This is a genomic window from Enterovibrio qingdaonensis, from assembly GCF_028683135.1.
Classification (GTDB): Bacteria; Pseudomonadota; Gammaproteobacteria; order Enterobacterales; family Vibrionaceae; genus Enterovibrio; species Enterovibrio qingdaonensis.
This window is the reverse complement of sequence record NZ_JAJUBB010000009.1, coordinates 115,343-203,252: the sequence shown is the minus strand read 5'-3', so window position 1 is coordinate 203,252 and position 87,910 is coordinate 115,343. Positions and strand designations below refer to the sequence as shown.

Here is an 87,910-nt window from a genome sequence, read left to right as displayed (position 1 = left end):
GAGGGCACGGATCGCATTAGCTAGAACCTTGCGAGAAGACATGTCTGCTCCTGACTTCTTTAGACGTTTTGTGTAATACGCAATCCGGCACAATACTTAAATTGAATGACCGAATCGCAAAACTTGGCGGGCGAGTATTGTCGCAAGTCTCTCACAGCTCTGCAAACGATTTACTTGCCTGATTTCAGAGCTTTTACGGTGTTTCTCGACCAATTTTTATTCATCTAGTTGTAATCATTGACCTAGGCACGCAAACGATTACTTAGAGAAACCGCGATCTATGTCGGGTTGCTTTTAAAAAATAGCAGCGTAGAATAGACGTCCAGATGGAAAAGCATCTATCCATTTAAACATATAAACGTACATACGATATCAACCTTAAGGGAAACGTTATGGCTAAGCACCTGTTTACTTCTGAGTCCGTGTCAGAAGGTCATCCAGACAAAATTGCAGACCAGATTTCTGATGCGGTTCTTGACGCGATTCTGGAGCAGGATCCAAAAGCACGCGTTGCTTGTGAAACTTACGTAAAAACCGGCATGGTGATGGTAGGTGGTGAAATCACTACGTCAGCATGGGTTGATATCGAAGAACTGACGCGTCAAACCGTGCGTGAAATCGGCTACGTTCACTCAGATATGGGTTTTGACGCAGACTCTTGTGCGGTTCTGAACACCATCGGTAAGCAATCTCCAGACATCAACCAAGGTGTTGACCGTGCTGACCCGAAAGAGCAAGGCGCAGGTGACCAAGGCATCATGTTCGGTTACGCATGTAACGAAACCGACGTACTAATGCCTGCACCAATCACTTACTCACACCGTCTGGTTCAGCGTCAGGCTGAAGTGCGTAAGAACGGTACCCTGCCTTGGTTGCGTCCTGATGCAAAATCTCAGGTAACCTTCCAGTACAACGATGGCAAGATTGTCGGTATCGATGCAGTGGTTCTGTCAACGCAACACTGTGACACCATCTCTACCCCAGACCTGCGTGAAGCAGTAATGGAAGAGATCATCAAGCCTGTACTGCCTTCAGAGTGGCTGAACAAAGAAACCAAATTCTTCATCAACCCAACGGGTCGCTTCGTTATCGGTGGCCCAATGGGTGACTGTGGTCTGACTGGCCGTAAAATCATCGTAGATACCTACGGCGGTGCAGCACGTCACGGTGGCGGTGCATTCTCTGGTAAAGATCCATCAAAAGTTGACCGCTCTGCAGCTTACGCGGCGCGCTACGTAGCGAAAAACATTGTTGCTGCGGGCCTAGCAGATCGCTGTGAGATCCAATTGTCTTACGCAATCGGTGTGGCAGACCCAACGTCTATCATGATCGAAACCTTCGGTACTGAGAAAGTGTCTCACGAGATCATTATCGAAGCGGTTCGTCAGCACTTTGACCTGCGTCCATACGGCCTGCAAGAAATGCTGAACCTGCTGCAACCTATCTACAAGAAGACGGCAGCATACGGTCACTTCGGTCGCGAAGAGTTCCCATGGGAAAAAACCGACAAAGTGGCGGCACTGCGCGATTTCGCTCAAATCAAATAAGCGAAGATCCGATCGAAAAGGGAAGCATAGGCTTCCCTTTTTTGTTTCTGTTCCCTACCCTATCGGCTCGAAAACTCAGCCAATCACCCATGAACGAACTTCACTATCGAATCACGCAACGCGTCAGCGAATGTATTGCGATTGCCAATCAGCAATTAGGTTGCCAGTTTCCCGTGCCTGCGATTCGGTTCGATATTCGCGGTAAAACAGCGGGTATGGCACTGCTTCAACGTTGGGCATTGCGTTTCAATCCCATTCTGCTTGAGGAAAACAGCGATGCTTTTTTCCAAGAAGTGGTGCCACATGAAGTCGCGCATCTCATCGTTTTTGCCCGATTCGGCAAAGTGAAGCCTCACGGCAAAGAATGGCAAGCCGTCATGCTTCGTGTGTTTGGCATCTCGCCTCAAACTACCCACAGCTTTGATGTGTCTTCTGTTCAAGGGAAAACCTTTTTATATCAATGCAGTTGCGATCAAATGCAACTCACCGTGCGCCGCCACAACAAAGTACAACGCCAACAAGCTCAGTACATTTGCCGTCGCTGTAAGCAACCACTCACTTACATTCAATCGTCCTGAACACAACCGCACTCTCTGCATTGCACTTCATGCCCTTTCGGCACAATACACATCACGCTTTTTATCGATAACATCTTCAATTAGCACTATTTTGGTGAGATTTCACTCGCAATAGTCTGTAATAATCAGGTCAATCAATTTCTTAACACAACAAAGACGACCTGATAATGAAAAGACTATTGATGCTGATGTCAGCATTGTTTTTCACCTTTCCCGCGCTCGCCGAACACCCTCAATCTTTTTCAAAAGCGAAGCGCATCGCACAAAATATTTACGATGACTACCCCGTCTCTTTTTACTGTGGTTGTGACATCGAATGGAAAGGTAAGAAAGGCATTCCTGACTTAGATGCTTGCGGCTACACCGTGCGCAAGCAAGAGAAGCGCGCCAGTCGCATTGAATGGGAGCACGTTGTGCCAGCTTGGCAATTCGGCCACCAGCGTCAATGCTGGCAAGATGGCGGTCGCAAAAACTGCACCCGCAATGATGTCGCATTCAAACTGATGGAAGCAGACCTCCATAACCTTGTCCCAGCGATTGGTGAAGTCAATGGTGATCGTTCAAATTTCCGTTTCTCACAATGGAACGGTGATAAAGGTGCATTTTATGGCCGTTGTGAAATGAAGGTGGATTTCAAACAACGCGCTGTAGAACCGCCTGCGCAAAGTCGTGGTGCCATCGCACGTACGTATAAATACATGAACAAACAGTATGATTTCAAACTCGCGTCCGCGCAGAAAAAGCTCATGGACGCATGGGACAAAACCTACCCTGTGACAGAGTGGGAATGTGAACGAGACCGTCGCATCGCCCGTGAGCAGGGCAATCACAATCCATTTGTTCTCGCTGCCTGCCAGAAAGCCAACCTCTAAAACTACAGTCTTTGAGCAGCAGCGTGATACACTGCTGCTCATTGTCACCCAGTCATTGAAATACCATGCGTATCCCAAGAATTTACCATCCAGAATGTTTGCCAAACACTGGCCGCGTTTCGCTTAGCGACGAGGCAGCCAATCACGTAGGCCGCGTATTGCGAATGCAAGTTGGTCAGGAAGTATTGCTGTTCGATGGCAGCGATGCAGAGTTCCCGGCCATCATTGCGGAAGCGGGTAAAAAATCAGTCAGCGTTGATATTGTTGAACGCGTGGAGAACAGTATTGAATCACCGCTAGACCTGCATTTAGGTCAGGTCATCAGCCGCGGCGATAAAATGGAATTCACCATTCAGAAATCCGTAGAGCTTGGCGTCAACACCATTACACCTCTCATTTCTGAACGCTGTGGTGTGAAGCTAAATGCCGAACGTTTTGACAAAAAGCTTCAACAATGGCAAAAAATTGCAATTGCTGCGTGTGAGCAAAGCGGCCGAAACCGAGTGCCAGAGATTCGTCCTGTCATGTCTTTAGATGACTGGGCGCAAGAAGCATTCGACGGTTTAAAACTCAACCTTCACCCTCGCGCTAAATACTCCATCAACACCTTGCCTCAACCGGTAAACCGAGTGCGCTTGTTGATTGGTCCTGAAGGCGGTCTTTCGGCAGAAGAAATTGAAAGAACCCGAGAGCTTGGATTCGAAGAAACACTGCTTGGCCCTCGCGTACTGCGTACTGAAACCGCAGCATTAACCGCTATTACGGCACTGCAAGTTCGCTTTGGTGATCTTGGTTAAAAAGGATAGATACATGATCAAACTGGGCGTTGTGATGGATCCGATTGAATCCATCAACATTAAAAAAGATTCCTCCTTTGCCATGATGCTAGAAGCACAGCGTCGTGGCTGGGAAATTCACTACATGCAAATGAACGACTTGTCGCTTGAGCAAGGTAAAGCCTTAGCTCGCACCAAGATCGTGACGCTAGAAGAAAACCCAGAGAAATGGTTTGAGGTGCAAAGCGAACAAGACATCGCTCTGGCCGATCTCGATGCCGTTTTGATGCGAAAAGATCCACCGTTTGACACCGAATACATCTACGCCACATATATTCTAGAGCGTGCAGAAGTTGAAGGGTGTTTGATCGTCAATAAACCGCAAAGCTTACGTGATTGTAACGAAAAGCTATTTACCGCGTGGTTCCCAGAGCACACACCTATTACGCTGGTAACGCGACGTGACGACCAAATCAAAGCATTTCATGAAAAGCACGGTGACGTCATCCTTAAGCCACTTGACGGCATGGGCGGTTCATCCATTTTCCGCGTGAAAAAAGGCGACCCGAACCTCTCAGTGATCATCGAAACGCTGACGGGCCTTGGCAATAACTACTGCATGGCGCAGACGTTTGTGCCAGACATCAGCAACGGCGACAAGCGCATTTTGGTCGTTGATGGTGAGCCAATGCCATACTGTTTGGCGCGCATTCCAGCCAAAGGAGAAACGCGCGGCAATCTGGCTGCGGGTGGCCGTGGTGAAGCGCGTCCTCTGAGTGAAACGGATTGGGCAATTGCTCGCGCTGTTGCACCCACGCTAAAAGAGAAAGGCCTGATTTTTGTCGGTCTGGATATTATCGGTGACAAACTCACCGAGATTAACGTGACGAGCCCGACCTGCATTCGAGAAATTGAAGCCGCGTTTGATATCAACATCAGCGGCAAGTTGATGGATGCGATTGCAGCACGTATTGAAAAGTAACAGAATGACAACTGGACGGAACTGCCCGTCCAGACCTGACATTCACCCGCTTACCGCTCATACTTAAAGTAAGCACACAAGCAACAAAGGACGCTATGAATCTTAAAAACCACTTCCTTGTCGCTATGCCGGGCATGGCCGATGAGCGTTTTAAGCATAGCGTCGTCTATATGTGTGAACACAATGACGACGGCGCGATGGGGTTGATGATCAACCAACCCATCAACATATCTGTTGCCAATATGCTGGAGCAGATCGAGCTCGATCGCGAGCAAGATGTCACGCACCCGATCAGTCTGGATCAACCCGTATTATTTGGTGGTCCTGTTTCTGAAGATCGTGGTTTTGTCCTACACAAAAATAACCAGCAATTTGGCTCCAGCATTCGTCTTGCTGAAGGCCTGACCGTCACCACCTCCAAAGATATTCTCAGCATTCTCGGTACCAATGAAGAGCCTGAACAGTTCATCGTTGCGCTGGGTTATGCCGGTTGGGAAGCGGGACAACTTGAGCAAGAACTGGCTGAGAACAGCTGGCTGACCATTGAAGCCGACCCTGCAGTTATCTTCGACACGCCCATCAATGAGCGTTGGGAGAAAGCGTTGAAGCAAATGGGGATCAGCGCACTAAATCTATCGTCCGATGTCGGACACGCTTGAGATACACACCATGAGTAACATTCAAAGTGTGCTGGGTTTTGACTACGGCACCAAAAGCATTGGCGTTGCCATCGGCCAAGCCATCACGGGTACCGCACGCCCACTAAAAGCACTGAAAGCCAAAGATGGTATTCCTAGCTGGGATGCGATTGAAGCCATATTGAAAGAATGGACACCTGATTTGGTTGTTGTCGGTTTACCGTTAGACTTACGTGGTGGAGAACTTGAAGCCATTACACCTCGGGCACGTAAATTTGCTAACCGCCTCAAAGGACGCTTTGGTGTCGACGTGGAACTGCACGACGAACGATTAACGACAACAGAAGCGCGTTCATCCCTTTTCGAGTACGGTGGCTATAAAGCACTAGGCAAAGGGGAAATCGACAGCCAATCCGCAGTGATCATTGTGGAGAGCTGGTTCGAAAACCAATACAGCTAAACGAAAAAGGCACCTAATGTGCCTTTTGTTTTATCTGCCTTCGATACTGATTTCAGGCATCGACGATGACGTTGTCGGCACCTGCTCATTCATCTTCATCATCAGTTTCAATTCGTTGCGTGAATCGGCATGGTGAAGCGCTTCATCTTTCGATATGTGACCATTTTTAAATAACTCAAAGAGCGACTGGTCAAAGGTACACATTCCCGCGTTAGTACCTTTTTGAATGCACTCTTTGAGCTCATGCAGCTCACCACGACGGATAAGATCTGATACGTTTGACGTGTTTAACAAGAGCTCATAGGCACCATGGCGACCGATGCCGCTGATGTCTGGGATCAGTTGTTGCGCCAATACCGCTTTGAGGTTCAATGACAAATCAAATAAGAACTGCTCACGACGCTCTTTCGGCACCAAATGCAACACTCGCTCAAGAGCTTGGTTTGCGTTGTTAGCATGCAATGTCGCAATACAAAGGTGCCCTGTTTCGGCGAACTGCATGGCATATTCCATGGTCTCTCGGCTTCGAATCTCACCAATCATGATCATATCCGGTGCTTGGCGAAGTGAGTTCTTAAGGGCCACTTCATAGCTTTCCGTGTCGATACCGATCTCACGTTGAGTCACGATGCACTTATTGTGAGGGTGGATAAACTCAATGGGATCTTCCACCGTCAGAATATGTCCACTGCGAGAGTTATTTCGAAACCCGACCATGGCTGCCATCGAGGTTGACTTACCTGACCCTGTTGCCCCCACAATCAAAATCAGGCCGCGTTTAGCGATGGCCAAATCCTGCATGACACCCGGTAAACCCAATGTATGTATTGCCGGAATTTGTGTTTCAATGCGACGAACCACCATGCCGGGAAGGTCCCGCTGCCAAAAGGCACTGACTCGGAAACGGCCTGCATCTGTCATCAACGCGAAATTTGCTTCTCTATCACGCAGATAGTTTTGATAACGTTCATCACCCATCGCTTGCTGAACCAAAGACTCTACATCACCTTTATTCAGTGCATCTCCAATGGGCTTTAAACTGCCATCAACCCTAAGCATGCTTGGCGCACCAACAGTGATATATCCGTCTGATGCACGCATCGTCATCATGTCGCGCAATAACTCTGTCAGTTCGATTCCCTTCGTCATGTTTTACATTCCTGTGCCAGCGTTATCCATCGCTTTCGTTGCTTCAGAGGCATCAATCATGCCCTGTGCGACTAAGTTTCTTAGAGATTGATCCATGGTCTGCATGCCTAGTCCTGCGCCGGTTTGGATCATTGAGAACATCTGCGCCACCTTGTCTTCACGGATCAGGTTTCGAATAGCAGGCGTCGCAATCATAATTTCATGTGCGGCCACACGACCGCCCGTTACCTGCTTCACCAATTTTTGTGAAACAACCGCCCTTAGCGACTCAGACAGCATAGAACGCACCATCGGCTTATCCGCGCCTGGAAACACATCAATGATACGGTCGATGGTTTTTGCGGCACTTGAGGTATGCAAGGTACCAAACACCAAGTGTCCGGTTTCTGCCGCCGTCAGAGCTAAACTGATGGTTTCTTTATCACGAAGCTCACCCACCAGAATCACATCGGGATCTTCACGCAATGCAGAACGAAGCGCATTGTTAAACGAGTGCGTATCACGGTGTACTTCCCGTTGGTTGATCAAACAGTTCTTTTGCTCGTGAATAAACTCGATCGGATCTTCAATCGTTAAAATATGACGATGCTGCTCATTATTAATTTTGTTGATCATCGCAGCCAAGGTGGTGGACTTACCGGAACCTGTTGGACCGGTCACTAACACCAAGCCTTTTTGATATTGCGTAAATTGATCGAAAATGGACGGTGCATTGATCGCTTCTAATGAAGGGATCTTCGAAGGAATCGTACGGAATACTGCTGCACAACCGCGTGATTGTTGGAATGCATTTACACGAAACCGACCTACTGAGGCCAGCTCAAAAGAAAAATCCACTTCAAGATTTTGTTCAAACTCACGTTGCTGCGCATCGTTCATGACATCAAATATAAGACGATTCACTTCATCGTTGCTAAGCGGTGGCAAGCTCAGCTTGCGCACATCACCATCAACGCGGACCATTGGAGATACTCCAGCAGAAAGATGTAGATCTGACGCGTTATGCTTTACACTAAAGTCCAATAATTCCGTAATATCCATTAATACGTTTCCTCGCAGAATCAACCATGTGTAGTATCAAACAAAACCTAGAACAGGTCACCAGCCAAATAGACAGTGCCGCACAAAAATGCGGGAGAGACGCCTCTGGCGTGCAATTGTTGGCGGTAAGTAAAACCAAGCCTATCGAAGCGATCGCTGAAGCCATAGAGGCTGGCCATCGCCAATTTGGTGAAAACTATGTACAGGAAGGTGTGGAAAAGATTGCACATTTCTGTGAAACACACCCTGATTTGGAATGGCACTTTATAGGACCGATCCAATCTAACAAGACCAAGCCCATTGCCGAGAGCTTTGATTGGGTGCACTCAGTAGACCGCGTAAAAATCGCGCGTAGATTGAGTGAGCAACGCCCAAATAACATGCCACCTTTGCAGGTACTCATTCAAATCAATACCAGTGGTGAAGACTCCAAGTCTGGCACCGGATTTGACGACGTGCGTGAACTGGCGGCGGAGATAGATGCACTACCAGGCATCACGTTGCGTGGTTTAATGTGTATTCCGCAACCAGAGTCTGATGATGCTAAACAACGCGAAGCGTTTGCGCCAATTTCCGCATTGTTTGAAGAAATGAAAGCATCACGTCCCGCATTCGACACACTGTCGATGGGCATGAGTGGTGATATGGATGCCGCGATCGCATCCGGCAGTACAATGGTCCGTATTGGCACAGCCATTTTTGGCGCGCGTGATTATTCAAACCGCCCGTAACATGATAATTACGGCGATAACATCGCCGCATTTAAGGAGTTTAAATAAATGGAACACCGCACGATCGCCTTTCTAGGGGCAGGGAACATGGCACGCTCGATCATTACGGGGTTGCTTCAGTCAGGCTACCCTGCCGACCAGATCACGGCTGTTGACCGCACACCAGAGACGAGCGCAGCATTTCGCGAAACCTATGGCGTCAATGCAAATGAAGATGCAGTAGAAAGTGCTAAGCACGCGGACGTGGTCGTTCTGGCTGTTAAACCTCAGGACATGGCTACACTGCTGGCTTCTATGCAAGATGTTGATTGGTCAACGAAACTGGTTGTATCCATTGCAGCTGGCATCTCAGTCGCTCGTCTCTCTGAAATGGCAGGCGCGCCACTTAAGCTGGTTCGTGTGATGCCAAACACACCTTCACTGGTTGGAGAAGGTATGAGCGGCCTTTATGCACCAGACTCTGTCACAGAGAGTGATCGCCGCTTTGCCGGCGATTTGCTGCAAGCTGTCGGTAAAGTATGCTGGGTATCCGAAGAAGCGGGCATCAATGCAGTGATCGCTGCTGCTGGTAGCGCGCCGGCCTACTTTTTCCGATTTATGGAAGCCATGCAAGCAGAAGCAGAACGCCAAGGTTTTGATAAAGAAACCGCACGACTTCTGGTGCAGCAATCCGCCCTCGGCGCAGCTAAAATGGTAGTAGCCAATCCGGACATTGAACTGGCAACCTTAAGAGAACAAGTTACGTCCAAAGGCGGTACTACCGCTGAGGCATTGAACGTATTTAATAACAACCAACTGTCAGAGACGGTAGCAGAAGCCATGCAGGCTGCTGTGCGCCGCGCTGAAAAAATGGAAACGCTATTTTAGGGCTAATCTATGAACGCAATGAATTTCCTCGTTTCAACACTGTTCGATCTTTACATCATGGTGGTGTTACTGCGAGTTTGGCTGCAACTGGCACGTGCTGACTTCTACAATCCATTCAGTCAGTTTGTCGTGAAAGCGACGCAACCTGTCGTCGCTCCGCTTCGCCGCATCATTCCATCTATTGGCAACTTTGACCTTGCTACTGTTTTGTTTGCGTTTGTTCTTTGTGTCGTGAAGTTCTTTGTACTTCAAATGATCATGATGGGCGGATTCCCTCCGTTTGACGCAAGCTACATCCTAGTGGGTTTTATTGCTTTGGTTAAAGCCGCGGGTGGCCTGCTGTTTTGGGTTCTTATCCTTCGTGCAATCCTGAGTTGGGTTAGCCAAGGCCGCAACCCAATTGAATTTGTGATGATTCAACTAACCGAACCGTTGGTGGCTCCAATTCGCAAAGTGCTACCATCACTGGGTGGCTTGGATCTGAGTATTTTGGTTCTGTTTATCGGCCTTCAGTTTCTGAACTACGTGATTGGCGATCTGCTGAGTCCTTACTTCGGTAACTTGTGGTTCGTGCTGTAAGTTATGTCACGCACTGCCCGCACGGCTTGGCTGGAAAATGACGATCTGATCCTTCGATTGTACATCCAGCCAAAAGCCAGTCGCGATCAGTGGATGGGACAACATGGCGAGGAAATCAAACTCGCCATCACCGCACCGCCAGTGGATGGCAAAGCAAACGCCCACCTTACCAAGTTTCTTTCCAAGCAATTCAAAGTTGCCAAAGGACAGATAGACATTGAAAAAGGGGAATTAGGGCGTCACAAGCAAGTCCGAATCCACGCGCCGACCATCTATCCTGAGGCCATCAGTGATCTGATATCTGCCTCAAAGCAGTAAATAATAAGCGTACCTTCAGGGTGCGCTTTGTTTCATCAGACAAGGACTATTCGTCATGAAACGTTACCTACTCCCCTTTCTTAGCCTGCTTTTTATGGCGTTTTCACCGGCTTCTCATGCCGAGCAGAAAAAAGACATCGGCTCGCTGGAAGTGCACTATTCTGCCCTTAACACCACCTTTGTCCCACCAGCTGTTGCTAAAGCCTATGGCATCAAACGCAGCAATGTGAATGCCCTGTTGAATATCGCCATCCTAGACAAGAGCCGTGCAGGAAAGCCTGCAGTCACTGCGGTGATCACGGGGGAAGCTCGTAATCTTCTGGGTACCAAAAAGCCGCTTACCTTTCGTGAGGTACGAGAAGGTGACGCTATCTACTATCTGGCTGAAATTCGATTTGCCAATGAAGAAAACTACATCTTTGATATAGATATCAACGCCGCAGGCAATCGCGCAGGCAAGCTGACATTCCAGCAAACTTTCTACGCGAACTGATGACATGATTTCATCGTTTCGATGATAGATGACACGCAGTGACTTTCCGGTATCATGGCGCCCATTGAGGTGCCATTTTTGTATTCACGCGGCACGAAGAAGGAGTTCAACATGACGAAAGTGGTTCTTGCGACAGGCAACGTCGGCAAAGTAAAAGAAATGGCAGATTTGCTTCAAGAGTTCGGTCTGGACGTAATGGCGCAAAGTGAGTTTGCAGTTGCTGACGCCGATGAAACCGGCACAACCTTTATCGAAAATGCCATCATCAAAGCGCGTCATGCAGCCAAAGAAACGGGCCTGCCAGCGATTGCAGATGACTCTGGTCTGGAAGTGGATTACCTAAATGGTGCACCGGGTGTTTACAGCGCGCGCTATGCGGGAGAAGGTAAAGGCGACCAAGCAAACCTTGAAAAACTACTGGAATGCATGGCTGACGCGCCAGACGATAAACGTACTGCCCGCTTCCATTGCGTACTGGTTTACATGCGCCATGCGAACGACCCGACACCTGTGGTTTGCCACGGCGTATTTGAAGGCAAAATCGCACGTGAAGCATCAGGTTCTCACGGCTTTGGTTACGACCCAGTGTTCTACGTTGAAGAGCAAGGCTGCACACTGGCAAACATTGAACCAGCAGTGAAAAAACAAATTTCTCACCGTGGTCAGGCACTGAAGAAGCTGTTTGCCGCAATGAGTGCAGAGAAGAAATAATTTAAGATGTCTGTTCAGATCCCCCTAAGTCTTTACGTACACATTCCTTGGTGTGTGCAAAAGTGTCCGTACTGTGACTTCAACTCGCATACCCTCAAAGGTGAGGTACCCGAGCAGGATTACATTTCGGCACTGCTGGATGATTTGCGTAAGGATTTAGCGCGCTTTAACGGTGTCAGTGGCCGTCGCCTGCACTCCATTTTTATTGGTGGTGGCACGCCTAGCCTGATGTCACCCGAGGAGATCTCGCGTCTTCTGCAAGGTATTGATGCCGAAGTGCCGTTTGCCGACAACATCGAAATCACGATGGAAGCGAACCCAGGCACAGTGGAAGCGGACAAGTTTATTGCGTACCGAAAAGTCGGCGTAAACCGCATCTCTATCGGTGTTCAGAGCTTTGACGATGAAAAACTCAAGCGATTGGGACGCATCCATGGCAGTGACGAAGCCAGACGCGCTGCCAAGCTTGCCCACGAAGCGGGACTGAACAGCTTCAATCTCGATTTAATGCACGGCTTGCCGGATCAAACCCTTGAAGGTGCGCTGGACGACCTGAAGCAAGCCATCGCACTCAATCCGCCACATCTTTCATGGTATCAGCTCACTATCGAGCCGAATACGCAGTATTACTCTAAGCCGCCAACGCTTCCTGACGACGATGATCTTTGGGACATCTTCGAGCAAGGACACGCGCTTTTGGCGGAAGCTGGCTACGTCCAATATGAGACATCGGGATATAGCAAGCCGGGTTATCAATGTCAGCACAACCTGAATTACTGGCGTTTTGGCGATTACTTGGGGATCGGTTGTGGCGCACACGGCAAAATTACCATTGAAGACGGTACCGTACAGCGCACAGTAAAAGTGAAACACCCGCGCGGATATCTCGATCCTGAGAAAGAATACCTCAGCGAATTGCATATAGTGGAAGCAGATGAACTGCCATTCGAATTCTTCATGAACAGATTCAGATTGGTGGAAGCTTGCCCTAAAGAGGACTTTCCCGCGCGTACAGGATTGTCTTTTGATGTCATTCAAGATGCTCTCGCCAAGGCCATAGAACAAGGATTCCTGACTGACAGCGAGACCCATTGGCAAGTCACCCACAAAGGCCGTCTGTTCTTGAACGATCTACTCGCTGGCTTCATCGAGGAATAAGACAGCACACGCTGTCTTCGGCAAGGGAGGCTTTCCCTTGCCTATGTTCTCTGTAGCAAAGGACAGCGTTGTAGATGAAGAATTATCTGTTTGCCCTGAGTGTTCCCATACTCTCTATTGCCTCGGCGTATGCCGACGACAACCTCTATTCCCCGCGCCCCGAGTGGGTTATTCCCATTGCTGATCTCCCGACATTTACTCAGCAAGGCCACCATTATGATCAACAATACTTATTGGTCGATCGCCAACTTGATTTGACCCAACCAACACCTGTTGAGTACAAGCGTTACACCAGTAAGATCGTCTCTATTGAAGGCGTCGAGTCCGCTTCTCAATTGTCGATCGATTTTGATCCCAGCTATCAGACAGTCAACATTCATCGGCTAGAAATCATCCGTAATGGCAAGGTTATCGATCGCAAAGCCACAGCAAAAACCTCGCAGTTTAAACGCGAAGTCGACCTCGATTCACTGCTGTACAACGGAGAGGAAACCCTTCATCTCGTGCTAGATGACGTCAGAGTGGGTGACACCATCGATTTCAGTTACAGCATTGCTGGCTTCAATCCCGTATTTGGTGAGCATCGTGAGTGGTATATCAAAACAGGCTGGGCGACCAGCGTTGCTTTGGTCAATACCCGAATCCGCGTACCTAAAGACAGCCCCATTCACGTGACAAACCTTGAAAACAAAGGGAAAGGGACGGTGGAGGAACGGCTAAGCGACAACGTCCGAGTGTTCAGCTACCAAGAGAAAAACGGTCTCTACGATTACGACGAATCAGAGCAGCCTCGCTGGTTTAATCCCTACCCCTATCTGCATATTTCCAGCTATCAGGGATGGCAAGATGTGGTGAATTGGGCCTTGCCACTTTACCCTTCCCAAGCGGATGACGACGAGGTTCTCGCACTTGTCGAAGACATCAAAGATACCTATCCAGACGATCTGGAACGACAAGTGGTCGCTGCCATCCACTTTGTTCAAAATAATATTCGTTATCTCGGTATTGAGAATGGTATTGGCTCACACAAACCTCGCCCGCCTGCTCAAATCGTTTCCCAAGGGTATGGCGATTGCAAAGACAAGTCCCTGCTTCTGGTTTCTATGCTCAATGCTCTGGGAGTCAATGCTTACCCCGCTCTGGTCGACACATTTTGGAGAGACCAATTAAGCGAACAGCCAGCGGCTCCATTTAGTTTCAACCACGTTATCGTGCAGATGATCATCGATGGTACACCTTGGTGGATAGATGCTACGCGTACGCACCAAGGGAGCCGGCTTGCATCCATGGCGCAATCTCGATTGGGATACGCCCTTGTCATCAAGCCCAACAATGACGCGCTAACCGAAATGGCACCACCCACTATTCCTGTCACTCAAGATGTGGAACAAAAATATGTCGTTAACCATGCAAATACACAAAGCTACCTGACCGTAAAAACCACCTACCGCGGCATTGAAGCAGAACGTTGGCGTCGCTATCTCGAGTCCAAACCTCTGATTGAACTTGGTGAGGAATATGCCAATTATTATGCGGCGTTCTTCAATGCGCTCGATTTGATGCGCCCATTGAGCGTATCCGATGATAGGGAAAGTAATGAAGTCACGGTCAATGAAGCCTATATTATTGACGGGTTATGGTCGAAGACGGAGGATGCTTACACCTTTGTTATCTCAGGAGATATCGTCGATGACTACCTGACAAAACCGGATTTGATTCGGCGAAAAACGCCGTTCAGGTTTGGCACGGAAGGCGCAGTAAGGCAAAAAATAAAGCTTAGCCTGCCCGAGTCTTGGGATGTTGAACCGACCAATCACACCATCAACGGCCCCTACTTTGAGTTTAAAAGCTCGTTAAGCAAAGTGTCTGCTCCCGGCGAAACCCTGTTCGACAAAACATACGTCGAAGCCAATTATTTCTATCGCGCTAAAAAGCGACACGTTGAAGCCAAAGAACTTCGACAGTATCTCGGTGATATAGATAACGCATGGAACGGCGTAGATTATGAGTTCACGTATCGGCCGTGATCTCTCACTGGGGAATAAAAAAACGCAGATTTTTCTGCGTTTTTTTTATTTGATGGAATGGCTGAGTAGACTCTATCTCACTGTTACCGTTTTCAGACCTGATAAAGCAGGGATCAGATGCGAAATAGCTTCCTCATGTTTCTGCCAAGTGTTGAGACGCTGACAAAGATCTTTTTGCAACGTCTTGGTTCTGTCGCGTTGTAATTTCGCCTCACCCGCCAAACGATCTTGCAAAACAGCCATCTTCTCTGACATAAACTGCATTTTGTTGGTTTGGCCTTCACTCAATACGGCAATATCCATTAAGCCTCGGCTACTCACCGTCGCAACGATTTGTGGCACACTGGCCTCAACTTCACGCACAGTCTGTTTCAGCAATGTATGGTTAAGCTGTGGGGCTTTTCGCTCAGCATTGTAAAGAGACGCATTGACGCGGGTTTGCAGGTATTGATGGTATTGCCCTAACTCATTACGCAAACTGCTTTTGTCACCGAGTTCTTCTGCAATGACCCCATCCAATGCCAGCCATGATGTCTGGAGCTCTTGTGACAGAGTCTGCCCAATGTAGGGCAAATCGTTTCTTACCGCTTTGCTATAGGCTGACAGCGAGGCTTTTTGCTCATCATTCAGTTTCACGCGATGCACATTCACAAACAGTGTTCCAGCAGGGTCAATACGAAAGCGATTATCGTTGCTTTCAATGATCACATTGTCTGCTTCAATGGCAATGTCACTGTGCAAGTCCGGACTGCAAATCGCCGCGTCGGCAATAAACGGCAGTGCTAGCAACACGAGACCAAAAGCGCTCCAAGCGCGTGTACCACTCAATCTACCCATACTCATCTCTCCTTCACGTATTTGAGGAGACCACACTCAGTGTGTCAACGTCACAGCAACCACAGTGAAAAAGCGATGGCTGTGAAAAATTAAAAGATGGAACGACCAATGCGTTCAGCAAGCAATTCGAGAGCCGCTGTACCGGCCAAGGAGTTCCCTGAAGCATCAAGCTCTGGCGACCAAACCGTAATCGACATTTCGCCTGGCACAATAGCAACAATGCCACCACCAACACCTGACTTGCCTGGCATACCCACGCGGTAGGCAAACTCCCCCGCACCGTCATACAATCCGCACGTCGCAAGCAATGCATTCAACTGCTTACATTGAGTCTGGTTGATAATTGTTTTTTCTGCGCCTAAAGGAAGTCCTTTGTTCGCCAGATAGTTAAATGTCTTCGCCAGATCGACACAGCTCATGCGCAGAGCGCAGTAGTGAAAATAGTTAGCAAGAACGGGCATAACATCGTTTTCGAAATTGCCGAAAGCCCGCATCAAATAGGCGATCGACGCATTACGATCGGCATGATCCATTTCAGATGATGCAACCACCTTGTCATAGCAAATATGATCATTACCCGAGAGGTGACGAACAAATTCAAGCATGCGCTGCCGAGGAGCTGACAGACGGCTATGTAGCATGTCACACACGACTAACGCCCCTGCATTGATAAATGGATTTCGTGGAATCCCGTGCTCCATTTCCAACTGAATCATGGAGTTAAATGCCTGGCCTGATGGCTCTTTACCGACACGTTGCCAAAGCTCCTCTGGGCTATAGTTTTGCAGGGCTAGCGTCAAGCTGAGTACCTTAGAGATCGACTGGATCGAGAAGGGTTCATGGGCATCGCCTGCCGCAATAATCTCGCCATCGTTATAACAAACAGCCACACCTAATCTATTCGCCGGCACTTCTTTTAGGGCGGGAATATAGTCAGCAACTTTTCCTTGTCCAATCAATGGACGTACTTCTTCAAGAATGCCGTTTAACAACTCAGGGGTGGGTTTCATTACGATCTCCAATGGTCAAAAAAGCCAACACGAGGTTGGCTTTTACGATTTTTCGTCGCCATCACTTTAGACGAGTGAGGCAATGATAATGTACGAGTTTTGTATTATTCGACGCGTGCGTATTTCATGTCCCACACGCCATGGCCAAGACGGTGGCCACGTGCTTCGAATTTGGTCAGTGGGCGCTCTTCAGGGCGATCAATATAAGAACCGTTAGTCGCCGTGTTTTTATAACCCGGTGCAACGTCCATCACTTCCACCATGTGTTCTGCGTAGTTTTCCCAGTCAGTCGCCATATGGAAAATGCCACCGATTTTCAGTTTGTCACGCAGCATTTGCACAAATTCAGGCTGAACGATACGGCGCTTGTGGTGACGTGCTTTGTGCCATGGGTCTGGGAAAAACAGTTGAACCGTTTCCAAACTTGCTACAGGCAGCATATGTTCAAATACTTCAACAGCGTCATGACACATAACACGAAGATTGGTAATGCCAGCGTCACGAGCAGCCATCAAACATGCGCCAACACCTGGGCTATGTACTTCAATACCAACGAAGTTTTTCTCTGGCGCGTTCTTCGCCATTTCAACTAAAGACGCACCCATGCCGAAGCCAATTTCCAGCACAACAGGGTTGTCGTTACCGAACACTTCAGTCCAATTGAGTTGCTTCTCTTCGAAGTCGATACCCATTGTTGGCCAGCAGTCATTCATTGCCTGCTCCTGACCTTTAGTGAGTCGTCCTTCACGACGAACAAAGCTTCTGATTTTACGAAGAACTTTACCGTCTTCGGTCATTTCGGGTTTGATGACTTCTGCCATGGTTTTATGCCTGCAACTCAATAATGAAGAAAAGTTAAGCGGATCGCGCATTATCCAAAGATTACGGCTTGGTGCAAGCCTTGCGCGATCGTGTTACGAATGTTTCCTGCCATTGCTGCCTTTTTCAGCAACCAAAGCATTGATAGAATGCCCGCTAATAAAGATAACAAGAGCAAGCAAAGTGAGTCAGTCTTTTTCCGATGCCATTCTCAACTGGTATGACAAATACGGCCGAAAAACCCTGCCATGGCAGCAGGAGAAAACACCTTATAAAGTGTGGCTGTCCGAAATCATGCTGCAGCAAACTCAAGTCGCCACAGTGATCCCTTACTTCGAACGATTCATGGAACGCTTCCCGACGGTCGTCGATTTAGCGAATGCTGAACTCGATGAAGTCCTCCACCTATGGACAGGGCTTGGCTATTACGCTCGCGCCAGAAATCTTCATAAAGCCGCTATCAAAATTACCACTGACTACAACGGCGAATTTCCTACAAACATCGACGATGTATTGGATTTGCCGGGGATTGGCCGCTCAACCGCTGGGGCGGTTCTATCGCTATCTTTAGGGCAACACCACCCGATCCTTGATGGTAACGTGAAACGTACCTTGTCACGCCACTTTGCCGTGGAAGGCTGGCCGGGCAAAAAGCCCGTAGAAAACCGACTTTGGGAATTGGCGGAAAGCAATACACCGGCAGATGGCGTTAAGCGATACAACCAAGCCATGATGGACATGGGTGCCATGGTTTGTACTCGCAGCAAGCCCAAATGTACGCTTTGTCCTGTCAACCATAGCTGTGAAGCTAATGCATTGGGGCGTCAGGGAGATTTCCCCGGTAAAAAGCCCAAGAAGACCCTACCAGAAAAAGAAACCTGCTTTGTGCTCTTTCAATATGAAGATAAAATTTGGCTGGAGCAACGACCACCAGCAGGTCTGTGGGGTGGTTTATGGTGCCTGCCTGAAACAAGTGAAGACACTGCTGACGAGTTTATTCATGGTAAGTTACTTCAATCTGGCCACGAACAACCTGAACACCTAACGGCGTTTCGTCACACGTTTAGCCACTTTCACCTAGATATCGTTCCTGTTCGCGTCAAGTTACACAATAAACCTGCGATGAGTGATGGTAATGGGATTATGGAAGGCAATGGCGGCCTCTGGTATAACTTAAACCAACCAGCAAAAGTTGGGCTCGCCGCTCCGGTACAAAAGCTACTGGAAAGCCTGACCAAAGAATTACAAGCATCGGTATAAACCGCATTTTTAATTGGGAGCTTAATGATGAGCCGTACTGTTTTTTGCCAACGTCTTCAGAAAGATGCTGATGGCTTGGATTTCCAACTTTACCCAGGTGATCTAGGTAAGCGCATTTTCGACAACATTTCCAAAGAAGCTTGGGCACAATGGCAAAGCAAACAGACCATGTTGATCAATGAAAAGAAACTCAACATGATGGAGCCAGAGCACCGCAAGCTGCTTGAAGAAGAAATGGTGAAGTTTCTTTTTGAAGGTCACGATACTGTGATCGAAGGCTACACGCCGCCGTCGGAGTAAGGCTTAACGCCGCCGAGGTCGCACTTAGTGTGGGCATAAGCTCACAAATTGGCGATAGCATTTTGTAAATTAAGGCATCCTGATTACCCTAATCAGGATGCCTTTTTTATTTTTGTGCGAACCGAATGAAACTCTACCGATACCTTGCGTTTTTATTGATCCCACTTTTGACCTCAGGTTGCAGTCGAGAGATGGTCGAGTCGATCTATCAAATCGACTATGACACTACCAATCGTTTCGCCAAAAACCTCGCGCCGCTGCCTGGACAATTTGAGAAAGACTTTGCGGCACTAGACAAGCTCATTAACAGCTTTAACGGCAACATCGAAGTTCGATGGGGTAAAGATGAAGTTTTCGTATCCGGTAAGCGCGACTATGTAAAATATACAGACAACTACATGAGCCGAGCACGGGTCGACTTCGCCAATGGCTTGGTCACCATTGAAACTGTTGCTACCACAGAGCCGAAGCAGCACCTCAGACAAGCCATCGTCACGACACTTCTGACTCCGAATGATCCCGCGTCAGTGGATCTCTACTCCGCGGCGGATGTCCCCATCAGTGGCTCACCCTTCTTGCAAGGTCAAATCTTAGATCAAGATGGAAAAGAGGTAGCATGGGAGTGGCGAGCGAATCGCTATGCTGACTATCTAGTGGCCAACAAACTCAAGACAAAGTCATTGCGCTTCCAGAAGGTTTTCTATGTTGAAATCCCCATGGTCAAAGACCACTCCAGTAAACGACGTTATCAATACGCTGACATCATCCGCGATGCATCTCGTCGTTATGGCATTTCCGAAGAACTGATTTACGCTATTATCAAGACCGAAAGTAGCTTCAACCCTTATGCCGTGAGCTGGGCAAATGCGTATGGATTGATGCAAGTGGTGCCAAAAACCGCAGGTCGCGATGTCTTTAAGCTCGTTAAAAAACGTCCTGGCGAACCTTCGCCGGAATATTTATTCGATCCTGCAAAGAACATTGATGCTGGTACGGCGTATTTCTATATTTTAAAAACCCGATACCTCAAAGATGTTCGCGATCCGCTTTCAAAACATTACAGCATGATCTCTGCCTATAACGGCGGAACGGGAAATGTTCTGAAAACCTTCCACCGTTCCGATCGAAAACGCGCGATGAACGATTTAAACCGGTTAAATCCCAACCAAGTTTATTGGGCATTGACCAATAAACACCCCTCTTCGGAGTCTCGACGATATCTTCAGAAGGTCACTAACTTCCAAAAAGAATTTAGTCGCATGCAATAAAAATGCGGAAAAGACCATAAAAGCCGTGTGTTTTTAAATCAAAACGATGAAAAAGGCAGCAAACGGTCTTATTTGACGTTTTTTTTAAAAAAAGATGTTGACGGTAAGGCTCAAAATCCGTTTAATGCACCTCGTTGCCTCGATAGCTCAGTCGGTAGAGCAGGGGATTGAAAATCCCCGTGTCGGTGGTTCGATTCCGCCTCGAGGCACCATATTTAGTGAGATGGTGTTAAGTACGCAACGTTTCCAAGGTTTGTGTGCCGGCTTAGCTCAGTTGGTAGAGCAACTGACTTGTAATCAGTAGGTCACCAGTTCGACTCCGGTAGCCGGCACCATTATTTTGATATTGAGTTAATGACTCTCTAATCAAAGCCTCGATAGCTCAGTCGGTAGAGCAGGGGATTGAAAATCCCCGTGTCGGTGGTTCGATTCCGCCTCGAGGCACCATATTGCAAAATGGTGATTCATTTAACTTCGGTTAAATAAGTTTCCAGCAATTCCCCCTTAGTTCAGTCGGTAGAACGGCGGACTGTTAATCCGTATGTCGCAAGTTCAAGTCTTGCAGGGGGAGCCACTTAAGAAAACCTAGTCTTCGGACTGGGTTTTTTTTCGTCTGTCATTCAGTGCGCGGCACTGACACAAAAAAGCCCAACCTATTGATTGAGCTTTAAACGGGTATGAATCAACGCAAAGATTTAAGAAGGTAAGGCATCGTCCGACAAGCCCGCACTTAGCTTGTACGTCCCTCTTGCTGTGCAACCAGAGTCTTCATAATAGAACACATCGCAAAGCTCACTCACCAATGCAATCCCTCGCCCACACACTGCGGCCGAATCATCTAAACGGCTATTGGTAACAGCACTAGCAAAACCTTCTCCGTTGTGAGTGATATAGAAGTGCAAAAGCCTTTCTTTCGGTTTAAACGACACCCCTAGCTCCATGTACGCGTGCTCACCAAGATTTTCGAGTCGCGATTGACGCTCTAGGTAGTAATCCAAAAAACCTTCGTCATCATTTTTCAGATCCGATTCTAATTTAAGCAGCCCGTGCTCTAGCGCGTTATTTGATAGCTCAGACAAAATCGTACACATCAAGTCCAAGTCAATGTTACTGCCCAAAGGACCTTTCAAAACCCGGCGTAATTCTCCAACGATATTTACCTTACGCAACTCTCGGGCACCAAAATAAACGGTGAGTTGCGAAGGGGAACGTTGATCGTAATAATCTGGCTCTCCGGGGATTGATTCAATGCAGCTTTTTATTGGGGCGGTCATCTCCAGCATCGACATGTCGTCTCCTACCCCACCGCCACTGGTAAAGCTTGTTACTCGATCACGCACAACATCAATTAAACTGGTATAGGATTCAGAAAACAGTGCCTCCACCCCCTCCTCACCGAGTTCCGCACCATTAGCGTTTCTCGCTTCTGTCACGCCATCTGTGAAGAAAAAGAGCTTGTCTCCCTCATCAAGTTTTAGCGCAGTCAAGTTCGCTTCAAACTCATCAGCATCCATTGCACCTAATGCCATATGCGCGGAGGGTAAACGTTGCTTCAATTCGCCATTTTTATCGATAACATAGCCATCAGGCATACCACCGCCCCACCAGTTTATGTCCTTACCATTGGCTGAAACCTCTAGTAAGTTCGCCGCAACTAACATACCTGGCGGGAGAAATCGTTTTAGCGTGGCATTCATTTCTGACGCGATATCGCCTAGCGAAAGTCCATTCTTGGCCATCGCAAAAAATGCCTTTGTCGCAGGAATCGAAGAAATTGCTGCTGGCAATCCATGGCCTGTCGCATCAGCAAGCATTGCGTATATTCCCCCTTGGGGGCGCGGCGTAACGAGGACTACATCACCATTAAAGTTGGTGTAGGAACTGGTGTAGAAGTTAACCCCTTCAGCGTCTTGATAGCATCCTTGCATCAAATTGCTGAAGATCGTTTCTGCCATGGTATGTTCATAGAGAGTATGAGCTTGAAAGTGTTCTAGCTTATCGCGTTGTACTGCGACTTCGTTATAGAGCCGTATATTGCGGCAGTGAGCACGAACCTTGGCCACGATTGTTGTGCGACTGATGGGCTTGGTGAGGAAATCATCCCCAAGTGTCATACAACGATTAAACGCATCGTTATCTGTAATACCGGTTAAGAAGATAATGGGTAGATAATGCGTCCGGTAAATAGTTCGGATCTGCTTTGCAGACTCAAAACCATCCATGACGGGCATTAATACGTCCATGACAATAAGACTCGGCAGTTCGTCTAATGCGTCCAGCATATCCAGTGCCATTTGCCCGTTGTCAGCAATCAACAACTCGTCGAACTCGTCCTTTAATACGTGTTCGAGAAAGCACTGAAGCGAGATGTCATCTTCTACAATGAGAGCCTTCACTCGCTATCCCCCTTATTTAGCCATTATTCAATAAGGAACTTTTTCTCAAAGCGAGCAATAACTAGCACACGCTTAATCTGAGGCATTGTATTGATTAGCCTGATATCCCCTTCATTTTTTTTCAGGAAGGTTTGCATATTAAGCAGCATCCCTAACCCTGCACTGTCGATGTACTCTGTTCCTCGGAAATCAATAATGACGTCTTTTCCCTTGCAGTCTTGATAAGCATCTCTGAACTCTTGAACTACGCTGAAATCAAACTGCCCGTTCACATGAATTACAATCGACTTGCCGTCATTTCTCATTTCTCGACTAATGGCCATACCGCCTCCTAAAACAGTTCGATGTCGCCTTCTTCGGCAGACATTTGTTTAGCCGGGGCACGCTCAGCAGAGCCTGCCATCTCTTCAATTTCATCTACTGCTTTATGTAACGCCACCCAATCAACGTGCTCTTCTTGCAACTTACCCATAATGAGTTCATTGAGGTCTTCTAAAATATGAAGGTTAGCTAGCACATGTTGTCCTTGTTGAGCCACGATATCGGCAAACTGAAGACCTTGAATACTTTTACCAACTTCACCTCGAACGACGTCACCTTGTTCGGTGACATGCGCAATTTCTTCGGTCACTTCCATATTCACCGACTGCACACCTTTCAAAAGCTCTTCAATCCGCGTTTTCGACTCTATCGCTGCCGTCATATCCAATGTCGCTATTTCCCCAACAATTGCGTTAGTTTGCTTCATTGCATCCTGAGCTAGATTGATGTCTCTGTGTATTTGGCTGTTAAGATCTGTTGCTCGATTTGCCAGATCCCTCACTTCTGCCGCTACAACACCAAATCCGCGACCATATTCCCCTGCCCGCGCAGCCTCTATCGCGGCATTTAACGCAAGTAAGTTCGTTTGATCAGACATCGCCTGAACCTGGTCAAGCAGCTTAAATACCGCGTTGAGTTTGGAGGACATGTCGTGAATGATGTGAATAGCACTGATACTCTTTTCAGACACCTGCACCAAAATATCGATGTAGGTATCAATAGCCTGCTCAGTTTCAGGCAGAACTTTCGTCAGGCTGTATTCGCTTTCATCATTGTTAAGTAGGTCCTGTATCATGTGACGAGAAAGCTCGGCTTGCTTGCTTACCGCTTTTTCCATACCAAAAAAGCTGGAGTTGAGGTTATTAACCGAGTTTTCAATAACCTCTTGCTGCCTATCTAACTGCTCTCGAATAGGAATTAGCTCTAAATTTAAGATGCTATGAATTTTCCGCAAAATGGCCGTGGATTCATAATTCACATCCGCATCTTCTTGAGTGCTTGCCTCAGAAGAGGCTGCAACCGCCCTACTAAGCCCTTGTGGTTGGCGCCAAAGAAAAAATATAAGAAGGGTTACCGACAAGGATGAAGACAAGGTAACTGCTGATAGCTCAACCCAAAGTGGCCCACAAGCTGCAGCAACAGCAAGCAGCGCAACAAACGATCTAAATTTAGAATTACCCATAGACTTTACCTACTAGGTAAGTAGCGACTTTATCCAATGGCATAACATGTTGCGCAGCTTCTAATTCCACTGCCGCACGAGGCATTCCCCAAACCACTGAACTTTTCTCGTCCTGAGCGACAGTCAAACCACCAGCGTCGCGCATTTCTAACATGCCCTGAGCCCCATCTTTTCCCATGCCGGTTAACAGAATACTAAAACAACGGCTACCCGCGGCGATGGCAACGGATGAGAACATCACATCGACAGAGGGTTTATGACGATGAACAGGCTCGCCATCATCACGTTCGCAGTAATATTGTCCGCCTCGCTTAACCACTCGAATATGAAAATCACCCGGTGCCACGTAAACGCGTCCGCTAACGAGTGGTGCTCTATCAGTAGACAGTTCCTCGACATGTAGTTTTGAAATGCGGTTAAGACGCTCAGCAAAGGATTTACTGAATACCGCCTTGATATGTTGAGTAATGACAATTGGCGGCATCATCTCTGGAAGGGCTTCGAGCACATTTCGAATGGCTTCCGTACCACCTGTGGATGCACCAATTGCAATCACGTCATAGTCAGATTTGAATTGGCGCCCAGACACACTAATTTCTTTCGGTGAATGGTGAGTTGCACCTGCAATGTTCGCCGTCGCAGCCATTTTGACCTTTTCAATGACGAGTTGACGATAAGCCCCCATTTCTGAGGCCACATTCTCTGTTGGTTTTGGAAAGTAATCGACAGCCCCAATATCGAGTGCAGCAAGCGTTGCTTCTGCTCCGTGCTGCGTAAGCGTTGATATCATGACTACTGGCATAGGATGTAAACGCATAAGGTTTCGAAGAAACTGGACGCCATCCATCTTTGGCATTTCAATGTCCAGCGTTATCACATCCGGTTTTAGCTTCTTTATTTTGTCTCTGGCCTCGTAGGGATCGACGGCAACACCGACAACCTCTAAATTAGGATCAGAATCAACGATTTCACTGAGCAATGCTCTAAAAACTGCAGAGTCATCAACAATCAGTACTTTATGTACCTTTTTGGCCATTAAAATAGCTCCGCGTTATCATCGTCATCACGTTTCGCTTCACGGACAAGACGACGTTTGTAGTTGCTTTCTTCGGCTTCTACTTCTCCACGATAGCCTCTCAATTTCTTCACCCAGGCCTTACCAGTTATCGGATCAAAAACAACCTTCCTCGGAAATTCCGTACCCAAATCTTCACCAACAAGTGTGAGCCCTTCACTTTCTACATAGTTTCTAATGAACTGAATGTTCTTTTCACCAATAGCTGCTTGTTTTCCCATAACCATGCCGCCACCAAACAATTTCACCCTCAAGCGGCTTTTGACGGCACCTTGCTGGATCATGGTATTAATGAGCAGCTCCATCGCATAATTGCCATATCTCGCGGCGTTGGAACGCCACTGAGTCGGGTTCCAGCCTTCAATGTCGTCTGCATCACCGAACGGCAACATAAAGTGATTCATGCCACCCAGTTCAATAAATGGATCCCACACACAGGCTGATATACAAGACCCCAGTCCCGTGGAAATCAATTCGCGTTCTGATGTCACATAGACTTCACCAGGCTGGATTTTCACCATCATCATTTGCTTACCGGGGTGAAAGAAACGTCTCGCGCCAGCACCTATCGGACACCCGGTAAGCTCCAGGATTTTGTGCATATTAAGCTCGTTACCAGTTCTAAATGCCAACTAGGGTTTGCGAAACATTGTCTGCCCTAGATTCTCAAATCGGTTGCCCATTTCACCGATGCTTTCCGAGTGCCCAATAAAGAGAACGCCACCACTTCGTAGCATTTCCCAGAACCTGTAGATAAGCTGCTGTTGCATATCTTTTTCAAAATAAATCATGACATTTCGGCAAAAAATCACGTCTAACGGCCCTTTATGAGGCCAAGGCATTGTGAGATTTAGTTGCTTAAATGAGATAGCCTTCTGCAGCAAAGGCTTGGCTTTTAATAGTTCTTGTTTTGTTCCTCTTCCTCGAATAAAACCATGCCTCAGCATTTGTTCAGGGATCACTTTTGTCACGTCAATGCCATATGTGCCATTTTTCGCGACGTCGAGAACTTGTGTATCTAAATCCGTTGCGAGTATTTTGCAGTCATAGCTGGGGCTCAGTAGACCGCTAACAGCGAGCGTAGAGGCAATGGTATAGGGTTCTTCCCCTGTCGAGCAGCCAGCTGACCAAAGGCGAATTCGCTTCCTTTTTTCTTGCTGCCACTCTGGTACCAATACGTTGGACAAAAAGTCAAAATGGTGCTTTTCGCGGAAAAACTGAGTTTTATTTGTGGTAAGCGCGTTAATAAATGCAACGCGCTCATCCAAATCAGAGCTAACTCGATCAAAGTAAGCTTTGAAGTTATCTAACCCAGTTCGTCGAAGACGTCTTGCCAAGCGACCATACACCATTGACGTTTTACGCTCAGACAAGGAAATTCCTGTCTCCTTGAGCATAAACTCCTGTATGTGCTTGAAATCTTCTAGCGTAAATTCAAATTCACGCTGCTCCTCGATTTGACTCAAAGCCTCTATCGCACTCACTCTTAGAACTCCTCCCAGTCATCATCAGACATGGACATAGAGTTACCGTTTGCTACGTTCTTAGTGGCTGCTGGAGGTGGAGCAGGTGATCTAGATGGCGCTTTAGACGGTGCTTTATAGCTCTTGAGCTCAGTATTTCTCATCGGCACAGAGCCCGCACTAACACCGTCTACTTGGAAGAAGCTAATCAAATTAATGAGTTCACTACCTTCATCTCGCAACGATTGACTCGCCGCTGATGCCTCTTCAACCAAGGCGGCATTTTGTTGCGTCATTTCATCCATCTTCACCACAGCTTTAGATATTTCATCTATACCTGCGGCTTGCTCTTGGCTGGCAGAGTTAATCTTTCCAATCAGGTTAGTCACTTCACCCACAGCGGTGACAATTTCATTGAGCATCTCACCTGATTCATCAACCAAACGAGACCCTTCTGACACCTTATCTACGCTGTCTTTAATCAGGTCTTTGATTTCTTTTGCTGCACCCGCACTGCGCTGAGCGAGGTTACGAACCTCACCAGCAACAACGGCAAAGCCACGGCCCTGCTCACCCGCTCGCGCTGCTTCAACGGCCGCATTAAGCGCAAGAAGGTTGGTTTGGAATGCAATCTCATCAATAACACTGATGATGTCAGCGATACGTTTACTGGCTTTGTTGATTTCACCCATGGCAGAGACAGTTTGCTTAACAACTTCCCCGCCTTTTTCTGCTTTACCACTGGCATTCTGTGATAAGCGATTAGCCGCTTCAGCACTGTCCGCATTTTGTTTAACCGTGGAGGTCATCTCCTCCATACTTGCTGCGGTTTCTTCCAAACTTGCAGCCTGTTCCTCAGTACGTTCACTGAGATCGGTATTCCCTTCTGCAATCTCTCCGGAGGCTGACGCCACACGCGTTGATGACGCAGTGATCTTCTCGACCATATCTCGTAAATTGATGATCGATGTATTTACAGCACTACTTAGATCGGCGAAGTCGCCTTGGTAATGGTCCGGCATACTCACTCTCAAGTCGCCGGTAGATACACTGGACATCACTTCTTTGCAGTTATTTAACGGCCCGACAATGCTGTCTAGTAAGCCATTAACGCCCTCACTCAGATTGGACATAAAACCTGAGTATTTTGTAGCATCCATTCGGCTACCCAAACGACCTTGAGATGCATCTGCAATCAAACCTTCCACATCACGTTGGCCTTGCATTTGCTCGGTAATATCTTCCCATTGCAATGCTGGTCCAACGTAACCGCCGACTGCGTCGTACATGGCTATACACGTCAGTTCAAACTCCAGTTCACCAACTTTTATCTGTGCTGTGTAAGGCAGGCGATCAGGGTTTGCGATGATTGAGCGTTGATGCGACGGATTTTTGTGGAAAATATCGAAGTTTTTCCCTACGAGATCATCCGCTTTAAACCCTGGGAAGAACTTTCTAAGCTCATCTTCACGGCTGGATAGGAGTTTCTTCAACGCCGGATTGTAGTAGGTAATATTGCCTTCTTTATCCGCCATCATGATATTGGTCGTCATACCTTCAACGGCCGAAACAAGACGTCCCACTTGGATATCTCGAGCTCGCTCTTCTGTTACATCACGCCATTCGAGGCTGTTTCCGATGTAGTTACCTTTTGCATCCGTGATAGCCGCCACATTCAGCTCAATAATGAGGTCTGCAACTGTTATGTCTGTTTTGTATGGCAGATTCGCAGGGTTCGACAGAAGTTGGCGCTGATGCGCTGGGTTCTTATGGAACTCATCGATACAGCGTCCCATCAACCATTCTTCGGTCGCATTAAATCCGGGCCAGATTTGACGGAAGGAGCCCTGATGTTTGTCAAACAGCTTAATGGTCTCTTCATTCACGTACGTGATATGAAAATCCCTATCGATCAATACCATTGCGGTTAACGATTGATCGACTGCCGCCTGCAGGCGCGCCCGCTCATTATCCGCCTTGAGTTGGGCGGTCACATCATCCCACTCTAAGGTGTTGCCAACGTAGTCTCCGTTATCATCGACGACGGCACCCACAACGAGGCGCAATGATACGTCGTCGACTTGTATGATGGTTTCATGCGGTAAATTGGCGGGATTAGACAACATCTGCCTTTGATGACTTGGGTTGGCATGGAACATGTCGATACAGTTACCAACAATCCAATCTTTCTCCGCGCGAAAGCTCGGCCACTTAGTCCGGAACAACTGCTCGTGTACTTTCAGCAGCTCCATTGATTTTTTGTTAACGTAGAACACTTTAAAATCACGATCCACCATCATCAGCGCGGTCTGAGCCGTATCCAGAGCAGATACAATATGCGCCTTTAAACCCTGATCTTCTTGTGTGTTTTCAGATATAGCTACCTTACTTTTATTCCACCAGGACATAATCCTCAACCCTCGCTAACCAAGTCTGGCTGCGCTACTTCATGCAACTCGTCAAAATCAAAAAGTCTTTCTAGTTTAATCAGCACAACATGTTTACTGTCTACTGACGCGATACCTTCAATAAACCGCTCATCAATTTTCACATAACCAGGTGCTGATTTAATTTGTGTTGTCGAAAGCTGATATACCTCTGCTACTGCATCGACAATAATGCCAAGGGATTGCCCACTGACATTTCTCACAATCACAACCACCGTTGTTTTGCTCAACGTGGCGGCATCCATACTAAAGCGCTGCCTGAGGTCAACGATCGGGATGTACTCCCCCCTCAGTTCCAGTACACCTAACAGGTAACTCTCACTGTTCGGTAACTTTCTTACGTCAGACCAACCTCTCACTTCTTTGACGTCCAAAATGTTGACGCCATACTCCTCACCATCAATAAGAAAACTGAGGAACTCTTTAATTTCATCTGCCATCGTTGCCCCCTAGTGCACCAAGCCTTCGATATTGAGTAATGAATCAACATCTAATAGGCTCATCACCTGTGCATCAACATTGAGCAAGCCACTCACGAAAGGCATCACGTCTGAATCTCCTATCGGTGGCATTAAATTGTTGTTTCCCATGTCAATGACATCTGACACAGCATCCACAACAACCCCCATCATTCTTCCACCTACGTTTTCACTCGACTTCAGAATGAGCACTACAGTGGTCGGAAGGTATTCAATCGTTCCTATGTTGAAACGTAAGCGAAGGTCCATAATGGGAACGATCATTCCTCGCAAATTGATAACCCCTAAAATGAACTCTGGGGCACGCGGTATAATGGTGGGGGTCTCCCACACGCGTATTTCCTCAACCGCTTTAATATCAACACCGTATAATTCATGCGCCAAATCAAAACTGAGGAAGTCGGACCCTTTTAGGCGCTCATCTCCCGCATCAACACTGCCTGTTGACTCGGTTGCCACAATGACTTGATCCGTCATGGTTTCTCCCCTTACGCTGCTATGTGACTATTGGTTTCGCCAACTCGGCTTAAGAAACCCGTCATCAGACCTTGCACGTCGAGGATCAGAGAAACTGAACCATCACCAAGGATTGTTGCGCCTGAAATGCCATTTACACGTGTGTAATTTGATTCAAGGCTTTTAATCACAACTTGTTGCTGCCCTAGCATTTCATCTAGAAGCAAACCAATACGGTTGCCGCCCGCTTCCACTAAACACAGAAGCTGCTTATCGAGTGCGCCGGTTTCACCTAAGCTAAATTCTTCTTTTAAGCGAAGGATAGGGATATTTTCGTCACGCAACCTATAGAGTTCTACGCCTCCAGTCGCCACGATCACGCGCTCAGATTCGATTTGAATGGACTCAATGATGGAAATAAGAGGAACCACGAACACTTGATCAGCGAGTTTCACCAACTGCCCATCCAAAATGGCTAACGTGAGCGGCAAACTAATACGGAACACACTGCCCACATTAGGCTCAGAATCCACTTCAATATGGCCGCCGAGATCTTCAATATTTCGCTTAACCACGTCCATGCCAACACCACGGCCAGACACATCTGACACTTGCTCGGCCGTAGAGAAGCCAGGCGCAAATATCAGGTTATAGACTTGATGGTCAGAGAGGTCATCGAGGGCAGTTTCATGATGCAGCAAACCTTTCTCGATTGCTTTTTTCCAGACTTTTTCTTTGTTTAGGCCCGCGCCATCATCGCGTACTTCAATGACAATTGAGCCCCCTTGATGAAACGCAGTGAGAGATACCCGCCCTGTTTCACACTTCCCTTTTTCGATGCGCGTATCTGGCGACTCTAAACCATGATCGACAGCGTTTCGGACCAGATGAACAAGCGGATCTGTAATTCGTTCAAGAACCGTTTTATCAAGCTCCGTATGCTCACCCTCAATAACTAACTCGACGGTTTTACCCAGTTGGGATGACAAGTCACGAATAAGACGAGGGAATCGATTAAATGCGAAGCTGATGGGCAGCATGCGGATATTTAACACGCTCTCCTGAAGTTCCTTGGTATTTTGGAGGAGTTGATCCAACCCAGCTTGCAATCGCTCTAACTTGCTCTCAGAAAAGTTTTGGCTCAACTCTGTCAGCATCGACTGGGTTATCACTAACTCGCCGACAAGGTTAATAAGATTGTCGACTTTATCGATCTCAACACGAATAGAAGACACTGCATCGGCTTTTGACGGTGTCTGTTTTGATGGTACTTTTGGCGTTGCGGGTACCGGTTTATCTTGACTCGTGGGCGCACTGGCTTTGGACGCGTCTTCAGTTGGTGCTGCAGCCTCCGGCTCCGTTTTCGAGGTTGTCTTTTCATTCTCGACTTTTGAAATGTGCAGATCACACTCATCTTCAACCCATTCAAAAATCTCTTCGATCAATGCACGATCAGCATGGCCATCAATCGTAATTCGCCAACTGAGGTAACACATCTCAGGTTCGAGTTCGCTTAACGTAGGCAAAGCGTCTGTGATGCACTCGATATCGCAATGAACACCAAGACCAAAGACTTCTCGCAAAATACGGACTGGATCGTTACCCGAGAAGAACATATCTCGATGAGGGATAAAGTGGACGAGCCAATCGCCTTCACTGTCAGATCCGGAGTCTTCCGGTTCTTCGGTGTTCGCAGATGACGCAGGTTCACTCTCTCCGGCGTTACCCTCTAGCAACTGATTGAGTTTCTCTGTTAGCGCATCTCGGAGACCGTGGTCAAAATCGCTGTCGGTCTCATAAGCAACCAGCATACTGTTAATGCAGTCTCCGCCCTTCAGCAGAAGATCAATAGTATCAGCATCTAAACGTCTCTTACCTTCCCTCGCTTCATCCAGCAATGTCTCCATGACATGTGTAAACTGACTGATTTCATTGAGGTTGAAAGTCGCACCACCCCCTTTGATTGAGTGAGCGGCTCGGAAGATTGTGTTGATAATTTCGAGGTCAACTTCACCGTCAGGGTCAAGGGCAAGCAGTTCGCGTTCAAGGATCTCTAAATTCTCACGACACTCCTCATAGAAAATCCTGCGCAGTTGGTCCATGTCCAAAGCCATAATGATCTCCTTGCTCGAACGTTAAATAACACGTTGTAGCGTTTTGAGAAGGGTATCTGGATTAAACGGCTTTACTATCCAACCTGTTGCGCCTGCTGACTTACCCAAACTCTTTTTCTCTGCGGAAGTTTCCGTGGTAAGCATCAGTATTGGCGTGAACTTGTACTGAGGAACTGCACGTACCTGACGCACAAATTCCAATCCATCCATATTCGGCATGTTCACATCTGAGATGATAACGTCGTACTGCCCTGTTTTGGCTTTTGACAATGCTTCGGCACCGTCATTGGCCGTTTCAACTTGATATCCAGCTTCTTTCAGCGTGTGGCTGACCATCTGACGGATAGAAACGGAATCATCTGCAGCTAGTATTTTTCGCATACTGTCACCTTGATTGAACTACGTGAAAAACTAATCAGCAAAATCGTTCAAGCCCAAAGGCCCAACCAACCCTAGCGTTTTTGCTGCTGTTACTAACTCATTCGAAGCCCCTTGCCACTTCCAGTTAATTGACTGGTTCTGACAAACGGTTTTCGCCGTGAGCAATAACTGCAATCCTGGCGCATCTACTCGCGAAACTTCACTACCATCGATTAGCAAGCTGTCGGATTGCTCCAATTCGACCTGCAGGCGGTCTTTAATGTCCATTACCTGCGTAATATCCAACTGTTCTCCCAATGAGAATCCCATCGCAGAATTCACTCCAAAATCTATTGACTTGTGCCAAAGGAATATATGTACCTGTAAGTGTAGCAATAATGAGAGAAATGGCAGTTTTTTAGTCAAATGGTTTTAAATAGGAGAAATACGCCCAGGTTCGAGGCAATAAAAAAGCACAGGTCACTACAGTCCACGCATTCGTTCAGACATTTATGTTGTAACCATCCAAAAATGGTGGATATTCCCAACCTGCATTTGATCACACTAATTTGAAAGTGATTAATAGAACGCCACACCGAACGCATTACCACCAAAAGAGACAAAAAAGCAGCAAACGAACCAAATGGGTGCGAATTTATTTTGACAGAAACACGGCTCTGCTATTTAATAGCCCTCGTTGCCTCGATAGCTCAGTCGGTAGAGCAGGGGATTGAAAATCCCCGTGTCGGTGGTTCGATTCCGCCTCGAGGCACCATATTCGTGAAATGGTGTTTTAAGACAAGCAACGTTTCCAAGGTTTGTGTGCCGGCTTAGCTCAGTTGGTAGAGCAACTGACTTGTAATCAGTAGGTCACCAGTTCGACTCCGGTAGCCGGCACCATCTTTACGAAGGCCTCGTCATTGACGAGGCTTTTTCGTATCTAGCGTTTATAAACACGCATACAAAAAGGGCCCGATTGCATTCACAATCAAGCCCTCAATTTTCTTAATCAAAATTTGATTAGTTGAACAAGCCGCTAAACCAACCTATTGGGTCAGATTTCTCGCACCGTTTACGCCAACTCCCCTTTGGATCCCACATCGGAATTTTCGTTTCACTAATACAATCTGTGACAAACTGTCCGTCATGAACGCGGTAAGGCACGCTGGTAAGCTGTGAAGGCCAACTGAGCGTTAGTCGCTCGGGCTGTCTCGCTTTGATGTAATCAGCATACACACGCAATGCCCCAGAGGACCCTGTTAACTTCATCGGTTTGTTGTCATCACGACCCAACCAAATCGTTACCACTTCTCTGCCATCGATACCTACATACCAACTGTCACGGTTGTTATCTGTGGTACCCGTTTTGCCGGCGAGAGACGCCCAAGAAAATGACGGGTTGAGGTATCTCGCTGTGCCGTCTTTTACTGCTTGTTTCATCGCATATAAGGTCAACCAGCTCGCTTGCTCTGACGCACTTTGACTCGACTTAGGCCAATTGCGGTATAGCACTTGCCCATCTCGTGTCACAACAGCTCTAAGCGCCGTTAGTTCTGCCTGTCTGCCACCACTCCCAAGGGTTTGGTACATTTGGGTAACTTCCATTGGTGTTAGCGTAAAAGCACCAAGCAACAGAGAGGGCACGCGTGTGATTTGATTAGGATCGACACCTAACTCTTCAAATGTATCAATCACCTTGTCCAGCCCAAGTGCTAGACCCAGATTGACCGTGGGAATGTTATAAGAATTGGCAAGCGCCCGTATAAGTGGCACCTCCCCTCGGAATTTCCTGTCGTAGTTACGTGGACGCCATTCACTGCCTTTGTCCCCTTTTAACACGACTGGCTTGTCATCCAAGGGCGACCCAAGGTTGTATTTATTTGGCTCACTCAATGCTGCGAGATACACAGCTGGCTTAGCCAAAGAGCCTATTTGGCGTCTACCGTTGAGGGCACGGTTAAATCCTGCATACCCCGGACGACTTCCTCCGACCATGGCTCGAATTTCTCCGCTTTGCCTGTCGGCAATAACCACAGCAGCCTCTAACTGTTTACCTGCGACTTTTTTCAGTTCGCCGACTTTTTTAACCACACTCTTTTCAATCAACGACTGCGAAAGTGGATCCAACGTCGTGAACACACGTAAACCACTCTCTGGGTCAAACTGATTGCCGACTCGCTCTCTAATTTCCAGAGTAAGCTGTTCGAAATAGGCAGGCTGCCGGCTATTCAGACTCGGAGACTTTTGCACATCCAAGTCACGGGCAGCGGCTTGCGCATACTGGCCTGACGTAATGATGCCATTTTCCATCATCATTCTCAGAACCAGATCCCGCCTGACGCGTGCGCGTTCTGGGTAACGCCAAGGGTTATAATAGGAAGGTCCTTTAACCATACCCACCAGCATGGCCAATTGATCGATACGTAATTCTTCAATTGGTCTGCCGAAGTATAGACGCGCCCCAAGCGGGAAACCGTGTACCGCCTCCCCTTTGGCCTGCCCTAAATACACTTCGTTAAGATAGGCTTCGAGAATACGGTCTTTGCTGTAGCGATAATCCAGAATAATGGCGATGTACGCTTCCTGCACTTTTCGCCAGAGGGTGCGGTCACGCGTTAAGAACAGGTTCTTTGCAAGTTGCTGTGTCAGCGTAGATCCGCCCTGTACCGTTCTACCCGCCTTAATATTCACGACCAATGCACGCGCAATCGCGAAGGGGTTAACGCCGTCGTGATGATAAAAATCTCGGTCTTCAGTCGTAAGCAGTGCGTCGATAAGAAATTCAGGAAAACGCTCACGAGGCAGGAACAAGCGTTGCTCATCCGTGTTGGACTCCATCATCCCTAACAGTTTTGGTTCGATACGGAGGTAGCCTCGTTGCTTGCCATCATCGAGTTGCTTTATTGTCTCTACACCCTCGCTGCCGAATGTAACCATCACGTGTTTGGCAGGTTGTGGGCCATCTTCAAATTCAAACGGGCGTCGAATTAGCTCCACACGCGTTGACGATGCCGAATATTCACCGGGGCGATTGGGCGTTCTCACTTTGTTGTAGTTGAGTAAGTCCAGTTCGCGCTTGAGTTCATTAATGGTGACTTCATTGCCGGGCGCAAGGTGAAGTATGCGACCGTACACCACTGCCGGAAGTTGCCATATCTGCCCCTCAAAGCGATCACGGATTTTTCCATCAAGATAGATACCTAAAATGACAAGTGCCGCAAGTCCAACCAGCGTCAACTTAACGCCAAGAGAGATGAGCTTTTTCCCCCACCCTCGTGACGCTGTTTTTTTCGCGACTGTTTTCTTTTTACTTGCTGGGCGTTTTTTCGGTGTTTGTTTTGTCATGAAGCTCTTGCTTATCAAACGTCAGGTTTGAAATGACGTTTCGTTAACGTTGTTGGCTGATGATTAGCCGGATCATCTGGCCAAACATGTTTTGGGTATCGGCCTTTCATTTCTTTTTGCACATCTTTGTATGCACCTTGCCAGAAACCCGCCAAGTCTTGTGTAATTTGGAGCGGCCTTTGTGCTGGGCTCAATAACTCAACCACCAAGGTGACCTTACCGTCTGCAATAGAGGGTGACTGCGCCTGCCCATACATCTCTTGCATTTTTACCGCGAGTGCAGGCTTTAGTTCAGGCTGGTAGCGAATTTTGTAGTTCGAGCCTGTTGGCACTTGGTATGTTTCTGGTAACAAGCGGTTAAGTTCTTTCGTTGTATCCCAACCAAACCAGGCTTCCAACGCGCCGTAGAAATCTACTGACTTTAAGCCATTTAGCATGCTAACACCGTTAAGGAAGGGCAATAGCCACTCATCTGTTGCTGCAACTACCGCCTCTTCATCAAGTACTGGCAACGCCAGACCCAAACCCCATACACTGGCACAACGGGCACGATTTAGCAGACTTTCTGCCTTTGCATTAAGTGGAAGGATGGCCATACCCTTGCGTTTGATCTGTTGCAAGACTGCCTGTGTGCGCATCTGGTCACTGATCTGCATAATAGGCTTTCTCGATACAACAATATCGCCGCAACGAATTTGGGTTTCTGCAACTAAGCGCCCTTTTTGGTCATCCCAGTCTACCCATTCCTGCTCAGAAAACAGTGAGGGTAATTGGGTTTGCAAGATGGTGAAGTCTGCACGGCATGCAGTAAATATCCTACTGTCACCTTGCGCAACACTCATCAAGTCGATAGCAATCACTGCCTCTTCAGTCGAAAGCGGGTGGTCTGTATCAATCTGAGCACCGTGGCCATTACTTAATAGAAAGCGACCATTGTTACCACGACATTTAGCTATGCGATCCGGCCAAGCTGATGCCGCAAGCAGCGGCAGCTCATCACTTTCAAGATCATTCGAAAGTCTAACCCCTAGCCTATCTGCAAGTTGCTGTGCGCGCTGACGATGGCTACCTTTGCGCGCCGTGAGTTGCATCAGTTGCAACCTCAGATCGCAATCCAACTTTCCACGCGGGGGCTCTTCCGCCCATGCCGCTAGCCAGCATGCCGTAGACATACTCGCGGCACCACGATGCTTTGCCATTAGCAGCATTGCCCCTAAACGCGCTTCAACACCCAACTCGAGCAATTGTTTCCCCTGCGCGGTAAGGCTGCCTTGGTTATCTACCAAGCCTAATTGTCTCAACAGTTCAAGAGCCTGCTGCCAGTGCTTGGTCGGCGGTAGGTCAAGCCACTGTAAATCTTCGGGGGCACAGCCCCATTGAGTCACTTCTAGCACTAATTGTATTAAATCACTGGAGACAATTTCTGGCTCTGGTACGGTTTGCATGCGTTGGAAAATATCTTCCCCATACAAACGCAAGCAGACACCTTCAGATAGTCGCCCTGCACGCCCCATACGCTGGATCGCTGAGGACTTAGCAATTTGCAGGGTTTCCAGTTTGGTAATGCCCGTTTTTCGATTAAACCGCGCGACACGCTCCAAACCAGAATCAACCACTAAGCGAATCCCTTCAATCGTCAAACTCGTCTCAGCAATGTTGGTTGCTAGCACGATTTTTCGTTGTCCTTGGGGGGCAGGAGAAATCGCCTCTTGTTGCTCTTTAGCAGAGAGTTGGCCGTATAACGGGCAAATCAACACATTTGCAGGGACCTTCCCCTGTAATGCCTCCGCCGTCCGTTGAATTTCCCGCACGCCCGGTAAAAACACCAGCGCAGAGCCTTCTTCCTTATCAAGAAGCGCGGCTACAGCAGACGCAATTGCCGCCTCATAGCCATATTGACGGGAAATGGATTGATAGCGCACATCCACCGGGAAGCTTCGACCTTCTGAGCAGATAATTTCGGCATCAGGTAATAATGTGGCGAGAGCATCCTCATCGATCGTTGCTGACATCACCAATAAGGTCAGATCATCTCTTAATGCAGCTTGCACATCTAACGACAGAGCCAATGCAAGATCAGCATGTAAGCTGCGCTCGTGGTACTCATCAAAGATCACCAAATCCACGCCAGCCAATTCAGGATCGGTTTGGATCATTCGCGTCAATACGCCTTCCGTGACGATCTCTATGCGGGTTTTATCACTCACACGGGTTTCACCACGCACACGGAGTCCTACCGTTTGTCCAACGGCCTCTCCCAATTGTTTTGCCAGAAACTGCGCAATGTTTCTCGCGGCCAACCGACGCGGTTCTAGCAGCACAATTCGACCTTCAACAACGCGCTTTTCTAACAAGGCAAGAGGCAGTCGCGTTGACTTACCCGCACCAGGCGGTGCTTTTAAAATAACGTGAGCATTGTGACGAATTGCAGAGATGACGCTGTCTAAGACGCTGTCGATGGGAAGCTGTGACAAATCAAAAACCTTTGTGTCAGAATTAACCGCCAAGTATATACCCAAGCGACCTTAAGATGTTCAACTTCGGTGTCCATCACCGTTGCTTGACGAGGAGAAGAGTGTGAATCGGCGTTTGTTTTTTGCTATCGATTTAAAAGATGCTGCGAATGCAGCTAGTCGTGAAGAAATCATCGCGCTCAAGCATGTCATGGGAAAACATGGCTGTACCATTCCTGATGACAACTTGCACATCACACTCGCGTTTTTAGGGAATGTCGATGCAACACAATACGACGCGTGTTGCCAAGCCGCCGATGCGATTCAACTTCCCTCATTTACCATCCATACAACGAAAACAGGCTTTTTCACTAAGCCACAGATCCTCTGGCTGGGCATCGCGCAATCACCATCACTCGCACGATTAGTCACACCGATACAAGCCATCCGTCGTACCGTGCTGGGGCAATCTGACACGCATTCGTATTTACCGCACATCTCTTTATTAAGGAAAGCCCAGCCACTTAAAGATGACGTAGACTTGCGCACATCCTTACAGGTTAAATACTTTGGACTTTATGCTTCAGAGCCAAGTCCTACGGGTCGAGGCGTTCAGTATATTTGCCTGAATCGTTGGGCGCTGACAGGGGCCTCCCCGCTTGAGAGATGAACAAGGAGCAACATGGATTTTTCACCACCGCTACAATCAGCCCGTCTGATTAAGCGTTATAAACGATTTCTCGCCGATATCGAGTGTGACGATGGGACAGTGCGTACTATTCACTGCGCCAATACCGGGGCGATGACAGGCTGCGCCAATACGGGGGATACCGTATGGTATTCCACGTCGGATAACCTTAAACGTAAATACCCGAACAGTTGGGAATTGACGGAGTCCCACGCCGGTCATTTTATCTGTGTAAATACGGCTCAGGCTAACCGATTAGTGATCGAGGCGATCAATGAGGGACGAATAGCAGAATTGGAAGGCTATGCTTCACTTCGCGCTGAGGTGCCTTATGGTGAAGAGAAAAGCCGCATCGATATCTTGCTCCAGTCCCCCGACAAAACCGACTGCTATATCGAGATAAAAAGTGTCACTTTGTTGGAAGATAATGGGCAAGGCTTCTTCCCGGATGCGGTGACAACGCGAGGACAAAAGCATCTTCGCGAATTAGCGACATTAAGCCAACAAGGCAAACGCGCCGTATTGTTTTTTGCCGTGCTTCACTCAGGTATTGAAAGAGTTTCCGCGGCAAAACATATAGATGCAGTCTATAATCAATTACTTATTGAAGCTGAATCACTTGGTGTGGAAATACTGTGCTATAAAGCCGACCTTTCATCACGTCAGGTGAGCATAAAAACTAGGGTCCCGTTTTCCCACCTGTGAGAAAAAATGTAGACACCTTCACACTGGGATGACGTTAGGCAGAAACAATCGTTGCCTCACTTTAGGGTTTCTGTTATATGTACCGCCCTATTTTGACCAAGCGGGTCAGGGTGTATTTAGGAGAACGCTTAATGCCAGAAAGCAAAGTAAAAAAATCGCTGGGCATCCTGGCTATGGCCGGGTTAGAACCTTATCAGGAAAAAGCTGGCGAGGAATACATGAATGATCAGCAAATTGATCATTTCCGTAAAATCCTTCAAGCGTGGCGTGATCAGCTTAGAGAAGAAGTTGATCGTACGGTTCACCACATGCAAGACGAAGCAGCAAACTTCCCAGATCCAGTTGACCGTGCTGCGCAAGAAGAAGAGTTTAGCCTCGAACTTCGCAACCGCGATCGCGAACGTAAGCTGATCAAAAAGATTGCAAAAACCCTCCAACGTTTGGAAGACGACGATTTTGGTTTTTGTGACTCTTGTGGTGTGGAAATCGGCGTTCGCCGCCTGGAAGCTCGTCCAACAGCCGATCTATGTATCGACTGTAAAACGCTTGCAGAGATCAAAGAAAAGCAAATGGCTGGCTAAGCCTTCCGCTTTATCGAGATTCATGGCAAAAAGGGAGCTTATGCTCCCTTTTTCCTTTTTAAACAGGCAATAAAGATATGCATTACGTAGGACGTTTTGCCCCATCCCCTTCCGGACCGCTACATTTTGGTTCCTTAGTTGCGGCTGTCGGCAGCTATTTACAAGCTCAGGCAAATCATGGGTCATGGTTAGTACGTATAGAAGATATCGATCCTCCCCGAGAAGTTGCAGGATCGGCCGATGCGATCCTCAGAACCTTGGACGCGTATAGCTTGCACTGGGACGGTGGCATTCTTTACCAACACACGCGGCACGACGCATATCAAGCTCAAATAGAAGATTGGCTAAAATCAGGGGAAGCGTACTATTGCCAATGCACACGACGTCAGATTAAAGATGCGGGCGGGCTTTATGCTGGCACCTGTCGCGAGCGTCAATTGAGCAGTAATGGAGCATCAGTACGTGTCAAAATTGACAATCCGGTCGTAGAATTTACCGATATTAAGCATGGCCTGATAAAATTAGACCTATCCATGGCCAGTGAAGATTTCATTATTAAGCGCAGAGATGGATTGTTTGCTTACAACTTGGCGGTAGTATTAGACGATATTTATCAAAACGTTACCCAGGTCGTACGCGGTGCAGACTTAATCGAACCCACAGGAAGGCAGGTTTCCCTCTATCAGAAGTTGGGGAAAACACCGGTGAGTTATTTACATCTGCCACTTGCACTCAACGCTGACGGTAATAAGCTATCTAAGCAAAACCATGCGCCAGCTATAGACAATAATAATCCTGGCCCGGCAATGGAAGCGGCAATGGCATTTTTAGGGCATGCCATTCCACAAGAATTACACGGCGCCCCTGTCGAAACTTTACTCGCTTGGGGTGTTGAAAATTGGCAAAGCAGCAAGCTGCCTTCTGAGACGGAAGTCATTACAGCTTTCTAAAACGCTGCTGCGTGATATATCATATGCCGTCTTTTTTTATGGCCCGACCTGTCAGATACGAGGTGAGTTATCTTTAATCGAGTTACCAGCTTTTGCCGTAAGGTATTGAATCGTGATAATAAAACGCGCGATATCGATGACCTTAAGCTAGAAGTTATCCCTCGCCAAGAGCACGGTATATCAAGAAAAGATATCAGCGAAAATGCGCTGAAAGTGCTCTATCGCCTGAATAAGGCTGGCTACGAAGCATACCTCGTTGGTGGTGGTGTGCGTGATTTGCTGCTTAATAAACAGCCAAAAGATTTCGATATTGCAACGAATGCAACGCCAGAAGATGTGCGCAAACTGTTTAGAAACTGCCGCCTAGTAGGCCGCCGTTTCCGCCTTGCACATATCCTATTCGGCCGCGACGTTATTGAAGTTGCAACCTTCCGTGGTCACCACGGTGGGGATAAAGGAGCAAAGTTTGCCAGTCAGTCTAACGACGGCATGCTCCTGCGCGATAACGTTTATGGCACGATTGATGAAGATGCAGAACGCCGCGATTTCACGGTTAACGCGCTTTATTACAATATCGACGATTTTTCGGTGCGCGATTATGCCGGTGGCATGGATGACCTTGAAAGCGGAGTAATCCGTTTGATTGGTGACCCTGAAACTCGCTACCGTGAAGATCCCGTTCGCATGCTTCGCGCTGTTCGCTTTGCCGCTAAGCTCGACATGAAAATCAATGAAGCAACTGCCGCACCGATGCCGGCACTCGCACATCTGCTTCGTGATATTCCTGCTGCACGTCTGTTCGAAGAAAGCTTGAAGTTGCTGCAAGCTGGTCATGGTCTAGCTACCTACCAGATGCTCAGAGACTATAACCTGTTTGCGCCACTGTTCCCGATCCTCGAAGAGCACTTCACCGAAGATCGCAACAGTAAATGTGAACAGATGCTAGAGCTAGTGCTTCGCTCTACAGATGCACGCGTGGAGAAAGAACAACGCATCAATCCTGCGTTTATGTATGCCGCGATGTTGTGGTATCCATTAGAGACGCGAGCAGAAGAGATCGCGTTTGAAAGCGGTTTGAGCTACTACGATGCCTTTATGGTTGCAGCAAATGACATCTTGGATGAGCAAGTGAAATCAATCGCGATTCCGCGTCGTTTCACTGCGATGATCCGCGACATTTGGCAACTTCAGCTTCGTCTGAGCCGTCGCTCAGGTAACCGAGCATACAAGCTGCTCGAGCAACCTAAGTTCCGTGCTGCATTTGATTTTCTTGAAATGCGTGGCCAGATTGAAGGCGGTCAACTCAAAGAGCTGGCTAATTGGTGGGATACCTTCCAAAAGTCAGAGCGCGATGCGCGACACAACATGGTGCAGGTTCTGAACAAGGCCAGCAACAATAAAAAAGTGCGCCGCCGTAAGAGCAAGCCTCGCCGCAAGAAGCCGCAATCGAAACAAGAATCATGATCCGTGCTTACATAGCCATTGGCAGTAATCTGGGTAACCCGGTAGAAAAAGCAACCCATGCAATTGATGCATTGAAGCGTCTACCGGCATCCACGTTTGTCAGTTGCTCTTCGCTGTATAGCAGTAAGCCAATGGGCCCCTCGGACCAGCCAGACTATGTGAATGCGGTTGCCGCCATTGACACTGAGCTAGATCCGTTAGATCTTCTAGACCAAACCCAGCGTATTGAACTTGAGTTTGGACGAGAGCGCAAAGATGAGCGCTGGGGCCCAAGAACGCTAGATTTGGACATTCTCCTTTATGGAGACCTCCAACTGGAAAGTGAACGGTTAACCGTTCCACACTACGGGATGAAAGTGCGTGAGTTCGTGCTTTACCCTCTCGCCGAAATTGCCCCTGACTTGCACCTGCCTGATGGCAGCACTGTTGCAGAGCTCGTTACCGTAACGGATAAAAACGGTTTAACGGCTCTGGCTTAGTGCACTCGCCAAGGTTAGAACTACGAAGCAAGCAGGGTTTGGGAGACAAGATGAAAAAAATTACGATAAACACCTTAATGGCATGGAAGCAAGAAGGACGTAAATTTGCCTCGGCAACAGCCTACGATGCCAGTTTTGCCCAACTCTTCGAACAACAGGAAATGCCGGTTCTCCTTGTCGGTGATTCCCTAGGAATGGTACTTCAAGGTAAAAGCGATACGCTTTCTGTTTCTCTTGAAGACATTGCTTACCACACGCGTAGCGTACGCGCAGGCAGCCCAAACTGTCTGTTAATGGCTGATATGCCATTTATGTCGTTCGCCACACCTGAGCAAGCCTGTGAAAACGCAGCTGTTTTAATTAAAGCTGGCGCAAACATGGTCAAATTAGAAGGTGGTGCGTGGTTGGCAGAAACCGTCACCAAGCTAACGCAACGCGCAGTCCCAGTCTGTGCCCATCTTGGCCTGACACCACAATCAATAAATATTTTTGGTGGTTTCAAAATTCAAGGTCGTGATGAAGAAAAAGCCGAGCAGATGGTGGAAGATGCGCTTGCACTCGAAAAAGCTGGCGCACAAATCATCTTGTTAGAGTGTGTACCAAAAGCTCTGGCAGCCAGAATTACAGATTCAGTGCGCGTGCCTGTCATTGGTATTGGCGCGGGGAATGCGACTGACGGTCAAATTCTCGTCATGCACGACATGTTTGGAATTTCCGCCAACTATATCCCTCGTTTTTCTAAAAACTATCTGGCAGAAACTGGCGACATGCGTTTGGCTGTTTCTCGCTATATCGACGAAGTTGCAAGTGGCGAGTTCCCTGGCCCTGAGCAGACGTTTAATTAAGGAATGCTGAAGTTATGCAAGTGATCGCTGATATTGCCCCACTCCGTGAACAGATCCTTCAATGGCGTCGTGAAGGGCAGCGTATTGCTTTTGTTCCTACTATGGGACACCTACACGATGGTCATATGACCCTCGTTCGCAAAGCACGAGAAGCCGCAGACGTAGTGGTTGTGAGCATTTTCGTTAACCCGATGCAGTTTGAGAAAGCGGATGATCTCGCCTCTTACCCTCGAACGATGGACGATGACTTAGCGAAATTAAACGCTGAGGGCGTGGAGATTGTCTTTACTCCCACTGTGGAAGTGATGTATCCAAACGGTATGGAACAGCACAGCTGTGTCGACGTTCCTGGTCTGTCATCCATCCTAGAGGGCAGCTCTCGTCCAGGCCATTTCAAAGGCGTTGCCACCGTTGTCAGCAAGCTGTTCAACATGGTCCAGCCAGACGTTGCTTGTTTTGGCGAGAAAGACTTCCAGCAGTTAGCAGTGATCAACAAGTTGGTCGCTGATCTTTGCCTGCCGATTGAAATACTGCCTGTTGCAACCGTGCGTGAAATGGACGGATTGGCGATGAGCAGCCGTAACACGCGTTTGACCGTAGATGAACGCCAACGCGCACCTGTGCTATCAAAAACTCTGCGTTGGATCAGCAGCCAAATGCGCGGCGGTCGTACTGACTACAGCGAATTGGTGCTGGACGGCAACGATCAGTTGCGTGCTGCCGGTCTAGAACCTGACGACATTTTTATTCGTGATGCCTACACACTGCAGCCAATCACAGAGCAAACGACAAAAGCCGTTGTGCTCGCTGCAGCCTTCTTGGGTCAGGTACGTTTGATTGACAACCTGACGGTGGATATCACACCACCTGCCGCTGCTAGCAGCGAAGAAGAAGAATAAAAAAAACCGCCGAAAGGCGGTTTTTTTTATTCTTCTGTCACCGTTAGGTGCGAAGCCCTATCCCTCTAGAAATAAGGTACCAAGCGATAGAGTAGAGCACAGCGATAAACGCCAATAAAACGGTAAACGAGGTGACGATACTGACATCCGATACGCCGAGAAAGCCATAACGGAAAGCATTGACCATATAGACAATCGGATTCAGCTTCGACACGCCTTGCCAAAACTCTGGCAACAAAGACAGTGAGTAGAACACGCCGCCAAGGTACGTCAATGGCGTCAGCACGAAGGTCGGGATAATACTGATATCGTCAAAAGTGCGCGCGTAGACTGCGTTAATTAAGCCGCCGAGCGAGAACAGAATCGAGGTTAGAAATACCGTTGCGACAATTACGCCCAAATGCGCAATATGTAAGTCAACGAAGAACAAAGATACGCCTGTCACCAATGTACCAACGGCCAACCCTCTGCTGACACCTCCACCAATATAACCAGCGATGATGATGTAGTTCGGTACAGGAGCAACCATCAACTCTTCAATGTTGCGCTGCATCTTGGCACTGAAAAAGGACGATGCCACATTGGAATACGAATTGGTAATCACCGACATCATGATAAGGCCAGGCACAATATAGGCCATGTAGCTAAAACCGCCCATCTCACCAATTCGACTGCCAATCAGATTGCCAAAAATGACGAAATACAACGTCATCGTAATGGCAGGAGGTACCAATGTTTGTACCCAGATACGCGCAAAGCGAGATATCTCTTTTATTATTAGACTCTTAAAAGCTACCCAATAAAGCTTACTCATAGTGCCACCTCTGCATTCTCACGCACCAAAGTGACAAACAACTCTTCCAAGCGGTTCGCCTTATTGCGCATCGAAAGTACCTGAATGCCTTGTTCAGATAGCTGGCTAAATACGGTATTCAAACCAACTGACTTATGCACTTCCACTTCCAATGTATGGTCATCTACCTGTTGCCACGCAACGCCGTCTATGGCCGTCACTTTGCTGTTTGGAGCAAGGTCGAGAATAAAGGTCTCTACATCGAGCTTTTGCAGCAGTGCTTTCATCGAGGTGTTTTCAATCAACTCGCCTCGGTTAATGATGCCAATGTTTCGGCATAGCATTTCGGCTTCTTCTAGGTAGTGGGTCGTCAGAATGATGGTAATCCCCTGCTGGTTTATTTCACGCAGGAATGACCACATAGAACGGCGTAGTTCAATATCGACACCCGCCGTCGGCTCATCGAGGATCAGTAATTTAGGTTCATGCATCAATGCGCGAGCAATCATCAATCGTCGTTTCATACCGCCAGACAGAGCGCGTGCTGGTTGGTCTCGCTTCTCCCAAAGGTCGAGCATGGTCAGATACTTCTTCGCACGCACTTTGGCTTCCGCACGTTCAACGCCGTAATAGCCCGCTTGATTAACCACGATCTGCTCAACTTTCTCGTACTGATTGAAGTTGAACTCTTGTGGTACCAAGCCGAGTTGACGCTTGGCTTCGACGAGATGCGTGTCTATGTCATAGCCAAAGATCTTTACCGACCCAGAGGTTTTATTAACCAGCGAACTGATAATGCCAATGGTGGTGGATTTGCCCGCACCATTCGGTCCGAGCAGAGCGTAGAAATCGCCCTGCTGAACGGATAAAGACACACCCTTTAGTGCGTTGACATCTTTGCCGTAGACCTTGACTAGGCTGTCTATTTCGATTGCTTTCATAAGTCTCGCTGTTGTTTTAGGGCATCACTTCCGTCAACCGCTTCGCGGCATACAGTGCATCATGACGGGAATCAAACATATGCGCCTCACTGATCCAGTCTCCCACATGGAGTCGGTCCAACTGATCTTGTGTCTGTTGATGAGGATTTAACAGGAACACCGTACAGTTTGAATCTCTGGCATCGGCAATCGCATTCTCTAACGCTAAGCCCACCGTCATATCTATCAGTGGTACGTCACTTAGGTCGAGAATCATAACGCGATAATCACCGATACGTGTGTGTTGACGAGCGATAGCTTTAGATACGCTGAAGATCATCGGGCCAGAGAGATAGAAAAACAACACTTTCCCCTCTGAACTGTCCAATAACTCGCGCTCTTCTTCAGTGAGCGGAACGTCATCATCATACGCATCACTGATGGCTTTTACCTGCTTAGCTTGCTCTCGACTAAGACGCTCAATGATCACGATGTTAGAAATAAACACGCCAAGACCGACTGCCACAATCAAGTCCACAAACACAGTCAGTGCCATGACGCCATACATAATCGCCGTTTGGTGAAGGCTCACCTTGTGCGCACGCTGCAAGAAGCTCCAATCGAGAATATTAATCCCCACATACAGGGCGATGCCTGCCAGTACCGCCATTGGAATCGGCTCAGTCAAAAATCCCGCTACCAGCACGACTGCGGCAAGGATCAGTGCGCGAACAATGCCTGCTACCGGTGAGCGCGCGCCAACTTGAATGTTAACCACGGTTCCCATGGTCGCCCCCGCACCCGGCAATGCGCCAAAAAGACCAGAGATCATATTCGCAATACCTTGACCTCGCAGCTCTTTATCAGAATTGTGCTCTTCACGTCTTAGCGAGTCTGCAATAACAGCGGTCAACAAGGTATCAATACAGCCCAAGGTGCCAAGAACCAAAGCGTCAACAAGCATGGTCGAGAAAAGCTCAGGCGTAAACGTTGGGAATATGATGGAAGGCAGCCCTGTGGGGATTTCACCAATACGGCGAATACTGTCGGTATCAAATAAGATCACTGAAAGCAAAGTAACCAGCACCAACGCCACCAGCTGCGCCGGAACATATTTGCGATACTTTTTAGGGAAATAAAACAAAATACCCAGCGTCAGAGCACCGAGCAGTAACTCTTTAAAACTGATATTAGCCAATGTCTCTGGCAGTGCTTGTAACGTACCAAGGACGCCACCTGACGGTGCAGGCTGTCCCAAAAGAGGACTCAACTGAAGCAAGATGAGAATGACACCGATACCCGACATAAACCCAGATATCACGCTGTAGGGCATCAAGGTGACATATTTACCGAGTTTTAGCGTACCGAGAAGGACTTGGAATGCACCTGCCATCATCACAACGGTGAAGCCCATGGCCATGCCCGTTTCAGGATAGCGTGCCATCATGGATGTCAGGACCGCCGTCATGATAACGGTCATCGGGCCCGTCGGCTCCGAAATTAACGTAGAGGATCCACCAAACAGTGCGGCAAATAAGCCAACCAATATGGCTCCCCATAAACCCGCTTCAGCTCCCGCACCAGATGCCACACCAAAGGCAAGAGCAAGCGGTAATGAAATTATCGCAGTCGTTACACCGCCAAATAAGTCCCCTTTAAGGCTCCAATGTTTGAATCGTTCAAACTGCACAAACTACTCCCTATAACTACTTCCTTGTTCGGACATACCTAAACAATCTGAAGATCTCAGTCTCAAGTATCTTAGGTATAAAACCGATATACGCTGCCATTATACCGACAATAAAAGGCACTAAGGGTCAGTTATACCAATCTTATTGCTGGTAGGATGAGCTAATATATTGAGAAGAAAGTGTTAAATTGTATCTAAATATGATTTCTGTTGGTGTATATTGTCCCGCGGCTAGATTTTGGGAGGTGCCATGGCACAAATTAAGCAGCTACTCGCGAACAATCAAAAGTGGTCTAAATCCATTAAGGAAGACAATCCTGCTTACTTTGCGGAGCTGGCAAAATCTCAGCACCCTGAGTATCTATGGATTGGTTGTGCAGACAGCCGGGTACCCGCCGAAAGATTGACGGGTTTAGTTTCCGGTGAGTTATTTGTTCACCGAAACGTAGCAAACCAAGTCATTCACACCGATCTCAATTGCCTGTCCGTGGTGCAATATGCAGTCGATGTTCTTCAGGTTAAACACATTATCATTTGCGGCCACTATAGCTGCGGTGGTGTCCACGCTGCCATTGAAAACCCTGAATTGGGTCTTATCAATAACTGGCTTCTCCACATTCGCGATCTCTATCGTAAACACAAACGCTACCTAAGCTCTCTCAGTATTGAAGAACAAGGCAACCGACTGTGTGAGATAAATGTCGCCGAGCAAGTGTACAACCTAGGAAGTTCAACCATACTGCGTTCAGCATGGGAACGAGGCCAAGATATTAAAATCCACGGCTGGTTCTATGACATCAGCGATGGCGTACTCAAAGATCTCGGTATGACAGCAAACAACACGCAAACGTTGGAAGCTGGCTATGATGCAGCAATGGCAGAGTTAGTTCCAGACAGCTAAACCAACGATGCAGACACAAAAAAAGCGACCACTGAGGTCGCTTTTTTTTCACGCAGAAGATCAATCTTCCAGTGGTACCACTTTGCCAATAAATGGCAGGTGACGATATTTTTGTGCGTAGTCGATACCCACGCCTACCACGAACTCATCCGGGATCTTAAAGCCATACCAGTCCACAGGTACTTCGACCTCACGACGCTCTGGTTTATCCAGCAACGTACAAATACGGATAGAGTTAGGCTCACGCAGAGACAGGATCTCACGCACTTTCGCCAAGGTATTGCCTGTATCAATGATGTCTTCAACCAGCAATACGTCTTTACCTTTGATGTCATCATCCAAATCTTTCAGGATGCGAACATCACGGCTACTTTCCATGGCGTTGCCATAGCTAGACGCTGTCATGAAGTCCACAGAGTGTGGCAATTCAATCGCACGTGCTAGGTCAGCCATAAATACAAAAGAGCCACGTAGCAAGCCAACCATGACCAAGTCATTGGAACCTTTATAGTGCTCAGTGATTTCAGCACCCAACACTTTGATGCGCTGCTGGACTTCCTGCTCTGAAATCATCACTTCGACAGTATGTTTCATTCTAAACCTCGACGGATATCCCGTCTGACTACCTGTGTAAATGAGGTCGCACATTCTATCATCGCACTGTGTCCAATCCTACTCTCGATAGATGTCAAAATTTCGACACTTAATCACTGGTTAAACATTGAACTGCAACTTGTTGCTGTTGTACGCTTTCTGCACAGTTATATATCAAACAGTTACATCAAATAAAAACAGTGAAATGCACCAATAGGTATTTCTAAATAAAGTTGGCAGGGAATAATATGGCTACTTCAAGTGGACGCACTCGTACAAGGTTGTCACCACAACAGCGCAAAGAACAACTGCTCAAATTCGCCATGGAAGTATTTTCAAAGCGCGGAATAGGACGAGCAGGTCATGCTGACATCGCCGATATGGCGAATGTATCAGTGGCAACTGTCTTCAACTATTTTCCAACCAGAGAAGAACTGGTAGATGTCGTGCTCAGTGAAGCTGAAGCAGCGTTCAAGGCTCTCATTCTCAGCAATATCAGTGATGACAAGGACGCACGCGCCTCTCTTTTACGTATCTCTAATGCACTCATCGACGCGGCGTTAGATGACAAAGAGTGGCTCAAAGTTTGGTTTGAATGGAGTACCTCTATCCGTGAGGACATCTGGCCGAACTATGTAAATGGTCGCAATGAACTTCTCAATCGTATTTCCGGCCTTTTTGCAGATCAGGGTGCGGAAAAGCCAATGGAATTGGCGCGAATGTTTGATGGCATTTGTTACATCCTCTACCTCCAAGCTCACCAACAGCCCGACAAGGATGCCTTGTCTCTACAGGCTGATGGCTATATCGAGATGCTTTGTGGGAAGTAAGTCAGCACAAAAAAACCGGCGTTCTCGCCGGTTTTTTTCTTTTACTAAACGCCGTGAAGTCGCGTCACTGCGGCTTGAACAAGATCGGCTCATGAGGGCGAATATCAAGCGTTACCTTGTCCCCCATCCCAAGGAGTTGGTTTGAGTAAACCATCAGGTTTTGATCATTCACTGTCACCAAATAGCGGCAACTGTCACCCATAAACTGTACGTCAGTCACGGTACCATTACCCATCTCATCCGGCAAAATTGTCAGGTTTTGCGGACGGATCAGCCATTCTAGTTCACTGCCATCAGAGGCTTTATCCACCGCCCAATCCCCCAGCGGCGTATGCATTTTCTTATCACCGTTGAGCCTAACTGGCACGTAGGAACCATGCCCCAGAAAATCCGCAACGAAGCGGCTACTAGGTGTGTAGTAAAGCTCGGTTGGCCCACCATATTGCTCAATCACACCTTGGTTCATGACTGCCAATTTATCTGCAAAAGCGAACGCTTCCTCACGACTATGCGTCACAAAAATGGCGGTCACCCCCTGCTCTTTAAAAATTCGACGAATTTCTTTGATGAGACTGTGGCGAACCTGCGTATCAATATTCGAAAATGGCTCATCCAGAAGCAAGAGATCGGGTTTGCTCGCTAACGCTCTAGCAATGGCAACACGCTGTTGCTGACCTCCGGAGAGTTGGTGCGGATAACGTTTTTCTAGACCATCCAATTTCACCAAGGCCAACATTTCGCTGACACGCTGACCAATGGTCGCTTTGTCCCAACCTTTTAAACCGAATGACACATTTTCAGCCACCGTCAGATGCGGGAACAACGCGTAATCTTGGAAAATCATCCCTATCTTGCGCTGCTCTGGTGGCACGTTCATATTGCTGTCGACTATCGTGCGTCCATTGATGCTCATCTTCCCAGCATCAAGCGGCAACAATCCTGCGATGGCTTTAAGCAATGTCGTCTTGCCACAGCCACTCGCCCCTAGCAGACAGACGATTTCGCCTTTCTTAACATTGAACGTCAAATCATTGAGCACGGCCTGGCCGTTATAGCGACAAATCAGATTACTAACGGTTAACGCATCACTCATGAGTGGCTTTGCTCCAAAGAACGGTTAATCATGATTAAGGGGACGAGTCCGACTAACACCAACAATACTGCAGGCATTGCTGCATACTCCAAGTGCTCATCAGAGGCATAGTTGAACACATAAGTCGCCAATGTTTCGAAGTTAAACGGACGCAGCAGCAATGCGGCATTCAACTCCTTCATTGATTCGATGAACACTAACAACATGGCAATCAAACAGCCTCGGCGGATTAGCGGTAACTGAACACGCTTAATCATCTCTTTGACATTACAGCCCATGGTACGTGCCGCCATATCAAGCGAAGGAGACACTTTTGCGAGGCTCGATTCAATACTGCCTATTGCAACCGCGCTAAATCGAACAACAAACGCCGTTAACAGCGCAAACATAGTACCGGAAAGGAGCAGGCCAGGACGTCCCCACCCCATCTCTTTGGCAATGTCATTGATCATGTGGTCTGCACTGGTGAGGAAAATTAATACACCGATCGCCAAAACTGTTCCGGGTACAGCATACCCTAATGAGGCCATTCGAAGCGGTACGTTACTCGCCGCCGAACCGATATTGCGTCGATAGAAATTCACTAGCATCGCAATAAACACGGCAATCACAGCAGCAATGCCTGAAACATACAGGCTGTTAAAGCTGTATTGCGCAAAATCGCCGGCCGAGCTGTCAGAGTGATATCCCCATGCGTAAATCAATAATTGGCCTAGGGGTGCCGCGAAAGCGATAGTAAAAAGCCCCCAACACCAAATAGCCGCTAACCACTTAGATTTGCCATGTAATTCCAATTTGGCAATTTTATCCGCAGCGGCGTTTTGGCTGAAAAGCTTTTGTTTACGTCTGCTATACCGCTCGCTGCTGATCAAAAGGAAAATCACAACAAGCATAATGGCGGAGATTTTTGCAGCGGCGTTCAAATTGGAATAACCAAGCCAAGTGTCATATACCGCCGTGGTCAAGGTGCTGACCGCAAAGTAACTCACGGTCCCAAAGTCGCCAAGTGCTTCCATGGCAACAAGGGAAGCCCCTACGGCAATAGCTGGGCGCGCGAGAGGAAGAGAAACCCGCCAGAATGCCTGCATAGGTGAACAACCCAGCAAGCGTGCAGATTGCGTCAACGTTGTGCTTTGCTCCATAAACGACGCACGAGCAAGCAGGTAGATATAAGGGTAAAGCACCAGTGCCAGTACAAAACACGCACCCGGCAAGGTTCTAAGATCTGGGAACCAGTATTGTGCCGCCGACGTCCAGCCAGTCAGTTCTCTGAGCAGAATTTGGATGGGGCCTGCATAATCAAACCAATCGGTATAGATATAACCGACGATGTAACCCGGCATCGCTAACGGTAACACCAGAGCCCATTGTAACCAACGTTCACCGGGCAAGGTGTATCGCGCCATTAGCCAGGCGGAAGGTATGCCCATCAGCATAGAGAGTAATACTGTTCCTACGACGAGCAGTGCAGTATTGAGGGTATACGTTCCCATCACGGTCGACATCAAATGTCCAAAGACATCATCCGAATCACCGAGTGCGGTATAGAAGATCGCCAAAATCGGCAAAACCAGCAGCAAGGAAAACACCCAGCTACTGGTTTTTAAAAAGCGGTTTTGTTCTAACATTGCCTACTACATCATGGCGTCAGAATCACAAAAAAGGAGGATATCAATCCCCCTTTTTTCTTTTTGCCATTACAGGTCGAATTTCACTTCATCAAGAAGTTTCACTGCTTTCGCATGGTTCTCTGCAATGGTTTCTAGAGGCAAGTTGTCTGCTGTGTATTCACCCCAAGATGCCACCAGCTCAGAGCTATTTGCTCCCGGCTTCACTGGCTCTTCAAAGTTCACTTCCGCATACATCTGCTGTGCTTTATCTGACGTCAAAAACTCCATCAGTTTTTGTGCATTTTCTTTGTTTGGCGCGTACTTCGCCATCGCCATACCACTGATGTTTACGTGAGTACCATCAGCGTTTTGGCCTGGATAGTTCAGGTAAACGCTATCAGCCCAAGCTTGCTGCTCTTTGTCTGCCAGCATTTTACCTAAGTAGTAGCTGTTACCCAAAGACACGTCACACAGGCCTTCAGAGATAGCCTTCACTTGGCCACGGTCGTTACCTTGTGGTTTGCGCGCTAGGTTAGCTTTTACGCCCTCTAGCCACGCTTTAGCTTCTGCTTCACCGTGATTTGCGATGATTGCTGAAACCAGTGACACATTGTATGGGTGTTTGCCAGAGCGAGTACAGATTTTTCCTTTGAATTCAGGTTTTGCCAAATCCATATAGTCAAAATCGTCGCCCAGTTTGCCTACACGGTCACGAGACGAATAAACAGCACGAGAGCGCGTAGTGAGTGCAAACCAGCGATCATCGCTGTCGCGGTATTGTGAAGGAACGTTCTCTTCGATGGTTTCGCTGTCAACAGATTGAACCAAATCTTTGTTAACCAGTTCCATTAGACGGGAAATATCAACGGTCAGCAGAACATCAGCAGGGCTGTACTCGCCTTCTTGCTCAACTTTTTCAGCCATACCTTTCTTAGCAAACTTCACGTTTACTTTGATACCAGTTTCCTTGGTGAACTCGTTTAGCATTGGCTCAATTAAAAATGGCTGACGGTAAGAGTAAACATTCACTTCTTCAGCAGCATTTGCTACACCCGTACCCATAACTCCTAGCACCAAAGCTGATGCTGACAGCATTTTTTTCATATTCCCTGCCTTCCAAACAACAATAATAATGAGAACGTTTATCAATACGATTAGTATACACATCATCATTGCCCGCGCAACGTCAATTCATTAAAAATGAACAAAAAAGGCCCGCATCCTTAGATGCGGGCCTTCTCTAATGCGTATTTTGTTTCGAGTTATTTCACGCTAACAAACTCAGGGTAAGCATCTACACCACAATCGTGGAAGTCCATACCTTCAAGCTCTTCTTCCTCGCCAACACGGATACCCATTGTTGCTTTCAGCACGCCCCATACAAGCAGGCTTGCACCGAATACCCAAGCGAAGATGACCGCCGCACCAAATAGCTGTGCACCAAACGTCGCATCAGCGTTGGTGAAAGGTACTGCCAGCAGACCAAACAGACCACAGGTACCGTGAACAGAGATTGCACCCACTGGGTCATCAATTTTCAACTTATCCAAACCAATGATGCTAAGAACAACCAGCGCACCAGCCAAGCCACCAATTGTAATAGCTGCTACTGGAGACGGAGACAGTGGGTCTGCAGTAATCGCTACCAGACCAGCCAGCGCACCGTTCAGAATCATTGTCAGGTCAGCTTTGCCCCACGTCACTTTACATACTGCTAGCGCAATAATGGCACCCGCTGCTGCGGCGGCATTAGTGTTAAGGAAGATTTGACCGACCGCTGTCGCGTTCTCAAAGTCGGAGATCATCAACTGTGAACCACCGTTGAAACCAAACCAACCGAACCACAGGATGAAAGTACCCAGTGTTGCCAATGGCAGGTTTGAACCTGGAATTGGGTAAATTTGACCGTTCTTGCCGTATTTACCTTTACGCGCCCCTAGCAGAAGTACACCCGCCAATGCTGCTGCAGCACCCGCCATATGAACAATACCTGAGCCCGCAAAATCACTGAAACCGGCTTCTGACAGGAAGCCACCGCCCCAAGTCCAGTAACCTTCAACCGGGTAAATAACCGCAGTCAGTACCACAGAAAACACGAGGAAAGCCCAAAGCTTCATGCGCTCAGCAACCGCACCTGAAACCACTGACATTGCGGTAGCAACAAAGACAACTTGGAAGAAAAAGTCTGATTCAAGAGAGTGGTCCGCGCCTTCGCCTTGAGTGCCAATCAAGGCACCGAACGATGGCAGCCAGCCGCCTTCTGTGTTGTCGACATACATGATGTTGTAGCCCACCAGCAGGTAAGTCGTACATGCAATCGCATACAAACAAACGTTCTTGGTGAGAATTTCAGTGGTGTTTTTAGAACGCACCAGACCTGCTTCAAGCATGGCAAAACCTGCCGCCATCCACATAACCAGTGCACCTGAAATTAAAAAGAAAAAGGTATCGAGTGCGTATCGCAACTCTGTCACAGTTGTAGTCAGTTCCATCTTTCTTACTCCCTAAACCTTAAATAGCTTCCGCATCCATCTCACCAGTACGAATACGCACGGCTTGTTGGAGGTCATAAACAAAAATTTTGCCGTCACCAATTTTGCCGGTCTGTGCCGCCTTACTGATGGCTTCGATAATTTCGTCGACGTTTTCGCTGTGCGCTGCAATTTCCAGTTTTACTTTCGGCAGGAAATCCACTTGATATTCAGCACCGCGGTACAGTTCTGTATGACCTTTTTGGCGGCCAAAGCCTTTTACTTCTGATACTGTCATGCCGTCGACGCCCACTTCTGCGAGTGCTTCACGCACATCGTCGAGCTTGAATGGCTTAATTATCGCATTGATAAGTTTCATCACCGTCTCCTTGAACCAAATGTAAAGATGTTCTTAACAAGTAATAAACAAATCGCGTGCCAAAATTTATTTTTAATAAATTTCAATTGGTTATATAAAAACCCATGACAACTCAGAAATTACTCGCACCATATTGGTGCGTTAAGATCACTGTTTTAAGGCAAGCGTGAGATGAAGCAAATATAGTGCACCAAGAAGTGGCGATAAGAATTTTAGGCAGGAAAAGTTAAAAAATCAGACATGCGATACTCCTTTACCGCACGCTATATAAATCAGTAGGTTACCTTCCGTAGCGGCGAATGAAGTCTTGCCATGCTTCCAGCACCAAAAGAAGGTCTTCTGGCCCACAAAGTGACACGCTTTCCTCATCATAAGCATGAAGATCCTGATCCGGCATTTCTTCCTCAAAGCCTTCAATGGTGATGTTGGCTTGAATCAGAGCTTCTTCTTGAAGCACTTGAAGGTGGAATACCTTCCCAGAACGGTTCCATTCCCCGCCCTGCTCCATAATGTGTTTTAGGTTATCCAATACTTCATCAATCGCACTGTGGTCGGTGCCCAACTCATCAACCAACCAGCGTCCCAGTGCTTCATGTCCCATGGAAAACTCCGCATGAAAACTGTCGTCTAAAGTATTGCGTCGAAATTCGTAATCCACGTAGTATCCTCGGTTTGTATCGGCTTACTTCTGGCTGATACTGTTAGAAAGTCAGCTCATTTTCAGGATCTTTAGACCCAATGCAACTCAATACCATGATCGCGCGCCAAATCGTCGAAAGGGCGATGAAAATTATTGGTCATTCCGTCAACGTCATGGATGAGCAAGGGCTAATTATAGGATCCGGCGATCCAAGTCGTTTGCATCAAAAACACGAAGGTGCACTTTTAGCATTGACAAAAAACCGAGTGGTCGAAATTGATGAGGCCGCCTCAAACCTCCTTATGGGGGTGAGACCGGGTATCAATTTGCCGGTTATATTTAACGGCATTGCCATTGGTGTTGTTGGTATTTCAGGTAAGCCCGATACAGTAAGAAGCTTTGGTGAACTCGTCAAAATGACCGCTGAGCTGATCGTTGAACAAGCAGCATTTATCTCTCAAATGCAATGGGATAAGCGTCATCGAGAGGAGTTGGTCTTACAGCTCATTCGCGAATCGGAGCTCAATGCAGGTCAACTCGTCTCTATCGCGCAGCGCTTGGATTTGGACCTAGAGCAACCCAGAGTCGCGACCCTTTTCAGACTCATTCCCAATAAAGCTGACGCACTTTCTCTAGAGCACCTGCAAAAAATGGTGCATATGCTGGAGTATCCCGAGCGGGACAACCTCGTCGGTATCACGTCGGTGTCACGTAATGAAATCGTAGTACTAAAACCCATCACGATTGAAAACGGCGAGTGGTCTCGCAACACCGAGGAAAAGAAGGTTCTAAAGCTTCTAAAACGAATTGCCGAGCAAAAAGCATTTAGCGTACAAATTGCCTATGGTGGCTATTTCCCTACATTAAAAGGACTCGCGCGTTCTTACCAAACAGCAAGTGCTACCCTTGAAGCCAGTACGCCAAACGACACGGTGATTTACTACAAAGATCATACCCTTCCCGTCCTTTTAAGTGCGATGCCAGAAGAAGATTGGCGTACCAAGCAGTTACTGGAACCTATGCTCCGATTGCAGGGAGAGGACAGTCGAGGCACCTTACTTAAGACCCTCACCGTATATTTCGATCAAAACTGTGATTTAGTTCATACGTGCGAAAAGCTGCATATTCACCGAAATACGCTTCGTTATCGACTGCAACGTATCAATGAGATTACATCATTTGATATCAATAGGTTAGAGGATAAAACCAGCCTCTATTTATCCTTCTTAAAATGGCAACGCAGCCACTAAATTTGTGCACATGCACAAATTAGCCCGCTTTATGCCCATCAAAATTCAGGCAATTGTCTAAAGCTCCTCAACGGAAGACGGCGTAAAGTGCCGTCAGTTTTTCGTTTCAGCTGAGATGTATGAGATGACCGAAGTTTCCACTCTGGGCGCCCTCGCCGCCTTAATCGTTTCAATTACCCTAATTTTAAGAAAAGTGCCGCCAGCGTACGGCATGATCATTGGTGCGCTTGTTGGTGGTATCGTCGGCGGCGTGTCCCTAACTGACACAGTTTCACTGATGATTGGTGGTGCACAAGGCATTGTCACTGCAGTGCTTCGTATTCTTGCAGCCGGTGTGCTTGCTGGTGTTCTGATTGAATCAGGCGCAGCAACGACCATCGCTGAAACCATTGTTAAGAAGGTTGGCGAAACCCGTGCGCTTCTCGCACTGGCAGTCGCAACCATGATCCTGACCGCCGTTGGTGTATTCGTTGATGTGGCGGTTATTACCGTTGCGCCAATTGCGCTTGCTATCGCACGTCGCGCTGACCTTTCGAAAATGGCAATCCTGCTCGCCATGGTTGGCGGCGGTAAAGCCGGTAACGTGATGTCGCCAAACCCAAATGCCATTGCTGCTGCTGACGCATTCAATGTTCCCCTAACTTCTGTTATGGCGGCAGGTGTTATCCCAGGTTTGTTCGGACTCGTAGCCGCTTACTTCATTGCGCTAAAGCTTGTTAATCGCGGAAGTAAGGTTGCTGAGCATGAAGTTGTGAAAGTCGATATGAGCCGCCTGCCTTCATTTGGTGCTGCAATCGTTGCCCCTATGGTGGCTATCTCTTTACTGGCTCTTCGCCCGATCGCTGGAATCAACATTGACCCGCTGATTGCCTTACCTCTGGGTGGTCTTCTGGGTGCGCTGGCAATGCGTCGCGGTCGAGATACTAACCATTTTGCGGTATCAGGCTTGAATCGCATGGCTCCGGTTGCTGTGATGTTGCTGGGTACAGGTACGTTGGCAGGGATCATCGCGAATTCCGGGTTGAAGAGCGGTCTTATCGATATTTTGACCTCTTCTGGCTTGCCGTCTTACCTGCTGGCACCGTTCTCTGGCGCACTGATGTCACTGGCTACAGCCTCAACAACCGCAGGCACCGCCGTTGCAAGTAGCGTATTTGCAAACACTATTCTTGAATTAGGTGTACCGGCTCTTGCGGGTGCAGCAATGATTCATGCAGGTGCCACGGTCTTTGACCATATGCCACACGGAAGTTTCTTCCATGCTACGGGCGGTGCGGTTCACATGGACATGAAAGAACGTTTGAAGCTTATCCCTTATGAATCAGCGGTTGGTTTTGTGATTGCGCTGGTTTCTACCCTTATCTTTGGTGTGTTTGGTCTGTTTGTTTAAAGGACGTTGCTGATGAAAATTGTTATTGCCCCAGATTCTTATAAAGAAAGTTTGTCAGCAATGGATGTTGCCGTTGCGATTGAAAATGGCTTCCGTCGTGTTCTTCCTGATGCAGAGATCGTAAAACTGCCAATGGCCGATGGCGGCGAAGGTACAGTCCAGTCGTTGGTTGATGCAACAGGTGGCCGCATTATCGATGTTGTGGTTACAGGCCCTTTAGGTACACCAGTAGAAGGTTTCTTTGGCCTATTAGGTGACGGCGAAACCGCTGTTATCGAAATGGCCGCGGCATCGGGCTTACATTTGGTTCCTCCTTCACAACGAAACCCGCTAATCACCACCAGCTTCGGAACAGGCGAGCTAATCAAAGCCGCTATCGAGCACGGCGCGAAGCACCTGATTGTCGGAATCGGCGGCAGCTCTACCAATGATGGTGGTGCAGGCATGGCACAAGCGTTGGGTGTGAAACTGCTGGATAAAGAAGGTAAAGACATTGGTCATGGCGGCGGTGCATTGGAAAACCTGCACACCATCGACTGCTCCGAGATGGATTCACGCCTGAAAAGCATCAAGCTGGAAGTGGCATGTGACGTAGACAACCCGCTGTGTGGCGAGAAAGGTGCATCTGCGATTTTCGGCCCACAGAAAGGCGCAACACCTAGCATGGTCCTGAAGCTAGACGCAAACTTGTCCCACTACGCCGACTTGATGAGTGCACAGCTGGGTCGCGATGTTAAAAACAGCGCAGGTGCGGGTGCTGCTGGCGGTATGGGTGCAGCCCTGATGGGTATTTTCAATGCAGATCTTCGCCCAGGCATCAACATCGTGATGGACGCAGTGAACTTATCTGAACATCTGAAAGATGCCGATCTGGTGATCACAGGTGAAGGTCGCATGGACAGCCAAACTGTTCATGGCAAAACCCCGATAGGTGTCGCGCGTTGTGCCAAGCAATTCAACTTACCCGTGATTGGCATCGCAGGTTGTTTGTCTAACGATGTTGATATCGTGCACGAACACGGTATCGATGCAGTATTCAGTGTGGTGCCACGTTCGGTGTCGTTAGAAGAAGCCCTACGCGAAGGTGCAGTGAACGTTGAAAACACCGCAGCCAATGTTGCGAGAATGCTCAGCATCAAGCTGTAGCACCTAGCCAAAAACAAAAAGCCTCCGCATTCGGAGGCTTTTTCGTATCAATGATTCAAGCGTTAAACAGCGGCTTGAATGATCACTTCATCCGCTTTCTTGGTGTACTGATCCATGCGATGGAAGTTCAGGTAACGGTAAGTATCAGCAGCAGTTGCATCGATTTGCTTCGCGTACTCCAGATACTCTTCAACCGTTGGGATACGGCCGATAATCGCACCCACAGAAGCAAGTTCGGCGGACGACAAGTATACATTTGCACCTGTACCCAAGCGGTTCGGGAAGTTACGGGTTGAGGTAGACAGTACGGTTGCTTTGTCAGCAACACGCGCTTGGTTACCCATACACAGCGAACACCCTGGCGTTTCAATACGAACACCTGCACGGCCGTAGATACCGTAGTAACCTTCTTCGGTCAGTTGGTCACGGTCCATCTTAGTCGGTGGCGCAACCCACAAACGGGTTTCCAGCGTGCCGCCGAACTTATCCAGCAATTTACCTGCAGCACGGAAGTGACCAATGTTGGTCATACAGCTACCGATAAACACTTCGTCAACCTTGTCACCCGCAACGTCAGAGAGCAAACGCGCATCATCCGGGTCGTTCGGCGCACACAGAATCGGCTCGTTGATCTCAGCCAGATCGATTTCGATCACTTCTGCATACTCTGCATCTTTGTCTGCTTCCATCAACTCTGGATTTGCCAACCATGCTTCCATCGCTGCGATACGACGCTCGATGGTACGGCGGTCGCCATAACCCTCACTGATCATCCACTTCAACATCACGATGTTAGAAGACAGGTACTCAGAAACCGACTCTTGCGACAGCTTCACAGTACAACCCGCTGCTGAACGCTCTGCTGATGCATCAGACAGCTCGAACGCCTGCTCAACTGTCAGGTGATCAACACCTTCGATTTCCAAAATTCGGCCAGAGAATGCATTGATCTTACCTGCTTTCTCAACGGTCAGCAGACCTTGCTTGATTGCGTAGTAAGGGATCGCATGCACCAGATCACGCAGCGTGATACCCGGCTGCATTTCACCTTTGAAGCGAACCAAAATTGACTCAGGCATATCCAGAGGCATAACACCTGTTGCCGCCGCAAACGCAACCAGACCAGAACCTGCTGGGAACGAGATACCCAGAGGGAAACGGGTGTGCGAGTCACCACCAGTACCTACGGTATCAGGCAGCAGCATGCGGTTCAGCCATGAGTGGATAACACCATCACCTGGGCGCAGAGACACACCGCCACGGTTCATGATGAAATCTGGCAGCGTATGGTGCGTGTTTACATCGACAGGTTTTGGATATGCAGAGGTGTGACAGAAAGACTGCATGGTCAAATCGGCAGAGAAACCAAGACACGCAAGGTCTTTCAGTTCATCACGGGTCATAGGACCGGTGGTGTCCTGAGAACCGACAGTGGTCATCTTAGGCTCACAGTAAGTGCCAGGACGGATACCTTCAACACCACATGCTTTACCTACCATTTTCTGACCAAGGGTAAATCCTTTGCCCGTGTCAGCAACCGCTTGTGGGCGACGGAACACATCTGAAGCATCAAGGCCCAGAGCTTCACGCGCACGGTCAGTCAGACCACGGCCAATGATCAGAGGGATACGGCCGCCTGCACGCACTTCGTCGTACAGCACGTCAGTTTTCAGTTTGAAGGTAGACAGTACGTCGTCTGTCGCGTTGCTGCGCACTTCGCCTTTGAACGGATAAACGTCGATCACGTCCCCCATATTCAGCTTGGAAACGTCCAGTTCGATTGGCAGTGCACCCGCATCTTCCATCGTGTTGAAGAAGATAGGCGCAATCTTACCGCCAAGACAGAATCCGCCTGCACGCTTGTTCGGTACGAATGGGATGTCATCACCCATGAACCACAGCACAGAGTTGGTTGCAGATTTACGAGAAGAACCCGTACCTACAACGTCACCCACGTAAACCAGTTGGTGACCTTTTTCCTGCAGAGCTTCGATTTGTTTGATTGGGCCAACAACACCCGCTTGATCAGGGTTGATACCGTCACGCTCGTTTTTCAGCATCGCCAGAGCATGCAGTGGAATATCAGGACGCGACCACGCATCTGGTGCTGGTGACAAGTCGTCGGTGTTGGTTTCACCCGTGACTTTAAATACGGTCAGTGTCACTTTCTCTGGCACATTAGGCTTTGACAGGAACCATTCTGCATCTGCCCAAGACTGCATGACTTGCTTCGCATGCGCGTTGCCCGCTTTCGCCTTTTCTTCAACATCGTAGAAAGCATCAAACATCAGCAGTGTGTGAGAAAGTGCTTTTGCTGCGATAGGTGCTAGCGCGTCATCATCCAGCAGCGCAATCAGTGATTCAATGTTGTAACCACCTTGCATCGTTCCCAATAGTTCTACCGCTTTTTCTTTGCTAACCAGCGGAGAGCTTGCCTCGCCAACTGCAACTGCAGACAGAAAGCCCGCTTTAACATAGGCGGCTTCATCAACACCAGGTGGAATACGGTTTTCAAGAAGATCGATCAGTACCGCTTCTTCGCCAGCGGGTGGGTTCTTAAGAAGTTCGATCAAGCCCGCGGTTTGCTCCGCGTCTAATGGTTTAGGGACGATGCCCTGAGCTGCACGTTCTTCGACGTGTTTACGGTAGGCTTCAAGCACGACATTTTCCTCATATTACGGTCTGGCCGTCACGGTCAGACATCCTTGGAATTAAGCTCGGTTGGCAGGCGCGCGCTGAAGTGTAGGGCTAACTATCTTTCTTATGCGCCTGCATAACGAAGCTGACATGTTATCACTTTTTAACCAAATATTAAATTCCAGCCATGGAATGAAACATTCAATTCAGTACTGAGAAAGCACGTTGTGCTCCTCAAAAATCAGTCCGTTAGAATTGGGACCCGACTATAAAATAGAACGAATCGAGATCATTTTCTGTACGACCATAGGCGATGATCATTGGGCCTAATGGCGAATCTACCCCAGCAAATATACTGCCTGCCGTGTAAAACGGTACATCTTTAAGCGAAAAATCTGGGTTATTCCACACTCCACCATATTCCAACGAAGCCCCTAAATAGACAGGGGAGGTGAAAATCCCAAAGTCGTTGTCCAACAATCGATAGCGATACACTGCCGCCCCAAATGCAATGTTATTTGCCCATAGCGAGTCTTTGGCAATACCAGAAAGATTCAAGAACCCTCCGAGCTCGTGAGGTTCGATAAGTACATTGCCCACACGCTCATTGATGGTGCCATATTTCGCCTTTCCATAAAGGGTATGTTTCCCCCAACTCTCCGCATAAATCCCTTCCGAATTAAAAACCATGGACTCTGAAGAAGAGACGCTGCCGTCGTTAAGTTTGTCGTTGGCGTAGCCCAAAGAGGCATGCAGATACCCGCCGCGATTCGGGAAGACACGATTATCCAACGTATCTAATGTCATGCTGATATAGGGAATTTCACGCGTGTAGTCCTGCTCTACCAGACCACCCGAGAACTCTTCCTCCCCTTTGATATAGCGATAACCAAGCTTAAACTCACTCCAAAGTTTTGGTTGCCACCCAATCCCAATATCCCCTCTGACTTCGCTGTAACGCGTAGAAAGGGTGAAATCCACTTCTTCCAGTGTCGGCTCAGGCGAACGGTAAAACTCTTGACGCTCTCGAACCTCAAACCCACCTAAGACTTCTGCGAAAAAGAGCTGATCTGCGGTAAACGGGAAGTACAGTTCAGCTTGCGCGCGCTTGTCAGTGCCTATCTCAAACGTGGTTCTAAGCTCCGCCCCATTTTCAGTTAACCCCGTGGAGTTAATACTAAAGCCGGCTGAAAAGTTAGTATCAGACTCAAAGTTGTCTTCCAACGAAAACCGGAAATCGACAAAGTTTGGTCCCCAACTTTTTTCCTTCACATCGACGACGAGCACATTGTCTTTACCCTTTTGCTCTATGTGATAACGCACGGTTTCGAAACGGTCGAGAGCGTAAAGGTTACGAACTGACTCTTCGAGCTCTTTCGCATTCATTTGTCCGAGTTTTAGATCCAACCTTTCGGTTAAAACATCATCAGAAAAGCTGGTGTCGTTGTTCAACACAATTTGGTCAATCGACAACATATCGCCATGTAACATTTGACGGCGACGACGCTGCTTTTCCTCAATGTATTGCTGATAATCGCCAGAACTTAATGCGAGTTGACTGAGCTTTGTCTTGTTTTGCTTAGCGATCTGATACCCTTTTTCAAAGGCCTCAGGCATGCGATCAAATTCGGTTGTTTCCATATTGCCAACATCAGGCGTCAGCAAAATATCGCTGTCTGACATGTTACCAATCTGAACGTCGGTACTGTTACGTACCATAAAGTTCACAAGCTGATTCATCACCTGCAGGTATGAACCAAGCTCAGCAGCAGGTGCATAATCTGTGCTGATATCAACCGCGATAACAATATCGGCACCCAGTGCTTTTGCGACATCAACGGGCATGTTATTAACTGGGCCGCCATCCACAAGATAACGTCCGTGCAATTCCACAGGTGGCAATGCGCCCGGCACCGCCATACTCGCCAACATAGCTTCCGTTAATTGCCCATCACCAATCACGACAGGCTGTAATTTTTCAATGTCTGTGGCCACAGCACGAAACGGGATAACCAGCTCATTGAACGACGTAAAAACTGGTGGATTACCGGTAGATTCTCGGAGAATTCGAATCATATTCTGACCCTGAACAATCCCCTGAGGTGTTTTAAGGCTTTTTAGGTCAAAGCCAAGGTTGGTTGATAGGTTGTATCGATCCTCATGCTCTTTGTCTCGGATCCGTCGATCGCCTCGATAAACACGATCAACATACCCCGCATTCCAATCGATGCGGTCCATCAATACTTCAATTTCTTGTGCTGACATACCCAGCGCGTAAAGGCCACCAACGTAAGCCCCCATGCTGGTACCCGCGATATAGTCGACCGGAATCTTCATCTCTTCCAATGCACGCAATACGCCGACATGCGCAGCACCCTTGGCCCCGCCGCCGCCAAGGACCAAACCTACTGTTGGCCGCTCTGCATGCTCATGGGCATATGCTGGCAAGGTGCTGGCTAGCATTGCTATAAGCACATATTGGAACCTAAAGAGAGTGCGTAAATTCCTGAAAAACATGGATCCGTATCCTAATCATGGAAGCTGTCTGACCTTAATATGATAATCAGCTTACCATTGAGAGGTAAATTTACGGTCAGGAAATGGCCCCCGTACCTGAAAGAAGTGGTTTTGTTTCAATAAAAAAGCACCGTGTTTCCACGGTGCTTTGTCAGTAGGAGGTTTCAGGCACCCTAAACGCGAAATCCGCTTACGACCTCATCAAGCTGCCGACTTTTCTGCGCTAACTCGCGACAAATCAATTCCACATCACTCAGATGTTTGTGCACCGACTTGCCATTTTCCACAATGCCATGAATATTGCGGTTAACATCTTCCGAGACAACTTTCTGCTGTGCAGACGCAGCCGCAACTTGGCTGTTTTGGTCGTTGATTGTCATGACCATATGCGACACCGCATCGAGATACTCTGACGTTTGTTGAACGCGAGAAACGGTCGCATTGCTCGCATCACTGCTTTTATCCATCGAAGAAACGGCATTCTTCGTACCCGCTTCTAATCGTTCAATCATGTCGCGAATTTCTTCCGTGCTCTGCTGGGTTTTATTTGCCAACATGCGGACTTCATCAGCAACCACAGCAAATCCACGCCCCTGCTCGCCAGCGCGCGCTGCTTCAATAGCGGCATTTAAAGCCAGTAGGTTAGTTTGCTCTGCGATACCACGAATAACATCAATAATTGATGCAATACGGTCAACATCATTGTTCAGTGCCGTGATCATCTGCTGAGACTCGTCGATCGTATTTCTAAGCTCTGCCATTGCGCCAACTGTGCTTGCCACACTGTCTTGCGCAGCCACAATCTCCTGAGTCGCGGTCTGCGTGGCGTCTGCAGCATCGGTAGCATTTTGACTGATCTGCATGCTACTTGCGCTCATCTCCTGCACAGCAGCCGCAATCATGTCACTTTCTCGCTGTTGGCTTTCTGTTTGGTTCACGCTACTGCGGATCGCTTTTTCTATCTGACTTGTTTGTTTATGTAAGTGGTTGGAAGCATCAACCACTTCTTGAATACTCTTTTGAATTTTTTCTACAAACAGATTGAATGACGTGCCCAACTGACCGACTTCATCTTGGCTATAGACATTCAGGCGTTGTGTCAGGTCACCGTCCCCTGACGCAATATTCTCTAGTGCCGTTCCCATTTCTCTTAGAGGCTTAAGCAGCATGCGAGCCAACGCCACACTACCAAGCACAGCAAGTAATACCGCTGCCAGTGTTCCACCAAGAATAATGCGCTCTACAAACAGAGTCGAAGACTGAATCTCGTGTGATACTTGTTCCGAGGCTTTGGCAATCGCCTTTTCAAGGACTTTGATTTCGTCGCGAATGTGCTCGAAATTTTCGGCAATATCGTCTTGCTGACTGCGATAGTTTGCTTGTGCATCGTCGGGGTTACGAATCAAGGGCTCTATACTTGAAACCCAAGCTTGAGTGCGAGCAGTCAAGGTATCCAGCGTTTGCTGCAACGATGAGTCAACCAATCCCTCATCAATCAACCCTTGGAATTTTTGAAGACGCGGCAAGGCCTTTGGGGCATTGTCATCAAACTCAAATTGTTGCGCTTTGACAACCTCAGGAGAAATGCCTTTCGCTAACATTCCTTCCAAGCTACCTAATACTTGGTATAAATCTCTGTAAGCATCTTCCACGCTCTCAAACGTCGGTTGAAGTTTAAGACTTAGATCGTTATTTAAAGCAACCTGACGCCCAAACGTCTGGTAAGACATCACCAAAACAGCAATGAAAACAACACTAACAAACGTCACGGGCATAAAAAGCTTCGTACGAAATGAAAGTTGATTTAAAACGTGCATAAATCCCTCAGCAGGCGAAACAAAAAAGAAAGTCAAAGGTGGTTTTCGCGGCTAAGAAAGTGACCGAACTGTCATGGGTAGGTAAGTGTAGGTAAATTGGAAGCAACAAATAACCGCATTGTTGCAGGACTTACAACAAGAAAACAATCACTTATAGCCCTATGCTCAGCAACGAAATAGTAATGCACTAGCTCATTGATAAAAAACATAATTTAGAGAAAGTATGACTTCGCATTAAAAACGAAGAGCGTTTGGTAGAAGTTACATGAAAAGTTTGCGCTTAATTCCAATTCTTGACGCAAGCCAAGATAGAAAACCAAAGCCTGCACCGTTTTGCGAAGACGACAGGCATAAAAAAAGCACCTCAATAGAGGTGCTTTTCTCGGTCAAAAATCAGAAATTACTTCTTCTTTTTCACTGCTTTTGCATTTGGTAGGTCAGTGATTGAGCCTTCAAACACTTCCGCAGCCAGACCGACAGACTCATGCAGAGTTGGGTGTGCGTGGATGGTCAATGCGATGTCTTCTGCATCACAGCCCATCTCGATAGCCAGACCGATTTCGCCCAACAGTTCACCACCGTTAGTACCCACAACTGCACCACCGATTACACGGTGCGTGTCTTTGTCGAAGATCATCTTGGTCATACCATCTGAACAGTCAGAGGCGATTGCACGACCAGAAGCCGCCCATGGGAACGTCGCAACTTCGTAGTTGATACCTTCCGCTTTCGCTTCTTTCTCTGTCTTACCAACCCAAGCAACTTCTGGCTCAGTGTAAGCAATTGAAGGAATAACTTTAGGATCGAAGTAGTGCTTCTTACCGGCAATAACTTCTGCTGCTACGTGACCTTCATGCACACCTTTGTGCGCAAGCATCGGTTGACCAACAACGTCACCGATCGCATGAATGTGAGCAACATTGGTACGCAGTTGTTTATCAACGTTGATAAAGCCACGCTCATCAACTTCGATACCCGCTTTTTCTGCATCCAGAAGTTTACCATTTGGTACACGGCCGATAGCCACCAGCACTGCATCGTAACGCGTAGGCTCAGCAGGTGCTTTCTTGCCTTCCATTGTTACGTAGATGCCGTCTTCTTTCGCTTCAACCGCAGTTACTTTGGTTTCCAGCATCAAGTTAAACTTCTTGCTGATACGCTTAGTGAAGACTTTAACGATGTCTTTGTCTGCTGCTGGGATAACTTGGTCGAACATTTCAACCACGTCAATTTGAGAACCCAGCGCATCGTATACGGTACCCATTTCTAGGCCGATGATGCCGCCACCCATAACCAACAGCTTCTCTGGAACTTCTTTCAGTTCCAGTGCGTCAGTTGAGTCCCAAATACGTGGGTCTTCATGTGGGATAAACGGCAACTCGATTGGGCGTGAACCCGCAGCGATGATCGCGTTGTCAAAGTTAATGGTGGTTGCACCATCAGCACCTTCAACAACGATAGTGTTAGGGCCGGTAAATTTACCGTAGCCGTTAACCACGTTAACTTTACGCATCTTGGCCATGCCGCCAAGACCGCCAGTCAGTTGGGTAACAACTTTATCTTTCCAAAGGCGAATTTTGTTGATGTCTGTTGTTGGCTCACCAAAAACAACACCGTGCTCAGCCATCGCTTTGGCTTCTTCAATAACTTTTGCTACGTGCAGCAGGGCTTTAGATGGAATACAACCCACGTTCAGGCACACACCACCTAAGGTGCTGTACTTTTCTACCAGAACAGTTTCCAGACCCAAGTCCGCGCAACGGAATGCGGCTGAATAACCAGCAGGACCTGAACCCAGCACCACGACTTGGGTTTTAATTTCTTTACTCATTCTGACCTCGTTGTAGTCTTATATCCCTGACAGGCTAAGAGATTCTTTTTATGTTGGATGCGTTTTGTTTCACGACAAGTGCGTTTTCGTGAACGACACTTATTTGGCCAACATTTTACAGCCGTGTTAACAAGCTGAAAAATAAAAACCCATAGCCTGTGAGCTATACATCAAATCCGCACCCGCCTTATGCAGACAGGTGCGGATCAGGTGTTGTCTTACAGTACCAGACGGCGAATGTCCGACAGACACTCGTTCAGGTAAGTAATGAAGCGTGCACCATCTGCACCGTCGATCACGCGGTGATCGTATGACAGTGACAGAGGAAGCTGCAGACGAGGAGCGAATTCTTTACCGTTCCACACTGGCTTCATTTCAGACTTAGACACACCCAGAATCGCAACTTCAGGTGCATTCACGATTGGTGTGAATGCAGTACCACCGATGCCACCCAGGCTTGAGATAGTAAAGCAGCCGCCCTGCATATCAGCAGCAGTCAGTTTACCGCCACGCGCTTTCTTAGACACTTCCATCAGCTCAGCTGACAGCTCGTAAATGCCTTTTTTGTTCACGTCTTTGAAGACAGGAACAACCAGACCATTTGGCGTGTCTACCGCAATACCAACGTTAACGAATTTCTTCAGGATCAGGCTCTCACCGTCGTCTGACAGCGAAGAGTTGAACGTTGGGAACGCTTCAAGGGCTTTAGCAACAGCTTTCATGATGAACACCAATGGGGTGATCTTCATGCCAGTGTCACGCTTCGCTTCGATCGCGTTCTGCTCTTTACGGAATGCTTCCAGCTCAGTGATGTCAGCGTTATCCCACTGAGTCACATGCGGGATCATTACCCAGTTACGGTGCAGGTTCGCGCCAGAAATCTTCTTGATGCGAGAAAGAGGTTGAACCTCAGTTTCACCGAACTTGCTGAAATCAACTTTCGGCCATGGCAGAAGACCCAGTGCTGCGCCGTCGCCTTTGCCAGAAGCAGATGCTGCTGCACCTGATTCCAGACGCTTCAGAGCTTCTTTAACGTAGTTCTGAACGTCTTCTTTCAGGATACGGCTCTTACGACCCGAACCTTTAACCTTCGACAGATTAACGCCAAACTCGCGCGCCAAACGACGAACAACTGGAGAGGCGTGTGAGTATTCGTCGTTCTCAACGAAATCACCCGATGCCGCCGGAGCTGCTTGTGCTGCTGGAGCTGCTGGAGCTGCCGCAGGTGCTGGAGCCGCTGCTGGAGCAGATGCAACTGGAGCTGCCGCTGCAGGAGCCGGTGCTGCGCCCGCCACTTCGAACACCATGATCAGAGAACCAGTAGACACTTTGTCGCCTGCTGCTACTTTGATTTCTTTCAGTACGCCTGCGAACGGTGCTGGAACTTCCATAGAAGCCTTGTCACCTTCAACAGTGATCAGTGACTGCTCTTCTTCAATGCTGTCGCCAACCGCTACCATGATTTCGGTAACTTCGACTTCGTCGCCGCCGATATCTGGCACATGTACTTCTTTCATTGCAGATGCTGCTGGTGCCGCAACGGGTGCTTCAGCCGCTGGAGCTGCTGCAACTGGAGCTGCGCCAGAACCTGCAATTTCAAATACCATGATCAGAGAACCAGTAGACACTTTGTCGCCTGCTGCTACTTTGATTTCTTTCAGAACACCCGCGAAAGGTGCTGGTACTTCCATTGATGCTTTGTCGCCTTCAACGGTAAGAAGAGATTGCTCTTCTTCAATGCTGTCGCCAACCGCTACCATGATTTCAGTAACTTCTACTTCGTCACCACCGATATCTGGAACGTGAACTTCTTTCAGTTCAGATGCCGCTGCTGGAGCTGGAGCTGCTACTGGAGCTGCTTCTGCTGCAGGAGCAGGTGCAGCTTGCGCTGCACCCTCGGCTTCGAAAATCATGATCAGAGAACCGGTAGAAACCTTGTCGCCTTCCGCGATTTTGATTTCTTTTACGATACCAGCCTGTGATGCAGGTACTTCCATCGACGCCTTGTCACCTTCAACGGTGATCAGCGACTGATCTTCTTCAACTTTGTCACCAACGCTAACGAGGATCTCAGTTACTTCAACCTCATCGGCACCGATGTCAGGTACGTTAATTTCGATTGCCATTTTAATTGCCTCTTACGCGTATAGCGGGTTTGTCTTGTCAGCGTCGATGTCGAACTTAGCAATGGCTTGAGCAACCACTGATTTCTCGATATCACCACGATTTGCTAGCTCGTTCAGTGCAGCAACAACAACGTAGCCTGCATTCACTTCGAAGTGACGGCGCAGGTTCGCACGGCTGTCAGAACGACCGAAGCCATCTGTACCCAGTACTTTGTAAGATTCTGAAGGCATGAATGCACGCACTTGCTCTGCGTAGTTCTTCATGTAGTCAGTTGCAGCAATTGCAGGCTCAGAACCCATCAGAGTAGTGATGTAAGGCACTTTTTGCTCTGCTTCTGGGTGCAGCATGTTGTAACGCTCAGCGTCCTGACCATCGCGAGTCAGTTCGTTGAAAGACGTCACTGAGTAGACGTCAGATGCCACGCCGTACTCTTCGCTCAGAATCTGTGCTGCTTTGCGTACTTCGTTCATGATAGTACCAGAGCTCATCAGCTGAACTTTAGACTTGTCACCTGCGTAAGATTCCAGCTTGTAAATACCTTTACGGATGCCTTCTTCAGCACCTTCTGGCATTGCTGGCATCGCGTAGTTTTCGTTCATAACGGTCAGGTAGTAGAACACGTTTTCTTGTTCTGGACCGTACATGCGACGAATACCGTCTTGCATGATAACTGCAAGCTCGTACGCAAAGGTTGGATCGTAAGAAACACAGTTAGGAATAGTACCCGCCATGATGTGCGAGTGACCATCTTCGTGCTGTAGACCTTCACCGTTCAGGGTAGTACGACCTGCTGTTGCACCCAGCAAGAAGCCACGCGCTTGTTGGTCACCTGCTAGCCATGCCATGTCGCCAATACGTTGGAAACCGAACATTGAGTAGTAGATGTAGAACGGGATCATCGGTAGATCGTTGGTGCTGTATGAGGTTGCAGCTGCAACCCAAGAAGCCATTGAGCCTAGTTCATTGATACCTTCTTGCAGAACCTGACCTGACGTTGCTTCTTTGTAGTAAGAAACAACACCACGGTCTTCAGGGGTGTATTCCTGACCATGCGGGTTGTAAATACCCACTTGACGGAACAGACCTTCCATACCGAATGTACGCGCTTCGTCACAGATAATTGGCACAACGTTTTTACCGATGCCTTTATCTTTCAGAAGAATATTCAGCGCACGTACGTAAGCCATGGTGGTAGAGATTTCACGCTTTTGCTCACCCAGCAGTGGTTCAAACGCATCTAGCGCAGGCACGTTGAACTCTTGAGTGAACTTAGGCAGACGCTTAGGCGTGTAACCGTGCAACGCGTTACGACGCGCATGCATGTATTCGTATTCTGCTGTGCCTTCTTCCAATTTCAGGTAAGGCAGAGTTTTCATGTCTTCGTCAGAAATCAGATCTTGCAAGCCAAGGCGGTCACGAAGATGTTGAACATGGGTCATGTCCATTTTCTTCACGCCGTGCGCAATGTTCTTGCCTTCTGCCGCTTCACCCATGCCGTAACCTTTAACGGTTTTCGCTAGGATAACGGTTGGACGATCTGTGGTTTCTTGTGCCGCTTTAAATGCTGCGAATAGCTTCGATGGCTCATGACCACCACGCTTCAGCGCGAAGATTTCTTCGTCAGTCATGTCAGCAACCAGTGCTGCAGTCTCTGGGTATTTACCGAAGAAGTTTTCACGAACGTAAGCACCATCTTTCGACTTAAACGTCTGGTAGTCACCGTCGATGGTTTCGTTCATCAGTTGAAGCAGTTTACCTGTGGTATCTTTTGCCAGAAGTTTATCCCAGCCGCTACCCCAAACTACTTTCACTACGTTCCAGCCAGCACCTTTAAACAGACCTTCCAGCTCTTGGATGATCTTGCCGTTACCCATTACTGGGCCGTCTAGGCGCTGAAGGTTACAGTTGATCAGGAAGCATAGGTTGCCCAGTTTTTCACGAGCAGCGAAAGAGATCGCGCCGCGTGATTCTGGCTCATCCATCTCACCGTCACCCAAGAAAGCGTATACGCGCTGCGCATTGGTTTCTTTCAGGCCACGACCTTCCAGGTATTTCAGGAAGCGAGCTTGGTAGATAGCAGAGATTGGACCCAGACCCATTGAAACGGTCGGGAACTGCCAGAATTCAGGCATCAGTTTAGGGTGTGGGTATGAAGGGATACCTTTACCGTCTACTTCTTGGCGGAAGTTATCCAACTGCTCTTCTGTCAGGCGGCCTTCAACGAACGCACGCGAGTAGATACCTGGAGAGATGTGACCTTGGTAGTAAACCAAGTCACCACCGTCCACCTCATTAGGTGCACGGAAGAAATGGTTAAAGCACACTTCGTAGAAAGCAGAAGCAGACTGGTATGACGCCATGTGGCCACCCAGGTCTAGGTCTTTCTTAGATGCGCGCAACACGATCATGATCGCGTTCCAACGAATGATAGAACGAATACGACGTTCCAGGTTTACGTCACCTGGATATGCTGGTTCTTTATCCGCAGGGATGGTATTCACATAGTTGGTGGTGACGCCTGTTGGCATATCAACACCATCAAGGCGCGCCTTTTCCATAACTTGTTCTAGTAGGAATTGGGCACGTTCTACACCTTCTTCACGAACGACTGATGCAAGAGCTTCTAACCACTCTTGGGTCTCAAGTGCGTCCACGTCATTTTTCATGACTTCAGACATGGCGATCTATCCTTTCGTTGATTGACTCGTACAAAACTAATGTTGTCGCAGCTGAAAAAAACGCATCCTGACAGCTCTAATACTTAATTGAACTGTCAGGAAGCGTTATTCCAACTCGTCCTTGCGTTGCTGTATCCGGCGAAGCGAGCGCTCACGTCGGCTTTCTTCTCTGCCCAGATCCAGCAGGGTTTCCTCTATAAAAGCCAAATGCGCGTGTGATGCCTGTCGGGCCTTTTCAGGTTCCCCAGCAGTAATCGCTTGAACAATATTGGCTCTGTGTCTGGTTACCTTATCGACGACATCTTTACGACGATTCAGTAACTCAAAGTTTTGTAAAATGTTTTGCTCTAGCAATGGAGCCAGACTGCGTACGATATGCAGCAATACCACGTTATGTGATGCCTCAGTAACGGCAATCAGGTATTGCATGACGGCAGCGGCTTCGGCTTTTAAATCGCCAAGTTGCTGAGCTTCCCGGATGTGATCGTGGCACTGACACACTCGGTTCAAATCTTCTTCTGTTCCCCGCAATGCAGCAAAATAGGCTGAAATACCTTCCAGTGCATGTCGAGATTCTAATAAATCGAGTTGAGATTCTGGGTGCTCGGCCAACAACTCAATCAAAGGTTCAGAAAAACGCTGCCACAAGCGTTCGCTGACAAAGGTGCCGCCACCTTGTTTTCGAGTGAGTAGTTTTTTTGCTTCTAATCGCTGAATTGCTTCACGAATAGAAGGACGGGAGACATCAAATTGCTGCGCCAATTCGCGCTCCGGCGGCAATTTCTGCCCCGGTGACAATGTGCCTTCCAGAATTAGGCTTTCAAGCTCTTTCTCAATAACATCTGACAGTTTGGGTTGACGAATCCGTTGTATAGCCATCGTTCTTCTTTATTTTCTGGCGCCGGAAATCCTGCGCGTCTTATCCCACTCTATCGGCCTTGTAAATTGGTAAGACCAATTACCAAACACATAAAAAGTTACCAGAATGTGTCGTAATTGTCCACACTAAACTTGATTTAAGTCATAGAAATTACAAGTAGATGTCGTTTGTAAAATAATCAATCATCTCCCAATGGTATGACCAATTTGTTTGCTCTTTTCGATGAAAAGACGCGCAAATTCTCAAGACCGTTTCACTTCATGTCGGAAATTGGCAATGCTCGTTTACAAGATAAGCCGCAAAAAATCGTCACCTTTATTTATCGTGCAATGCGTGCAGATAACGTTGCCAGTTAAATGACAATCCTGGGTCTGTCTTTCTTCCGGGCGCAATGTGCTCATGACCTGTAATACGAGATTCTGTCAAATTCGGATACTGGTGAAGCAAAGCGTCTGTTACTGAGGTCAGCATTCGGTATTGTGCATCGGTGTAGGGCAAATCATCTGTCCCTTCCAGCTCAATGCCTATCGAGTAGTCATTGCACTGTTCTCGACCTTCAAAACACGAAACACCGGCGTGCCACGCGCGTTTATCAAAAGGAACAAACTGCACCACACTGCCGTCTCGTTTGATCAAACAATGGGCTGATACCTCTAAATGACGAATTTCGTCGAAATACGGATGGTCTTTACTGGTGAGATTTCCTTGAAAGAACTGCTCAATGTACGGTCCCCCAAACTGACTGGGAGGCAAACTAATATTGTGCACAACCAGCAAAGACACATCTTGTGGATCGGGACGTTCGTTAAAGTGGGGAGAAGGGAGGTAAACGGCCGATTCAAGAATATGATTACTGATAGTTAACATGCACAATGCCTTTGAGCATCAAGAAAACAACAGTTTACCGCATTTACACCAAAACCCCACACAAAAAGTACACCTTTGCTCATCTCGCAATCTGTCGTTCTCACATGTACACTTGCTGCCATAAGTAGGCAGGACTGCCCTGTTTGATTGTTTGTTTTATCAGTGACGGAACCACCATGTCAGAATTCACGAGCGCACAGCGCGTTCACGACAGCCAAACGCGGCTGGCAAACCTGAAAGAAATGCTTAAAGACGACATTGTTCGCTGCGTTGTTGATACCTTGAAAGAAGACTTGGGCGGCACCTTAGATGCCACTCAAGATATCACCGCAAGCTTAATCCCCGCTTTCACCTATGCATCTGCCACCATTATTACCCGAGAGCACGGTGTGTTCTGCGGCAGAGCATTTGCCGACGAAGTCTTTCGTCAACTGGGCGGTGAAGTGACCATTCGCTGGATGGTGGAAGACGGTGATAAGGTCGAACCCAATCAGGTGCTGTGTGAGCTAGAAGGCCCAGCTCGTCTTTTGCTTACCGGCGAACGCAATGCGATGAATTTTATTCAGACGCTTTCCGGCTGCGCGACCGAAACGGCACGCTACGCAGAAAAATTGGGCGGAACGACAACTCGCCTGCTCGATACCCGCAAAACCATTCCAGGTTTGCGTAATGCCCTAAAATACGCGGTAGCCTGCGGCGGCGGTTGTAACCATCGTATTGGCGTTTATGACGCGTATTTGATTAAAGAAAACCACATCATTGCCTGTGGTGGCATTCAGCAAGCGGTTGAAACGGCGAAAAGGCTAAACCCAGGTAAACCTGTAGAAGTGGAAACTGAATCGCTGGACGAATTACAACAAGCCATTGATGCAGGTGCCGACATCGTCATGCTGGACAACTTCACGACCGATATGATGCGAGAAGCGGTAGCACTCAACCGAGGCCGTATTGCCCTTGAAGTGTCAGGTAACGTGACGCTAGACACAATTCGCGATTATGCCGAAACAGGTGTCGACTACATTTCTGTCGGCGCACTAACAAAACACATCTCCGCCATGGATCTCTCCATGCGTTTCAAATAACGGAAAGAGGCGTAAATTATTGATAATGCAGGCAATACGCCTGCATTATCGTCTTTCAATCACACTTCAATACGTTCTCTTCATTTTTTGTTACATGAAAGGCTGTCACGCCTCGAAAGACCCTTATCTGCCCCTGTTACAACGTCCCGTTCAGTCTTATCTTGAGACCACTTACGCAATGAATTGCGTATTAAAAACAGGAGAGAAGAAAATGAGAAAGCAAAAAGGTTTTAGCTTAATTGAATTGCTAATTGTTGTTGGGATCATTGGTGCACTGACTGCGATTGCGGTGCCTGCGTATCAAAGCTACACCAAGAAATCTGATGCAACAGCAGGTGTTGCAACCATTAAATCTGTTCTGACGAATTTAGATTTATACTTACAAGAAAATGAATTTCCTACTGACAGCAAGACCAATTGGGATGCTATTGGTGCCGCATCTGACATGACATCTCTTGGTACCCTGGTACTGGCTCAAATCACAACGGGTGAAGGTGAAGCAGCAGAGGTTAGCGGCGGTACCGTAACCCTGACGTTTAACGAGAAAACTTCGATTGACACCAAAAAAATTCAGTTCGAGAAATCTGCCTCAGGATGGAAATGTGTTCAAGACACTGGTGTAACTGACCTCAAATCTTGTGCTCCCGGCACGCCGAAATAATTTCCTAAGTTGTTAAAAGGGAGGCTTTTGCCTCCCTTTCCCTTTTTTATTGCACTGTAAAACACGTCTAAACGCATATATTGCTTTTCTCTAGCAATATTTGTGCTTGATATTTATCGAGAATCCCCAAAAAAACGTTCGACATTCACCCAAGGTCAGAACATAACTTGATGAAGGTATAACGCTGACCGCGCTAAGGCAGAAAAAGAGGTATACACAGTGATTGTTGAAAATGCGGGCTCTGGACTCGTTAGCTTGTTATTGCACACCTCTGCCATCTCCATCGAGCAGGCTACCAGCGCAAACAAAGCGATAGCAAAAGACGCTATCCCAGCAGCGACTGCGCTAATCAACCAAAATATCTTCACCAGTGAGGAGCTGGCTAATACCCTCAGTCACTACTTCAAAGAACCCATTGGTGATATCAACGACTATCAGTTCTCACACACCTGCGAACAAATCGATAAGAAGCAACTGTGTCTGACCAGTAACACCCTGCCTTTGCAAATCACCGACTCTGTCCTCTACCTTGGTGTCAGTGACCCGACAGATTTAAATGCGCAAGACGAATTCCGATTTGCCACGGGGTTAATGATTAAGCCCGTCATTCTTGAACATCAACAATTACAAGGCGCACTTCGGAAACTCTACGGAAAAAACCTGTCATCAATCACACCTGATTCACTGTCGGTTTCTGACTCCGAGCTCGCTGAGCTCGCGGAATTCGATAACGCACAAGACGTCGATGAATTAGCGACAGATGAAGCCCCTGTCAGTCGCTATATTCAGCAAGTCATTCTCGATGCGATTCGAAAACAAGCCTCTGATATTCACTTTGAGCCTTTTGAAGACAGCTATCGTATCCGCTTTCGCTTAGATGGCATGTTGCAACTCCACAGTACCCCACCTGCAGGCATATCTAGAAGACTGTCAACACGGTTAAAAATTCTCGCCAAGCTCAATATAGCCGAGCGTCGTTTGCCTCAAGATGGACGGATAAAGCTGACGTTATCCAACGCCAATTCGATTGATATGCGCGTTTCTACCCTACCAACCCTCTGGGGCGAGAAAGTGGTACTGCGTATTTTGGATAGCGGCAGTGTCGGGCTGGACATCGACAAATTAGGCTATAACGAAAAGCAAAAAGCCGATTATTTGTCTGCTCTAGATAAGCCCCAAGGCATGATTTTGATGACAGGCCCAACAGGAAGCGGCAAAACGGTTTCGCTGTACACAGGCCTGAAATACCTCAATACCGCTGAACGTAACATTTCGACGGCCGAAGACCCTGTTGAAATCAACCTGCCCGGCATCAACCAAGTCAATATCAACAACGATATCGGGTTGGACTTTTCCAAAGCTCTGCGCGCTTTTTTGCGACAAGATCCCGATGTCGTCATGGTGGGCGAGATTCGAGATTTGGAAACGGCAGAAATTGGCATTAAGGCGGCGCAAACGGGGCACTTGGTACTGTCGACACTTCACACTAACTCTGCGGCGGAAAGTATTAACCGTCTAATGAACATGGGGGTGGCACCGTATAATCTGGCTGCCTCGTTATCATTGGTCATCGCACAGCGATTAGCAAGACGCCTTTGCGTGCATTGCAAAGAGCCTCACCCGATTGGCGACCAACAGCTTTCCGCACTGAAACATCACTACCCGTCACTTAAACCTAGCCACATTTTCGTCGCCAAACCCAACGGGTGCGACCGTTGCAATCACGGTTATTTAGGGCGCGTTGGCATCTACGAAGTGATGAACATTGACAGTGAACTGGCGGATGCCATCGGCCAAGGGGCAACGCCCCAGCGTTTACAAAATATCGCCACATCAAATGGCGCATTAACCCTTCAGGAAGCGGGCATTGAAAAGCTCAATGAAGGTGTCACTAGCCTTGCAGAATTGCAGCGCGTCATCAGTCTCTAGAGGGTAAGTTATGGCGACAAGTAAGCAAAAGCTCCTCGCCTTTCATTGGCGCGGGATTACAGCTAAAGGGTCGAAAGTTAAAGGCCAAACATTGGCCTTCAGCGAGCAAGAAGCGCGACTCTCATTGGCTGAGCAGCGCATTCAAATTCTGAAAATAAAGCGTCGAAGCCCCTCATCGTTTGTTCAACGACGCAATGCAGCAACCGCAAAAGATATCACCTTGTTCAGTCGTCAAATCGCGACCATGTTAGAAGCTGGCGTGCCGCTAGGGGAAACCTTGCAGTTGCTCAAGACAGGGGCCAAAAAAGCCGAAATGAAGCTGATCATTGGTAACATTTACCGACATGTTGAAGCGGGTTCATCTCTGGCAAATGCAATGAAAAGTAGCTCAACACTTTTCGACCAGTTTTATTGTGACCTTGTCTCAACCGGTGAACAGACTGGACGCCTAGAACAGATTTTCGCGCGTATCAGCGTTTATCGAGAAAAAGAGGAAGCCACACGGGCAAAAGTGGTCAAAGCCATGATATACCCAAGCATTGTGACCTTTATGGCGTTGGCTGTGACGATCGGCATGTTGTTATTTGTTATTCCTACGTTTAAGGATGTCTTCGCTTCTTTTAACGCAGATTTGCCGTGGTTTACGCTAAAAGTGCTGGGCCTTTCTGAGTTTATCCAAGATTACGGATTATACGCAGGCCTTGGGCTTATCATCGTCTTATTGATTTTTCGCGCCTCTTACAAACGCAGCACCGCTTTTCGGCTTAAGGTCAGCCGTTTTTCTCTCCATATTCCCATTATTGGGGGCGTACTCACCAAGGCGACACTTGCGCGTTTCACCCGCACCCTTGCTACCACATTCAGTGCGGGGATACCGCTGTTAAATGGCTTATCTGCGGCAGGAAAAACCGCCAATAACCTGCACTATCAAAAAGTAATAGAGAGCGTGCATCAGCAAACATCCGGGGGGCGTCCTCTTCACCGTTCAATCAAAGAGACGGGACAATTCCCCGACATGATGACGCAAATGGTGATGATCGGCGAAGAGTCTGGTTCGCTAGATGACATGCTCAATAAAGTCGCGGGGATTTATGAGGATGAGGTCGATAATACGGTCGATAATTTGGGAAAAATCCTAGAGCCCTTAATTATCATTACGCTTGGTTTACTTATCGGGTCATTGGTCATTGCTATGTACTTGCCCATGTTCGATTTGATCAACGTATTGGGATAAAAATCAAACAGCGTCTCAGATTTCTTTTTTGTTCTGATTTCGCATAGAGTGCGCGCGCGCAACTGGTTATCATGTTCATTTGCTTTACCTTGTTTAAGCGTAACCATGGAATAACGTGATGAATTGGCTGTTTGACTCTCCGAGTCTTTATGTAGTGTTTGCCTCTGTTTTCGGTCTGATTGTCGGCAGTTTTCTTAACGTCGTGATATACCGCTTGCCAAAGATGATGGAAAGGCAATGGCAGCAGGAATGTCACGACTATTTCCCTGAGAGTATCTCTGCACCTGAAGGGGCAGTGTTTAATTTAAGCCTACCTCGCTCACATTGCCCTTCATGCCAGAAACCCGTGAACGCCATCGACAATGTCCCCGTGCTAAGTTGGCTTATATTGGGTGGCAAATGCCGCCACTGTAAAACGCCAATCAGCAAGCGTTACCCTCTTATCGAACTATTAACGGCGGTATTAGCAGGTACAGTCGCCTACACATTGCCTGGTTCGTATTGGTCATTAGCTGTCGTATTTGCCACGTTTGTACTTATTGCACTTTGCTTTATCGACATCGATACCATGCTGTTACCTGATCAAATGACCTTACCACTCATGTGGGCAGGGATTTTACTTGCGGTCATCGGTATCTCTCCCGTCTCCCTCAATGATGCAGTTATCGGGGCAATGGCCGGTTATCTCTCCCTGTGGAGCGTATATCAAGTGTTTAAGATACTGACCGGCAAAGAGGGCATGGGCTATGGCGATTTCAAACTCCTTGCCGCTATCGGTGCTTGGCTTGGCTGGCAAGCTCTCCCAATGGTTATCCTCATCGCATCATTCGCAGGTGCCATTTGTGGCATTATCATGATGAAAATGAACGATACAGATAAAGAGACACCCTTCTCTTTCGGGCCGTATCTCGCGATTGCGGGGTGGATCGGTTTGCTTTGGGGCGATAAGATCATCAACTGGTATTTAACATCTTATCTGGGTTACTAAATGTCGTTGGTTATTGGCGTTACGGGAGGTATTGGCAGCGGGAAAAGCACAGTCGCGGACCTGTTTGCTGCAAAAGGGATTGATGTCATTGATGCAGACATTATCGCTCGCCAAGTGGTTGAGCCCGGCACTCCCGGACTAAACGCCATTGAAAAAAAGTTTGGTCGCTCCATGCTTACCTCCGAAGGCGCACTAAACCGTAGCGCATTGCGAGCGCATGTGTTTTCACACCCTGAGGACAAAGCGTGGCTCAATGCGCTGCTGCACCCCAAGATCCGCGAAGCCATGATCGAACAGACGCAGCAAAGCACCACGCCATACTGTCTGCTGGTAGTACCATTGTTGGTTGAAAACGGGCTTCAGTCTTTGTGCCAACGCGTTCTTGTCGTCGATGTGTCTGAAAATACGCAGATAAAACGCACTGGCCTGCGCGACAACAGCAGCGTTGAACAGGTGAAAAATATACTCAATGCTCAGGCAAGCCGGACTGAGCGACTAGCAATTGCTGACGACATCGTGAACAATGATGGCGATGATAAGGAACTGATCCCTCAAATCGACGCATTACATGCTCAGTACCTTCAACTGGCAGCACCGTAAATTGAGAGCACTATGAGCACCGACACCCTTTACGAGCACCCTTTAAATGAACAAGTCCGAGTGTATTTGCGGCTTGAGTACTTGTTAGAGCAAGTAAAAAGTGCAGCCGATATATCTGACGCATCGCAATGGCCTCAATTTTTCAAAAGCTTGTTTGATCTGATGGAGATCCTTGAACAGGTTCAAGTGAAAGGCGATCTGGTAAAGGATCTTGAAAAGCAACGTGCCAAACTGGAAGCTTGGCTAGATGTGCCACATGTCGATGTGGTGCAACTAAAAGCCTTGCTCAATGAGAGTCGCCAACTCCAACAAGGGTTGTTGCAATCCCCCCGTCTCGGGCAAAAGCTAAAAGAGGATAAATTTCTCTCCTCCATCCGCCAGCGATTTTCGATCCCAGGTGGTATCTGTAGCTTTGATTTACCCGTACTCCATCACTGGCTTAGCCTGCCGCTGGCTCATCAACAATCTAATACCGCACAATGGCTTTCTTCGCTGCAAGGCTTGGATGAAGCACTGACGTTTTGGCTACGCTTAGTCAGGGGAAGCACTGTGATGCAAGCTTGCACCGTCAAAAATGGTTTTTACCAACAAGACGTCGATGGTGCGTATTTACTTCGCATTCAAATCTCACCCGATTACAATGCCTATCCATTAGTGTCTGGGCACAAATCGCGATTTGCCGTCCGATTTATGCCGTTTGATGAAAGTCGCGCCATCGCAGATTCCATGTCACTTCGACTGGCTGTCTGCTAGATACAACGAATACAGAGGTTTCTGTGAGCAAAGAAAGTCCAACCATTGTTAAGTGCCCGCAGTGTGGCATGCCTGTCGTTTGGGGTGACGTGAGTCCCTATCGTCCGTTTTGCAGCAAAAAGTGCCAACTGATTGATTTGGGCGAGTGGGCAGATGAAGAAAAACGTATTCCAGGTGCGCCTGACATGTCTGACAGCGATGGCTGGTCAGAAAATCAGTAAGATCTGAACGATTGAGAAAAGGGGCTGAATATCGCTATTCAGCCCCTTTTTTATAGGAATGTCTCTGTTAGCTTAGCGAGTACTGGCGCATTGGCTTCAGGGAAGTCGTAGTCCCCCAAAGCTTCAATAGCGACCCATCTTCCCGGCTGCCCTTCTTTACCAAAAGGCTCACCATTAAAGGCCGCGATAAGAAAGAAATCAAACGTCAGTGATTTTTCAGGGTAATCGTGAGACAGCGACAGAAAGTGCTCAGTCTGAGTAACGGCAATACCCACTTCTTCGTCCAATTCACGGACAACAGCAACTTCCGCAGTTTCACCGACTTCTACTTGTCCACCAGCAAACTCCCAGAAACCGCCTTTATGGGCTTTCGCAGCGCGCTGCGTGATATAAATCTTGTCTTTCGTTGAATTCAAAATGATGCCAACGGCGATGTGAATGCGCTTAACGTCAGTCATAAATTACTCTTTCCATAAAAAAGGCCGCTATCTGCGGCCTCTTATTTTACACTGCCTTCGGTTAATCAATTTTACCGTGACATTGCTTGAACTTCTTACCTGAACCACATGGGCAAGGCTCGTTACGCCCCACTTTACGTCCTTCACGCACTACGGTGTCAGACGCATGGTCTTGATTGTCGTCTAGCTGATTTTCAGCTTCTGCATGATTTGTCTGCTGACGACGCGCTGCAGCCTCTGCATGCGCACGACGTTGCTCTTCCATGCGGTCAACTTCTTCAGGCTGCTGAACGCGAACCTTGCTCAACGTCATTACCACATCAGATTTCAGGGCTTCCAGCATATCTTCGAACAGCTCGAACGACTCACGCTTGTATTCCTGTTTCGGGTTCTTCTGCGCGTAACCACGCAGGTGAATACCCTGACGCAAGTGATCCATTGCCGCCAAGTGTTCTTTCCACAAGGTATCCAGCGTTTGGAGCATCACTGCTTTTTCGAAGTTGCGCAGGGTTTCTGCACCGACAGCCGCTTCTTTCGATTGGTACACATCAATGATGTGATTCAGGATTTTCTCACGCAGCTGCTCTTCATACAGCTTGTCGTCTGCATCCAACCACTCTTGCAAAGGCAGTTCAACGTCAAAATCGGCTTTCAGGCGTGCTTCTAGGCCCGCGATATCCCACATTTCTTCCAGAGATTGTGGTGGGATGTACTGATCAATCACACCGTTAACGATATCTTCACGGTTATGCTCAAGCATCTCGCTGATATCAGTCGTGTCCATCAACTCATCGCGCAGTTCGTAAACCACTTTACGTTGATCGTTCGCTACGTCATCAAACTCAAGCAACTGCTTACGGATATCGAAGTTGCGGCCTTCAACTTTACGTTGAGCATTTTCAATCGCTTTGTTCACCCAAGGGTGCTCAATCGCTTCGCCTTCTTCCATACCCAGTTTTTTCATCATGTTAGACACACGCTCAGACGCGAAAATGCGCATCAGTGAATCTTCCATAGACAAGTAGAAACGGCTTGAACCTGGATCACCCTGACGGCCAGAACGACCACGCAACTGGTTATCGATACGACGAGATTCGTGACGCTCAGTACCGATAATATGAAGACCGCCCGCCGCTTTCACTGCGTCGTGACGCTCACGCCATGTTGCTTTGATATCCGCAATTTGCTGCTCTGTTGGGTTTTCCAACTTAGCGACATCTGTTTGCCAGCTGCCACCCAACACGATATCTGTACCACGGCCCGCCATGTTGGTTGCGATGGTAACCGAACCCGGCGCACCCGCTTCAGCAACGATATCCGCTTCAGATGCGTGGAATTTTGCGTTCAGTACTGCGTGTTTCACGCCTGCTTTTTTCAGCGCGTTAGACAAGAGTTCAGATTTCTCGATAGAAACCGTACCTACCAGAGATGGCTGACCTTTTTCGCTACGTTCTTTGATGTCAGCGATGATGGCTTCAAACTTCTCACGCTCAGTCATGTAGACCTGATCGGCCATGTCATCACGAACCATTGGTTTATTGGTTGGGATAACCACAGTTTCCAAGCCATAAATTGACTGGAATTCGAACGCTTCGGTATCTGCTGTACCCGTCATACCGGACAGTAGATCATACAAACGGAAGTAGTTTTGGAAAGTGATCGATGCCAGCGTCTGGTTTTCGTTTTGGATCTTAACGCCTTCTTTTGCTTCTACAGCTTGGTGAAGACCTTCTGACCAACGACGACCCGGCATAGTACGGCCGGTGTGTTCATCAACGATAACCACTTCATCGTCTTTAACGATGTAGTCGACATCTTTTTCAAACAGTACATGTGCGCGCAAAGCCGCATTGATGTGGTGAAGCAAGGTGATGTTTGCTGGTGAGTACAGGGTATCGTGCTCTTCCATCAAACCATTTTTCTTCAGCAAATCTTCAACAAACTCTTGGCCCGTTTCGGTCAGGTGCGCTTGCTTAGATTTTTCATCAACGGTGAAGTGACCGTCACCGCGGTACTCTTCGCTGTCTTCTTTATCCTGACGTACCAACTGCGGGATAAGTGCATTGATACGGGTATACATGTCTGAGCTGTCTTCAGCTGGACCAGAAATAATCAGCGGGGTACGCGCTTCATCGATAAGGATGGAGTCCACCTCATCCACGACCGCGAAGTAACGCTCACGTTGAACACGATCTTCAGCGCGAAACGCCATATTGTCACGCAGGTAGTCAAAGCCAAACTCGTTATTCGTTCCGTAAAGGATATCTGCTTGGTAAGCGGCTTTTTTCTCTTGAGGGTGCATGTTTGGTACGTTAATACCAACGGTCATATCAAGGAATTCAAACAACGGGCGGTTAGTTTCGGCGTCACGTTTTGCCAAATAGTCGTTCACGGTAATGACGTGAACGCCTTTGCCTGTCAACGCATGCAGGTAAGCTGGCAGAGTTGCAGTCAGTGTTTTACCTTCACCGGTACGCATCTCTGCGATTTGACCGTTGTTCAGTACCATACCGCCAATCAACTGGACGTCGAAGTGACGCATGCCATAGACACGCTTAGAGGCTTCACGCACGGTTGCAAATGCTTCTGGCAGAATAACGTCCAGTGATTCGCCTTGCTCAATGCGCTGGCGGTATTCCGCTGTTTTGGCTTTCAGTTCGTCGTCAGAATATGCTTCAAACTGTGGTTCAAGATTATTAATTTCGTTGACGACTTTGCGAAGACGACGCAGGGTGCGGTCGTTGCGACTTCCGATTACTTTGGTAATTAGCTTCGATAACATGGCTTTGCCGTTTCTCTCATAATTTTAGCTTCAGCAAAAGGGCTAAAGCCTGGATACTGCGCAGCAGAGAAATTCAGCATATCCCTCTGCCAAAATTCTTTCGGAAGAATTAGCGATTCATACTGAACGATGATCTTGTGCCTGCTGAGGAGGTTTTCAAGGCTTGAGAATCAATTCTTCACGCTTATTTTGCGCTTTGGCTGATTATCATAAGCCATATCTCATACTCATCCCACTCGTAATACACGTTCTGCTTGGTTTGTTAATAAAAATTAGAACCCGTTCATTTACATGACCCTAATTAGTGCACTTTATGTTCAATTTTGGGGCGGGATGTGCCGTGTGCTGCCAACTTCTCGAAGACTTTTCTTAATGAAAGATAGAGAGGTCGCTGATCAACTGGTACTCTTTAGTGAGCATATTGAAGAGAATTGGTTTTGAGAGATCATCGTCCACAAGCAGCATTGGATTTATTGGAAAAAGGCTTAGCGGGTCAAGTGCGTCAACGCGCCTTTGCACTTTCGCAGCTTAATGACCAAGTAAAAGCCCTTCTACCTCCGCATTCGGCGAAGCATTGCCGCGTGGCCAACTTCCGCGATGGTATTTTGATCATCGAGTGTGGCTCATCAACATGGGCAAACCGATTAAATTTCGACAGACATGTTCTCTTGTCATCTTTACGTCAAAGCACATTGCCATCACTGATGACGATAGAGATCAAAGTAAACCCTGAGCTTGCCAAACGTGAAGTTGAAGAGATAAAAGCGAAGGAAATTAAGGAAAAGTCGTCCCCCGTCAGCCCTGTTGCTGCGGAGTATTTGAAAGCTATTGCGCAAAGCGCACCTGAAAAAATTCGTAAAAAACTCGAAGCGATTGCCGCGCTGGCTGACAAATCCTAAAACGAGTAATACGCGAAATAAAATTAACAGGCTTAAGTGATAGGCATAAAAAAACCGGAGTTATCACTCCGGTTTTCTTTTAGGCGAGTACCATGCCTGGTTGTGCAAACGTGACTGG

At 47.9% G+C, this 87,910-nt stretch carries 80 protein-coding genes and 6 tRNA genes (1 of these 86 only partly in view); 46 read left to right on the top strand and 40 right to left on the bottom strand.

From position 1 onward, the window contains the following. Nucleotides 1–392: 392 nt before the first annotated feature. The 7 genes from metK (at nucleotide 393) to ruvX (ending at nucleotide 5,853) form a co-directional block, all read left to right on the top strand. A complete protein-coding gene (gene metK / locus LRP49_RS14340) occupies nucleotides 393–1,547 on the top strand; it encodes a methionine adenosyltransferase (RefSeq protein ID WP_274142981.1) in 1,155 nt (384 codons plus the stop codon). A gap of 89 nt (nucleotides 1,548–1,636) precedes the next feature. Beyond that, entirely contained in the window at nucleotides 1,637–2,125 is a 489-nt protein-coding gene (locus tag LRP49_RS14335; RefSeq protein WP_274142989.1) for a SprT family zinc-dependent metalloprotease, read from the top strand. Nucleotides 2,126–2,292: 167 nt separating this feature from the next. Continuing rightward, nucleotides 2,293–2,997, top strand: coding sequence for a deoxyribonuclease I (endA, locus tag LRP49_RS14330; protein WP_274142980.1), 705 nt, complete (start codon nucleotides 2,293–2,295; stop codon nucleotides 2,995–2,997). A 65-nt stretch (nucleotides 2,998–3,062) separates the two neighbouring features. Continuing rightward, the gene (gene rsmE, locus LRP49_RS14325) at nucleotides 3,063–3,794 is read left to right on the top strand and encodes a 16S rRNA (uracil(1498)-N(3))-methyltransferase (RefSeq protein ID WP_274142979.1); all 732 of its coding nucleotides are present in this window, start codon (nucleotides 3,063–3,065) and stop codon (nucleotides 3,792–3,794) included. A gap of 13 nt (nucleotides 3,795–3,807) precedes the next feature. Beyond that, nucleotides 3,808–4,755 carry a glutathione synthase gene (gene gshB / locus LRP49_RS14320; RefSeq protein ID WP_274142978.1) on the top strand — a complete coding sequence of 316 codons (948 nt, stop codon included), beginning with the start codon at nucleotides 3,808–3,810 and terminating at the stop codon, nucleotides 4,753–4,755. 95 nt (nucleotides 4,756–4,850) lie between these two features. Beyond that, a complete protein-coding gene (locus LRP49_RS14315; protein ID WP_274142977.1) occupies nucleotides 4,851–5,414 on the top strand; it encodes a YqgE/AlgH family protein in 564 nt (187 codons plus the stop codon). A gap of 10 nt (nucleotides 5,415–5,424) precedes the next feature. After that, the gene (gene ruvX, locus LRP49_RS14310) at nucleotides 5,425–5,853 is read left to right on the top strand and encodes a Holliday junction resolvase RuvX (RefSeq protein WP_274142976.1); all 429 of its coding nucleotides are present in this window, start codon (nucleotides 5,425–5,427) and stop codon (nucleotides 5,851–5,853) included. Nucleotides 5,854–5,883: 30 nt separating this feature from the next. On the opposite strand, the gene LRP49_RS14305 is transcribed toward ruvX, so the two are convergent. Together LRP49_RS14305 and LRP49_RS14300 are read right to left on the bottom strand one after the other, a co-directional pair. Then, on the bottom strand, nucleotides 5,884–7,002 hold the full coding sequence (locus tag LRP49_RS14305) for a PilT/PilU family type 4a pilus ATPase (RefSeq protein WP_274142975.1): 1,119 nt from the start codon (nucleotides 7,000–7,002) through the stop codon (nucleotides 5,884–5,886). Between the two features lie 3 nt (nucleotides 7,003–7,005). After that, nucleotides 7,006–8,043, bottom strand: a complete 1,038-nt coding sequence (locus LRP49_RS14300) for a type IV pilus twitching motility protein PilT (protein WP_274142974.1) — start codon at nucleotides 8,041–8,043, stop codon at nucleotides 7,006–7,008. Between the two features lie 26 nt (nucleotides 8,044–8,069). On the opposite strand from LRP49_RS14300, the gene LRP49_RS14295 reads away from it, so the two are divergent. The 8 genes from LRP49_RS14295 (at nucleotide 8,070) to LRP49_RS14260 (ending at nucleotide 14,927) form a co-directional block, all read left to right on the top strand. Then, nucleotides 8,070–8,774 carry a YggS family pyridoxal phosphate-dependent enzyme gene (locus LRP49_RS14295; RefSeq protein WP_274142973.1) on the top strand — a complete coding sequence of 235 codons (705 nt, stop codon included), beginning with the start codon at nucleotides 8,070–8,072 and terminating at the stop codon, nucleotides 8,772–8,774. Between the two features lie 48 nt (nucleotides 8,775–8,822). Continuing rightward, nucleotides 8,823–9,641 carry a pyrroline-5-carboxylate reductase gene (gene proC, locus LRP49_RS14290; protein ID WP_274142972.1) on the top strand — a complete coding sequence of 273 codons (819 nt, stop codon included), beginning with the start codon at nucleotides 8,823–8,825 and terminating at the stop codon, nucleotides 9,639–9,641. A 9-nt stretch (nucleotides 9,642–9,650) separates the two neighbouring features. Next, a complete protein-coding gene (locus LRP49_RS14285; RefSeq protein ID WP_274142971.1) occupies nucleotides 9,651–10,220 on the top strand; it encodes a YggT family protein in 570 nt (189 codons plus the stop codon). A 3-nt stretch (nucleotides 10,221–10,223) separates the two neighbouring features. After that, a complete protein-coding gene (gene yggU, locus LRP49_RS14280; RefSeq protein ID WP_274142970.1) occupies nucleotides 10,224–10,538 on the top strand; it encodes a DUF167 family protein YggU in 315 nt (104 codons plus the stop codon). A gap of 55 nt (nucleotides 10,539–10,593) precedes the next feature. Then, nucleotides 10,594–11,031, top strand: coding sequence for a DUF4426 domain-containing protein (locus LRP49_RS14275; protein WP_274142969.1), 438 nt, complete (start codon nucleotides 10,594–10,596; stop codon nucleotides 11,029–11,031). Nucleotides 11,032–11,142: 111 nt separating this feature from the next. Continuing rightward, nucleotides 11,143–11,742 carry an XTP/dITP diphosphatase gene (locus LRP49_RS14270; protein ID WP_274142968.1) on the top strand — a complete coding sequence of 200 codons (600 nt, stop codon included), beginning with the start codon at nucleotides 11,143–11,145 and terminating at the stop codon, nucleotides 11,740–11,742. Between the two features lie 6 nt (nucleotides 11,743–11,748). Next, a complete protein-coding gene (hemW, locus tag LRP49_RS14265; RefSeq protein ID WP_274142967.1) occupies nucleotides 11,749–12,900 on the top strand; it encodes a radical SAM family heme chaperone HemW in 1,152 nt (383 codons plus the stop codon). Nucleotides 12,901–12,974: 74 nt separating this feature from the next. Further along, nucleotides 12,975–14,927 (top strand): DUF3857 domain-containing transglutaminase family protein, encoded by a 1,953-nt coding sequence (locus tag LRP49_RS14260; protein ID WP_274142966.1) that lies wholly within the window; start codon nucleotides 12,975–12,977, stop codon nucleotides 14,925–14,927. 72 nt (nucleotides 14,928–14,999) lie between these two features. On the opposite strand, the gene LRP49_RS14255 is transcribed toward LRP49_RS14260, so the two are convergent. From LRP49_RS14255 to trmB, 3 genes are all read right to left on the bottom strand, one after another. Then, the gene (locus LRP49_RS14255; protein ID WP_274142965.1) at nucleotides 15,000–15,764 is read right to left on the bottom strand and encodes a DUF2884 family protein; all 765 of its coding nucleotides are present in this window, start codon (nucleotides 15,762–15,764) and stop codon (nucleotides 15,000–15,002) included. An 89-nt stretch (nucleotides 15,765–15,853) separates the two neighbouring features. After that, a complete protein-coding gene (gene glsB / locus LRP49_RS14250; protein ID WP_274142964.1) occupies nucleotides 15,854–16,774 on the bottom strand; it encodes a glutaminase B in 921 nt (306 codons plus the stop codon). A gap of 104 nt (nucleotides 16,775–16,878) precedes the next feature. Continuing rightward, nucleotides 16,879–17,595, bottom strand: coding sequence for a tRNA (guanosine(46)-N7)-methyltransferase TrmB (trmB, locus tag LRP49_RS14245; protein ID WP_274142963.1), 717 nt, complete (start codon nucleotides 17,593–17,595; stop codon nucleotides 16,879–16,881). Between the two features lie 181 nt (nucleotides 17,596–17,776). Here trmB and mutY point away from each other — a divergent pair, with 181 nt between their 5' ends. From mutY to LRP49_RS14210, 7 genes are all read left to right on the top strand, one after another. After that, complete coding sequence (gene mutY, locus LRP49_RS14240) at nucleotides 17,777–18,853, top strand: A/G-specific adenine glycosylase (RefSeq protein ID WP_274142962.1); 1,077 nt, start codon at nucleotides 17,777–17,779, stop codon at nucleotides 18,851–18,853. A 27-nt stretch (nucleotides 18,854–18,880) separates the two neighbouring features. Further along, nucleotides 18,881–19,153, top strand: a complete 273-nt coding sequence (locus tag LRP49_RS14235; RefSeq protein WP_274142961.1) for an oxidative damage protection protein — start codon at nucleotides 18,881–18,883, stop codon at nucleotides 19,151–19,153. A gap of 125 nt (nucleotides 19,154–19,278) precedes the next feature. Continuing rightward, nucleotides 19,279–20,421, top strand: coding sequence for a membrane-bound lytic murein transglycosylase MltC (gene mltC / locus LRP49_RS14230; protein WP_274142960.1), 1,143 nt, complete (start codon nucleotides 19,279–19,281; stop codon nucleotides 20,419–20,421). A 136-nt stretch (nucleotides 20,422–20,557) separates the two neighbouring features. Next, nucleotides 20,558–20,633 (top strand) — tRNA-Phe (locus LRP49_RS14225). Nucleotides 20,634–20,680: 47 nt separating this feature from the next. Continuing rightward, nucleotides 20,681–20,756, top strand: a tRNA-Thr gene (locus LRP49_RS14220). A 36-nt stretch (nucleotides 20,757–20,792) separates the two neighbouring features. Then, nucleotides 20,793–20,868 (top strand) — tRNA-Phe (locus LRP49_RS14215). A 51-nt stretch (nucleotides 20,869–20,919) separates the two neighbouring features. After that, nucleotides 20,920–20,995, top strand: a tRNA-Asn gene (locus LRP49_RS14210). A gap of 121 nt (nucleotides 20,996–21,116) precedes the next feature. Here LRP49_RS14210 and LRP49_RS14205 read toward each other — a convergent pair. Genes LRP49_RS14205 through LRP49_RS14150 form a run of 12 tightly spaced genes read right to left on the bottom strand, consistent with a single transcriptional unit; the run spans nucleotide 21,117 to nucleotide 33,057 of the window. Further along, nucleotides 21,117–22,817, bottom strand: coding sequence for a fused response regulator/phosphatase (locus LRP49_RS14205; RefSeq protein WP_274142959.1), 1,701 nt, complete (start codon nucleotides 22,815–22,817; stop codon nucleotides 21,117–21,119). A 23-nt stretch (nucleotides 22,818–22,840) separates the two neighbouring features. Beyond that, on the bottom strand, nucleotides 22,841–23,140 hold the full coding sequence (locus tag LRP49_RS14200; protein ID WP_274142958.1) for an STAS domain-containing protein: 300 nt from the start codon (nucleotides 23,138–23,140) through the stop codon (nucleotides 22,841–22,843). Nucleotides 23,141–23,148: 8 nt separating this feature from the next. Then, nucleotides 23,149–24,321: a methyl-accepting chemotaxis protein gene (locus LRP49_RS14195; protein ID WP_274142957.1), complete on the bottom strand. Its 1,173-nt coding sequence runs from the start codon at nucleotides 24,319–24,321 to the stop codon at nucleotides 23,149–23,151. Continuing rightward, nucleotides 24,314–25,357 carry a protein-glutamate methylesterase/protein-glutamine glutaminase gene (locus LRP49_RS14190; protein WP_274142956.1) on the bottom strand — a complete coding sequence of 348 codons (1,044 nt, stop codon included), beginning with the start codon at nucleotides 25,355–25,357 and terminating at the stop codon, nucleotides 24,314–24,316. Before LRP49_RS14190 ends, LRP49_RS14195 begins: the two co-directional genes overlap by 8 nt. Continuing rightward, nucleotides 25,357–25,998: a chemotaxis protein CheD gene (locus LRP49_RS14185; protein ID WP_274142955.1), complete on the bottom strand. Its 642-nt coding sequence runs from the start codon at nucleotides 25,996–25,998 to the stop codon at nucleotides 25,357–25,359. The genes LRP49_RS14190 and LRP49_RS14185 overlap by 1 nt, the downstream gene beginning before the upstream one ends. Nucleotides 25,999–26,028: 30 nt before the next feature. Continuing rightward, nucleotides 26,029–26,880 carry a CheR family methyltransferase gene (locus LRP49_RS14180; RefSeq protein ID WP_420791579.1) on the bottom strand — a complete coding sequence of 284 codons (852 nt, stop codon included), beginning with the start codon at nucleotides 26,878–26,880 and terminating at the stop codon, nucleotides 26,029–26,031. A 2-nt stretch (nucleotides 26,881–26,882) separates the two neighbouring features. Then, complete coding sequence (gene aer2 / locus LRP49_RS14175; RefSeq protein WP_274142954.1) at nucleotides 26,883–29,267, bottom strand: aerotaxis transducer Aer2; 2,385 nt, start codon at nucleotides 29,265–29,267, stop codon at nucleotides 26,883–26,885. A gap of 5 nt (nucleotides 29,268–29,272) precedes the next feature. After that, nucleotides 29,273–29,746, bottom strand: a complete 474-nt coding sequence (locus tag LRP49_RS14170) for a chemotaxis protein CheW (protein WP_274142953.1) — start codon at nucleotides 29,744–29,746, stop codon at nucleotides 29,273–29,275. Between the two features lie 9 nt (nucleotides 29,747–29,755). Then, on the bottom strand, nucleotides 29,756–30,262 hold the full coding sequence (locus LRP49_RS14165) for a chemotaxis protein CheW (RefSeq protein ID WP_274142952.1): 507 nt from the start codon (nucleotides 30,260–30,262) through the stop codon (nucleotides 29,756–29,758). Between the two features lie 11 nt (nucleotides 30,263–30,273). Beyond that, a complete protein-coding gene (locus LRP49_RS14160; protein WP_274142951.1) occupies nucleotides 30,274–32,355 on the bottom strand; it encodes a chemotaxis protein CheA in 2,082 nt (693 codons plus the stop codon). A 21-nt stretch (nucleotides 32,356–32,376) separates the two neighbouring features. Further along, complete coding sequence (locus LRP49_RS14155; RefSeq protein ID WP_274142950.1) at nucleotides 32,377–32,736, bottom strand: response regulator; 360 nt, start codon at nucleotides 32,734–32,736, stop codon at nucleotides 32,377–32,379. Between the two features lie 30 nt (nucleotides 32,737–32,766). Next, the gene (locus LRP49_RS14150; protein WP_274142949.1) at nucleotides 32,767–33,057 is read right to left on the bottom strand and encodes an STAS domain-containing protein; all 291 of its coding nucleotides are present in this window, start codon (nucleotides 33,055–33,057) and stop codon (nucleotides 32,767–32,769) included. A gap of 357 nt (nucleotides 33,058–33,414) precedes the next feature. On the opposite strand from LRP49_RS14150, the gene LRP49_RS14145 reads away from it, so the two are divergent. Both LRP49_RS14145 and LRP49_RS14140 read left to right on the top strand, forming a co-directional pair. Then, nucleotides 33,415–33,490, top strand: a tRNA-Phe gene (locus LRP49_RS14145). A 49-nt stretch (nucleotides 33,491–33,539) separates the two neighbouring features. Continuing rightward, nucleotides 33,540–33,615 (top strand) — tRNA-Thr (locus tag LRP49_RS14140). 120 nt (nucleotides 33,616–33,735) lie between these two features. Here LRP49_RS14140 and mrcB read toward each other — a convergent pair. Beyond that, the gene (mrcB, locus tag LRP49_RS14135) at nucleotides 33,736–36,060 is read right to left on the bottom strand and encodes a penicillin-binding protein 1B (protein WP_274142948.1); all 2,325 of its coding nucleotides are present in this window, start codon (nucleotides 36,058–36,060) and stop codon (nucleotides 33,736–33,738) included. A gap of 14 nt (nucleotides 36,061–36,074) precedes the next feature. Next, nucleotides 36,075–38,534 carry an ATP-dependent helicase HrpB gene (hrpB, locus tag LRP49_RS14130; protein WP_274142947.1) on the bottom strand — a complete coding sequence of 820 codons (2,460 nt, stop codon included), beginning with the start codon at nucleotides 38,532–38,534 and terminating at the stop codon, nucleotides 36,075–36,077. Between the two features lie 103 nt (nucleotides 38,535–38,637). Between hrpB and thpR the strand changes: the two genes are divergently transcribed. From thpR to panC, 8 genes are all read left to right on the top strand, one after another. Beyond that, complete coding sequence (gene thpR / locus LRP49_RS14125) at nucleotides 38,638–39,183, top strand: RNA 2',3'-cyclic phosphodiesterase (protein WP_274142946.1); 546 nt, start codon at nucleotides 38,638–38,640, stop codon at nucleotides 39,181–39,183. A 12-nt stretch (nucleotides 39,184–39,195) separates the two neighbouring features. Next, nucleotides 39,196–39,906 (top strand): DNA/RNA nuclease SfsA, encoded by a 711-nt coding sequence (sfsA, locus tag LRP49_RS14120; protein ID WP_274142945.1) that lies wholly within the window; start codon nucleotides 39,196–39,198, stop codon nucleotides 39,904–39,906. 131 nt (nucleotides 39,907–40,037) lie between these two features. After that, nucleotides 40,038–40,487 carry an RNA polymerase-binding protein DksA gene (gene dksA / locus LRP49_RS14115; RefSeq protein WP_274142944.1) on the top strand — a complete coding sequence of 150 codons (450 nt, stop codon included), beginning with the start codon at nucleotides 40,038–40,040 and terminating at the stop codon, nucleotides 40,485–40,487. Nucleotides 40,488–40,564: 77 nt separating this feature from the next. Further along, nucleotides 40,565–41,437, top strand: coding sequence for a tRNA glutamyl-Q(34) synthetase GluQRS (gluQRS, locus tag LRP49_RS14110; RefSeq protein ID WP_274142943.1), 873 nt, complete (start codon nucleotides 40,565–40,567; stop codon nucleotides 41,435–41,437). A 69-nt stretch (nucleotides 41,438–41,506) separates the two neighbouring features. Then, nucleotides 41,507–42,901, top strand: a complete 1,395-nt coding sequence (pcnB, locus tag LRP49_RS14105) for a polynucleotide adenylyltransferase PcnB (protein WP_274142987.1) — start codon at nucleotides 41,507–41,509, stop codon at nucleotides 42,899–42,901. Beyond that, the gene (gene folK / locus LRP49_RS14100) at nucleotides 42,898–43,380 is read left to right on the top strand and encodes a 2-amino-4-hydroxy-6-hydroxymethyldihydropteridine diphosphokinase (RefSeq protein ID WP_274142942.1); all 483 of its coding nucleotides are present in this window, start codon (nucleotides 42,898–42,900) and stop codon (nucleotides 43,378–43,380) included. The genes pcnB and folK overlap by 4 nt, the downstream gene beginning before the upstream one ends. Before the next feature lie 50 nt (nucleotides 43,381–43,430). Then, the gene (panB, locus tag LRP49_RS14095) at nucleotides 43,431–44,225 is read left to right on the top strand and encodes a 3-methyl-2-oxobutanoate hydroxymethyltransferase (RefSeq protein ID WP_274142941.1); all 795 of its coding nucleotides are present in this window, start codon (nucleotides 43,431–43,433) and stop codon (nucleotides 44,223–44,225) included. A gap of 14 nt (nucleotides 44,226–44,239) precedes the next feature. Further along, nucleotides 44,240–45,124 carry a pantoate--beta-alanine ligase gene (gene panC, locus LRP49_RS14090; protein ID WP_274142940.1) on the top strand — a complete coding sequence of 295 codons (885 nt, stop codon included), beginning with the start codon at nucleotides 44,240–44,242 and terminating at the stop codon, nucleotides 45,122–45,124. A 43-nt stretch (nucleotides 45,125–45,167) separates the two neighbouring features. On the opposite strand, the gene LRP49_RS14085 is transcribed toward panC, so the two are convergent. From LRP49_RS14085 to LRP49_RS14075, 3 genes are read right to left on the bottom strand one after another with little or no spacing between them, the layout of a single operon-like run. Beyond that, entirely contained in the window at nucleotides 45,168–45,938 is a 771-nt protein-coding gene (locus LRP49_RS14085; protein WP_274142939.1) for an ABC transporter permease, read from the bottom strand. Next, complete coding sequence (locus tag LRP49_RS14080; protein ID WP_274142938.1) at nucleotides 45,935–46,858, bottom strand: ABC transporter ATP-binding protein; 924 nt, start codon at nucleotides 46,856–46,858, stop codon at nucleotides 45,935–45,937. Before LRP49_RS14080 ends, LRP49_RS14085 begins: the two co-directional genes overlap by 4 nt. Before the next feature lie 16 nt (nucleotides 46,859–46,874). Beyond that, nucleotides 46,875–48,527: a SulP family inorganic anion transporter gene (locus LRP49_RS14075; RefSeq protein ID WP_274142937.1), complete on the bottom strand. Its 1,653-nt coding sequence runs from the start codon at nucleotides 48,525–48,527 to the stop codon at nucleotides 46,875–46,877. 250 nt (nucleotides 48,528–48,777) lie between these two features. Here LRP49_RS14075 and can point away from each other — a divergent pair, with 250 nt between their 5' ends. Then, a complete protein-coding gene (gene can / locus LRP49_RS14070; RefSeq protein ID WP_274142936.1) occupies nucleotides 48,778–49,428 on the top strand; it encodes a carbonate dehydratase in 651 nt (216 codons plus the stop codon). A gap of 60 nt (nucleotides 49,429–49,488) precedes the next feature. Here the strand turns inward: can and hpt are convergent, their stop codons facing one another. Then, nucleotides 49,489–50,022 (bottom strand): hypoxanthine phosphoribosyltransferase, encoded by a 534-nt coding sequence (hpt, locus tag LRP49_RS14065; RefSeq protein WP_078750848.1) that lies wholly within the window; start codon nucleotides 50,020–50,022, stop codon nucleotides 49,489–49,491. Between the two features lie 248 nt (nucleotides 50,023–50,270). Between hpt and LRP49_RS14060 the strand changes: the two genes are divergently transcribed. After that, nucleotides 50,271–50,852, top strand: a complete 582-nt coding sequence (locus LRP49_RS14060) for a TetR/AcrR family transcriptional regulator (RefSeq protein WP_274142935.1) — start codon at nucleotides 50,271–50,273, stop codon at nucleotides 50,850–50,852. 64 nt (nucleotides 50,853–50,916) lie between these two features. Here the strand turns inward: LRP49_RS14060 and LRP49_RS14055 are convergent, their stop codons facing one another. The 6 genes from LRP49_RS14055 to LRP49_RS14030 form a co-directional block, all read right to left on the bottom strand. After that, nucleotides 50,917–51,945, bottom strand: coding sequence for an ABC transporter ATP-binding protein (locus tag LRP49_RS14055; protein WP_274142934.1), 1,029 nt, complete (start codon nucleotides 51,943–51,945; stop codon nucleotides 50,917–50,919). After that, the gene (locus LRP49_RS14050; protein ID WP_274142933.1) at nucleotides 51,942–53,573 is read right to left on the bottom strand and encodes an ABC transporter permease; all 1,632 of its coding nucleotides are present in this window, start codon (nucleotides 53,571–53,573) and stop codon (nucleotides 51,942–51,944) included. Before LRP49_RS14050 ends, LRP49_RS14055 begins: the two co-directional genes overlap by 4 nt. Nucleotides 53,574–53,642: 69 nt before the next feature. After that, a complete protein-coding gene (locus LRP49_RS14045; RefSeq protein ID WP_274142932.1) occupies nucleotides 53,643–54,659 on the bottom strand; it encodes a Fe(3+) ABC transporter substrate-binding protein in 1,017 nt (338 codons plus the stop codon). 158 nt (nucleotides 54,660–54,817) lie between these two features. Continuing rightward, complete coding sequence (locus tag LRP49_RS14040) at nucleotides 54,818–56,047, bottom strand: ammonium transporter (RefSeq protein WP_274142931.1); 1,230 nt, start codon at nucleotides 56,045–56,047, stop codon at nucleotides 54,818–54,820. Nucleotides 56,048–56,066: 19 nt separating this feature from the next. After that, entirely contained in the window at nucleotides 56,067–56,405 is a 339-nt protein-coding gene (glnK, locus tag LRP49_RS14035) for a P-II family nitrogen regulator (RefSeq protein ID WP_002537421.1), read from the bottom strand. Between the two features lie 280 nt (nucleotides 56,406–56,685). Continuing rightward, nucleotides 56,686–57,063 (bottom strand): YacL family protein, encoded by a 378-nt coding sequence (locus LRP49_RS14030; RefSeq protein ID WP_274142930.1) that lies wholly within the window; start codon nucleotides 57,061–57,063, stop codon nucleotides 56,686–56,688. Between the two features lie 80 nt (nucleotides 57,064–57,143). Between LRP49_RS14030 and LRP49_RS14025 the strand changes: the two genes are divergently transcribed. The 3 genes from LRP49_RS14025 to LRP49_RS14015 all read left to right on the top strand — a co-directional run bounded on the left by LRP49_RS14025 (nucleotide 57,144) and on the right by LRP49_RS14015 (nucleotide 60,831). Continuing rightward, a complete protein-coding gene (locus LRP49_RS14025) occupies nucleotides 57,144–58,295 on the top strand; it encodes a sugar diacid recognition domain-containing protein (RefSeq protein ID WP_274142929.1) in 1,152 nt (383 codons plus the stop codon). Between the two features lie 124 nt (nucleotides 58,296–58,419). After that, nucleotides 58,420–59,685: a GntP family permease gene (locus LRP49_RS14020; protein WP_274142928.1), complete on the top strand. Its 1,266-nt coding sequence runs from the start codon at nucleotides 58,420–58,422 to the stop codon at nucleotides 59,683–59,685. A gap of 12 nt (nucleotides 59,686–59,697) precedes the next feature. Beyond that, nucleotides 59,698–60,831, top strand: a complete 1,134-nt coding sequence (locus LRP49_RS14015; protein WP_274142927.1) for a glycerate kinase — start codon at nucleotides 59,698–59,700, stop codon at nucleotides 60,829–60,831. A gap of 62 nt (nucleotides 60,832–60,893) precedes the next feature. On the opposite strand, the gene acnB is transcribed toward LRP49_RS14015, so the two are convergent. The 8 genes from acnB to ampD all read right to left on the bottom strand — a co-directional run bounded on the left by acnB (nucleotide 60,894) and on the right by ampD (nucleotide 76,185). Then, nucleotides 60,894–63,491 carry a bifunctional aconitate hydratase 2/2-methylisocitrate dehydratase gene (gene acnB / locus LRP49_RS14010; RefSeq protein ID WP_274142926.1) on the bottom strand — a complete coding sequence of 866 codons (2,598 nt, stop codon included), beginning with the start codon at nucleotides 63,489–63,491 and terminating at the stop codon, nucleotides 60,894–60,896. A gap of 226 nt (nucleotides 63,492–63,717) precedes the next feature. After that, on the bottom strand, nucleotides 63,718–65,985 hold the full coding sequence (locus LRP49_RS14005) for a patatin-like phospholipase family protein (protein WP_274142925.1): 2,268 nt from the start codon (nucleotides 65,983–65,985) through the stop codon (nucleotides 63,718–63,720). 173 nt (nucleotides 65,986–66,158) lie between these two features. Beyond that, nucleotides 66,159–67,760 carry a methyl-accepting chemotaxis protein gene (locus tag LRP49_RS14000; RefSeq protein WP_274142924.1) on the bottom strand — a complete coding sequence of 534 codons (1,602 nt, stop codon included), beginning with the start codon at nucleotides 67,758–67,760 and terminating at the stop codon, nucleotides 66,159–66,161. 442 nt (nucleotides 67,761–68,202) lie between these two features. After that, the gene (lpdA, locus tag LRP49_RS13995) at nucleotides 68,203–69,633 is read right to left on the bottom strand and encodes a dihydrolipoyl dehydrogenase (RefSeq protein WP_274142923.1); all 1,431 of its coding nucleotides are present in this window, start codon (nucleotides 69,631–69,633) and stop codon (nucleotides 68,203–68,205) included. A 218-nt stretch (nucleotides 69,634–69,851) separates the two neighbouring features. After that, a complete protein-coding gene (aceF, locus tag LRP49_RS13990; RefSeq protein WP_274142922.1) occupies nucleotides 69,852–71,759 on the bottom strand; it encodes a pyruvate dehydrogenase complex dihydrolipoyllysine-residue acetyltransferase in 1,908 nt (635 codons plus the stop codon). A gap of 12 nt (nucleotides 71,760–71,771) precedes the next feature. After that, on the bottom strand, nucleotides 71,772–74,438 hold the full coding sequence (aceE, locus tag LRP49_RS13985) for a pyruvate dehydrogenase (acetyl-transferring), homodimeric type (protein ID WP_274142921.1): 2,667 nt from the start codon (nucleotides 74,436–74,438) through the stop codon (nucleotides 71,772–71,774). Between the two features lie 105 nt (nucleotides 74,439–74,543). Further along, on the bottom strand, nucleotides 74,544–75,317 hold the full coding sequence (gene pdhR, locus LRP49_RS13980; RefSeq protein WP_274142920.1) for a pyruvate dehydrogenase complex transcriptional repressor PdhR: 774 nt from the start codon (nucleotides 75,315–75,317) through the stop codon (nucleotides 74,544–74,546). Nucleotides 75,318–75,633: 316 nt separating this feature from the next. After that, nucleotides 75,634–76,185: a 1,6-anhydro-N-acetylmuramyl-L-alanine amidase AmpD gene (ampD, locus tag LRP49_RS13975; RefSeq protein WP_274142919.1), complete on the bottom strand. Its 552-nt coding sequence runs from the start codon at nucleotides 76,183–76,185 to the stop codon at nucleotides 75,634–75,636. A gap of 176 nt (nucleotides 76,186–76,361) precedes the next feature. Here ampD and nadC point away from each other — a divergent pair, with 176 nt between their 5' ends. The 8 genes from nadC (at nucleotide 76,362) to yacG (ending at nucleotide 83,653) form a co-directional block, all read left to right on the top strand. After that, entirely contained in the window at nucleotides 76,362–77,267 is a 906-nt protein-coding gene (gene nadC, locus LRP49_RS13970) for a carboxylating nicotinate-nucleotide diphosphorylase (RefSeq protein ID WP_274142918.1), read from the top strand. A gap of 211 nt (nucleotides 77,268–77,478) precedes the next feature. Then, nucleotides 77,479–77,928, top strand: a complete 450-nt coding sequence (locus tag LRP49_RS13965) for a pilin (protein ID WP_274142917.1) — start codon at nucleotides 77,479–77,481, stop codon at nucleotides 77,926–77,928. Nucleotides 77,929–78,147: 219 nt separating this feature from the next. Then, nucleotides 78,148–79,857 carry a type IV-A pilus assembly ATPase PilB gene (pilB, locus tag LRP49_RS13960; RefSeq protein ID WP_420791576.1) on the top strand — a complete coding sequence of 570 codons (1,710 nt, stop codon included), beginning with the start codon at nucleotides 78,148–78,150 and terminating at the stop codon, nucleotides 79,855–79,857. 10 nt (nucleotides 79,858–79,867) lie between these two features. Next, nucleotides 79,868–81,091, top strand: coding sequence for a type II secretion system F family protein (locus LRP49_RS13955; RefSeq protein ID WP_274142916.1), 1,224 nt, complete (start codon nucleotides 79,868–79,870; stop codon nucleotides 81,089–81,091). Nucleotides 81,092–81,209: 118 nt separating this feature from the next. Beyond that, nucleotides 81,210–82,079, top strand: a complete 870-nt coding sequence (locus LRP49_RS13950) for a prepilin peptidase (RefSeq protein ID WP_274142915.1) — start codon at nucleotides 81,210–81,212, stop codon at nucleotides 82,077–82,079. After that, nucleotides 82,080–82,679 carry a dephospho-CoA kinase gene (gene coaE, locus LRP49_RS13945; RefSeq protein WP_274142914.1) on the top strand — a complete coding sequence of 200 codons (600 nt, stop codon included), beginning with the start codon at nucleotides 82,080–82,082 and terminating at the stop codon, nucleotides 82,677–82,679. Nucleotides 82,680–82,691: 12 nt separating this feature from the next. Next, nucleotides 82,692–83,432, top strand: coding sequence for a cell division protein ZapD (gene zapD / locus LRP49_RS13940; protein ID WP_274142913.1), 741 nt, complete (start codon nucleotides 82,692–82,694; stop codon nucleotides 83,430–83,432). Nucleotides 83,433–83,455: 23 nt separating this feature from the next. After that, nucleotides 83,456–83,653, top strand: coding sequence for a DNA gyrase inhibitor YacG (gene yacG, locus LRP49_RS13935; protein WP_274142912.1), 198 nt, complete (start codon nucleotides 83,456–83,458; stop codon nucleotides 83,651–83,653). A gap of 50 nt (nucleotides 83,654–83,703) precedes the next feature. Here the strand turns inward: yacG and mutT are convergent, their stop codons facing one another. Both mutT and secA read right to left on the bottom strand, forming a co-directional pair. Then, nucleotides 83,704–84,111 carry an 8-oxo-dGTP diphosphatase MutT gene (gene mutT / locus LRP49_RS13930; protein ID WP_274142911.1) on the bottom strand — a complete coding sequence of 136 codons (408 nt, stop codon included), beginning with the start codon at nucleotides 84,109–84,111 and terminating at the stop codon, nucleotides 83,704–83,706. Nucleotides 84,112–84,172: 61 nt separating this feature from the next. Continuing rightward, the gene (gene secA, locus LRP49_RS13925; protein ID WP_274142910.1) at nucleotides 84,173–86,893 is read right to left on the bottom strand and encodes a preprotein translocase subunit SecA; all 2,721 of its coding nucleotides are present in this window, start codon (nucleotides 86,891–86,893) and stop codon (nucleotides 84,173–84,175) included. Between the two features lie 437 nt (nucleotides 86,894–87,330). Between secA and LRP49_RS13920 the strand changes: the two genes are divergently transcribed. Further along, nucleotides 87,331–87,792, top strand: a complete 462-nt coding sequence (locus LRP49_RS13920) for a DUF721 domain-containing protein (protein WP_274142909.1) — start codon at nucleotides 87,331–87,333, stop codon at nucleotides 87,790–87,792. Between the two features lie 79 nt (nucleotides 87,793–87,871). On the opposite strand, the gene lpxC is transcribed toward LRP49_RS13920, so the two are convergent. Continuing rightward, nucleotides 87,872–87,910, bottom strand: partial view of a UDP-3-O-acyl-N-acetylglucosamine deacetylase gene (gene lpxC / locus LRP49_RS13915; protein WP_078750876.1) — the final stretch only. Its footprint extends 879 nt past the window's final position; the window shows 39 of its 918 coding nt (coding positions 880–918); its start codon lies off the right edge, out of view — the gene reads right to left on this strand; it ends in the stop codon at nucleotides 87,872–87,874.

Excerpts from the sequence above, each read along its gene's own strand:
- aer2 (WP_274142954.1), bottom strand. The coding sequence starts at position 29,267 with ATGTCCTGGTGGAATAAAAGTAAGGTAGCTATATCTGAAAACACACAA.
- folK (WP_274142942.1), top strand. The coding sequence starts at position 42,898 with ATGATCCGTGCTTACATAGCCATTGGCAGTAATCTGGGTAACCCGGTA.
- LRP49_RS14315 (WP_274142977.1), top strand. The coding sequence starts at position 4,851 with ATGAATCTTAAAAACCACTTCCTTGTCGCTATGCCGGGCATGGCCGAT.
- LRP49_RS13965 (WP_274142917.1), top strand. The coding sequence starts at position 77,479 with ATGAGAAAGCAAAAAGGTTTTAGCTTAATTGAATTGCTAATTGTTGTT.
- LRP49_RS14235 (WP_274142961.1), top strand. The coding sequence starts at position 18,881 with ATGAGCCGTACTGTTTTTTGCCAACGTCTTCAGAAAGATGCTGATGGC.
- rsmE (WP_274142979.1), top strand. The coding sequence starts at position 3,063 with ATGCGTATCCCAAGAATTTACCATCCAGAATGTTTGCCAAACACTGGC.
- LRP49_RS14060 (WP_274142935.1), top strand. The coding sequence starts at position 50,271 with ATGGCTACTTCAAGTGGACGCACTCGTACAAGGTTGTCACCACAACAG.
- LRP49_RS14160 (WP_274142951.1), bottom strand. The coding sequence starts at position 32,355 with ATGGCTTTGGACATGGACCAACTGCGCAGGATTTTCTATGAGGAGTGT.
- LRP49_RS14195 (WP_274142957.1), bottom strand. The coding sequence starts at position 24,321 with ATGGGTAATTCTAAATTTAGATCGTTTGTTGCGCTGCTTGCTGTTGCT.
- lpdA (WP_274142923.1), bottom strand. The coding sequence starts at position 69,633 with ATGAGTAAAGAAATTAAAACCCAAGTCGTGGTGCTGGGTTCAGGTCCT.
- nadC (WP_274142918.1), top strand. The coding sequence starts at position 76,362 with ATGTCAGAATTCACGAGCGCACAGCGCGTTCACGACAGCCAAACGCGG.
- LRP49_RS14025 (WP_274142929.1), top strand. The coding sequence starts at position 57,144 with ATGCAACTCAATACCATGATCGCGCGCCAAATCGTCGAAAGGGCGATG.
- aceE (WP_274142921.1), bottom strand. The coding sequence starts at position 74,438 with ATGTCTGAAGTCATGAAAAATGACGTGGACGCACTTGAGACCCAAGAG.
- LRP49_RS14275 (WP_274142969.1), top strand. The coding sequence starts at position 10,594 with ATGAAACGTTACCTACTCCCCTTTCTTAGCCTGCTTTTTATGGCGTTT.
- coaE (WP_274142914.1), top strand. The coding sequence starts at position 82,080 with ATGTCGTTGGTTATTGGCGTTACGGGAGGTATTGGCAGCGGGAAAAGC.
- ruvX (WP_274142976.1), top strand. The coding sequence starts at position 5,425 with ATGAGTAACATTCAAAGTGTGCTGGGTTTTGACTACGGCACCAAAAGC.
- LRP49_RS14305 (WP_274142975.1), bottom strand. The coding sequence starts at position 7,002 with ATGACGAAGGGAATCGAACTGACAGAGTTATTGCGCGACATGATGACG.
- pdhR (WP_274142920.1), bottom strand. The coding sequence starts at position 75,317 with ATGGCTATACAACGGATTCGTCAACCCAAACTGTCAGATGTTATTGAG.
- LRP49_RS14260 (WP_274142966.1), top strand. The coding sequence starts at position 12,975 with ATGAAGAATTATCTGTTTGCCCTGAGTGTTCCCATACTCTCTATTGCC.
- ampD (WP_274142919.1), bottom strand. The coding sequence starts at position 76,185 with ATGTTAACTATCAGTAATCATATTCTTGAATCGGCCGTTTACCTCCCT.
- zapD (WP_274142913.1), top strand. The coding sequence starts at position 82,692 with ATGAGCACCGACACCCTTTACGAGCACCCTTTAAATGAACAAGTCCGA.
- LRP49_RS14055 (WP_274142934.1), bottom strand. The coding sequence starts at position 51,945 with ATGAGTGATGCGTTAACCGTTAGTAATCTGATTTGTCGCTATAACGGC.
- endA (WP_274142980.1), top strand. The coding sequence starts at position 2,293 with ATGAAAAGACTATTGATGCTGATGTCAGCATTGTTTTTCACCTTTCCC.
- secA (WP_274142910.1), bottom strand. The coding sequence starts at position 86,893 with ATGTTATCGAAGCTAATTACCAAAGTAATCGGAAGTCGCAACGACCGC.
- LRP49_RS14155 (WP_274142950.1), bottom strand. The coding sequence starts at position 32,736 with ATGCGAAAAATACTAGCTGCAGATGATTCCGTTTCTATCCGTCAGATG.
- panB (WP_274142941.1), top strand. The coding sequence starts at position 43,431 with ATGAAAAAAATTACGATAAACACCTTAATGGCATGGAAGCAAGAAGGA.
- LRP49_RS13955 (WP_274142916.1), top strand. The coding sequence starts at position 79,868 with ATGGCGACAAGTAAGCAAAAGCTCCTCGCCTTTCATTGGCGCGGGATT.
- LRP49_RS14020 (WP_274142928.1), top strand. The coding sequence starts at position 58,420 with ATGACCGAAGTTTCCACTCTGGGCGCCCTCGCCGCCTTAATCGTTTCA.
- LRP49_RS14165 (WP_274142952.1), bottom strand. The coding sequence starts at position 30,262 with ATGACGGATCAAGTCATTGTGGCAACCGAGTCAACAGGCAGTGTTGAT.
- LRP49_RS14295 (WP_274142973.1), top strand. The coding sequence starts at position 8,070 with ATGTGTAGTATCAAACAAAACCTAGAACAGGTCACCAGCCAAATAGAC.
- LRP49_RS14050 (WP_274142933.1), bottom strand. The coding sequence starts at position 53,573 with ATGTTAGAACAAAACCGCTTTTTAAAAACCAGTAGCTGGGTGTTTTCC.
- panC (WP_274142940.1), top strand. The coding sequence starts at position 44,240 with ATGCAAGTGATCGCTGATATTGCCCCACTCCGTGAACAGATCCTTCAA.
- gluQRS (WP_274142943.1), top strand. The coding sequence starts at position 40,565 with ATGCATTACGTAGGACGTTTTGCCCCATCCCCTTCCGGACCGCTACAT.
- LRP49_RS14080 (WP_274142938.1), bottom strand. The coding sequence starts at position 46,858 with ATGAAAGCAATCGAAATAGACAGCCTAGTCAAGGTCTACGGCAAAGAT.
- LRP49_RS14190 (WP_274142956.1), bottom strand. The coding sequence starts at position 25,357 with ATGGCCAAAAAGGTACATAAAGTACTGATTGTTGATGACTCTGCAGTT.
- can (WP_274142936.1), top strand. The coding sequence starts at position 48,778 with ATGGCACAAATTAAGCAGCTACTCGCGAACAATCAAAAGTGGTCTAAA.
- LRP49_RS14000 (WP_274142924.1), bottom strand. The coding sequence starts at position 67,760 with ATGCCCGTGACGTTTGTTAGTGTTGTTTTCATTGCTGTTTTGGTGATG.
- glnK (WP_002537421.1), bottom strand. The coding sequence starts at position 56,405 with ATGAAACTTATCAATGCGATAATTAAGCCATTCAAGCTCGACGATGTG.
- mrcB (WP_274142948.1), bottom strand. The coding sequence starts at position 36,060 with ATGACAAAACAAACACCGAAAAAACGCCCAGCAAGTAAAAAGAAAACA.
- mltC (WP_274142960.1), top strand. The coding sequence starts at position 19,279 with ATGAAACTCTACCGATACCTTGCGTTTTTATTGATCCCACTTTTGACC.
- LRP49_RS14085 (WP_274142939.1), bottom strand. The coding sequence starts at position 45,938 with ATGAGTAAGCTTTATTGGGTAGCTTTTAAGAGTCTAATAATAAAAGAG.
- aceF (WP_274142922.1), bottom strand. The coding sequence starts at position 71,759 with ATGGCAATCGAAATTAACGTACCTGACATCGGTGCCGATGAGGTTGAA.
- LRP49_RS14270 (WP_274142968.1), top strand. The coding sequence starts at position 11,143 with ATGACGAAAGTGGTTCTTGCGACAGGCAACGTCGGCAAAGTAAAAGAA.
- hemW (WP_274142967.1), top strand. The coding sequence starts at position 11,749 with ATGTCTGTTCAGATCCCCCTAAGTCTTTACGTACACATTCCTTGGTGT.
- LRP49_RS14185 (WP_274142955.1), bottom strand. The coding sequence starts at position 25,998 with ATGCACAAAATCCTGGAGCTTACCGGGTGTCCGATAGGTGCTGGCGCG.
- gshB (WP_274142978.1), top strand. The coding sequence starts at position 3,808 with ATGATCAAACTGGGCGTTGTGATGGATCCGATTGAATCCATCAACATT.
- LRP49_RS14170 (WP_274142953.1), bottom strand. The coding sequence starts at position 29,746 with ATGGCAGATGAAATTAAAGAGTTCCTCAGTTTTCTTATTGATGGTGAG.
- LRP49_RS14040 (WP_274142931.1), bottom strand. The coding sequence starts at position 56,047 with ATGGAACTGACTACAACTGTGACAGAGTTGCGATACGCACTCGATACC.
- mutT (WP_274142911.1), bottom strand. The coding sequence starts at position 84,111 with ATGACTGACGTTAAGCGCATTCACATCGCCGTTGGCATCATTTTGAAT.
- LRP49_RS14335 (WP_274142989.1), top strand. The coding sequence starts at position 1,637 with ATGAACGAACTTCACTATCGAATCACGCAACGCGTCAGCGAATGTATT.
- metK (WP_274142981.1), top strand. The coding sequence starts at position 393 with ATGGCTAAGCACCTGTTTACTTCTGAGTCCGTGTCAGAAGGTCATCCA.
- proC (WP_274142972.1), top strand. The coding sequence starts at position 8,823 with ATGGAACACCGCACGATCGCCTTTCTAGGGGCAGGGAACATGGCACGC.
- LRP49_RS13950 (WP_274142915.1), top strand. The coding sequence starts at position 81,210 with ATGAATTGGCTGTTTGACTCTCCGAGTCTTTATGTAGTGTTTGCCTCT.
- LRP49_RS14300 (WP_274142974.1), bottom strand. The coding sequence starts at position 8,043 with ATGGATATTACGGAATTATTGGACTTTAGTGTAAAGCATAACGCGTCA.
- sfsA (WP_274142945.1), top strand. The coding sequence starts at position 39,196 with ATGGATTTTTCACCACCGCTACAATCAGCCCGTCTGATTAAGCGTTAT.
- LRP49_RS14015 (WP_274142927.1), top strand. The coding sequence starts at position 59,698 with ATGAAAATTGTTATTGCCCCAGATTCTTATAAAGAAAGTTTGTCAGCA.
- LRP49_RS14255 (WP_274142965.1), bottom strand. The coding sequence starts at position 15,764 with ATGGGTAGATTGAGTGGTACACGCGCTTGGAGCGCTTTTGGTCTCGTG.
- glsB (WP_274142964.1), bottom strand. The coding sequence starts at position 16,774 with ATGAAACCCACCCCTGAGTTGTTAAACGGCATTCTTGAAGAAGTACGT.
- LRP49_RS14005 (WP_274142925.1), bottom strand. The coding sequence starts at position 65,985 with ATGTTTTTCAGGAATTTACGCACTCTCTTTAGGTTCCAATATGTGCTT.
- LRP49_RS14045 (WP_274142932.1), bottom strand. The coding sequence starts at position 54,659 with ATGAAAAAAATGCTGTCAGCATCAGCTTTGGTGCTAGGAGTTATGGGT.
- hpt (WP_078750848.1), bottom strand. The coding sequence starts at position 50,022 with ATGAAACATACTGTCGAAGTGATGATTTCAGAGCAGGAAGTCCAGCAG.
- yggU (WP_274142970.1), top strand. The coding sequence starts at position 10,224 with ATGTCACGCACTGCCCGCACGGCTTGGCTGGAAAATGACGATCTGATC.
- trmB (WP_274142963.1), bottom strand. The coding sequence starts at position 17,595 with ATGGCAGAAGTCATCAAACCCGAAATGACCGAAGACGGTAAAGTTCTT.
- LRP49_RS14285 (WP_274142971.1), top strand. The coding sequence starts at position 9,651 with ATGAACGCAATGAATTTCCTCGTTTCAACACTGTTCGATCTTTACATC.
- LRP49_RS14200 (WP_274142958.1), bottom strand. The coding sequence starts at position 23,140 with ATGGCCATTAGTCGAGAAATGAGAAATGACGGCAAGTCGATTGTAATT.
- dksA (WP_274142944.1), top strand. The coding sequence starts at position 40,038 with ATGCCAGAAAGCAAAGTAAAAAAATCGCTGGGCATCCTGGCTATGGCC.